Annotated in this window: 109 protein-coding genes and 1 tRNA gene (2 of these 110 running past the window's edge); 65 read left to right on the forward strand and 45 right to left on the reverse strand. The window is 72.8% G+C overall.

Annotated elements, in window-relative coordinates:
- Positions 1-763, forward strand: the 3' portion of a protein-coding gene (locus tag GRQ65_RS04070; RefSeq protein ID WP_160875415.1) for a glycosyltransferase. The gene continues 242 nt to the left of window position 1, outside the view; the window shows 763 of its 1,005 coding nt (coding positions 243-1,005); its start codon lies beyond the left edge, outside the window; its stop codon occupies positions 761-763.
- Positions 760-1,968 (forward strand): glycosyltransferase family 4 protein, encoded by a 1,209-nt coding sequence (locus tag GRQ65_RS04075; protein ID WP_160875417.1) that lies wholly within the window; start codon positions 760-762, stop codon positions 1,966-1,968. Before GRQ65_RS04070 ends, GRQ65_RS04075 begins: the two co-directional genes overlap by 4 nt.
- Before the next feature lie 18 nt (positions 1,969-1,986).
- Here GRQ65_RS04075 and GRQ65_RS04080 read toward each other — a convergent pair whose 3' ends face one another.
- From GRQ65_RS04080 to GRQ65_RS04095, 4 genes are all read right to left on the reverse strand, one after another.
- Positions 1,987-2,910 (reverse strand): COX15/CtaA family protein, encoded by a 924-nt coding sequence (locus GRQ65_RS04080; RefSeq protein ID WP_237447655.1) that lies wholly within the window; start codon positions 2,908-2,910, stop codon positions 1,987-1,989.
- Positions 2,901-3,674 (reverse strand): ABC transporter permease, encoded by a 774-nt coding sequence (locus GRQ65_RS04085; protein ID WP_337191477.1) that lies wholly within the window; start codon positions 3,672-3,674, stop codon positions 2,901-2,903. Before GRQ65_RS04085 ends, GRQ65_RS04080 begins: the two co-directional genes overlap by 10 nt.
- Positions 3,671-4,609, reverse strand: a complete 939-nt coding sequence (locus tag GRQ65_RS04090; RefSeq protein ID WP_337191478.1) for an ABC transporter ATP-binding protein — start codon at positions 4,607-4,609, stop codon at positions 3,671-3,673. Before GRQ65_RS04090 ends, GRQ65_RS04085 begins: the two co-directional genes overlap by 4 nt.
- Positions 4,610-4,675: 66 nt before the next feature.
- The gene (locus tag GRQ65_RS04095) at positions 4,676-7,093 is read right to left on the reverse strand and encodes a xanthine dehydrogenase family protein molybdopterin-binding subunit (protein WP_160875419.1); all 2,418 of its coding nucleotides are present in this window, start codon (positions 7,091-7,093) and stop codon (positions 4,676-4,678) included.
- A 122-nt stretch (positions 7,094-7,215) separates the two neighbouring features.
- On the opposite strand from GRQ65_RS04095, the gene GRQ65_RS04100 reads away from it, so the two are divergent.
- The 11 genes from GRQ65_RS04100 to GRQ65_RS04150 all read left to right on the forward strand — a co-directional run bounded on the left by GRQ65_RS04100 (position 7,216) and on the right by GRQ65_RS04150 (position 16,526).
- Positions 7,216-7,932: a helix-turn-helix domain-containing protein gene (locus tag GRQ65_RS04100; protein ID WP_160875421.1), complete on the forward strand. Its 717-nt coding sequence runs from the start codon at positions 7,216-7,218 to the stop codon at positions 7,930-7,932.
- The gene (gene sufB / locus GRQ65_RS04105) at positions 7,929-9,347 is read left to right on the forward strand and encodes a Fe-S cluster assembly protein SufB (RefSeq protein WP_160875423.1); all 1,419 of its coding nucleotides are present in this window, start codon (positions 7,929-7,931) and stop codon (positions 9,345-9,347) included. The genes GRQ65_RS04100 and sufB overlap by 4 nt, the downstream gene beginning before the upstream one ends.
- Positions 9,347-10,513, forward strand: coding sequence for a Fe-S cluster assembly protein SufD (gene sufD, locus GRQ65_RS04110; protein WP_160875425.1), 1,167 nt, complete (start codon positions 9,347-9,349; stop codon positions 10,511-10,513). Before sufB ends, sufD begins: the two co-directional genes overlap by 1 nt.
- Before the next feature lie 2 nt (positions 10,514-10,515).
- Entirely contained in the window at positions 10,516-10,863 is a 348-nt protein-coding gene (locus GRQ65_RS04115) for a Rieske 2Fe-2S domain-containing protein (RefSeq protein WP_160875427.1), read from the forward strand.
- A complete protein-coding gene (sufC, locus tag GRQ65_RS04120) occupies positions 10,860-11,618 on the forward strand; it encodes a Fe-S cluster assembly ATPase SufC (protein ID WP_160875429.1) in 759 nt (252 codons plus the stop codon). Before GRQ65_RS04115 ends, sufC begins: the two co-directional genes overlap by 4 nt.
- 146 nt (positions 11,619-11,764) lie before the next feature.
- Positions 11,765-13,018, forward strand: coding sequence for a cysteine desulfurase (locus tag GRQ65_RS04125; protein ID WP_160875431.1), 1,254 nt, complete (start codon positions 11,765-11,767; stop codon positions 13,016-13,018).
- Between the two features lie 3 nt (positions 13,019-13,021).
- Complete coding sequence (gene sufU, locus GRQ65_RS04130; protein WP_160875433.1) at positions 13,022-13,471, forward strand: Fe-S cluster assembly sulfur transfer protein SufU; 450 nt, start codon at positions 13,022-13,024, stop codon at positions 13,469-13,471.
- Positions 13,464-13,823 (forward strand): metal-sulfur cluster assembly factor, encoded by a 360-nt coding sequence (locus GRQ65_RS04135; protein ID WP_160875435.1) that lies wholly within the window; start codon positions 13,464-13,466, stop codon positions 13,821-13,823. Before sufU ends, GRQ65_RS04135 begins: the two co-directional genes overlap by 8 nt.
- Before the next feature lie 148 nt (positions 13,824-13,971).
- Positions 13,972-14,937, forward strand: coding sequence for an ATP-binding cassette domain-containing protein (locus GRQ65_RS04140; RefSeq protein WP_160875437.1), 966 nt, complete (start codon positions 13,972-13,974; stop codon positions 14,935-14,937).
- Entirely contained in the window at positions 14,934-15,716 is a 783-nt protein-coding gene (locus GRQ65_RS04145) for an ABC transporter permease (protein WP_160875439.1), read from the forward strand. The genes GRQ65_RS04140 and GRQ65_RS04145 overlap by 4 nt, the downstream gene beginning before the upstream one ends.
- 24 nt (positions 15,717-15,740) lie before the next feature.
- The gene (locus GRQ65_RS04150) at positions 15,741-16,526 is read left to right on the forward strand and encodes an ABC transporter permease (RefSeq protein ID WP_160875441.1); all 786 of its coding nucleotides are present in this window, start codon (positions 15,741-15,743) and stop codon (positions 16,524-16,526) included.
- 21 nt (positions 16,527-16,547) lie between these two features.
- Here GRQ65_RS04150 and GRQ65_RS04155 read toward each other — a convergent pair whose 3' ends face one another.
- Positions 16,548-17,714, reverse strand: coding sequence for an SGNH/GDSL hydrolase family protein (locus tag GRQ65_RS04155; protein WP_160875443.1), 1,167 nt, complete (start codon positions 17,712-17,714; stop codon positions 16,548-16,550).
- A 95-nt stretch (positions 17,715-17,809) separates the two neighbouring features.
- Here GRQ65_RS04155 and GRQ65_RS04160 point away from each other — a divergent pair, with 95 nt between their 5' ends.
- The 3 genes from GRQ65_RS04160 to GRQ65_RS04170 are packed head-to-tail and all read left to right on the forward strand — an operon-like array spanning position 17,810 to position 19,849.
- Positions 17,810-18,415 carry an acVLRF1 family peptidyl-tRNA hydrolase gene (locus GRQ65_RS04160; RefSeq protein ID WP_160875445.1) on the forward strand — a complete coding sequence of 202 codons (606 nt, stop codon included), beginning with the start codon at positions 17,810-17,812 and terminating at the stop codon, positions 18,413-18,415.
- Positions 18,412-18,930 (forward strand): YfcE family phosphodiesterase, encoded by a 519-nt coding sequence (locus GRQ65_RS04165; RefSeq protein WP_160875447.1) that lies wholly within the window; start codon positions 18,412-18,414, stop codon positions 18,928-18,930. Before GRQ65_RS04160 ends, GRQ65_RS04165 begins: the two co-directional genes overlap by 4 nt.
- 10 nt (positions 18,931-18,940) lie before the next feature.
- Complete coding sequence (locus GRQ65_RS04170; RefSeq protein WP_160875449.1) at positions 18,941-19,849, forward strand: aminoglycoside phosphotransferase family protein; 909 nt, start codon at positions 18,941-18,943, stop codon at positions 19,847-19,849.
- A 3-nt stretch (positions 19,850-19,852) separates the two neighbouring features.
- Here the strand turns inward: GRQ65_RS04170 and ypfJ are convergent, their stop codons facing one another.
- Entirely contained in the window at positions 19,853-20,782 is a 930-nt protein-coding gene (gene ypfJ / locus GRQ65_RS04175) for a KPN_02809 family neutral zinc metallopeptidase (RefSeq protein ID WP_160875451.1), read from the reverse strand.
- Positions 20,783-20,844: 62 nt separating this feature from the next.
- Here ypfJ and GRQ65_RS04180 point away from each other — a divergent pair, with 62 nt between their 5' ends.
- The 5 genes from GRQ65_RS04180 to GRQ65_RS04200 all read left to right on the forward strand — a co-directional run bounded on the left by GRQ65_RS04180 (position 20,845) and on the right by GRQ65_RS04200 (position 26,984).
- Entirely contained in the window at positions 20,845-22,443 is a 1,599-nt protein-coding gene (locus GRQ65_RS04180) for an ABC-F family ATP-binding cassette domain-containing protein (protein WP_160875453.1), read from the forward strand.
- Positions 22,444-22,487: 44 nt separating this feature from the next.
- Positions 22,488-23,285: an enoyl-CoA hydratase/isomerase family protein gene (locus GRQ65_RS04185; protein WP_160875455.1), complete on the forward strand. Its 798-nt coding sequence runs from the start codon at positions 22,488-22,490 to the stop codon at positions 23,283-23,285.
- A 19-nt stretch (positions 23,286-23,304) separates the two neighbouring features.
- Entirely contained in the window at positions 23,305-25,176 is a 1,872-nt protein-coding gene (locus tag GRQ65_RS04190) for an ABC transporter ATP-binding protein (RefSeq protein ID WP_337191479.1), read from the forward strand.
- A gap of 24 nt (positions 25,177-25,200) precedes the next feature.
- The gene (locus GRQ65_RS04195) at positions 25,201-25,959 is read left to right on the forward strand and encodes an SDR family oxidoreductase (protein WP_160875457.1); all 759 of its coding nucleotides are present in this window, start codon (positions 25,201-25,203) and stop codon (positions 25,957-25,959) included.
- 68 nt (positions 25,960-26,027) lie between these two features.
- Positions 26,028-26,984, forward strand: a complete 957-nt coding sequence (locus GRQ65_RS04200; protein ID WP_337191480.1) for an aldo/keto reductase — start codon at positions 26,028-26,030, stop codon at positions 26,982-26,984.
- Positions 26,985-27,015: 31 nt separating this feature from the next.
- On the opposite strand, the gene GRQ65_RS04205 is transcribed toward GRQ65_RS04200, so the two are convergent.
- A complete protein-coding gene (locus GRQ65_RS04205; protein WP_160875461.1) occupies positions 27,016-27,915 on the reverse strand; it encodes an SURF1 family cytochrome oxidase biogenesis protein in 900 nt (299 codons plus the stop codon).
- A 226-nt stretch (positions 27,916-28,141) separates the two neighbouring features.
- Here GRQ65_RS04205 and moaA point away from each other — a divergent pair, with 226 nt between their 5' ends.
- The gene (gene moaA / locus GRQ65_RS04210) at positions 28,142-29,134 is read left to right on the forward strand and encodes a GTP 3',8-cyclase MoaA (protein ID WP_237447656.1); all 993 of its coding nucleotides are present in this window, start codon (positions 28,142-28,144) and stop codon (positions 29,132-29,134) included.
- A 2-nt stretch (positions 29,135-29,136) separates the two neighbouring features.
- On the opposite strand, the gene GRQ65_RS04215 is transcribed toward moaA, so the two are convergent.
- The gene (locus GRQ65_RS04215) at positions 29,137-29,343 is read right to left on the reverse strand and encodes an acetone carboxylase (protein ID WP_202387318.1); all 207 of its coding nucleotides are present in this window, start codon (positions 29,341-29,343) and stop codon (positions 29,137-29,139) included.
- A gap of 149 nt (positions 29,344-29,492) precedes the next feature.
- Complete coding sequence (locus GRQ65_RS04220; RefSeq protein WP_337191481.1) at positions 29,493-29,786, reverse strand: DUF3099 domain-containing protein; 294 nt, start codon at positions 29,784-29,786, stop codon at positions 29,493-29,495.
- An 89-nt stretch (positions 29,787-29,875) separates the two neighbouring features.
- Between GRQ65_RS04220 and GRQ65_RS04225 the strand changes: the two genes are divergently transcribed.
- Genes GRQ65_RS04225 through GRQ65_RS04240 form a run of 4 tightly spaced genes read left to right on the forward strand, consistent with a single transcriptional unit; the run spans position 29,876 to position 33,392 of the window.
- A complete protein-coding gene (locus tag GRQ65_RS04225) occupies positions 29,876-30,091 on the forward strand; it encodes a dodecin (RefSeq protein ID WP_160875467.1) in 216 nt (71 codons plus the stop codon).
- 46 nt (positions 30,092-30,137) lie between these two features.
- A complete protein-coding gene (locus GRQ65_RS04230) occupies positions 30,138-30,866 on the forward strand; it encodes a 3-oxoacyl-ACP reductase FabG (RefSeq protein ID WP_160875469.1) in 729 nt (242 codons plus the stop codon).
- Position 30,867: 1 nt separating this feature from the next.
- On the forward strand, positions 30,868-31,641 hold the full coding sequence (gene fabI, locus GRQ65_RS04235; protein ID WP_160875471.1) for an enoyl-ACP reductase FabI: 774 nt from the start codon (positions 30,868-30,870) through the stop codon (positions 31,639-31,641).
- Between the two features lie 29 nt (positions 31,642-31,670).
- Positions 31,671-33,392: a Mur ligase family protein gene (locus tag GRQ65_RS04240; protein ID WP_337191482.1), complete on the forward strand. Its 1,722-nt coding sequence runs from the start codon at positions 31,671-31,673 to the stop codon at positions 33,390-33,392.
- A 173-nt stretch (positions 33,393-33,565) separates the two neighbouring features.
- Here GRQ65_RS04240 and cphA read toward each other — a convergent pair whose 3' ends face one another.
- Together cphA and GRQ65_RS04250 are read right to left on the reverse strand one after the other, a co-directional pair.
- A complete protein-coding gene (gene cphA, locus GRQ65_RS04245; protein ID WP_160875473.1) occupies positions 33,566-36,352 on the reverse strand; it encodes a cyanophycin synthetase in 2,787 nt (928 codons plus the stop codon).
- Entirely contained in the window at positions 36,349-37,317 is a 969-nt protein-coding gene (locus GRQ65_RS04250) for a cyanophycinase (protein WP_160875475.1), read from the reverse strand. Before GRQ65_RS04250 ends, cphA begins: the two co-directional genes overlap by 4 nt.
- A gap of 49 nt (positions 37,318-37,366) precedes the next feature.
- Between GRQ65_RS04250 and GRQ65_RS04255 the strand changes: the two genes are divergently transcribed.
- On the forward strand, positions 37,367-37,879 hold the full coding sequence (locus GRQ65_RS04255) for a SixA phosphatase family protein (protein WP_337191483.1): 513 nt from the start codon (positions 37,367-37,369) through the stop codon (positions 37,877-37,879).
- A gap of 123 nt (positions 37,880-38,002) precedes the next feature.
- On the opposite strand, the gene serB is transcribed toward GRQ65_RS04255, so the two are convergent.
- Positions 38,003-39,226, reverse strand: a complete 1,224-nt coding sequence (gene serB / locus GRQ65_RS04260) for a phosphoserine phosphatase SerB (protein ID WP_160875479.1) — start codon at positions 39,224-39,226, stop codon at positions 38,003-38,005.
- Positions 39,227-39,285: 59 nt separating this feature from the next.
- Here serB and GRQ65_RS04265 point away from each other — a divergent pair, with 59 nt between their 5' ends.
- A complete protein-coding gene (locus GRQ65_RS04265) occupies positions 39,286-39,642 on the forward strand; it encodes a hypothetical protein (RefSeq protein WP_160875481.1) in 357 nt (118 codons plus the stop codon).
- A gap of 8 nt (positions 39,643-39,650) precedes the next feature.
- Here GRQ65_RS04265 and GRQ65_RS04270 read toward each other — a convergent pair whose 3' ends face one another.
- Positions 39,651-40,397 carry an Rv1486c family protein gene (locus GRQ65_RS04270; protein ID WP_160875483.1) on the reverse strand — a complete coding sequence of 249 codons (747 nt, stop codon included), beginning with the start codon at positions 40,395-40,397 and terminating at the stop codon, positions 39,651-39,653.
- A 53-nt stretch (positions 40,398-40,450) separates the two neighbouring features.
- On the opposite strand from GRQ65_RS04270, the gene GRQ65_RS04275 reads away from it, so the two are divergent.
- From GRQ65_RS04275 to GRQ65_RS04290, 4 genes are read left to right on the forward strand one after another with little or no spacing between them, the layout of a single operon-like run.
- Positions 40,451-41,239, forward strand: coding sequence for an ABC transporter ATP-binding protein (locus GRQ65_RS04275; RefSeq protein ID WP_160875485.1), 789 nt, complete (start codon positions 40,451-40,453; stop codon positions 41,237-41,239).
- A gap of 25 nt (positions 41,240-41,264) precedes the next feature.
- Positions 41,265-41,726, forward strand: coding sequence for an NfeD family protein (locus GRQ65_RS04280; RefSeq protein ID WP_160875487.1), 462 nt, complete (start codon positions 41,265-41,267; stop codon positions 41,724-41,726).
- A 37-nt stretch (positions 41,727-41,763) separates the two neighbouring features.
- Positions 41,764-42,945, forward strand: a complete 1,182-nt coding sequence (locus GRQ65_RS04285) for an SPFH domain-containing protein (protein ID WP_160875489.1) — start codon at positions 41,764-41,766, stop codon at positions 42,943-42,945.
- 12 nt (positions 42,946-42,957) lie between these two features.
- Positions 42,958-43,731, forward strand: a complete 774-nt coding sequence (locus GRQ65_RS04290; protein ID WP_160875491.1) for a TSUP family transporter — start codon at positions 42,958-42,960, stop codon at positions 43,729-43,731.
- Here GRQ65_RS04290 and GRQ65_RS04295 read toward each other — a convergent pair.
- Positions 43,728-44,090, reverse strand: a complete 363-nt coding sequence (locus tag GRQ65_RS04295; protein ID WP_160875493.1) for a hypothetical protein — start codon at positions 44,088-44,090, stop codon at positions 43,728-43,730. The two genes, GRQ65_RS04290 and GRQ65_RS04295, sit on opposite strands and share 4 nt — an antisense overlap.
- Positions 44,091-44,122: 32 nt before the next feature.
- On the opposite strand from GRQ65_RS04295, the gene GRQ65_RS04300 reads away from it, so the two are divergent.
- Positions 44,123-44,797, forward strand: coding sequence for a nitroreductase family protein (locus GRQ65_RS04300; protein ID WP_160875495.1), 675 nt, complete (start codon positions 44,123-44,125; stop codon positions 44,795-44,797).
- Between the two features lie 9 nt (positions 44,798-44,806).
- Here GRQ65_RS04300 and GRQ65_RS04305 read toward each other — a convergent pair whose 3' ends face one another.
- Complete coding sequence (locus tag GRQ65_RS04305) at positions 44,807-45,754, reverse strand: alpha/beta fold hydrolase (protein ID WP_160875497.1); 948 nt, start codon at positions 45,752-45,754, stop codon at positions 44,807-44,809.
- A gap of 43 nt (positions 45,755-45,797) precedes the next feature.
- On the opposite strand from GRQ65_RS04305, the gene GRQ65_RS04310 reads away from it, so the two are divergent.
- Positions 45,798-46,115 (forward strand): helix-turn-helix domain-containing protein, encoded by a 318-nt coding sequence (locus GRQ65_RS04310; RefSeq protein WP_160875499.1) that lies wholly within the window; start codon positions 45,798-45,800, stop codon positions 46,113-46,115.
- Positions 46,116-46,125: 10 nt separating this feature from the next.
- Here GRQ65_RS04310 and GRQ65_RS04315 read toward each other — a convergent pair whose 3' ends face one another.
- Positions 46,126-46,713, reverse strand: coding sequence for a ClpP family protease (locus GRQ65_RS04315; protein WP_160875501.1), 588 nt, complete (start codon positions 46,711-46,713; stop codon positions 46,126-46,128).
- Positions 46,710-47,339: a ClpP family protease gene (locus GRQ65_RS04320; RefSeq protein ID WP_160875503.1), complete on the reverse strand. Its 630-nt coding sequence runs from the start codon at positions 47,337-47,339 to the stop codon at positions 46,710-46,712. Before GRQ65_RS04320 ends, GRQ65_RS04315 begins: the two co-directional genes overlap by 4 nt.
- 224 nt (positions 47,340-47,563) lie before the next feature.
- On the opposite strand from GRQ65_RS04320, the gene GRQ65_RS04325 reads away from it, so the two are divergent.
- The gene (locus GRQ65_RS04325; protein ID WP_160875505.1) at positions 47,564-47,878 is read left to right on the forward strand and encodes a hypothetical protein; all 315 of its coding nucleotides are present in this window, start codon (positions 47,564-47,566) and stop codon (positions 47,876-47,878) included.
- Between the two features lie 35 nt (positions 47,879-47,913).
- Here GRQ65_RS04325 and GRQ65_RS04330 read toward each other — a convergent pair whose 3' ends face one another.
- The 6 genes from GRQ65_RS04330 to GRQ65_RS04355 are packed head-to-tail and all read right to left on the reverse strand — an operon-like array spanning position 47,914 to position 53,600.
- Complete coding sequence (locus GRQ65_RS04330) at positions 47,914-48,579, reverse strand: glycerophosphodiester phosphodiesterase family protein (protein ID WP_160875507.1); 666 nt, start codon at positions 48,577-48,579, stop codon at positions 47,914-47,916.
- Positions 48,576-49,280: a gamma-glutamyl-gamma-aminobutyrate hydrolase family protein gene (locus GRQ65_RS04335; RefSeq protein WP_337191484.1), complete on the reverse strand. Its 705-nt coding sequence runs from the start codon at positions 49,278-49,280 to the stop codon at positions 48,576-48,578. Before GRQ65_RS04335 ends, GRQ65_RS04330 begins: the two co-directional genes overlap by 4 nt.
- Positions 49,277-50,056, reverse strand: coding sequence for a 3-oxoacyl-ACP reductase (locus GRQ65_RS04340; protein WP_160875509.1), 780 nt, complete (start codon positions 50,054-50,056; stop codon positions 49,277-49,279). The genes GRQ65_RS04335 and GRQ65_RS04340 overlap by 4 nt, the downstream gene beginning before the upstream one ends.
- A 45-nt stretch (positions 50,057-50,101) precedes the next feature.
- Entirely contained in the window at positions 50,102-51,481 is a 1,380-nt protein-coding gene (locus GRQ65_RS04345) for an aldehyde dehydrogenase family protein (RefSeq protein WP_160875511.1), read from the reverse strand.
- Positions 51,478-52,848, reverse strand: coding sequence for a glutamine synthetase family protein (locus GRQ65_RS04350; RefSeq protein WP_160875513.1), 1,371 nt, complete (start codon positions 52,846-52,848; stop codon positions 51,478-51,480). Before GRQ65_RS04350 ends, GRQ65_RS04345 begins: the two co-directional genes overlap by 4 nt.
- A gap of 11 nt (positions 52,849-52,859) precedes the next feature.
- On the reverse strand, positions 52,860-53,600 hold the full coding sequence (locus GRQ65_RS04355) for a FadR/GntR family transcriptional regulator (RefSeq protein ID WP_160875515.1): 741 nt from the start codon (positions 53,598-53,600) through the stop codon (positions 52,860-52,862).
- Positions 53,601-53,763: 163 nt separating this feature from the next.
- Here GRQ65_RS04355 and GRQ65_RS04360 point away from each other — a divergent pair, with 163 nt between their 5' ends.
- From GRQ65_RS04360 to GRQ65_RS04370, 3 genes are read left to right on the forward strand one after another with little or no spacing between them, the layout of a single operon-like run.
- Complete coding sequence (locus GRQ65_RS04360; RefSeq protein ID WP_337191485.1) at positions 53,764-55,305, forward strand: amino acid permease; 1,542 nt, start codon at positions 53,764-53,766, stop codon at positions 55,303-55,305.
- 40 nt (positions 55,306-55,345) lie between these two features.
- Positions 55,346-55,813 carry an NUDIX domain-containing protein gene (locus tag GRQ65_RS04365; RefSeq protein ID WP_160875517.1) on the forward strand — a complete coding sequence of 156 codons (468 nt, stop codon included), beginning with the start codon at positions 55,346-55,348 and terminating at the stop codon, positions 55,811-55,813.
- Positions 55,814-55,860: 47 nt separating this feature from the next.
- Complete coding sequence (locus tag GRQ65_RS04370; protein ID WP_160875518.1) at positions 55,861-57,000, forward strand: PP2C family protein-serine/threonine phosphatase; 1,140 nt, start codon at positions 55,861-55,863, stop codon at positions 56,998-57,000.
- Here the strand turns inward: GRQ65_RS04370 and GRQ65_RS04375 are convergent.
- Positions 56,927-57,586 (reverse strand): DUF2238 domain-containing protein, encoded by a 660-nt coding sequence (locus GRQ65_RS04375; RefSeq protein WP_202387333.1) that lies wholly within the window; start codon positions 57,584-57,586, stop codon positions 56,927-56,929. The two genes, GRQ65_RS04370 and GRQ65_RS04375, sit on opposite strands and share 74 nt — an antisense overlap.
- 95 nt (positions 57,587-57,681) lie before the next feature.
- Positions 57,682-58,209 (reverse strand): YbhB/YbcL family Raf kinase inhibitor-like protein, encoded by a 528-nt coding sequence (locus GRQ65_RS04380; protein WP_160875519.1) that lies wholly within the window; start codon positions 58,207-58,209, stop codon positions 57,682-57,684.
- Positions 58,210-58,316: 107 nt separating this feature from the next.
- Between GRQ65_RS04380 and cobA the strand changes: the two genes are divergently transcribed.
- Together cobA and GRQ65_RS04390 are read left to right on the forward strand one after the other, a co-directional pair.
- Entirely contained in the window at positions 58,317-59,585 is a 1,269-nt protein-coding gene (gene cobA / locus GRQ65_RS04385) for a uroporphyrinogen-III C-methyltransferase (RefSeq protein ID WP_160875843.1), read from the forward strand.
- Between the two features lie 15 nt (positions 59,586-59,600).
- Positions 59,601-60,407 carry a TrmH family RNA methyltransferase gene (locus GRQ65_RS04390; protein WP_160875520.1) on the forward strand — a complete coding sequence of 269 codons (807 nt, stop codon included), beginning with the start codon at positions 59,601-59,603 and terminating at the stop codon, positions 60,405-60,407.
- Here the strand turns inward: GRQ65_RS04390 and def are convergent.
- The gene (gene def, locus GRQ65_RS04395) at positions 60,383-60,967 is read right to left on the reverse strand and encodes a peptide deformylase (protein WP_337191486.1); all 585 of its coding nucleotides are present in this window, start codon (positions 60,965-60,967) and stop codon (positions 60,383-60,385) included. The two genes, GRQ65_RS04390 and def, sit on opposite strands and share 25 nt — an antisense overlap.
- Positions 60,968-61,084: 117 nt before the next feature.
- Between def and GRQ65_RS04400 the strand changes: the two genes are divergently transcribed.
- Both GRQ65_RS04400 and GRQ65_RS04405 read left to right on the forward strand, forming a co-directional pair.
- Complete coding sequence (locus tag GRQ65_RS04400) at positions 61,085-62,455, forward strand: acyl-CoA dehydrogenase family protein (RefSeq protein WP_160875521.1); 1,371 nt, start codon at positions 61,085-61,087, stop codon at positions 62,453-62,455.
- Positions 62,455-63,669 (forward strand): acyl-CoA dehydrogenase family protein, encoded by a 1,215-nt coding sequence (locus tag GRQ65_RS04405; RefSeq protein WP_160875522.1) that lies wholly within the window; start codon positions 62,455-62,457, stop codon positions 63,667-63,669. Before GRQ65_RS04400 ends, GRQ65_RS04405 begins: the two co-directional genes overlap by 1 nt.
- Positions 63,670-63,903: 234 nt before the next feature.
- On the opposite strand, the gene GRQ65_RS22075 is transcribed toward GRQ65_RS04405, so the two are convergent.
- Positions 63,904-64,986 (reverse strand): hypothetical protein, encoded by a 1,083-nt coding sequence (locus GRQ65_RS22075; protein ID WP_202387336.1) that lies wholly within the window; start codon positions 64,984-64,986, stop codon positions 63,904-63,906.
- Positions 64,987-65,137: 151 nt separating this feature from the next.
- On the reverse strand, positions 65,138-65,431 hold the full coding sequence (locus GRQ65_RS04415; protein WP_160875523.1) for a YiaA/YiaB family inner membrane protein: 294 nt from the start codon (positions 65,429-65,431) through the stop codon (positions 65,138-65,140).
- A gap of 96 nt (positions 65,432-65,527) precedes the next feature.
- Between GRQ65_RS04415 and GRQ65_RS04420 the strand changes: the two genes are divergently transcribed.
- Positions 65,528-66,859 carry a DUF2252 domain-containing protein gene (locus tag GRQ65_RS04420; RefSeq protein ID WP_160875524.1) on the forward strand — a complete coding sequence of 444 codons (1,332 nt, stop codon included), beginning with the start codon at positions 65,528-65,530 and terminating at the stop codon, positions 66,857-66,859.
- A 20-nt stretch (positions 66,860-66,879) separates the two neighbouring features.
- On the opposite strand, the gene galK is transcribed toward GRQ65_RS04420, so the two are convergent.
- Positions 66,880-68,046 (reverse strand): galactokinase, encoded by a 1,167-nt coding sequence (galK, locus tag GRQ65_RS04425; RefSeq protein WP_160875525.1) that lies wholly within the window; start codon positions 68,044-68,046, stop codon positions 66,880-66,882.
- Between the two features lie 24 nt (positions 68,047-68,070).
- Between galK and GRQ65_RS04430 the strand changes: the two genes are divergently transcribed.
- Entirely contained in the window at positions 68,071-69,507 is a 1,437-nt protein-coding gene (locus tag GRQ65_RS04430) for a GuaB1 family IMP dehydrogenase-related protein (protein ID WP_160875526.1), read from the forward strand.
- Positions 69,508-69,510: 3 nt separating this feature from the next.
- Here the strand turns inward: GRQ65_RS04430 and GRQ65_RS04435 are convergent, their stop codons facing one another.
- The 7 genes from GRQ65_RS04435 to GRQ65_RS04465 form a co-directional block, all read right to left on the reverse strand.
- Complete coding sequence (locus GRQ65_RS04435; protein ID WP_160875527.1) at positions 69,511-70,038, reverse strand: LysR substrate-binding domain-containing protein; 528 nt, start codon at positions 70,036-70,038, stop codon at positions 69,511-69,513.
- A gap of 33 nt (positions 70,039-70,071) precedes the next feature.
- Positions 70,072-75,999 carry a carboxypeptidase regulatory-like domain-containing protein gene (locus GRQ65_RS04440; RefSeq protein WP_160875528.1) on the reverse strand — a complete coding sequence of 1,976 codons (5,928 nt, stop codon included), beginning with the start codon at positions 75,997-75,999 and terminating at the stop codon, positions 70,072-70,074.
- Positions 75,996-78,677 (reverse strand): carboxypeptidase regulatory-like domain-containing protein, encoded by a 2,682-nt coding sequence (locus tag GRQ65_RS04445; RefSeq protein ID WP_160875529.1) that lies wholly within the window; start codon positions 78,675-78,677, stop codon positions 75,996-75,998. Before GRQ65_RS04445 ends, GRQ65_RS04440 begins: the two co-directional genes overlap by 4 nt.
- Positions 78,677-81,136: a carboxypeptidase regulatory-like domain-containing protein gene (locus GRQ65_RS23785; protein WP_160875530.1), complete on the reverse strand. Its 2,460-nt coding sequence runs from the start codon at positions 81,134-81,136 to the stop codon at positions 78,677-78,679. The genes GRQ65_RS04445 and GRQ65_RS23785 overlap by 1 nt, the downstream gene beginning before the upstream one ends.
- 232 nt (positions 81,137-81,368) lie before the next feature.
- Entirely contained in the window at positions 81,369-81,854 is a 486-nt protein-coding gene (locus tag GRQ65_RS04455) for a type III secretion system chaperone family protein (RefSeq protein WP_160875531.1), read from the reverse strand.
- A gap of 1 nt (position 81,855) precedes the next feature.
- The gene (locus GRQ65_RS22080; RefSeq protein ID WP_202387339.1) at positions 81,856-84,783 is read right to left on the reverse strand and encodes an eCIS core domain-containing protein; all 2,928 of its coding nucleotides are present in this window, start codon (positions 84,781-84,783) and stop codon (positions 81,856-81,858) included.
- The gene (locus tag GRQ65_RS04465; RefSeq protein ID WP_160875532.1) at positions 84,776-86,593 is read right to left on the reverse strand and encodes an AAA family ATPase; all 1,818 of its coding nucleotides are present in this window, start codon (positions 86,591-86,593) and stop codon (positions 84,776-84,778) included. The genes GRQ65_RS22080 and GRQ65_RS04465 overlap by 8 nt, the downstream gene beginning before the upstream one ends.
- A gap of 192 nt (positions 86,594-86,785) precedes the next feature.
- On the opposite strand from GRQ65_RS04465, the gene GRQ65_RS04470 reads away from it, so the two are divergent.
- The 3 genes from GRQ65_RS04470 to GRQ65_RS04480 are packed head-to-tail and all read left to right on the forward strand — an operon-like array spanning position 86,786 to position 88,356.
- Entirely contained in the window at positions 86,786-87,373 is a 588-nt protein-coding gene (locus tag GRQ65_RS04470; RefSeq protein ID WP_160875533.1) for a Pvc16 family protein, read from the forward strand.
- On the forward strand, positions 87,363-87,911 hold the full coding sequence (locus tag GRQ65_RS23235) for a septum formation family protein (RefSeq protein WP_337191487.1): 549 nt from the start codon (positions 87,363-87,365) through the stop codon (positions 87,909-87,911). Before GRQ65_RS04470 ends, GRQ65_RS23235 begins: the two co-directional genes overlap by 11 nt.
- A 55-nt stretch (positions 87,912-87,966) precedes the next feature.
- Positions 87,967-88,356, forward strand: coding sequence for a PAAR-like protein (locus GRQ65_RS04480; protein ID WP_202387341.1), 390 nt, complete (start codon positions 87,967-87,969; stop codon positions 88,354-88,356).
- A gap of 15 nt (positions 88,357-88,371) precedes the next feature.
- On the opposite strand, the gene GRQ65_RS04485 is transcribed toward GRQ65_RS04480, so the two are convergent.
- On the reverse strand, positions 88,372-89,445 hold the full coding sequence (locus GRQ65_RS04485) for a helix-turn-helix domain-containing protein (RefSeq protein WP_160875535.1): 1,074 nt from the start codon (positions 89,443-89,445) through the stop codon (positions 88,372-88,374).
- A gap of 162 nt (positions 89,446-89,607) precedes the next feature.
- On the opposite strand from GRQ65_RS04485, the gene GRQ65_RS04490 reads away from it, so the two are divergent.
- From GRQ65_RS04490 to GRQ65_RS04505, 5 genes are read left to right on the forward strand one after another with little or no spacing between them, the layout of a single operon-like run.
- Entirely contained in the window at positions 89,608-91,179 is a 1,572-nt protein-coding gene (locus GRQ65_RS04490; protein WP_160875536.1) for a phage tail sheath family protein, read from the forward strand.
- A gap of 58 nt (positions 91,180-91,237) precedes the next feature.
- Positions 91,238-91,705, forward strand: coding sequence for a phage tail protein (locus GRQ65_RS04495; protein ID WP_160875538.1), 468 nt, complete (start codon positions 91,238-91,240; stop codon positions 91,703-91,705).
- Complete coding sequence (locus GRQ65_RS04500) at positions 91,702-92,199, forward strand: hypothetical protein (RefSeq protein ID WP_337191488.1); 498 nt, start codon at positions 91,702-91,704, stop codon at positions 92,197-92,199. Before GRQ65_RS04495 ends, GRQ65_RS04500 begins: the two co-directional genes overlap by 4 nt.
- 51 nt (positions 92,200-92,250) lie before the next feature.
- Positions 92,251-92,421 carry a DUF6760 family protein gene (locus GRQ65_RS22085; protein WP_337191500.1) on the forward strand — a complete coding sequence of 57 codons (171 nt, stop codon included), beginning with the start codon at positions 92,251-92,253 and terminating at the stop codon, positions 92,419-92,421.
- Positions 92,421-92,894: a phage tail protein gene (locus tag GRQ65_RS04505; RefSeq protein ID WP_160875540.1), complete on the forward strand. Its 474-nt coding sequence runs from the start codon at positions 92,421-92,423 to the stop codon at positions 92,892-92,894. Before GRQ65_RS22085 ends, GRQ65_RS04505 begins: the two co-directional genes overlap by 1 nt.
- 1,549 nt (positions 92,895-94,443) lie before the next feature.
- Here the strand turns inward: GRQ65_RS04505 and GRQ65_RS04510 are convergent.
- Complete coding sequence (locus GRQ65_RS04510) at positions 94,444-95,637, reverse strand: hypothetical protein (protein ID WP_160875542.1); 1,194 nt, start codon at positions 95,635-95,637, stop codon at positions 94,444-94,446.
- Positions 95,638-95,926: 289 nt separating this feature from the next.
- Between GRQ65_RS04510 and GRQ65_RS04515 the strand changes: the two genes are divergently transcribed.
- From GRQ65_RS04515 to GRQ65_RS04545, 7 genes are read left to right on the forward strand one after another with little or no spacing between them, the layout of a single operon-like run.
- On the forward strand, positions 95,927-96,193 hold the full coding sequence (locus GRQ65_RS04515; RefSeq protein WP_160875544.1) for a hypothetical protein: 267 nt from the start codon (positions 95,927-95,929) through the stop codon (positions 96,191-96,193).
- Complete coding sequence (locus tag GRQ65_RS04520) at positions 96,193-96,852, forward strand: CIS tube protein (protein WP_160875546.1); 660 nt, start codon at positions 96,193-96,195, stop codon at positions 96,850-96,852. The genes GRQ65_RS04515 and GRQ65_RS04520 overlap by 1 nt, the downstream gene beginning before the upstream one ends.
- Complete coding sequence (locus tag GRQ65_RS23790; RefSeq protein WP_160875548.1) at positions 96,849-98,663, forward strand: phage baseplate assembly protein V; 1,815 nt, start codon at positions 96,849-96,851, stop codon at positions 98,661-98,663. The genes GRQ65_RS04520 and GRQ65_RS23790 overlap by 4 nt, the downstream gene beginning before the upstream one ends.
- Positions 98,663-99,106 carry a GPW/gp25 family protein gene (locus GRQ65_RS04530; RefSeq protein ID WP_160875550.1) on the forward strand — a complete coding sequence of 148 codons (444 nt, stop codon included), beginning with the start codon at positions 98,663-98,665 and terminating at the stop codon, positions 99,104-99,106. The genes GRQ65_RS23790 and GRQ65_RS04530 overlap by 1 nt, the downstream gene beginning before the upstream one ends.
- Positions 99,107-99,116: 10 nt before the next feature.
- Positions 99,117-101,063 (forward strand): putative baseplate assembly protein, encoded by a 1,947-nt coding sequence (locus tag GRQ65_RS04535; protein WP_160875552.1) that lies wholly within the window; start codon positions 99,117-99,119, stop codon positions 101,061-101,063.
- Positions 101,060-101,689, forward strand: coding sequence for a phage tail protein (locus tag GRQ65_RS04540; RefSeq protein WP_337191489.1), 630 nt, complete (start codon positions 101,060-101,062; stop codon positions 101,687-101,689). Before GRQ65_RS04535 ends, GRQ65_RS04540 begins: the two co-directional genes overlap by 4 nt.
- A gap of 5 nt (positions 101,690-101,694) precedes the next feature.
- Positions 101,695-102,306: a zinc finger Ran-binding domain-containing protein gene (locus GRQ65_RS04545; protein WP_160875554.1), complete on the forward strand. Its 612-nt coding sequence runs from the start codon at positions 101,695-101,697 to the stop codon at positions 102,304-102,306.
- A gap of 27 nt (positions 102,307-102,333) precedes the next feature.
- Here GRQ65_RS04545 and GRQ65_RS04550 read toward each other — a convergent pair whose 3' ends face one another.
- The 3 genes from GRQ65_RS04550 to GRQ65_RS04560 all read right to left on the reverse strand — a co-directional run bounded on the left by GRQ65_RS04550 (position 102,334) and on the right by GRQ65_RS04560 (position 103,574).
- Complete coding sequence (locus tag GRQ65_RS04550) at positions 102,334-103,143, reverse strand: GIY-YIG nuclease family protein (RefSeq protein ID WP_337191490.1); 810 nt, start codon at positions 103,141-103,143, stop codon at positions 102,334-102,336.
- Positions 103,144-103,147: 4 nt separating this feature from the next.
- Positions 103,148-103,354: a hypothetical protein gene (locus tag GRQ65_RS04555; RefSeq protein ID WP_160875556.1), complete on the reverse strand. Its 207-nt coding sequence runs from the start codon at positions 103,352-103,354 to the stop codon at positions 103,148-103,150.
- A gap of 131 nt (positions 103,355-103,485) precedes the next feature.
- Positions 103,486-103,574 (reverse strand) — tRNA-Leu (locus tag GRQ65_RS04560).
- Positions 103,575-103,653: 79 nt separating this feature from the next.
- On the opposite strand from GRQ65_RS04560, the gene GRQ65_RS04565 reads away from it, so the two are divergent.
- Positions 103,654-104,967 (forward strand): M20/M25/M40 family metallo-hydrolase, encoded by a 1,314-nt coding sequence (locus tag GRQ65_RS04565; RefSeq protein WP_160875558.1) that lies wholly within the window; start codon positions 103,654-103,656, stop codon positions 104,965-104,967.
- A gap of 104 nt (positions 104,968-105,071) precedes the next feature.
- Here GRQ65_RS04565 and GRQ65_RS22090 read toward each other — a convergent pair whose 3' ends face one another.
- Positions 105,072-105,305, reverse strand: a complete 234-nt coding sequence (locus GRQ65_RS22090; protein WP_202387346.1) for a DUF5703 family protein — start codon at positions 105,303-105,305, stop codon at positions 105,072-105,074.
- Positions 105,302-106,246 carry an aldo/keto reductase gene (locus GRQ65_RS04570; RefSeq protein WP_160875560.1) on the reverse strand — a complete coding sequence of 315 codons (945 nt, stop codon included), beginning with the start codon at positions 106,244-106,246 and terminating at the stop codon, positions 105,302-105,304. The genes GRQ65_RS22090 and GRQ65_RS04570 overlap by 4 nt, the downstream gene beginning before the upstream one ends.
- Before the next feature lie 65 nt (positions 106,247-106,311).
- On the opposite strand from GRQ65_RS04570, the gene GRQ65_RS04575 reads away from it, so the two are divergent.
- On the forward strand, positions 106,312-107,136 hold the full coding sequence (locus GRQ65_RS04575; protein ID WP_160875562.1) for an undecaprenyl-diphosphate phosphatase: 825 nt from the start codon (positions 106,312-106,314) through the stop codon (positions 107,134-107,136).
- 106 nt (positions 107,137-107,242) lie between these two features.
- Here the strand turns inward: GRQ65_RS04575 and corA are convergent, their stop codons facing one another.
- Complete coding sequence (gene corA / locus GRQ65_RS04580) at positions 107,243-108,223, reverse strand: magnesium/cobalt transporter CorA (RefSeq protein ID WP_160875563.1); 981 nt, start codon at positions 108,221-108,223, stop codon at positions 107,243-107,245.
- A 51-nt stretch (positions 108,224-108,274) separates the two neighbouring features.
- Here corA and GRQ65_RS04585 point away from each other — a divergent pair, with 51 nt between their 5' ends.
- The 4 genes from GRQ65_RS04585 to mshC all read left to right on the forward strand — a co-directional run bounded on the left by GRQ65_RS04585 (position 108,275) and on the right by mshC (position 111,754).
- Positions 108,275-109,003: an MSMEG_4193 family putative phosphomutase gene (locus GRQ65_RS04585; RefSeq protein WP_160875565.1), complete on the forward strand. Its 729-nt coding sequence runs from the start codon at positions 108,275-108,277 to the stop codon at positions 109,001-109,003.
- A 9-nt stretch (positions 109,004-109,012) separates the two neighbouring features.
- Positions 109,013-109,588: a DUF3090 domain-containing protein gene (locus GRQ65_RS04590; RefSeq protein ID WP_160875567.1), complete on the forward strand. Its 576-nt coding sequence runs from the start codon at positions 109,013-109,015 to the stop codon at positions 109,586-109,588.
- Between the two features lie 10 nt (positions 109,589-109,598).
- On the forward strand, positions 109,599-110,381 hold the full coding sequence (locus GRQ65_RS04595; protein ID WP_160875569.1) for an SCO1664 family protein: 783 nt from the start codon (positions 109,599-109,601) through the stop codon (positions 110,379-110,381).
- A gap of 128 nt (positions 110,382-110,509) precedes the next feature.
- A complete protein-coding gene (mshC, locus tag GRQ65_RS04600) occupies positions 110,510-111,754 on the forward strand; it encodes a cysteine--1-D-myo-inosityl 2-amino-2-deoxy-alpha-D-glucopyranoside ligase (RefSeq protein ID WP_160875571.1) in 1,245 nt (414 codons plus the stop codon).
- 175 nt (positions 111,755-111,929) lie between these two features.
- Here mshC and GRQ65_RS04605 read toward each other — a convergent pair whose 3' ends face one another.
- Positions 111,930-112,609, reverse strand: partial view of a PAC2 family protein gene (locus tag GRQ65_RS04605; RefSeq protein ID WP_160875573.1) — the 3' portion only. It continues 169 nt past the right edge of the window; 680 of the gene's 849 nt are visible here — the last part of the coding sequence; its start codon lies off the right edge, out of view; the stop codon is at positions 111,930-111,932.

A 112,609-nucleotide genomic window follows, 5' to 3' on the forward strand; every position in this document is an offset into this window, starting at 1 on the left:
CGACAACCCGCGCACGGGCGGTGCCTCCGGCGCCCGCAACACCGGCATCGCGGAGGCCCGGGGCTCGGTCGTCGCCTTCGTCGACGACGACGCCCGGCCCGAGGACGACTGGCTCGAGCGCCTGCTCGCGGCGTACGACGACCCGCGGGTGATGGCGGTCGGCGGCGTCGCCCGCCCGGTGTGGCCGCAGGCGCGGCCCGCGCACCTGCCGCCCGAGCTCGACTGGCTGGTCGGCTGCACCTACCTCGGTCAGCCGACAGTGCGCAGCGACGTGCGCAACCTCTGGGGCTGCAACATGTCGGTGCGGGCATCGGCGTTCGAGCAGGTCGGCGACTTCCTCGAGGAGGTCGGACGCGTCGGGCTGATCCCCCTCGGCAACGAGGAGACCGAGCTGTGCATCCGCATCGGTCAGCGGATCCCCGGAGCGCGGGTGGTCTTCGAGCCGACGGCGGTCGTGCACCACCGGGTCACCGAGGCGCGCTGCGAGTGGTCCTACCTCGTCTCGCGCTCCCACGCCGAGGGCATCTCCAAGGCCGCGATCTCCCGCGTCGTCGGCGCCGGCGACGCGACCTCCGACGAGCGCGGCTACGCCACGCGGGTGCTGCCCCGCGGGGTGCTGCGCGAGCTCGGGCGCGGCAACGTGCGGGGCGCGGCCGGCATCGTGACGTGCCTGTTCGTCACCGCCTGGTGGTACGCCCGCGGGCGGCTCGGCCACGTCTCGGCCATCGGCTCCTCCGCCTCGAGCTCGCGGGCCCGCGCATGAGGGTGATGGTGCTGGCGCAGTTCTACCCGCCGGTGATCGGTGGCGAGGAGCGCCACGTCCGCAACCTCTCCCTCGAGCTCGCCGCGCGCGGCCACGACGTTCACGTGGCCTGCCTCGACGTCGGTCAGCCTCCCGTCGACGACCCCGGCGTCACCGTCCACGCCCTGTCCAACCTCGGCGTCCGTGTGCCCGCGCTCTACCCGACGGCCGACCGGCCCCTCGCCCTGCCGATCCCCGACCCGTTCGTGACCCGTGCGCTCGGTCGGCTCGTCGCCGAGCTGCGCCCCGACGTCGTGCACGCCCACAACTGGATCATCAACTCCTACCTGCCGCTGCCCGCCGCCCGACGGCTGCCGCTGGTCTACTCGCTGCACGACTACAGCCACGTCTGCCCCACGAAGCGGCTGATGTACCTCGACGAGGGCCTCTGCTCGGGCCCCACGCCGCGCAAGTGCTTCACCTGCACCACCGACTGGTACGGCGCCGGCCGCGGCCCGGTCATCCAGGCCGCCGTGCGCACCGGGCGCCCCGTCCGCAACCGGGTCGTCGACGTCTTCACCCCCGTGTCGACGTACGTCGGGCAGGCGAACGCGCTGGACGAGCAGGGCGTGCGGTGGGAGGTGGTGCCCAACTTCGTGCCCGACGCGCTGCTGTCCTCGCGCGACGTGCCTCGCGACCCGGCCCTGCCCGAGGGCGACTACCTCTTCTTCGCCGGCGACCTGTCGGAGCAGAAGGGCGTCGGCACCGTCCTTGCGGCGTACGACCGGCTGGACGTGGCCTCCCGCCCGGCGCTGCTCCTCGTCGGCCGTGAGGCGATGGACCTCTCCGACCTGCCCGCGGGCGCCCGCGCCGAGCAGAAGTGGGACCACGACCGCATCGTGTCGGGCTTCGCCCACGCCCGCGCCGCCGTCCTGCCCTCCCAGTGGCCGGACCCGTGCCCCACCACGGTCCTCGAGGCCATGGCCCTCGGCGCGCCCCTCGTCACCACAGCGATGGGCGGCATCGCCGACATGGTCACCGACGGCGACTCGGCGCTCGTCGTACCCCCCGGCGACGTCGACATGACCACCCGTGCGCTGTCGCGCCTCCTCGACTCGCCGGAGCTCGGCGCCCGGCTCGCTGCGTCCGGCTCGGTCGAGGTTCGGCGCTACCTGCAGAGCACTGTGGCCCAGCGGTTCGAGGAGATCTACGCCTCGCTGGTGTGAGCCGTCTGCGGCCGGACCTCAGACCACCGGGCGCCGGACGCGGAGCAGCACCCAGGTGACGGAGGCGGACACGAGGGCGGCGCCGAGCATGTGGAAGCCGACGAGGACCTCGGGGAGGTCGGTGAAGTACTGGACGAAGCCGATGGTGCCCTGGGCGAGCGAGATGACGAGCAGGGCGACGACGGCGCGGCGGGCGCGGACGGTGGCGGGCCCGCCGACGACGTGCAGGGTGACCAGGAGCCCGATGACCAGGCCCATGAAGAGGAAGACGATGTCGGCGTGCAGCTGGCTCATCTGCAGCGGGTCGAGGCCGTTGCGCTCGGTGCGCGCGTCGCCCGCGTGCGGGCCCGAGCCGGTGACGACGGTGCCGAGGTAGAGCACGACCCAGGCGGTGGCGAACGTCGCCCAGGCGAGGACGGCCGGCGGACCGCGCCGCGCGGGCGGCAGGGGTGCCTCGACGCTGAGCAGCAGGCGCACGGAGACCCCGATGATCGCCATCGAGCAGAGCAGGTGAAGGGCGACCAGCCACGGGTTGAGGTCGGTGAGCACCGTGATGCCGCCGATGACGGCCTGGGCGGGGATGCCGAGGGCGATGATCAGCGACATCAGCCGCAGCTCGCGCCGACGGGTGCGCCAGGCGACGACGAACGTCGCGACCGCGATGGCGACCAGGGCGAAGGTCAGCATCCGGTTGCCGAACTCGATCGCGGAGTGGAACTCCAGCTCGCCGTGGGGGCTGAAGGACTCGTCGGTGCACCGCGGCCAGGTCGGGCAGCCCAGGCCCGACCCGGTGAGACGCACCGCGCCACCGGTCACGACGATGGCGATCTGCGCGACCAGGGTCGCCCAGGCCAGCGGCTTCATGAACCGGTCGCTGCGTCGCGGCGACGGCGGCGCCGGACGCTCGGTCCGGTCGGTCGGCTCGGTGGTGGTCACTCCCATGAGAACGTCCTCGTCGTCGCGATGGTGCCGAGCGTCGTCCACGCCCCGAGGACGACCAGGTCGCGCCAGGCGACCGTGCCGTCGAGGAACGCCTCGCGCATCGCCTCGCCCAGGGCCCCGGAGGGCAGCCACTGCGCGACGGCGCCGAACCCGCCGTACGCCGACGCGGGCAGGATCACCGCACCGGCGGCGAGCAGCAGCAGGTAGACCAGGTTGGCCGCGGCGAGCGTCGCCTCGGCGCGCAGCGCACCGGCCATCAGCAGGCCGAGCGAGGCGAACGCCGCGGTGCCGAGCAGGACGCCGAGCACGGCGGCCACGAGCGAGACGCCGGACAGGTGCGGGTCCCAGCCGAGCGCCAGCCCGACCACCGAGAGCACGGCGAGCTGCAGGACCTCCACGGCGAGCAGGGCACCGACCTTGCCGACGAGCAGCCCGGAGCGGGGGAGCGGCGAGGCGCCCAGCCGCTTGAGGATGCCGTAGCGCCGCTCGAACGCCGTCGCGATGGCGAGCGAGGTGAACGCCGTCGACATGACCGCGAGCGCCAGCACCCCGGGCGTCACGACGTCGACGACCGGGTGGTCGTAGTCGAGCCCGAGCCGTTCGGCACCGCGCACCATGCCGACGAGCACGATGACCGGGATGACGACGGCGATCAGCAGCTGCTCGCCGTTGCGCACCAGCAGCCGGGCCTCCATGCGGGCCTGGGCGAGGACCATCCGCGGCAGCGGCGCCGCGCCGGGCTGCGGGGTGAAGGTGCCGCTCACGCGGACTCCTTGAGTCCGCGCCCGGTGAGCTCGAGGAAGACGTCCTCGAGGTTGCGGGTGCCGAGCGTCAGCGACTCCGGCAGCACGCCGCTGCGCTCGCACCAGTCCGAGACGCGGGCGAGCGTGCTGGCGTCGGCCGGTCCGGTGACGAGCAGGCTCAGCTCGTCGAGCAGCACCACCTCGATCCGGTCGCCGAGCGCTGCCGCGAGCGAGGCAGGCGCCTCGGGCGGGAACGGCTTGGTGACGACGAGGCGGATCGTCGAGACCGTGCCGCCCCGGGTGAGCTCCAGGGGCGAGCCGGAGGCGATGAGCCGCCCGTGGTCGATGATGTGGATGCGGTCGGCCAGCTTCTCGGCCTCGTCCATGTAGTGGGTCGTCAGCACGACGGTCACACCGTCGCGGCGCAGCTCCTCGAACAGCTCCCACACCGTACGGCGGGCCGCCGGGTCGAGCCCGGCGGTCGGCTCGTCCACGAACACGACCTCCGGACGCCCGATCAGCGCCATCGCCAGGCTGAGCCGCTGCTTCTGACCACCGCTCAGCCGGCGGTACGCCGTGCGGCCGCACTCGGCGAGGCCGAGGCGTTCCTCGAGCACCGCCGGGTCGATCGGGTGGGCGTGCAGGCTCGCGATGTGGCGCAGCATCTCCGGGGCTCGGGCACCGCTCCAGGCGCCGCCCTCCTGGAGCATCACCCCGATGCGGGGAAGCAGCTCGCGCGCCTGGGCCCGCGGGTCGAGCCCGAGGACCCGGACCGAGCCCTGCTGGGGGCGGCGGTAGCCCTCGCAGGTCTCGAGGGTGGTGGTCTTGCCGGCGCCGTTGGGACCGAGCACGGCGGTGACGGTGCCGCGCTCGACGGTGAGGGAGAGGCCGTCGACGGCCGTGGTCTCGGCGTACCTCATCACGAGGCCGTCGACGACGACGGCGGGGTCTGACACGTCAGGAAGTCTAGGTATCCCGGCCCACCCCGCCCATTCGTGCCCCTCGCGAGCGCGGGGCCAGCCTCAGACCTCCACCCCGCCGTCGGCCGGACCGCCGGCGGCCTCGAGGGTGTCGAAGAACGCCGGGGGCTCGCGCCAGGGGTCGGGTAGCGTGCCGTCGCCCGCGGCGCGGACCGCGGACCAGACCCGCTGCGGGGTGCAGGGGATGTCGACGTGACGGACCCCGAGGTGGCGCAGGGCGTCGACGACGGCCGACTGCACGGCGGGGGTCGACCCGATCGTCCCGGACTCGCCGATCCCCTTGGCCCCCAGCTCGTTGAGGTGGGTCGGGGTCTGCGTGCCGCCGGCCTCGTAGGAGATGGTGTCGGCGGCGGTCGGCACCTGGTAGTCGGCGAGACTGCCGGTGAGGGGCTGGCCGTCCTCGCCGTAGACGAACTGCTCCCACAGCGCCTGCGACATCCCCTGCGCGATCCCGCCGTGCTGCTGGCCCTCCACGATCGACGGGTGCAGCACGCGACCGCAGTCGTCGACGGCGACGTGGCGCAGCGGACGCACCCGGCCGGTCGCGGTGTCGACCTCGACGACCGACACGTGCGCGCCGTAGGGGAACGTCGAGCCGTCCTGCGGGACGTCGAGGGCCACCCGCAGCTCCTCGCCGCGCTCGGCGGCGGCCGCGGCCAGCGCGTCCCAGCCGACGGGGGCCGCCGGCACCCCGCGCACCGCGAAGCCGCCGTCGCCGACCTCGACGTCGTCGGGAGCGGCCTCGAGCAGCTCGGCGGCGAGCTCGCGGGCCCGGTCGCGCACGGCGGAGGCAGCAGCGGCGACGGCGCTGCCGCCGAGCTGGAGCGACCTCGACCCGCCCGTGCCGCCGCCCCGCTCGACCTCGCGGGTGTCGGACTGGACGTAGCGGACCTGCTCGAGCGGGATGCCGAGGCGGTCGGCGACGATCATCGAGAACGACGTCGCGTGCCCCTGGCCGTGCGACGACGTGCCGGCCATGACCGTCGCCCCGCCGTCGTCGTCGATGCGCACGACGCCGAGCTCCTGGCCGCCGAAGCCGGTGATCTCGACGTACGTCGACACCCCGATGCCGAGCAGGACCTCCTCGCCGGCCTCGATCCGGCGCCGCTGCTCGGCGCGGAGAGCGTCGACGTCGGCCACCCGCAGCGCCTCGTCGAGCGCGCCGGCGTAGTCGCCGACGTCGTAGGTGAGACCGGTCCGGGTGGCGTAGGGGAAGGCGTCGGGTGCGATGAGGTTGCGGCGCCGCAGCTCCTCGGGGGCGAGCCCGAGCTCGTGGGCGGCGAGGTCGAGCACGCGCTCCAGCAGCGCCGCCGCCTCGGGGCGCCCGGCACCGCGGAAGGCGCCGTTGGGGGCGGTGTTGGTCATGACGGCGACGGCGGAGTAGTCGACCGCCGGGATCTCGTACGGCCCCTGGGCCATCACGTGGCCCGCACCGACGGGCAGCGTGCCGCCGAAGCCGGCGTAGGCGCCGCAGTCGCCGACGTTGCGGCAGCGCAGCCCGGTGATCCTGCCGTCGCGGGTCACGCCGAGCTCGGCGAACTGGACCTGGCCGCGGCCCTGCATCGACAGCATCGCCTCGCTGCGGGTCTCGGCCCAGACGACCGGTCGGCCGAGGGCGCGTGCCGCCGAGACGACCGCACCGTGGGCGAACTGGATGCCGGCCTTGCCTCCGAAGGCGCCGCCGACGTGCGGTGCGACGACCCGCACCTGCTCGGGCTCCAGACCGACCCAGCGGGCGATCAGGGTGCGGGCCAGGTGCGGGTGCTGGGTCGAGACCCACGCCGTGAGCTCGGTCGCGGGCTCGGAGTCGCCGTCGGGTCGCGGGTCGACCAGGATCGCCTGCGGCTCGATCGGGGTGGTGGCGAGACGCTGGTTCTCGATGCGGGCCCGCACGACCACCTCGGCGTCCGCGAGCACGTCGGTGACGTCGGCGCGGTCCTCGCGCAGGTGCAGCGCGCGCACCGACTGCACGACGTTGGTGCCGAGCTCGGGGAACTGCAGCGGTGCGCCGTCCGCCAGGGCCTCCTCGGGGTCGACGACGACGTCGAGCGGCTCGTAGTCGACGTCGACCAGCTCGGCTGCGTCGACGGCCTGCGCCCGCGTCTCGGCGACGACGAGCGCGACGGGGTCGCCGACGTAGCGCACCACGTCGTCGGCGAGCGGGCCGTGGCCGACCTGCTCGTGGGGCTGCGCGAATGACGGCACCCAGGCGGTCCCGAGGGTCGCGGCCGTGTGGACCGCGAGCACGCCCGGGGCCTGCTCGGCCTCGCGGGTGTCGAGGCCGGTGACCCGGGCGTGGGCCAGCGGGCTGCGCACGAAGACGGCGTGGGCCGTGCCCTCGAGACGCAGGTCGTCGACGTAGGTGCTCGCCCCCGTGACGAGCTCGGGGTCCTCGACCCGGCGCACCCGGGTGCCGAGGATCGACCCGGGTCGGGGTCCTGCCGAGACCTCTGCTGTCATGCTCCGGAATCTAGACCCGGCCACCCCCGGTGGGGCTCCGCGACGGGCCCTGCGACGGGGGACGGTCGAGGTTAGGCGAGCCTTCCTTGAAGCGGTCGATCCAATAACGGCACACTGGTGTTGTGATATTCGAGGACGACCAGCCGACGCGTCTGCGCGTCGCGCGCTCGCTCCTCGTCGACGGCCCGTCCACCGCCGCTGCCCTGGGTGTGCGACTCGATCTGACGCCTGCCGCCGTACGCCGCCACCTCGATCTGCTGGTCGAGGAGGGCGCCGTCGAGGCGCGCGACCCGCGGCCCCAGGCCCAGCGCGGTCGCGGGCGCCCGGCCAAGGTCTTCGCGCTCACCGAGCGCGGCCGCGAGGGCTTCGACCAGCACTACGACGACCTGGCCGTCCAGGCCCTGCGCTTCGTGCGCGAGACCGGCGGCGAGGAGGCGGTCCGCGCGTTCGCCGACCGCCGGGTGGCGTTCATCGAGGAGCGCTTCGCCGAGGTCGCCGCGGCGCGACCCGACCTCACGAGCGTCGAGGTCGTCGCCGCCGTCCTGACCGACGAGGGGTACGCCGCCGCTGTGCGCGGGCTGCCCCTCATCAGCGGGCAGAGCGCGGGGGAGCAGCTGTGCCAGCAGCACTGCCCCGTCTCGCACGTCGCCCACGAGTTCCCCCAGCTGTGCGAGGCCGAGACCGAGGCGATCAGCCGCGTGCTCGGACGCCACGTGCAGCGACTGGCCACCATCGCCCACGGCGACGGCGTCTGCACCACCTGCATCCCCGACCTGCCGCCCGCGTCGACGCGGCAGCCAGGCTCGACCCACCACCAGAAGGAGACGGTCACCTCATGACCTCCATCGAGGAGCGCAACCCCGAGCTCGAAGGTCTCGGTCGCTACCAGTTCGGCTGGGCCGACAGCGACGAGGCCGGCTCGGTCGCCAAGCGCGGGCTCAACGAGGACGTCGTCCGCGACATCTCGAGCAAGAAGAGCGAGCCGCAGTGGATGCTCGACCTGCGCCTGAAGGGGCTCAAGCTCTTCGGCCGCAAGCCGATGCCGTCGTGGGGCTCCGACCTGTCGGGCATCGACTTCGACAACATCAAGTACTTCGTGCGCTCCAGCGAGAAGCAGGCGGCCACGTGGGACGACCTGCCCGAGGACATCAAGAACACCTACGACAAGCTCGGCATCCCCGAGGCGGAGAAGCAGCGCCTCGTCTCCGGCGTCGCCGCGCAGTACGAGTCGGAGGTCGTCTACCACTCGATCCGCGAGGACCTCGAGGAGCAGGGCGTCATCTTCGTCGACACCGACACGGCGTTGAAGGAGCACGAGGAGCTCTTCAAGGAGTACTTCGGCACCGTCATCCCGGTCGGCGACAACAAGTTCGCCGCGCTCAACACCTCGGTGTGGTCGGGCGGCTCGTTCATCTACGTGCCGAAGGGCGTGCACGTCGACATCCCGCTGCAGGCGTACTTCCGGATCAACACCGAGAACATGGGCCAGTTCGAGCGGACGCTGATCATCGTCGACGAGGACGCCTACGTGCACTACGTCGAGGGCTGCACCGCGCCGATCTACTCCAGCGACTCGCTGCACTCCGCGGTCGTCGAGATCATCGTCAAGAAGGGCGGCCGCTGCCGCTACACGACCATCCAGAACTGGTCGAACAACGTCTACAACCTCGTCACCAAGCGCGCCACCTGCGAGGCCGGCGCGACGATGGAGTGGGTCGACGGCAACATCGGCTCCAAGGTCACGATGAAGTACCCCGCCATCTACCTCATGGGCGAGCACGCCAAGGGCGAGACGCTCTCGATCGCGTTCGCGGGCGAGGGTCAGCACCAGGACGCCGGCGCCAAGATGGTGCACGCGGCTCCGCACACCTCGAGCTCGATCCTGAGCAAGTCGGTGGCGCGCGGCGGCGGGCGCACGTCGTACCGCGGCCTGATCCAGGTCAACGAGGGCGCGCACGGCTCGAAGTCCAACGTGCTCTGCGACGCGCTGCTGGTCGACCAGGTCAGCCGCTCGGACACCTACCCCTACGTCGACATCCGCGAGGACGACGTGTCGATGGGTCACGAGGCCTCGGTCTCGAAGGTCTCCGACGACCAGCTCTTCTACCTCATGTCGCGCGGCATGGAGGAGGACGAGGCGATGGCGATGATCGTGCGCGGCTTCGTCGAGCCGATCGCCAAGGAGCTCCCGATGGAGTACGCCCTCGAGCTCAACCGCCTCATCGAGCTGCAGATGGAAGGAGCCGTCGGCTGATGACCGCTGTCGCCGACGCTCTCGAGACCGTGACCGGGATCGAGAGCCACCTCAACCCGCCCCCGTCCTACGACCTGGCCGACCACCCGGTCCCGCACGGTCGCGAGGAGATCTGGCGCTTCACCCCGCTCAAGCGGCTGCGCGGCCTGCTCGACGGCGAGGCGTCCGACGCCCGCCTGACGTGGACGACCGAGCTGCCCGAGGGCGTCACGCTGCGCGAGATCAGCGCCGCCGAGGCCCGCGAGCTCGGTGAGCTCGCTCCCAACGACCGGCCCTCGGCCCTCGCCGTGCAGAACGCCGGCGGCGCGGTGCTCGTCGACGTCGCCTCCGAGGTCGAGCTCTCCGACGACCAGCCGGTCGTGCTGCGCCTGCACGGCGAGTCGGCCGATGACGTCGTCTGGGGCCACCTGGTGCTGCGCGTCGGCGCCTTCGCCAAGGCCACGATCGTCGTGGTGCACACCGGCTCGGCGCGCTACGCCGCGACCACCTCGGTGCTCGTCGGCGACGGCGCCCAGGTCAACGTGCTGACCCTCCAGGACTGGGACGACGACGCGGTCCACCTCGGCCGCGACGCCATCAAGGTCGGCCGCGACGCCTCCGTGCGCCACACCGCGGTCAGCTTCGGTGGCGACGTCGTGCGGCTGCACGCCAACGTCGAGTACGCCGCCCCGGGCGGCGAGGCCGAGCTCCTCGGCCTCTACTTCGCCGACGCCGGCCAGCACCTCGAGCACCGGCTCTTCGCCGACCACAACCAGCCCAAGACCAAGAGCAACGTCAGCTACAAGGGCGCGCTGCAGGGCCAGGGCGCGCACACGGTGTGGATCGGCAACGTCCTGATCCGCAAGGTCGCCGAGGGCATCGAGACCTACGAGGAGAACCGCAACCTCGTGCTCACCGACGGCTGCCAGGCCGACTCGGTGCCCAACCTCGAGATCGAGACCGGTGAGATCGAGGGCGCGGGCCACGCGTCCACGACCGCCCGCTTCGACGACGAGCAGCTGTTCTACCTCCGCTCGCGCGGCGTCTCGGAGTCCGAGGCCCGCCAGCTGGTGCTGCACGGCTTCTTCGCCGACCTGATCCGCAAGGCCGGTGTGCCTTCCATCGCCGACCAGCTCACGCAGACGGTCGAGGCCGAGCTGGCCAAGAACATGCTGGGGAGCGACTGACCGTGGCCTTCGAGCGCGCCTGCGCCCTCGACGAGATCCCCGAGGGCGCGGCCCTCGGGGTGACCGTGGGCGACAAGGACCTCGCCGTCGCCCGTGACGGCGACGAGGTCTTCGCGGTCGAGGACCTGTGCACCCACGCCGCGGTCGCGCTCTCGGAGGGCGACGTCGAGGAGTGCGCCATCGAGTGCTGGCTCCACGGCTCGCGCTTCGACCTGCGCACCGGCAAGCCCACCTCGCTGCCCGCGACCGAGCCGGTCGCGACGTTCCCCGTCGAGATCCGCGACGACGCCGACGGACGCAGCGTCCACATCGACATCACCACCACCCTGAACGGAGTCACCCCGCAATGAGCACGCTCGAAGTGAAGGACCTGCAGGTCTCGGTCAGGACCGAGGACGGTCCCAAGGAGATCCTCAAGGGCGTCACGCTGACCATCGGCGACGGCGAGACCCACGCGATCATGGGCCCCAACGGCTCGGGCAAGTCGACCCTGGCCTACTCGATCGCGGGTCACCCGAAGTACGACATCACCGGCGGCAGCGTGCTGCTCGACGGTGAGGACGTCCTCGACATGTCGGTCGACGAGCGGGCGCGCGCGGGGCTGTTCCTCGCGATGCAGTACCCCGTCGAGGTCCCCGGTGTGTCGGTCGCGAACTTCCTGCGCACCGCCAAGACCGCCATCGACGGCGAGGCCCCCAAGCTCCGCACCTGGGTCAAGGACGTCAACACCGCGCTCGGCAACCTCGACCTCGACCCGACGTTCTCGCAGCGCTCGGTCAACGAGGGCTTCTCCGGTGGTGAGAAGAAGCGTCACGAGATCGCCCAGCTCGAGCTGCTCGACCCCAAGGTCGCGATCCTCGACGAGACCGACTCCGGTCTCGACATCGACGCGCTCAAGGTCGTCTCCGAGGGCGTCAACCGCTTCCGCGCGAAGGACGGCAAGGGTGTCCTGCTGATCACGCACTACACCCGCATCCTGCGCTACATCCAGCCCGACTTCGTCCACGTGTTCGTGGCCGGCCGGGTCGCCGAGTCCGGCGGCGCCGAACTCGCAGAAGAGCTCGAGGCCAACGGCTACGACAAGTACGTCTCAGCGCTGCGCTGAGCCGCACTGGGCGGCGTTGTCGTCGCTCGACGGCCGCTCCGCTCCCAGGCCGCCTTCGCTCCTCCGCCTTGCCCAGCACGACTCATCGCAACGCTGAGGGCCGCGGCCCCGATCACCCCACTTGTTACGACGGAAGGACCGGCACCATGGACGGCCTGCTCCCCGACCTCGAGGTCGTGCGCAAGGACTTCCCGATCCTCGAGCGCACGCTCGCGGGCGGGATGCCGCTGGTCTACCTCGACAGCGCCAACACCAGCCAGAAGCCGCAGTGCGTGATCGACGCGATGGTCGACCACCTCGAGCACCACAACGCCAACATCGCGCGCGCCATGCACCAGCTCGGCGCCGAGGCGACGCAGGCGTTCGAGGACGCCCGCGACGCGGTGGCGGCGTTCATCGGGGCCCCGAGCCGCGACGAGGTCATCTTCACCAAGAACGCCTCCGAGGCGCTCAACCTCGCGGCCAACACCCTGGCCTGGGCCTCGCCCTACCAGGTGGGCCCCGGTGACGAGGTCGTCATCACGGAGATGGAGCACCACTCCAACATCGTGCCGTGGCAGCTGCTCACGCAGCGCACGGGCGCGACGCTGCGCTGGTTCGGCCTGACCGACGAGGGGCAGCTCGACCTGAGCGGCATCGACTCCCTCATCACCGAGCGCACCAAGGTCGTCTCGCTGACCTGGGTCTCCAACGCGCTGGGCACGATCAACCCGGTCGCCGAGATCGCCCGGCGCGCCCACGAAGTGGGGGCGCTGGTCGTGGTCGACGCCTCGCAGGCCGCGCCCCAGCTGCCCGTCGACGTGGTCGCGAGCGGTGCCGACATCCTGGTCTTCACGGGCCACAAGGTCGTCGGCCCGACCGGCATCGGCGTCCTGTGGGGTCGGCGCGAGGTGCTCGAGCAGCTCCCGCCGTTCCTCGGTGGCGGCGAGATGATCGAGACCGTCCGCATGGAGGCCTCGACGTACGCCGGCATCCCGCACAAGTTCGAAGCCGGTACGCCGCCGATCGCGGAGGCCGTGGGCCTCGGTGCAGCGGTGCGCTACCTCGGTGACGTCGGGATGGAGGCGATCCAGGCCCACGAGCAGGCCATCACGGCCTACGCCCTCGACGGGTTGGCGACGGTGCCGGGGCTGAAGGTGCTGGGCCCGACCGACGCCGCGCTGCGGGGCGGCGCGATCTCCTTCGAGCTCGACGGCATCCACCCGCACGACCTGCAGACCGTGCTCGACACCCGCGGCATCGCGGTGCGCGCCGGTCACCACTGCGCCCGGCCGGCCCACGAGCGGTTCGGGGTGCAGAGCACGACCCGCATGTCGTCGTACCTCTACACGACGCCGGGCGAGATCGACGCGCTGGTCGAGGGGCTGGAATACGCCCGCTCGTACTTCCGGTTGGACTGAGCGATGGACCTCGACAGCCTCTACCAGGAGATCATCCTGGACCACTACAAGAACCCCCACCACAAGGGCCTGCGCGAGCCCTTCGAGGCGGAGGTGCACCACGTCAACCCGACCTGCGGCGACGAGGTGACCCTGCGCGTGCACGTCGGCGACGACGGCACCGTCGACGACGTCTCCTACGACGCCGTCGGCTGCTCGATCTCGCAGGCCTCGGCGTCGGTGATGACCGACCTCGTGATCGGCAAGCCGGTCGACGAGGCGATGACGATCCACGAGGAGTTCCTCGCCCTCATGCAGGGCAAGGGCGCCGTGGAGCCCGACGAGGAGGTGCTGGAGGACGCCGTCGCGTTCTCCGGCGTCGCCAAGTTCCCGGCGCGCGTGAAGTGCGCCCTGCTGTCGTGGATGGCCTGGAAGGACGCCACGACCCGAACCCTGGAGGCCAGGAATGGTTGATCACGGCGAGCTCCCCGAGGTCCCCGAGGCCGGCGGCACTGCCACGGTGACCGTGGACGACGTCACCGAGGCGATGAAGGACGTCGTCGACCCCGAGCTCGGCATCAACGTCGTCGACCTCGGCCTCGTCTACGACGTGCACCTCGACGCCGGCCACAACGTCGTCCTCGACATGACGCTCACGTCGGCGGCCTGCCCGCTGACCGACGTCATCCAGGACCAGACCAACGCCGCCCTCGAGGGCATGGTCAACGACGTCGCCATCAACTGGGTCTGGATGCCCCCGTGGGGCCCCGACAAGATCACCGAGGACGGTCGCGAGCAGCTCCGCGCGCTCGGCTTCAACGTCTGAGGGGTTTCGAGACGGTCGCTAGCGCGACCTCCTCAACCACCGGGTGCACCGGTGGTTAAGGAGGACGGAGTCCTGTCTCGAAATCACGGTCTCTGCGCTCGGCGTAAACCACTGGCGCGTCGGGCGCTGTCCCTGGTGGGGTGCCGGAGTGACGGCAGTGGTGGCACGTGACCTGCGACGCAGCTTCCGCACCACCCAGGGCCGGCTGAGACGCACGCGCAGCGAGGTCGAGGCGGTGCGGGGCGTCTCCTTCGAGATCGCGCCGGGCGAGACGTTCGGTCTGCTCGGCCCCAACGGAGCCGGCAAGACGACGACGATCAAGATGCTGATCACTCTGCTGCTGCCGACCTCGGGCAGCGCGTCGGTGCTCGGCATGGACGTCGTCGCCGACGTGCGCGCCGTACGCCGCCGCATCGGCTACGTCTTCGGCGGCGACCGCGGTCTCTACGACCGGCTGAGCGGGCTCGACAACCTGCGCTACTTCGCCGAGCTGTACGGCGTCGAGCCGCGCGAGCAGCAGCGGCGCATCGGCGCACTCCTCGAGCTGGTCGGGATGACCGGTCGCGAGCACGAGCGGGTCGAGGGCTACTCCCGCGGGATGCGGCAGCGGCTCCACATCGCCCGCGGGCTGCTCCACGACCCCGACGTGGTGTTCCTCGACGAGCCGTCGATCGGCATCGACCCGGTCGGGGCGCGCGAGCTGCGGGCGACCATCGCCTCCCTGAAGGAGCAGGGCACCACCGTCCTGCTGACGACGCACTACATGTTCGAGGCCGACGAGCTGTGCGACCGGATCGCGGTGATCAGGTCCGGCGAGATCGTCGCCGAGGGCACCCCCGAGCAGCTCAAGCGCGGGGTCGCGTCGGGTCGGGTGCTCGAGGTCGAGACCTACGGCGTGCCCGCCGGGGTGGTCGAGACGCTCGGTGACCTCGGGCCGGTGCACTCGGTCGCGGTGGAGGAGCGGGGTCAGCTGCAGGTGCTGGTGCTGCAGTGCGACGCCGACTCGGAGGTGACCCAGGACGTGCTGTCACGGCTGGGCGACGTGCGCGTCGGGCGGGTGTCGGCGCGGGAGCCCACGCTCGAGGACGCCTACGTCCAGCTGGTGACCCAGTGACCCGACTGACGACTCGGGCCCGTCAGCTCTGGCTCTGCTACCGGCTGCAGCTCAAGATCCTGCTGGTCTCGCCGTTCGAGGGCTTCCTCGGCGTGGTCTTCCCGCTGATGTTCGCCACCGCCACCCTGCTCGTCTACCGCGTCGAGGGCGACCCGCGGGCGATGGCATACGCCGGCCTCGGTGCCGCGGTGATGGGGGTGTGGACCTCGGTCACCGTCGCGGCGAGCAGTCTGCTCAACCGCGAGCGATGGGCCGGCACGCTCGAGCTGCTCGTGGCCGCGCCCACGCCGTTCTTGATGGTCCTGGTGCCGATCACCACGGCGATGGCGACCGTCGGGCTGGTGAGCGTCGTGGTCACCCTGGTCTGGAACCGGCTGGTCTTCGGCGTGCGGCTCGACGTCGCGAGCTGGCCGCTGCTGGTGCTGGGGGTGCTGGCGGCCACGGTGACGATCGCGATGTTCGGCTTCCTGCTGTCGGTGGTCGCGGTGCGCTACCGCACGGCGTGGGCGTTGGGCGCATCGCTGGAGTACCCCGGCTGGCTGCTCTGCGGGTTCGTCGTGCCGGTCTCGCTGCTGCCGCTCGTGGTCCGGCCGCTGTCCTGGGCGCTGGCACCCACGTGGGCCGTCGAGGCGATGCGGTCCGCCGCCTCGGGTGGCAGCCCGTGGGGCGAGCTGGCCGTCTGCCTGGCCCTCGGTGCGGCGTACGCCGCGCTCGCGGCGTACCTCGGTCGACGCCTCATCGAGTCCGCACGGCGCCACGCGACGCTGGCCCTGACGTGAGGTGGCGGTCGTGAGGGGCGGGTCGTGAGCAGCGCTCGGGTGTTCTTCGTCGGTGGTCTGCTGAGCTTCCGCGCGCAGTTCAACTGGCTGAGCCCGTGGATCCTCGTCCCGTCGCTGATGGTCTCGCCGGTGGCGCAGATCCTGCTGTTCGCCTACGTCGGGCGCGCGGCCGGCGTCGGCGACGACCGCTTCTTCCTGGTCGGCAACGCGCTCAACTACGCCGCGATCCCGTGCACGTTCGCGATGACGTTCGCGATCTCGGGGGAGCGGTGGGCCCAGACCCTCGGGCTGGTCCTCGTCACGCCGGCCCGGCGGCTGCCGCTGTTCCTGGGCAGGGCGCTGCCGGTGATCGTCACCGGTTGGGCGGTGGCGGTGTTCGGCCTGGGCGTCGGGTCCCTGCTGCTGGGCGTGCGCCTCGAGGTCGCGGTGTGGCCCTCGCTGCTCCTCGCCGTCGCGGTGACCTCGGTGTCGTGTACGAGCCTGGGCCTGCTCATGGGCGCCGCCTGTCTGCGCATCCGCGACGGGGCCACCCTCGGCAACGTCGTCTTCCTCGTGCTGCTCGTCTTCTGCGGCACCAATGTCGCGCTCGCCGACCTGCCGGCCTGGATGGCCGCCGTCGGCGAGTGGCTGCCGCTCACCCACGGCATCGAGGCGGCCCGCTCCGTCGCCGCCGGCGCGCCGCTGGGTGACGTCGCGGGACCGCTCGTGCGCGAGCTGCTCACCGGCCTGGCGTACGGCGTCGCCGGGCTCGCGACACTGGGGTGGATGGAGCGCGACAGCCGTCGGCGCGCGACGCTCGAGCGGATGTGACAGTGCCGCGGGCGCGGCCTGTCAGGAGCGGCGGCCTCCGGCCCGGACGTCACGACCGCACGACCGCCAGGACCTGACGATCCACTCCGCCCAGAAGGTCTCCGCCGACGAGGTCGGGTGCACCCCGTCGACCAGGACGCCCGGACGCGCGGCAACGACTCCGCGCCAGTCGGCGACACAGGTCGCGGGTCGGTCGGTGGCGAGCCTCCGCATCCACCTCGCGGTGCGCGTGCTCGCCGGCTGGATCTCGGCGGGCCGGTGGGGATCGGCCCGGTAGGGCAGGACGAGCATGACCGGGGTCCGCGCGGGCAGGGTGTCGAGGACCGCACGCAGGTCGCTCGCCCTGAAGCCGCGGGCCGCGTTGGTGCCGAGCTCGACGACGAGCCCGTCCGGCGCGCCGTGGTCGGCCTCGAACGCGTCGAGGCGTGGCCGGAGGTCGTCGAGACGGCGCGACGGGATCCCGTCGAGGTGGGCGTCGGGCCACCGTGTCCCCAGCTCGTCCTGGCCGCGCCATGCGATCGAGTCGCCGACCAGGAGGACGCCGCCCGGTGTGTCGGCCGGGTCGTGACCACGCTCGCAGCGGCCGTCGGTGAACCGGTGACCGGGCCGGGTCGAGCAGATGACGGCCGAGGTCTCACGCGCCTCCCGCTCCAGGGTCGTGCCGCGCTGGCGCGCCTGTTCTCTCAGACGGCGCACGTCACCGGGGGAGCGGCACTCGTCGTAGGCCCCCGCGCGGTCGCTGTGGGTGACGTAGGTCGAGGCGGTGCCGGTGCACTGCGGCGCGTGGGTGATGACGGCTCGGCCGCGGTCGGGGTTGGCGGCACACCAGTTGACCTGAGCGACCCAGCGTCGGTGCAGCTGTGCACAGAGCCGGTAGTCGACAGGTGCCCCGAAGGCGTGGTCGCCCTGACCCCGCAGTGCGCACAGCTCCGCGCCTCGGGCCGCCTTGGCGATCCGAGCTCCGGGGACGCACCGGTCGCGACTGCACCCCTGGCCTCCGACGTAGACGCGGCCCAGCAGGCGACAGTCGGTCGGGCCGATGCGCGAGTCCGTCCTCGCGGTCGAGGAGACCTGCGAGGTGACCTGCGAGGAGACCTGCGCCCGTGCCGGGTCGGGCGCCAGTGCGAGCACCGTGGCCACGACGACCAGCCAGGCCAGCCAGGAGCGGGCCGTGCGGGAGATCGGCATGCGCAGTGCCTCCGGGGGCCGAGGCTCCGTCCCCGAGCCTGTGCAGGCACGACCATCTCACGCATCGCCTCCGGCCGTCTGGTGCACTGGGGCTCGTGACGTCCGTCCAGGTGCCCGCCGCCCGCGTCGAGCGGTGGGTGGCCAACTTCGTGGCGCGCCACGGTGGGACGGCGCTGAGCGTGGAGGACGGCGCCCTGCTCGGCGTCGCCGACGACGGGTCGCGGTTCGCGGCGCGCCTGCCCCTCGGAGCGTCGTACGACGGACCGGCGGAGGCGGCGGCCTTCGCGGCGGCCGTGCAGGCGCCGGAGCGGTGGGGCGTGCTGCTGGTGCGCAAGGGCGGGTTCGCCGTCGCCCGGTTGCACGGAGGGGAGATGGTGGAGTCCAAGACCGGGCAGCGTCACGTGCAGGGCCGGACCAAGGCGGGCGGTCAGAGCCAGCAGCGGTTCGCGCGCCGGCGTGACAACCAGGCCCGCCAGGCCTACGAGGCGGCGGCCGACCACGCGGCGCGCATCCTGGCAGACGTCGGGGACGTCGTCGCCGGCGGCGACCGGGCCGCCGTCGAGGAGGTGCTGGACGACCCGCGCCTGGTCCACGTGCGGGTGCACCAGCCGTGGCTCGCCGTGCCGGACCCGCGTCGCGGCGTGCTGGAGCAGGCCGTCGTCGACGGCGCTTCCGCGCGGATCGAGGTGCACAACGCGTGAGGCTGCTGCTGCTCGCCGACACCCACCTGCCCAAGCGCGCCCGGGACCTGCCCGCGGAGGTCTGGGCCGAGGTCGACCGCGCCGACGTCGTGCTCCACGCCGGTGACTGGGTCGAGGTGGATCTGCTCGACCGCCTCGAGGAGCGGTCGCGCCGCCTGGTCGGGTGCTGGGGCAACAACGACGGACCGGAGCTGCGCGCCCGGCTGCCCGAGGTCGCGCGGGTCGAGCTGGGAGGCGTCCGGTTCGCAGTGGTGCACGAGACCGGGAGCAAGGAGGGCCGCGAGCGGCGCTGCGCCGCGGCGTACCCCGATGTCGACGTGCTGGTGTTCGGGCACAGCCACATCCCGTGGGACACCGTCGCCGAGCGACCCGACAGCGGCACCCTCCGGCTGCTCAACCCCGGCTCGCCGACCGACCGGAGACGGCAGCCGCACTGCACCTACCTCACCGCCGAGGTCCAGAACGGCGCGCTGAGCGGCGTCGTCCTGCACCGGATCGAGCGCCGCATCCACTAGCGTCCGAGCCATGTGGCAGCCCGAGCCGGGGTGGCACCCCCTGCCGGGCGCGCACGGCACCTCCACCCTCGGCGTCTGGCGGACCGTGCTCGGCGGCCGCCCCGTCGTGGTCAAGCGCCTCGTCGCGCCCGGGACCCACGACCCCGCCCCGCTGAGCGACCCGCGCCACTTCGCCTACTGGCGGCGCGCCGCCGACGTCGTCACCGCGCGGATCGCGCTCGGCGGACCCGGCCTGCGGGCGCCGTCGCTGACGTCCGTCGAGGAGGACGAGGACGGCATCACCCTCGTGCAGGACTGGGTGGAGGACGCCGCCAACACCGGACTGCTCTGCGCCCACGCGATGGCCCGGTTCGCGGGGGCGGAGCTCGGGGCGCACCGCTGGCTGGCCCGCGACCTGCTGCGCGACCGCATGCACCGCGTCGAACGGCGCGGCGGCTGGACGACGCTCGCGCGCACGACCGTCGCCGACGTCGCCGACCACCTCTGGCGCCGTCGCGCGTCCCTGCTCGACGAGCTCGACGCCCTGCCGCAGGTGGCCCAGCACGGCGACCCGACCCCCGCCAACCTGGTCGGCCGCGTCGAGGACGACGTGCTCGCCGTCGACTGGGGCACGGTCGGTCACGGCCCGGTCGGGGGCGACCTCGGCTACCACGCGCTCACCGCCCGGGAGGGGTTCGAGCCCCTGCTCGAGGCCTACCTGCTGGGGTTGCCGGACGGGCTGGCCACCGCCGAGCAGGTCGAGCACGGCGCCCGCGTCACCGCGGTCCTCACCGCGCTCAACCGCGCCGAGTGGGCGCTCGCCCGGGTCGCCGGGGGAGAGGGCGCCCTCGCCGGGAAGTACCGCCACCCCGCCGTCGCGCCCCACCTGCGCTCGCTCCAGCGGCAGTTCCCGCAGATCGAGGCGCTCGTCGGCGGGTGAGGGCTACAGCGACGTCGCTGCGAACGTGTCGCACTCGCGGATGTCGGTGGCGTTCAGCCCGGTGGTGAACCACCGCTGGCGCTCGGCCGCGGAGCCGTGGGTCCACTGCTCGGGGTTGACGTCGCCGCCGCCGCGCTGCTGGATCCGGTCGTCGCCGACGGCCTTGGCCGAGTCGAGGGCCTCGTCGATGTCGCCCTGGTCGAGCGCGTCGAAGATGCGCACGCCCTGATCGTCCGTGGTCGAGGTCGCGCCCTTCGTCCACATGCCGGCGTAGCAGTCGGCCTGCAACTCGAGGCGGACGGAGTCGCTCTCCGGACCGGTCTGGGTGCGGACCTGGCCCATCGTGCCGAGGATGTTCTGGATGTGGTGACCGAACTCGTGGCCGATGACGTAGGGCTCGACGAAGTCGCCGCCCCGGCCCCCGAGCTGGCCCTCGAGCACGTCGTCGAAGAACGTGGTGTCGAGGTAGATGGTCTCGTCGGTCGGGCAGTAGAAAGGGCCGACGTCGGAGGTCGCGCCGCCGCAGCCGGTGGTGGTGCTGCCGCTGAACGTCACGATCTGGCTCGGGCGCAGCTCGGTGCCCGTCTGCGCGGGCAGCTCGGCCGACCAGTAGCGCTCGAGCGACAGCTCGACCGCCTGGCGGGCGCAGTCGACGTTCTCGTTGGCGTCCTGCCCGCTCTTGCACTCGGCGTAGCGGTCAGTGGTCTCGACCGCGCCGCCGGTGTCCCCGCTGCCGCCCCCGCCGCCGGCGAACTGGACGACCAGGAAGATGACGATCACGAGGATCGTGGTGCCGATCCCGCCGCCGGCGACCGCGCCGCCCGGGATGCCCCCGCCGAGACCGCCTCGGCGCAGACCACCCCCGCCGCCACCGCCGCCACGCCGGTCCGAGACACGTCCGCCGCTGATGTCGGCCTTGGGGTTGAAGCGCACCCGCCCACACTAGGGCGTCAGTTGGGGACGTGGGGCGCGACGGCCGTAGGCTTGGCCCAGTCATGATCACCGCTCACCAGCTCGAGGTCCGAGCCGGGGCGAGGCTCCTCATGGCAGACGTCAGCTTCCGCATCGCCGCGGGGGACAAGGTCGGGCTGGTCGGCCGCAACGGTGCGGGCAAGACCACGATGACCAAGATCCTCGCGGGTGAGGCGCTGCCGGCTGCCGGGCGCGTGGAGACCACCGGCGAGGTGGGCTACCTGCCCCAGGACCCCCGCACCGGCGATCCCGAGGTCCCCGTCCGCGAGCGCATCCTCTCCGCGCGCGGCCTCGACGACGTCGTGCGCCGGCTGCGTCAGGCCGAGGAGGAGATGGCCAGCGACGACCCGGCCGTCCGCGACCGCGCGATGCGCCGCTACGAGCGCGCCGACTCCGAGCTGCACGCCGGTGGTGGGTACGCCGCGGAGGCCGAGGCCGCGCAGATCGCCTCCAGCCTCGGGCTGGCCGACCGGCTGATGACCCAGCCGCTGAAGACGCTGTCCGGCGGTCAGCGCCGCCGGGTCGAGCTCGCCCGCATCCTGTTCTCGGGCGCCGAGACGCTGCTGCTCGACGAGCCCACCAACCACCTCGACGCCGACTCGATCGTCTGGCTGCGCGACTTCCTCAAGTCCCACCGCGGCGGGTTCGTGGTGATCAGCCACGACACCGGACTGCTCGAGGCAACGGTCAACAAGGTGCTGCACCTCGACGCCAACCGTGCCGAGGTCGACGTCTACAACATGGGCTGGAAGCAGTACCTCCTCCAGCGCGAGACCGACGAGAAGCGGCGCAAGCGCGAGCGCGCCAACACCGAGAACAAGGTCAAGACGCTCACCGACCAGGCCAACAAGATGCGCGCCAAGGCCACGAAGGCGCAGGCCGCGCAGTCGATGCTCAAGCGGGCCGAGAAGATGATGGCCGGGCTCGAGGGGGAGCGTCAGGCCGACAAGGTCGCCCGGATCAAGTTCCCGGCGCCCGCCCCCTGCGGTCGCACCCCGCTGACCGCCTCGGAGCTCTCGAAGTCCTACGGCTCGCTCGAGGTCTTCACCGACGTCGACCTCGCCATCGACAAGGGCAGCCGGGTCGTCATCCTCGGGCTCAACGGCGCCGGCAAGACGACGATGCTGCGGATCCTCGCGGGCGTCGACCGCGCCGACACCGGCGAGGTCGTGCCCGGCCACGGGCTGAAGATCGGCTACTACGCCCAGGAGCACGAGACCCTCGACACCTCGCGCACGGTGCTGGAGAACATGCAGAGCGCCGCGCCGCAGCTCACCGACACCGAGGCGCGCTCGGTGCTCGGCTCGTTCCTCTTCTCCGGCGAGGACGCCCACAAGCCGGCCAAGGTGCTCTCCGGTGGCGAGAAGACGCGCCTCGCGCTCGCCTCGCTCGTCGTCTCCTCGGCCAACGTGCTCCTGCTCGACGAGCCGACCAACAACCTCGACCCCGCCTCCCGCGAGGAGGTGCTGGCCGCGATCCGCACCTACGAGGGCGCGATCATCCTGGTCACCCACGACGAGGGCGCCGTCCGGGCGCTGGAGCCCGACCGGGTGCTGCTGCTGCCCGACGGCGACGAGGACCTCTGGAACGACTCCTACGCCGACCTGGTGTCCCTGGCCTGATCTCGCTGGCCTGCGTGTCGGTGCGGGGCTCTAGTCTCGAGGACATGAGCACCGCGCAGTCCACCGACGGGTTCGCAGTCGAGCTGGCGGCAGCGGGGCTGCGTCTCGACGTGACCGACGCCGTCGCGACGGTGACCCTCGACCGGCCCGAGCGGCGCAACGCGCAGACGCCGCAGATGTGGCACGCCCTCGCCTCGATCGGCGACGCGCTGCCCGACGAGGTCCGGGTCGTCGTCGTGCGCGGCGCGGGCCAGAGCTTCAGCGCCGGCCTCGACCGGGCGATGCTCGACCCTGCGACCGGCGACGTCGGGCGGCTCCTGCAGCAGGACGACGCCGCGGTCAGCGAGGCGATCGACGGCTACCAGCGCGGCTTCACCTGGCTGCGCGACAGCCGGTTCACCTCCGTCGCGGCGGTCCAGGGGTACGCCGTCGGCGCGGGCTTCCAGCTGGCCCTGAGCTGCGACCTGCGGGTGCTCGCCGACGACGCGCAGCTGTGCATGAAGGAGCCCGCCCTCGGCCTCGTTCCCGACCTCACCGGCACGCAGCCGCTGGTCGAGGCCGTCGGCTACCAGCGGGCACTCGAGATCTGCGCGACGGCCCGGATGGTCGGAGCCGCCGAGGCGGTCGACATCGGGATCGCGCTGACCGCCGTACCGCTCGAGCAGCTCGACGCGACGGTCGCGGACCTCGCCGCGGCCCTGACCGCGCACGACCCCGGCGCGGTCTCCGAGACCAAGCGGCTGCTGCGCACCGCCACCGACCACGACCTCGACACCCAGCGCCGGCTCGAGCGTGAGGCCCAGACCCGGCGCTTCCGCGCGCTCGCGGAGCTGCTGTCATGAGTCGCCGGTGATGGGCGGGATGGGCGGTCCCGGGGCAGGGGCCGCCTGGCGCAACCTGCGCACCGACCGCAGCATCGTCCACAACCGCATCGAACGGCGCACCGTCGCCCGCATCCTGCGCTGGGCCGGCCCGCACAAGCGGCTCATCTCGGTGTTCCTCGCCATCACGGTCGTCGACGCGGCGATGGTGGTCGTCACCCCGCTGCTGGTCCAGCGCATCGTCGACGACGGCATCCTGGCCGGCGACCGCAGCGCCGTCACGTGGCTCGCGCTCGGCATGGCGGGCGTCGCGGTGCTCAGCGCCCTGCTGAGCGTGCTCGGCGGCTGGTTCTCGAGCCGGATCGGGGAGGGGCTGATCTTCGACCTGCGCACGAGCGTCTTCGCCCACGTGCAGCGCCAGTCGCTCGCCTTCTTCACGCGCACCCAGACCGGCGCCCTCGTCTCGCGGCTCAACAACGACGTCATCGGTGCGCAGCGCGCGTTCACGTCGACGCTGCAGAGCACGGTCGCCAACGCGATCGCGGTCCTGGTCGTGGGCGTCACGATGATCGCGCTCAGCTGGCAGGTGACGGTGCTGTGCCTCCTGATGTTCCCGATCCTCTTCCTCGTCTCGCGCTGGGTCAGCGGCCGGCTCGCCGCCATGACGCGTCAGCAGATGGACGGCAACGCCGACCTCGGCAACGTCATGACCGAGCGGTTCAACGTCGGCGGAGCGATGCTGCTCAAGCTGTTCGGACGCCGAGGGGAGGAGGACGCGCTCTTCGCCGGAAAGGCCGCTGTGGTGCGCGACCTCGGGGTCCGCATCAGCCTCACCACGCGCATCTTCTCCGCCTCCATGCTGCTGGTGCCGGCGCTCGCCACCGCGCTCGTCTACGGCGTCGGCGGCCAGCTCGCCATCAGCAGCACGCTCTCGGTCGGCACGCTGCTGGCGCTCGCGACGCTCCTGCTGCGCCTGCTCGGGCCGCTGCAGGGGCTCTCCAACGTGCGCATCGACGTCATGACGGCGCTGGTCAGCTTCGAGCGCGTCTTCGAGGTCCTCGACCTGCCCTCGCTCATCGAGGAGCGGCCCGGCGCCCACGAGCTGCCCGCGCACGCGTCGCGGCTCGAGTTCGACGGAGTCTCCTTCACCTACCCGCGGGCCGACGAGGTGTCCCTGGCCTCGCTCGAGACGGTGGCCCGGGCCGACTCCCGCGACCACACCGAGGTCCTCCACGACCTGTCGTTCGTCGCCGAGCCGGGCCAGATGGTGGCGCTCGTGGGCCCCTCCGGGGCCGGCAAGACGACGATCACCCACCTGGTCGCACGGCTCTACGACGTCGACGCGGGCGCCGTGCGCGTCGGTGGCCACGACGTGCGCGAGGTGACCCTGCAGTCGCTCGAGGACGTCGTCGGCTACGTCACCCAGGACGCCCACATGTTCCACGACACGATCCGGGCCAACCTCGCCTACGCCGCGCCCGGCGCCGACGACGACGCGATCTGGTCGGCCCTCGCGGCCGCTCAGGTCGCGACGCTCGTGCGCGGGCTGCCCGACAGCCTCGACACCGTGGTCGGCGACCGCGGCTATCGCCTCTCCGGCGGCGAGCGCCAGCGCTTGGCCATCGCCCGGCTGCTGCTCAAGTCGCCGGCGATCGTCGTGCTCGACGAGGCGACCGCGCACCTGGACTCCGAGTCGGAGGCCGCGGTCCAGCGCGCGCTGGACGCCGCCCTCGAGGGGCGCACCTCGCTGGTGATCGCCCACCGGCTCTCGACCGTGCGCCACGCCGACCTCATCCTGGTCGTCGACGGCGGCCGGATCGTGCAGCGCGGCACCCACGCCGAGCTGCTGCGCCAGGGCGGGCTCTACGCCGACCTGCACCGCACGCAGTTCGTCCAGGACGTCCCGGCCTGACTCGGCGGCCGTACGCTCGAGCCCATGGACCTCGGCCTCACCGATCGCGTCTACCTCGTCACCGGCGGCACCCGCGGCCTGGGCCGCGCCTGCGCCGAGGTGCTCGTCGCCGAGGGCGCGCGGGTGGTGGTGTCGAGCCGCAGCGAGGAAGCCGTCGGTGCGACCGTCTCCGCCCTCGGGGAGACCTCCGCGACGGGCCTCGCCGCGGACAACTCCGACCCCGCCACGCCCGGCCGGCTGATCGCGACCGCCCGGGAGCGCTGGGGCCGCCTCGACGGCGCCGTGGTGAGCGTCGGCGGACCGCCGGTCGGACCCGTGAGTGCGATCGACGACACGCAGTGGACGGCGGCGTTCGAGTCGGTGTTCCTCGGCGCGGTGCGGCTGGCCCGCCAGGTCGTCGCCGAGCTCGACGACGGCGGCTCGGTCGCCTTCGTGCTGTCCTCCAGCGTGCGCTCGCCCGTCTCCGGGCTCGCCGTCTCCAACGGGCTGCGGCCCGGTCTCGCGATGGTCGCCAAGACCCTGGCCGACGAGGTCGGGCCCCGCGGCATCCGGGTCAACGGGCTGCTGCCGGGCCGGATCGCCACCGAGCGGCTCGACGAGATCGACGAGGCAACCGGCGACGCGGAGGCGGCGCGGGCCGCTGCCGTGGCCGGGATCCCTCTGCGGCGCCAGGGGGAGCCGGTCGAGTTCGGCCGTGCCGCGGCGTTCCTGCTCTCGCCCGCCGCGTCCTTCCTGACCGGCGTGATGCTGCCCGTCGACGGGGGCGCGCTGCGGGCGTTGTGAGCGTTCACCGCGGGTTCTGACAGGGTGGGGGCGTGGAAGAGAGAATCCTCGGCCGTACCGGCCGTCCCGTGTCCGTCGTCGGCCTCGGCACCTGGCAGCTCGGTGCCGACTGGGGCGACGTGTCCGAGTCCGATGCCCGCGCCGTCCTGGAGGCCTCCGCCGAGGCCGGTGTGACGTTCTACGACACCGCCGACGTCTACGGCGACGGTCGCAGCGAGAGGATCGTCGGCGCCTTCGTCGCCGACCACGCCGACGCCGGCTTCACCGTCGCGACCAAGATGGGCCGCCGTCAGGAGCAGGTGCCCGAGAACTACAACCCCGACAACTTCCGGGCGTGGATCGACCGCTCGCGTGCCAACCTCGGCACCGACCGTCTCGACCTGGTGCAGCTGCACTGCCCGCCGTCGGCCACGATCGACGACGACGCGACCTACGACGCCCTGGACGCCCTCGTCGGGGACGGCTCGATCGCGGCGTACGGCGTCTCGGTGGAGACCTGCGACCAGGCGCTCTCCGCGATCGCGCGCCCGGGCGTCGCCTCGATCCAGATCATCCTCAACGCGTTCCGGCTCAAGCCCCTCGACCGCGTGCTCCCCGCCGCCCTCGAGGCCGGCGTCGGCATCATCGTGCGCGTGCCGCTGGCCTCGGGGCTGCTGTCGGGCAAGTACTCCGCCAGCACGACGTTCGCCGAGGACGACCACCGCAACTACAACCGCGACGGCAGCGCCTTCGACGTGGGCGAGACCTTCGCCGGCGTGCCGTGGGAGGACGGCCTCGCGGCGGCCTCGACCTTCGGCGAGCTGGTCGACGGGCTGCCCGGTGAGGTGACGGCGGCCCAGGCCGCGATCGCCTGGTGCTGGCAGCAGCCGGGCGTGAGCACGGTCATCCCGGGGGCCCGCAACCCGGAGCAGGCCCGCGCCAACGCCGCCGCCGGCGAGGTCGCGCCCCTGGGTGCGGCGTTCGAGGCCGGGGTGCGCGAGCTGTATGACGAGCGGCTGCGCCCGCTCGTGCACGACCGCTGGTGAGCTGAGGACGAGCGCGGGGGTGCGCCGGTGGTCAGCCGCCGGTGCGCTCCCGCTCCCGCTCGGCGGCCTTGCGGGCCTCCTTCTCCGCCTTCTCGCGCTCGAGCTGGGCCCGGATCGCGTCGGCCTGGATGCGCGAGCGCGACCGCTTCTTCGGGGGCTTGGGCGGCCGGGTCGGCGAGCCGGGCTTCGGGGCGCGCTCGGAGCGCGGTCCGCCGCGCCACTCGTCGTAGAGCAGGTAGAAGAAGCCGAAGACCGCGAGGACCCCGAAGAACCACCACTGCAGGCCGTAGAAGAAATGCGGCCCGTTGTTCAGCTCCGGCAACTCGACCGGGTCGAGACCGGCCGCTGGGGCGCCGTCCTCGGCCTGCAGGTCGACGAAGCCGCCGAAGACGTCGCGGTCGATGGCCGGCCCGATCTCGCGGCTGCTGATGGCGCGGGTCGAGAGGCCGTCGACGCGGGTGCTGTCGCCCGTGCCGTCGGCGCGCACCCAGCCGGTGACCTCGACCTCGCCCGAGGGCGGGGAGGGGAGGTCGGCCCGGTCGACGCCGCTGCTGTCGGTGGCGAGGAACCCGCGGTCCACGAGCAGCGCGGTGCCGTCGGCGGTCACGAGCGGCACGACCACGTCGACGCCCTGGGCGCCGTCACGGGTGCGGTAGCGGACCACGACCGAGCTGGACTCGTCGTAGGTGCCGGTCGCGGTCACGAGCCGCCACTCGTCCTCGTGCGAGGGCTGCTCCCCGACGGCGAGCACGTCGTCCACCGGCGCCGGCGCCAGGCTCTCGTTGGTGCGGATCACGGCGTTGTCGGCCTTGCGGTCGTCCAGGCGCCCGAACTGCCACTCCCCGAGCCACCACGCGGCGTACGCCGCCAGCGCGACCGCCACGGCGAACAGCGCCCAGCGGCGGCTCAGCAAGAACCCGAACGAACGCACGACACGAGGCTACCGAGGGCGCGTTGATCAAGTCCCCGTGGGAGCAGGCGTGGGGTCGCGCGGAGCTGGCAAGGCGGAGGAGCCCGCCGTGGCGGAGTCACGGCGGGCGACGACAACGCCGCCAGATCCGATGCGACGCCGCGCGGGCGACCGCGTGGAATTGACCAACGCGCCCTGGCCCCGGTGCCAGCCCGAACCCAACCGGGCCGCGCCTAGAGTGGACACCATGCTGCCGCTCGCTGACGACTACGGACGGGTCGCCACCGATCTGCGGGTCAGCCTCACCGACCGCTGCAACCTGCGCTGCACCTACTGCATGCCGCCCGAGGGTCTGGACTGGATGCCCCTGGAGTCGCAGCTCACCGACGACGAGGTCGTGCGACTCATCACGATCGCGGTCGAGCGGCTCGGCATCACCGAGGTCCGCTTCACCGGCGGCGAGCCGCTGGTGCGCCGGGGACTGGTGGACATCGTGCGGCGCACCGCGGCGCTCGACCCCGCGCCGGAGACCTCGGTCACCACCAATGCGCTCGGCCTGGCCCGCACCGCCACGGCGCTCGCCGAGGCCGGCCTCACGCGTGTCAACGTCAGCCTCGACACCGTGCGCGCCGACACGTTCCACGAGATCACCCGGCGCGACCGGTTCCACGACGTCGTGGCCGGCCTCGCGGCAGCGCAGGCGGCCGGCCTCGGACCGGTCAAGGTCAACGCCGTGCTGCTGCGCGGGGTCAACGACGACCAGGCCCCCGAGGTGCTGGAGTGGTGCCTCGAGCGCGGCTACGAGCTGCGCTTCATCGAGCAGATGCCGCTCGACGCGCAGCACGGCTGGGACCGCGCCGCGATGGTCACCGCCGACGAGATCCTCGCCTCGCTCGAGAGCCGCTTCGTGCTGGTGCCCGACGAGGAGCCGCGGGGGAGCGCGCCGGCGGAGCGGTTCCTCGTGGACGGCGGGCCGGCGACGGTCGGCGTCATCGCCTCGGTGACCCGGCCGTTCTGCGGCAGCTGCGACCGGGTGCGGCTCACCGCCGACGGTCAGGTCGTCAACTGCCTCTTCGCCCGCGAGGAGTCCGACCTGCGCACCGCACTGCGCGCCGGCGCCGGTGACGAGGAGCTCGCCCAGCGCTGGGTCGCCGCGATGGCGACGAAGAAGCCCGGCCACGGCATCGACGACCCGACGTTCCTCCAGCCCGACCGGCCGATGTCAGCGATCGGCGGCTGAGCTCACACGCTCAGGTCGGCGCCGGGCTCGTGGACCACGACGTCGCGCAGGAGCCCGCGCGAGCCGAGGAAGTCGCCCAGGCTCTCGCGGTGCTCCTCGCACGCGAGCCACACCTTGCGCCGCTCGGGGGTGTGCAGTCGCGGGTTGTTCCACAGCAGCGCGTGCACGGCCGGGTGCGGGCAACCCTTGGCGGAGCAGGTGTCGCTCAACGCTGTGCTCCCGACCGGGTCGTAAATGTGAAAGTGGTGCCGGCCAACCACGGGGAGAGCTGTCCGGCACCACCCCGACCGAGCGAACCCGGCCGGTGCTCCAAGCATCCCACGACCGGCCGCGGAATCAAACCCGCCCCGGCCTCGGTCTAGGACTGCGTCTGGGACTCGGATCGGCCGCCGAGCTGACGCTGGCCGAGACCGTGGTCGACGAGCGCGAACCCGTCGCTGCGCGTCGCCGTCGCGTTGGCCATGACCACCGCGAGGTAGGGCAGCAGCACCGCGCCGACGATCAGGATCGGCCACAGCCAGGCGACGCCGGCGAGGAAGGCGATGATGGCGCCGACGAAGCAGATCGTGCGCAGGCTCATCGAGAGCAGGTAGCGCTTCTGACGCGTTGCGATGTCGCCCTCGCGGCTCGCCGCCGCCGAGGTGATGCGCACCGCTTCAGGCTCCCGACCCCGCTGCTTCGCCATACCTCGATCGTACGTCGCTACAGTGCACGACACCCGTCCAGAGAGAGGCCCAGGCTGTGACCAACCGCACCTACCGAGTGACCGAGATCGTCGGCACGTCCCCCGACGGCATCGAGGCCGCCATCGTCAACGGCGTCGAGCGAGCCGCCAAGACGCTGCGCCACTGCGACTGGTTCGAGGTGACCGAGGTGCGCGGCCAGATCAAGGACGGCACCGTCGAGCACTTCCAGGTCGGCATGAAGATCGGCTTCCGGCTCGAGGACGACGAGTAGGCGACCCGTTTCGGCCTACCGACCGGTAGTCACTAGGTTCGGGCGGGTGAGCGAGCAGACAGCGGAGGCCCAGCCCCGGTCCGTCCTGGTCACCGGTGGCAACCGCGGCATCGGTCGCGCGATCGCCGAGGCCTTCCTGGCCCAGGGCGACAAGGTCGCGGTGACGACTCGCAACGGGGGAGCGCCCGAAGGCGCGCTCGACGTGCGCTGCGACGTCACCGACCCCGAGCAGGTCGAGGCGGCGTTCGCGACCGTCGAGGAGGCGCACGGGCCGGTCGAGGTGCTGGTCGCCAACGCCGGCATCACCCACGACACGCTGCTGCTGCGGATGTCGGAGGACGACTGGTCCTCGGTGATCGACACCAACCTGACCGGCTCCTACCGCCTCGCCAAGCGTGCGGCCAAGGGCATGCTGCGACTGCGGCGCGGTCGCATCGTCTTCGTCAGCAGCGTCGTCGGGCTGCTCGGCTCCGCGGGCCAGGTCAACTACGCCGCGTCCAAGGCCGGGCTGGTCGGCATGGCGCGCTCGATCGCCCGCGAGCTCGGCTCGCGCTCGATCACCGCGAACGTCGTGGCGCCGGGCTTCGTCGAGACCGACATGACCGGGGTGCTCACCGACGAGCAGAAGGCACTGATCAAGGCGCAGGTGCCGCTCCAGCGCTACGCCCAGCCCGCGGAGGTCGCCCAGGCGGTCACGTGGCTGGCGAGCGACGGCGCGGCGTACGTCACCGGGGCCGTGATCCCGGTCGACGGTGGACTCGGAATGGGGCACTGACATGGCAGGCATCCTCGACGGCAAGCGCATCCTCGTCGCGGGCGTGACGATGGACTCCTCGATCGGCTTCGCCACGGCGAAGTTCGCGCAGGAGCAGGGCGCGACCGTGCTCATCTCCAACTTCGGTCGCGCGCTCGGCATCACCCGCCGCATCGCCAAGCGGCTGCCGAGCGAGCCGCCGGTGCTCGAGCTCGACGTCACCGACCCGGAGCACCTCGAGGGCCTCGAGGCGCAGGTGCGCGAGCACGTCGACGGCCTCGACGGCGTCGTGCACTCGATCGCGTTCGGCAACCCCGAGACGCTGCTCGGCGGCAAGTTCCTCACCGGGCCGTGGGACGACGTCGCGCAGGCCGTGCAGGTCTCGGCGTTCTCGCTGAAGTCGCTGGCGATGGCCACCAAGCCGCTGCTCGGCGCCGGGTCGAGCATCGTCGGCCTGACCTTCGACGCGAGCGTCGCGTGGCCGGCGTACGACTGGATGGGCGTGGCCAAGGCCGGGCTCGAGTCGACCTCCCGCTACCTCGCCCGCGACCTCGGCGCCGACGGCATCCGGGTCAACCTCGTCTCCGCCGGCCCGCTCAAGACGCTTGCGGCGAAGGCCATCCCCGGCTTCGAGGACCTCGAGGAGCTGTGGACCACGCGGGCGCCGCTCGGCTGGGACAACAAGGACCACGAGCCGACCGCCAAGGCCGTCTGCGCACTGCTCTCCGACCTGTTCCCGGCGACCAGCGGCGAGATCGTCCACGTCGACGGCGGTTTCCACGCGATGGGCGCCTGACCGGCCCCGACCTGGGTAACGTCCGGCTCGTGGACGAGCACGTGGATGGCAACGCCGGGTCGCTGGTCGAGCTGCGGGTGCTCGAAGGGCCCAACCTCTACTTCCCCCGCGCTGCCATCAAGCTGACCCTCGACATCTCGGGGCTGGCGGCGGTCTCGGAGGAGACGGCCAAGCGCTTCGCCGGCCGCATCGGGCTGCGCAGCGCCCGGCCCGGGTCACCCGACAGCGGGTTCCGGCAGCGGTTCGCGCTGCGGGCGGTCGGCCGGCTGGTGCGCGCCGTGGCGCTGGAGTCCGGGGCGACCCGGCTCGCCGTACGCGTGCGCCCGACGAGCGATCCCCACCGCATCGTCGTCGCCTACCCCTGGCGCCACCGCACCCGCGCCCAGGAGATGGGCCGCGCCGTCGCCGACGTCCTCGACGCCGTGCTGACCGGCGACGTCGACGAGGCGGTCGGAGCGGCGGCCGCCCGCGTGGCCGACACCGAGCCCGGCCCTGCGCCGACGACCCTCACGCCCCGCGTGCCGGTGGTCGCGGTGACCGGCACCAACGGCAAGACGACCACCTCGCGGATGATCGCCCACCTCGCGCGCACGGACGGGCGCCACGTCGGCTGGTCGAGCACCGACGGCATCTACGTCGACGGCGAGCTCGTCGAGGCCGGCGACTTCTCCGGGCCGAGCGGCGCGGGACGCGTGCTCGCGCAGCCGGGGGTGCAGTTGGCGGTCACCGAGACCGCGCGCGGCGGGATCCTGCTCAAGGGCATCGGCCTGACCCGCAACGACGTCTCCGTGGTCACCAACGTCACCGCCGACCACCTCGGGCTGCACGGCATCGACACCCTCGAGCAGCTCGCCGAGGTCAAGGGCGTCGTCCCGCGCATCACCCGCTCGTCGGGCTGGGCGGTGCTGAACGGCGACGACCCGCGCGTGCTGGCCATGCGGGCGACGCTGCGCGCGCGCCCGTGGGTCTTCTCCCGTGACTCGGCCTCGCCCGCTGTCCGCGCGGTCCTCGACGACGGGGGCCGCGCCACCACCCTCATCGACGGCTGGATCTCGGTGATCGCCCCCGACGCCGACCCCGACCCGTTGATCGAGCTCGTCGACGTGCCGATGACGCTCTCGGGACTCTCCCACTTCAACGTCGAGAACGCCCTCGCCGCAGCCTCCGCCGGGCTCGCGATCGGCCTCCCGCGCGCCGCCGTGGTCGAGGGGCTGCGCACCTTCGCCCCTGGCCCCGAGCACAACCGCGGCCGGATGAACATCTTCTCCGTCCCGCGGCCCGGGGGAGCGGCGACCGTGATCATCGACAACGCCCACAACGAGGCCAGCCTCGAGGCCCTCACCGAGGTGATGGCCGGGCTGCGGCCCGAGGGGTCGCGGCTCCTGCTCGGCCTCGGGGCGGTCGGCGACCGCACCGACGAGCTGATCACGGCTCTCGGTGAGATCGGAGCCCGCGCCAGCGACGTCGTCGCCATCGGCCACAAGAAGAAGTACCTCCGCGGGCGCACCGAGGCCGAGCTCGAGGACCTCCTGCGCGCCGGCGCCGAGTCGGTCGGCGTCGCCCACGTGCCGGCGTACCCCACCGAGGTGGATTGCCTCGCCGCCCTCGTCGGCCAGGCGCTGCCCGGAGACGTCGTCGGGCTGATGACCCACGCCGAGCAGGACGGCGTCTTCGCCTGGATCGCCGAGCACGACGGCACCGTCGACTCGCCCGACGTGCTGCGTGAGAAGGTCCGCGCGGCCGCCGGCTGAGCGGCTCCGGCGCGAGGCGGAGCGGTCGGCCCCCAGGATCACCTTTCCCCGGTCGACCGGGGAAAGGTCCAGCGCCCGACCGAGGGCGGGAGAAGTAAACCTGGGGGCAGAAATTCAGGCCCCCAGGTTCACCGACTGCCTGCTGGCCGGGGAAATGCCCCCCTCGTCAGCGCTCAGGCGTCGGCGGGCTGGGCCGCCTCGGGAGCGGTGTAGTCGGGGTCGGCGGCGGGAGCCTCGGGGTCCCAGCCGGCGCCGGCCTGGGCCTGGGGCGACCAGTTCTCGAGCTCGGTCATGACGGCCGAGTGGTTGTCGACGCAGATGACGACGAGGTCGCCGCGGTTGGCGCGCGACATGGCGTGGCGCACGGCCTCGATCTCGTCGAGGACGGTCTCGACCTGCTTGCACCGCCCGCCGTCGTCCATCGTCTCGTGGACGCCCTGCGCGACGAGCTCGGCGACCTCGCCGGGAGCCCGGCCGCGCGGGTTGGTGTCCTCGCGGACGACGACGACGTCGAAGTGCTGGGCGGCGATGCGCCCGAGGTCGACCATGTCCTCGTCGCGGCGGTCTCCCGCTGTCGCGATGATGCCGATGCGCGAGGGACGGGCGAGCTCGTGGGCGTCCTCCATCGTCGCGCCGACCCGGTCGACGAAGTCGCCGAGCATGCGCATGCCGGGCGCGTTGTGGCAGTAGTCGACGATGACGTTGACGCCGTTGACCTCGACCTCGTTGAGGCGGCCGGGGGCGAGGTAGTAGTTCGTCGAGAACGACCGCAGCCCCTGGCGGATGTCGTGGAGCGGCGCTCCGGCCGCGAACGCCGCGGCGGCGGCGCCGAGGGCGTTCTGGACGTTCATCCGCGCCCGGCCGCCGAAGGTGGCCGGCAGCAGGTGGGTCCAGGCCAGCTGCATCTCGCGGGGGCCGTGCTTGACGACGATCATCTCGCCGCGCTCGGAGGGGTTCAGCACCAGCGCCTTGCCGCCGCGACGGCAGTGGGCGTCGATCATGTCGCGCGTCTCGGTGCCGGGCTCCTCCATCGAGAACCAGACCACCTGGCCCGAGCAGCGTCGGCGCATCTCGCGCACGAGCGGGTCGTCGGCGTTGAGCACGGCGTGGCCGTCGCGGGGGACCGCCTCGACGATGACGGCCTTGACGTCGGCGAGCTGCTCGACGGTGTCGATGCCGCGCAGCCCGAGGTGGTCGGGCTGCACGTTGAGCACGACGGCGACGTCGTTGCGCTCGTAGCCGAGTCCCTCGCGCAGGATGCCGCCGCGGGCGACCTCGAAGACCGCGAAGTCGACGCGGGGGTTCTGCAGCACCATCCGCGCGGAGCGCGGGCCCGAGGAGTCGGCCCGGATCACCAGGCGCTCGTCGATGACGACGCCGTCGGTGGAGGTCATCCCGACCTTGCGGCCCATGCCCTTGAAGATGTGACTGATCATCCGGCTCGTGGTCGTCTTGCCGTTGGTGCCGGTGACGGCCACGATCGGGATCCGCGACTGCGACCCGGGCGGGAACAGCATGTCGACGACCGGCTTGGCGATGAACTGCGGCTCGCCGATCGTCGGGTGGGTGTGCATGCGGAACCCCGGTGCGGCGTTCACCTCGCAGATGGCGCCGCCGGTCTCGCGGACCGGCTCGGTGATGTCGGGGCAGATGAAGTCGATGCCCGCGATGTCGAGGCCGACCATGCGGGCGGCCTCCTCGGCGATCTCGACGTTCTCGGGGTGCGCCTCGAAGGTGCGGTCGATCGAGATGCCACCGGTCGACATGTTGCCGGTGAGAGCGAGCTTGACCATCTGCCCCTCCGGCGGGACGTCGCTCATCTCGTAGCCCTGCTCGCGGGCGAGCCCGACGGCGGCGTCGTCGATCTTGATCCGGGTCAGCACCTTCTCGTGGCCGACGCCGCGCCGCGGGTCGGCGTTGGCGGTGTCGACGAGCTGCTCGAGCGTCGAGATGCCGTCGCCGGTCACCGAGGCGGGCACGCGCTCGGCGATCGCGGCGACCCGGCCGTCGATGATGAGGCAGCGGTAGTCCTTGCCGGTGACGAACGACTCGACGATGACGATGCCGCGCCGCGACTGCTCCTGGGCGACCGGGAACGCCGCCCGCACCTCGTCGGCGTCCTTGAGGTCGAGCATCACGCCGCGGCCGTGGTTGCCGTCGAGCGGCTTGACCACGACGGGGTAGCCGATGCGCGCGGCCACCCGCACCGCCTGGTCCACCGTGCGCACCGACTCCTGCTTGGGCACGGGCAGGCCTGCCGCGCCGAGCAGGGTGGTGGTGAGGTCCTTGTCGGAGGCGATGTCGACCGCGATCGCCGAGGTCGCGCTGGTCATCGTCGCGCGGATGCGCTTGGCGTGGACGCCCTGGCCGAGCTGCACCAGGGAGTACTGGTTGAGCCGGATCCACGGGATGTCGCGGGAGACGGCCTCGTCGAGGATCGCCTGGGTGGACGGGCCGAACGCCGTGCGCTGGGCGCGGCGGATGAACGCCTCGAGCTCGGCGTCCCAGTCGAACTCCGGGTCGGCCTGGACGAGGTGGTTGACGAGGCGTACGGCGAGCCGCCCGGCGGCGAGGCCGACCTGCTCGTCGACGTAGCCGAAGACGACGTTGTAGTGGCCCGGCTCGCCCTTGACGGCGCGCGTCTTGCCGCGGCGCACGTCATGACCGACGACCTGCTGGAGGGCCAGGGCGCTGTGCTCGGCGACGTGACCGAGCCAGGTGCCCTCGTTGAGTCGCTCGACGAACCCGCCCCGCCGACCGCGCGAGCAGGAGTGCTCGCGCAGCCCCGGGAGCATCTCGAGGATGTTGTCGGTGAAGCCCGGGATGGTGTTGGTGGGGAACTTCTCCAGCGAGCCGAGGTCGACCACGAGGTGGATCGCGCGCTCGTAGGACCAGACGTTGGCCCCGCGGTAGACGCGGGTCTCGAGGATCGAGAGGTCGGGCGTGGGGCGTTCGGTCATGCGTGGTCTCCGTCCGTGGTCTCGTCGGCGCCGGCCTTCTTCTTGCGGGTCCGCTTGAGGCGGCGGCGCAGGACGCTCGGCGAGGCGTCGCTGGCGGCGATGTCGCGCGCCATCTGGCGCAGGTCGCGGCCCGCCTCCTCCATCTCGGCGGCCTCGGTGGGGTCCACCTCGACGCCGTAGGGGAGCAGGGTGCGGGTGGCGAGGTCGAAGCGGGCGCCCTCCGGCAGCACGTGCAGCACCACGCCGCTCGCCAGCAGCGGGGCCGAGCGGCGCGCCTCGAAGGCGTTGGTCGTGATGGACGACGGGTCGAGCAGGGTCACCGCGCCGCGTCCGATGACGCTGAGCACGCCGTCCTGCACCAGTGCCGCGGTGTCCTCGTCGACGCCCATCCCGAGCAGCTGGGGGGACTGGGCGACGATCATCAGCAGGCGACCGTAGCGGTTGCGCTGCTCGAAGTGCTGGTCGATCACCGTGCCGGGCACCAGGCCGAGCCCCGCCGCCATCTGGGTCATCCGCTGCTTCGGCGTCGAGCCGCCGACGCCGAAGGCGAGCATGTGGCTCGACTGGATCGAGGCGCCGGCCGACGTACCGCCCACGCACGCGCCGCGCTCGTGCGCGGCCACGATGGCGTCGCCGACCGGGGTGCCGCACACGATGGAGCTGAGCTTGAGCTGGTTGCCGCCGGTCATGAAGACGCCGGTCGCCTTGCCGAGCTGCTCGACGAGCTCCTCGTCGCCGGCCTCCTCGCGGCTCTCCGGACGCACGGTGTGCACCTCGGCCGCTCCCTCGGCCCGGAAGAGGGCGTCGTAGACCTCGACGACCTCGGGACCGAGGCTCGAGGCGGTGGGGATGACCGCGATGCGCGCGTCGGGCCCGCCGCTGAGGGCGACGAACTCCTTGAGGATGCGCCGCCTGCGCAGCTTGTCCTCGGCGCCGCCGATGATCATGAGTGGTCCGCCGGGCATGACCGCCACCCTAGGGTGTCGGTCGCAGCCGCCGTGGCACACTCGCGCCGTGAGTGAGCAGAAGACCCTCGTCGTCGTCCGCCACGCCAAGGCGGAGCAGTCCGCGCCGAGCGACATCGCGCGCCGGCTGACCGACAGCGGGGTCGCGGACGCCGTGGAGGCGGGCGCGTGGCTCGCGGGGCGCGGCGTGCGCCCGGACGCCGCGATCGTGTCGGCGGCGGCGCGCACGGAGCAGACCTGGGACGCGCTCTGCGAGGGTGCCGGCTGGGACCTCGAGGCCACCCTCGAGGAGGCGTTGTACGAGGCGGGCACCGAGTCCGCGCTCGACCTGGTGCGGGCCACCGAGGAGCACGTCGGCACCCTCGTGCTGCTCGGCCACAACCCGACGATGGCCTCGCTCGCGGCGCTGCTGGACGACGGGGAGGGCGACGCCGACGCCGGCAACGACATCAGCCTCGGCTTCCCCACCTGCGCCGTCGCCGTCTTCAGCTACGACGGCGACTGGGACGAGATCGACGAAGCCTCCGCCAGCGCCGTCGCGTTCCACGTCGGGCGCGGCTGAGCCTGCCCCGCTTCGGTGGTTGAGGAAGGACGAAGTCCTGTCTCGAAACCAGTGCCAGGGCAGCGGGGTGGTTTCGAGACGGTCGCCAGCGCGACCTCCTCAACCACCGTTCGACGTCGCGGGTCAGACGGGCGGTGCGGGCGTGACGACGCCGGCCTCGGCGTCGGCGGCCTCGATCTCCTCGCGGGAGATGCCGAGCAGGTAGAGGATCGTGTCGAGGTAGGGCACGTTGACCGAGGTGTCGGCGGCGTCGCGCACCGCGGGCTTGGCGTTGAACGCGACCCCGAGCCCGGCGGCGTTGAGCATGTCGAGGTCGTTGGCGCCGTCGCCGATGGCGATCGTCGCCGCCTCGGTCAGGCCGAGCTCGGCCGCGAACTCCCGCAGCGCCCGCGCCTTGCCCGGCCGGTCCACGACCTCGCCGAGCACCTCGCCGGTCAGTCGGCCGTCGACGACCTCGAGCAGGTTGGCGCGTGAGAAGTGGATGCCGAGGTCGGCCGCGAGCCGGTCGGTGATCTGGCTGAAACCGCCCGAGACGAGCGCGAAGCGGTAGCCGAGGCGGCGCAGGATGCGCACCATGGTGCGGGCACCCGGAGCGAGCTCGATGCCGGCGTACACCTCGTCGAACGCCGACTCCGGCACGCCCTCGAGCAGCCGCACCCGGGCGCGCAGCGACTCCTCGAAGTCGAGCTCGCCGCGCATGGCGGCCTCGGTCACCTCCGCGACCTCGCGCTCGTAGCCGGCGTGCGCGGCGAGCATCTCGATGACCTCGCCCTGGATCAGCGTCGAGTCGACGTCCATGACGATCAGGCGCATGCCGTGGCGCAGCAGGTTGGCCGGCTGCACGGCGACGTCGATGCCCTGCGCCGCGGCCTCCGGGGCGAGGAGGGCGCGCAGCCGCTCGGTCTCGACCCCGGAGACGTGCAGGTCGATGGCGGTGACGGGGTAGCGCGCCATCCGCTCGATGCGGTCGATGTTGGCGCCGCAGTCGGCGATGCGGCCCGTGACCGCGGCCATCGCCGGGGCGCGCAGCGGTGTGCCGAGGACGGTGACGTGCGAGCGACCACCGCGGCGCGAGGTGTTGTCGCCGGAGCCGCGCTCGATCTCCACGCTCATGCCCAGCTCGGCGGCGGTGTCGCGCACGGCGTCGCCGAGGCGCTGCCAGTCGCGCGGCACGGTCACCAGCACGCCGAGGATCAGCCGGCGCCTCAGGACGATCTGCTCGACGTCGACCACCTCGACCCCGGAGCGCGACAACGTCGCGAAGACCCGCGAGGTCACGCCCGGCCGGTCGTGGCCGGTGAGGGTGATGAGCAGCGTCTCGGGACGGGGACCCTCGTGCTCGTTCATCGGGCCCTGAGGCTAGGCCATCGTGGGGTCCTGTCGGTGCCGGGGTGCAGAGTCCGGGCATGGCCGAGACCGTGCAGCTCCTGACGACGTACGCCGAGTCGATCGCCACCCGCGACTGGACCCGGCTCCGGGCAGTTCTCGCAGACACCACGGTCGTGACGCTGCTGCACACCGGCGAGCAGTACGACGCCGACGGGTTCGTGGCGTTCAACCGTGACTACGACGGCGGCTGGGTCTTCACCGCGGACGAGGTCGTCGACGGCGGCGAGCGCGGGGTGCTGCGGGCGCACGTCGAGCTCGAGGGTGAGACGTTCCACGTGGCGACGTTCGCCTCGCTCGATGCCACCTCGGATCGGCTGACCGACCTGGTCGAGGTCTGGACCGAGGCGGTGTCGCCCCACCCCGCGCGCGGCTGACATGCCTCTCAGGCGGGGGGCCAGACCTCCGGGGAGCCGGCCGCGACCAGGGCTCGGCGCCCCGCCCGGCCGAGCGGCACCAGCGCCTCGCGGCGGCTGGACGCCTCGAGCGCGGTGATCGCACCGCCGTCGTCCTCGAGCGCGAGGTCGACGATCTCGAGGGCCTGCAGTCCGCGGGCGGCCAGCTCCACGCACCGGGCCGGTACGCCGGCCGGCGCCTCAGGGGCGGGCCGGTGCCGCAGGTTCATCAGCGTGTCGGCGACCTCGGGGCGCCAGCGGGCCACTTCCAGGCGCGCGAGGGTCTCGGCGGCCTCGAGCAGTGCGGTGCGCAGGCCGCGGTCGGCCTCGCCGACGTCGGGGAGCTGGCGGCGCTCGGCCGGCTCGGCACGCCAGGTCACGGCGGCGCCCACCCGCTCGGGCACCAGCCCGCACACCGGGAAGCCGGCCGCGTCGACGACGACGACGGCCTGACCGACCTCGAGGGCCGCGTCGTTGAACGCCCGCGGGCCGCCCAGCCCGACGGGGTCGCCCTCGGCGGGCACCGCCGCACCGACCGCGTCGGCGCCCCGCGAGCGCAGCGCGCCGAGACCGACGGCCAGCGGCGAGACCTCGTCGCCGACGGCGAGCAGGTGGGTGGCGTCGTGGTCGACGACGGCGTCGATCAGCTCGTCGGCGACGACGTGCCCGCGCAGCCACGCGGTGCCCCACCACGCGAGCCGCAGGGCCTCGGGGAGGGGGGAGGGTGCGTCGTCCACGCCGGGCGAGGCTACGCGCCGTCGCGAGGTGGGGTGTCTATAGGGTTGCCGCCATGGTCGCCGTCCTCGAGTTCGCCGGCGTCACCGTCCGCCGTGGCCAGGCCACCCTGCTCGACGGCGTCGACTGGACCGTCGAGGACGACGAGCGCTGGGTCGTCCTCGGGCCCAACGGCGCCGGCAAGACCACGCTCATCCAGGTCGCCTCCGCGCAGCTGCACCCGACCGAGGGCGTCGCGGGCATCCTCGAGGAGGTCCTCGGCACCGTCGACGTCTTCGAGCTGCGCCCGCGCATCGGTCTGACCAGCGCGGCGCTGGCCGAGCGGATCCCGCGCGCCGAGGCGGTGCGCGACGTCGTCGTCTCCGCGTCGTACGGCGTAGTGGGCCGCTGGCGCGAGGAGTACGACGCCCTCGACCACGACCGCGCGGTCGAGCTGCTCACCGAGCTCGGGGTCCGTCACCTCGCCGACCGCACGTTCGGCACCCTCAGCGAGGGCGAGCGCAAGCGGGTGCAGATCGCCCGCGCCCTGATGGCCGACCCCGAGCTGCTCCTGCTCGACGAGCCCGCCGCGGGCCTCGACCTCGGTGGACGCGAGGACCTCGTCTCCACCCTCAGCGTCCTCGCCGCCGACACCGCCTCGCCCGCCACCGTGCTGGTCTCCCACCACGTCGAGGAGATCCCGCCGGGGTTCACGCACGCGCTGCTGCTCCAGAAGGGCGCCGTCGTCGCGGCCGGGCCGGTCGAGGAGGTCCTCACCGAGGAGCACCTGTCCGCGACCTTCGGCATGCCGCTGGTGCTGCAGCACCAGGACGGTCGCTGGTCGGCCCGCCGCCGCGTGCGCTGACGGGGCGTGGCGTAGGTTCGACGTCATGGACTGGCTGTCGGACCACCTCGCGGCGGTCTGGCTCGGCCTCGCCGTGGCCTTCGGCATCGCGGAGATGTTCAGCCTCGACCTCGTCATGGGCATGCTCGCGCTGGGCGCCCTCGTCGGCCTGGTCTCGGCGCTGCTCGGTGCCGGGTTCGCCGTCTCCGCGATCCTCGCCGCCGTCGCCTCGGTCGCCTGCATCGCCGTGATCCGCCCGCCGCTGGTCAAGCGGCTGCACGGCGGGCCCGAGCTGTCGCTCGGCCACGGCAAGCTGGTCGGCCAGCAGGGTCGCGTCACCGAGCGCGTCACCGCGATCGAGTCCGGCCGGGTCAAGCTCGCCGGCGAGATCTGGTCGGCCAAGCCGTACGACGAGACGCTGGTGATCGAGCCCGGCGAGACCGTCGAGGTGCTCGAGATCCGCGGCGCGACGGCGTACGTCCACCCGGTGCCGTCGCTCGAGCCCTAGACCTGTTCCACACCGCCCCACCAGGAAGGACACCACCGTGACCGCACTCGTCGTGCTGATCATCGTCGTCCTGCTGTTCCTGTTCCTCGTGACCCTCCTGGCCAAGACGGTGCGCATCGTGCCGCAGGCCCGGGCGGGGATCGTCGAGCGGTTCGGCAAGTACAAGCAGACCCTCCCGGCCGGCCTCAACATCGTCGTGCCGTTCATCGACAAGGTGCGCTACCTCATCGACCTGCGCGAGCAGGTCGTGAGCTTCCCGCCGCAGCCGGTGATCACCGAGGACAACCTCGTGGTCTCGATCGACACGGTCATCTACTTCCAGGTCACCGACCCGATCGCGGCGACCTACGAGATCGCCAACTACATCCAGGCCGTCGAGCAGCTCACGATGACCACGCTGCGCAACATCGTCGGTGGCATGGACCTCGAGCAGACGCTCACCAGCCGTGAGGAGATCAACCACGGTCTGCGCGGCGTGCTCGACGAGGCGACCGGCAAGTGGGGCATCCGCGTCAACCGCGTCGAGATCAAGGGCATCGACCCGCCGCCCTCCATCAAGGACGCGATGGAGAAGCAGATGCGCGCCGACCGCGACAAGCGTGCGCTCATCCTCTCCGCCGAGGGCCAGCGCCAGTCGGCGATCCTCACCGCGGAGGGCAACAAGCAGTCCGCGATCCTCAACGCCGAGGGTGACCGCGAGTCGCAGATCCTGCGGGCCCAGGCCGACCGGGAGTCGCAGATCCTCCGGGCCCAGGGTGAGGGGCAGGCCATCCAGACGGTCTTCCAGGCGATCCACGACGGTCAGCCCGACCAGTCGCTGCTCGCCTACCAGTACCTCCAGATGATGCCGAAGATCGCCGAGGGCGACGCCAACAAGGTCTGGATCGTGCCCAGCGAGATCACCAAGGCCCTCGAGGGGCTCGGCTCGACGGTGACCGAGCTCGCGGGCATCCCCAAGGACCTGCCCGGCCCGAAGCGTCGGGTCGACATGGGCCCGTCCGAGCCGGTGGTGCCCCGCACCGGAGGTGACGGGGCCGTCGACAGGGACGTCGACACCGAGGTGAGCAAGGCCAACGAGGCCGTCCAGGCCGCGATCCGTGAGGCCGAGAGCGCCGCCCGCCCGGGCGCGTCGACGCCGGCCGCTCCCGCCCCCGCCGCTGACGTCCCACCGCCGCCGAGCGGCGACCCGTCGCCGGGGGAGCCGCCCGCCGGTGGCTGACCCTCGTCACCGGTGAGCCCGCTCGAGGCGGTCCTCGTCGGACTCGCCGGGCTCGGAGCCGGCACGATCAACACGCTGGTGGGGTCGGGGACGCTGATCACGTTCCCGACCCTGCTGGCGTTCGGCGTCCCCCCGGTGACGGCCAACGTCTCCAACACCATCGGCCTGGTCCCGGGCTCCCTCTCGGGTGCCTGGGGCTACCGCCGCGAGCTCGCCGGCCAGCGCACTCGGCTCCTGCGCCTCGGCTCGGCCTCGCTCATCGGCGGCGTGGTCGGCGGGGTGCTGCTCCTCGTGCTGCCCGACGACGCGTTCGGTGCGGTGGTGCCGGCGCTGATCGTCTTCGGACTGCTCATGGTCGTGCTGCAGCCGCGCATCTCACGGGCCGTCGCGGCTCGCAACGCCCGCACCGGACGGGTCGTCGACGCGGTCGGCGGGGCGGTGTGGGTGTGGCCCGCCGTGCTGCTGACCGGCGTCTACGGCGGCTACTTCGGGGCCGCCCAGGGCGTGCTGCTGATGGCCGTCATGGGCATCGGCATCCAGGAGAGCCTGCAGCGGCTCAACGCCGTGAAGAACGTCCTCGCCGCGATCGTCAACCTCGTCGCCGGCATCCTGTTCGCCTTCGTCGCCGACGTCGACTGGCTGGTGGTGCTGCTCATCGGCGTCGGATCGACGTTGGGCGGTCAGATCGGCGCGAGCGTCGGACGGCGGCTGCCCGCGGTGGCGCTGCGCGTCGTCATCGTGGTCGTCGGCACCGCGGCGCTCATAGCGTTCCTGATCAGCTCCTAGGAGCGGCCGGAACGCAGCCAGCCGACGCCCACGACGACCGCCCCGACGGCCGGGGCCACGAGCGCGGCGGCCGAGCGCGTCGACACGGCCGCCTGGCGGGCGCCCGCGACGCCCGTCGCCGCGTCGGCCAGGTCGACCGCCACGCCGGCCAGCACCAGGGCGCGCAGGGCGGGCCCCCGCGCGGCGACCGTGAGCGCACCCAGCGCGATCTCGCGCGCGCCGAACAGCCGGGCGACGTACGCCGTCTGCGTGCGCGCGGCGGGGTCGAGGCCCAGCACGCGGGCGGTGAGGTCGGGCGCGGCGAGCGAGGTGACGCCGACGGCGATGCGGCCCAGGGCGAGTCCGGTGACGGGTTCCATGCTGGTGACACTAGTGGGGCCAGACTGGGGTCATGGAGCTCTACGACGTCATGCGCACGACCGCCGCGGTCCGTGAGTTCACCGGCGACCCGCTGCCCGACGAGGTGCTGCACCGCATCCTCGACCACGCGCGGTTCGCCCCCAGCGGCGGCAACCGGCAGGGCGCGCACCTCGTGCTGGTCACCGACCAGGAGGCCCGGGAGCGGCTCGCCGAGCTCAACGAGCTCGCCGTGCGGCGCTACATGGCGCAGCGCAACGCGGGGGAGTCGCCGTGGAACCCGCTCCACGCCCCCGGCCCGAGCGCCGAGGAGATCGCAGCGACGCCGGTGCCGCCGTCGTTCACCGAGCCGGTCCTGACGGCCGCCGTCGTCGTGGTCGTCTGCGTCGACCTCGGGCGGGTCGCGGCGATGGACCAGGACCTCGACCGGATCGGCGTCGTCTCCGGCGCCTCGGTCTACCCCCTGGTCTGGAACCTCCTGCTCGCCGCCCGCGCCGAGGGCTTCGGCGGCACCATCACCACGATGGCGGTCGCCCGCGAGCCCGACGTGCGCGCGCTCCTCGGCATCCCGGAGGAGTACGCCGTCGCGGCGGTCGTCCCTCTCGGCAAGCCGGTCAAGCAGCTCACCCGCCTGAAGCGTCAGGCCGTCGAGGAGTTCGTGACGCGCGAGCGCTTCGACGGCGAGCCGTTCGAGCCGACCGCTGGTTGAGGCGGGCGGTCAGAGCCAGGCCGCCCGCCAGGTGTCGACGGTGCTGTAGGCGCGCTCGCGCGCCTCGAGCCGCGAGAGGAACACGTCGTGGCGGGCACCGGGCACGGCGACGCAGGTGACGTGGCGGCCGTACGCCGTGGACCAGCGCCGGATCTGGTCGACGTCGAGCACGATGTCGCTGGTGTCGACGTCCTCGCCGGGCTCGGTCGGCAGCGTCGAGCGGTCGGAGCAGAGGACGAGCACCGGGCACGCGAGCGTCAGGCCGCGGTGCAGCGTCGCGTGCCCGCGGCGCACCGCGCGCAGCCAGCCGGCGTAGACCGGGAACGACTCGATCGGCTTCCAGGTCAGGTCGAAGTCCCACTCGCCGTCGTGCTCGCGGTGCAGCGACCGGGTGTAGAAACCGGTCACCTGACGCTTGATCTCGCGGCGTGGCTGCCGGCGGCCGACCTGCTCGATGACCGGGGTGCCGACCACCCGCAGCAGGGCACTGCCCTGCAGGTCGAGCCACGGCGAGTTCATCACCGCGCCCGCGAGGGCCTCGGGCTGGCGGCGGTCCGCCCACAGCCCCACGACGAGCCCGCCCGTCGAGTGCGCGGACAGCACGACCTCGTCGTGGCCGTCGCGCTCGACGATGCGGCTCCAGGCCTCGTCGAGGTCGGCGTCGTACTCGCCCAGGTCGTCGACGTACGTCGGCGTCTGCCACGGTCGGGTCGAACGGCCGTACTTGCGCAGGTCGATCGCGTAGAAGTCGTAGCCGCGCTCGGTCCACCACGCGGCCATCTCGGCCTGGAAGAAGTAGTCGGCGAAGCCGTGCACGTGGAGCACCGCGCGTCGGGTAGGGGCGTCGGCGGGTCGGTGCACCAGCGTGGCGACGACCTCGCCCTCGGCGTCGGGCGGCAGGTCGATGGTCTCGGCGGTGAACGGCTCCCCGAGCACGTCCGTGCGGTGGTTCGGCACGTGTCTCAGTCTGGCAGCCCCCGGCCCTGGCTACGCTCGGGGCATGGAGTCCGGCGCCGAGAACGTCGTCCCGCTGCGCCGCACGGCGCCCGAGCCCCTGTGGCGCGAGGCCGTCGGTGCCCAGCTGCGCGAGGAGCGGAGCCGGCGCGGGGAGCGCATCGCCGACGTGGCCGGGCGGGCCGGCGTGGCGCCGCAGTACCTCTCCGAGCTCGAGCGCGGCCGCAAGGACGCGTCGTCCGAGGTGCTGTCGGCGGTGGCCGGGGCCCTCGACCTGACGGTCCTCGATCTCACGCGCCGCGCCTCGCGGCACCTGGTGCCCGCACCGACGTGCCCCTCCGGCCCGCTCTGCCTCGCCGCCTGAGCCCGTCCGGTCAGCGTTCGCGCAGCACCGCGTCGACGACGCCGTACTCCACCGCGGCGGCCGGGGTGAGCACCAGCTCGCGGGCGGTGTCGTCGCGCACCTGCGACGCGGTGCGGCCGCTGTGCGCAGCGAGGATCTCCTCCTGCAGGGTGCGGACGCGCTCGACCTCCTCCGCCTCCAGGATCAGGTCGGGGATGGCGCCGCGCCCCTCGGCGGCCGGTGCGTGGAGGACGACCCGGCCGTGCGCCAGGATGCTCCGGCTCCCGGGTGCGCCACCGGCCAGCAGCAGGGCCGCGGTGGCAGCGGCCTGTCCGACGCAGGTCGTCTCGACCCGCGGGCGGATGAACTGCATCGCGTCGTAGATCGCGAGGGTCGCCGGGATCGAGCCGCCGGGGGAGTTGACGTAGAGCGACACGGGGGCGTCGGGGCTCTCGTTCTCGAGGTGCAGGAGCTGTGCGATCACCGCGTTGGCGACCCCGTCGTCGATGCCGGTGCCGAGGTAGACGATGCGGTCGGCCAGCAGCCGGCTGTAGATGTCGACCGTCCGCTCACCGCGCGGGGTCTGGGTGGTGACGTAGGGGATCGCGTAGGAGCTCATCGGGCGACCTCGCGCTGCGCGGTCAGACCGATCGACGGGCGCCGCGACGGCAGGAGCTCGTCGAGCGAGCCCACCACGGCGTCGACGAAGCCGTAGGCGAGCGCCTCCTCGGCGGTGTACCAGCGGTCGCGCTGCGAGTCGCGCTCCACCTGCTCGACGGGCTGGCCCGTGTCCTCGGCGATGAGGGCCAGCACCGTGTCGCGGGTGTGGCGCAGGTCGTCGGCCTGGATGGCGATGTCCATGGCCGAGCCGGCGATGCCCGCGGACCCCTGGTGGAGCAGGACCTTGGCGTGCGGCAGGGAGTACCGCTTGCCCGGGGTGCCCGACGACAGCAGGAACTGCCCGGCGCTGTAGGCCATCCCCAGGTTCACCGTCGTCACGTCGTTGGGGACGGCGCGCATGCAGTCCCGGATGGCCAGCATCCCGGGCACGGAGCCGCCGGGGGAGTTGATCAGCAGGCGGATGTCGCGCTCGGGGTCCGCGGCGGCGAGCAGGAGCAGCCCCTGGCAGAGCCGGTTGGCGTGGTGCTGCTCGAGTGCCTCGCCGAGCACGAGGGTGCGCTGGTCGAAGAGGGCCTCGTGGAAGGCCCGGTCGAGGACCGAGGCCGGATCGGTGTGTTCGCTCATGGGCCGAGCCTCGTCGCGCCCGGGCCGGTGCCGAAGAGCACGCTGCCACCGGCAGCGCTGCTGTGCGCAGCGCCGCCGGTCCAGACCGGGCCTTCGTGCGCGGCTCCGAGTGTCCGCCGCCGGGCTGAGGAGGGGGTACCAGTAGCGTCGTCGCGCACGGAAGGTCGTGCATGACACGTCGGGCGGACGGGCCCGACGCCACCTCCCCTCGGAAGCGAGCCATCGTGAAGAAGCTGATCCCCGCCGTGACCCTGTTCGTCGCCCTCGCCGCCTGCGGTGGCGGCGGTGGTGGTCGTCCCTCGACCAGCGAGATCGCCGACACCCTGAAGGGCAGCGACAGCCCCCTCGGCGCGGTCACCGACAGCGCCTCGGACGACGTCATCGACTGCATCGCCAAGACGCTGCACGACTCCGACGTCTCCGACAAGGCGCTGCAGGCCCTCGTCGACGGGGACGACGACTACGACGGCAGCGACAGTGACAAGAAGGCGGTCGAGGCGGCGAGCGACGACCTCGCGAAGTGCGCGACCGCCAGCTGACCCTCAGCCCGGTGTGATCCCGGGTGCGCGACGGGTCACCACTCGTCGCGCACCCGCACGGCCAGCGCCGGCTCGTTGGTGGTGACCAGGAAGGCCCGGCCCGGTCGCAGCCAGTGGTGCAGCGACTCTTCGGTGTCGACCGTCCACACCAGCAGCGGTCGGCGCGTACGCCGCGCGAAGGCGGCGACGCCGAACCGCGCCAGCCAGTGGTTGGCGACCACCAGGTTGGCCCCGGCCACCCGGTAGCGCAGCCCGGGCAGCAGCTCGAAGGTGCGCACCCAGATCCGTCGGGCCAGCGACATCCCGCGCACGGACCGGCCGAGCGACAACCCGACCAGCAGGCCCAGGCCCTCGGCGTCCGACCAGTCCCGCACGGCCCGGACGTGGTCGTCCTCGAGCGTGGTCACGAGCACCGCCTCGGGCCCCAGCGCCTCCACCGCGCGCCGCGACGCCTCGACGGCGGCGTCCGCCTCGGTGACCTTGAGGTCGAGGTGCAGGCGGGCGCGGCCGTTGATCGCGGCGAGCGCGTCCTCGTAGGTGGTCGGCGAGGGCAGGGTGCCGTCGTGGTCGACCACGAACGAGCCGTCGGCGCGCCGGTGGACGTCGATCTCGACGTGGTCGACCCCGAGCGCCACCGCGGCCTCGATGTCGGCGAGGGTCTCGCAGCGGTGCGCGCTGATCAGGACCCGCTCGCGCCTCACTCCGGGGAGCCGGGCGCCGCAGCCGCGACCAGGCCGGCGAGGAGCCCGACGTCGGCGGCGGTCTCCGGGTGCCACTGCACCGCGACGCAGAACCGGTCGCCCTCGGCCTCCATCGCCTCGAGCGTGCCGTCCGCGGCCCGCGCGACCGCCCGGAACCCCGGATGGGTGGCGACCGACTGGTGGTGGTGGCAGTTCACCGTCACAGCCTCCCCGACGAGCCCGGCCAGACGGCTGCCGGGCTCGGTCCGCACCGCGACGGTGCCGAAGGCATCGCCCCCGGGGCTGTGGTCGTCGTGACCCACCAGGTCCGGGGTGTGCTGGTCGAGCGTGCCGCCCGAGCGCACCGCCATCAGCTGCATGCCGCGGCAGACCCCGAGCACCGGCAGTCCGGCCGCCTCGGCGGCGTCGAGCAGGGCGGTCTCCCACGCGTCGCGGTCGGCGCGCCAGCCCGCGGTGCGCGGGTGCGGCGTCGCGCCGTAGCGACCCGGGTCGACGTCGGCGCCGCCGGAGACGACGAGCCCGTCGAGCCGGGCCACCACCGCAGCCGCCCCCTCGGCCGGCTGCGGCGGCAGCAGCACCGGCACGCCGCCGCACGCGACCACGGCCTCGGCGTACTGCGCAGGAAGGAGGTCGGCGCGCTGGTCCCACACCCCCCACGCCGCCTGCTCGCGGTAGGTCGTGAGACCGATCAACGGGCTCACAGGGGCGTGACGTAGGCCCCGCTGATGCCGCCGTCGACCAGGAAGGTGTTGGCGGTCATGAACGAGGAGTCGTCGGAGGCCAGGAACAGCACCGCGCTGGCCATCTCCGACGGCTCGCCGAAGCGCCCCATCGGCACGTGCACGAGGCGTCGCGCCGCGCGCTCGGGGTCGGAGGCGAACAGCTCCTGCAGCAGCGGGGTGTTGACCGGTCCCGGGCAGAGCGCGTTGACGCGCACGCCCTGGCGGGCGAACTGGACGCCGAGCTCGCGGGTCATCGACAGCACGCCGCCCTTCGAGGCGGAGTAGCTGATCTGCGAGGTCGCCGCGCCCATGACCGCGACGAAGGACGCGGTGTTGATGATCGAGCCGCGGCCCTGCTCGAGCATGTGCGGCAGCGCCGCCTTGCAGCACAGGTAGACCGAGGTCAGGTTGACCTCCTGCACCTTGCGCCACGCGTCGAGGTCGGTGTCGAGGATCGAGTCGTCCTCCGGCGGGCTGATGCCGGCGTTGTTGAACGCGATGTCGACCGAGCCGTAGGTGTCCTTGGCGGTCTGGAACAGAGCGTCGACCTGCTCCTTGTCGGTCACGTCGACGTGGACGTACGTCGCCACGCTCTCGCCGCCGAGCTGGCCGACCAGCTGGTGGCCACGCTCGTCGTTGAGGTCGCCGATGACGACCTTCGCGCCCTCCTCGACGAAGCGCTCGACGGTCGCGAGACCGATGCCCGAGCAACCGCCGGTGATGACCGCGACCCGGTCCTGGATGCGTCCTGCCACGTGCTGTGTCCTGTTCTCTCTGCTGGATCTGGGGTCTGGGCGTCCTCAGTGGGCGATGAAGACGTTCTTCTCCTCGGTGAACGCCATCGGGGCGTCCGGGCCGAGCTCGCGGCCGAGGCCGGACTGCTTGTAGCCGCCGAACGGCGTCCAGTAGCGGACCGAGGAGTGGCTGTTGACCGAGAGGTTGCCGGCCTCGACGGCCCGGGCGACCCGCAGCCCGCGGCCGAGGTCGGCGGTGAAGATCGAGCCGGACAGGCCGTACTCGGTGTCGTTGGCCTTGGCGACGGCGTCGGCCTCGTCGTCGAACGGCATCACGGCGACGACGGGCCCGAAGACCTCCTCGCGCCAGATCCGGGTGGCGGGGTCCTCGACCGCCACGACCGAGGGGGCGACCCACCAGCCGGGGCCGTCGGGACGCGAGCCCTCGATGGTCACGTCGACCTCGTCGAGGTAGGAGACGACCCGGTCGCGCTGACCGGACGAGACCAGCGGGCCCATGTCGGCGGACTCGTCCTGCGGGTCGAGCACCCGGACCGCCTGCACGGCGGGCTCGAGGTGGGTCATGAACTCGTCGTAGACCGAGCGCTCGACCAGGATCCGCGAGCGGGCGCAGCAGTCCTGGCCGGCGTTGTCGAAGACGGCGCCCGGCGCGGCCGCCGCCGCCGCGGCGACGTCGGCATCGGCGAAGACGATGTTGGAGCTCTTGCCGCCGAGCTCGAGGGTCACCCGCTTCACCTGCTCGGCGCAGCCGGCCATGATCTGCTTGCCGACGCGGGTCGAGCCGGTGAAGCAGACCTTGCGCACCAGGTCGTGGGTGACGAAGCGCTGGCCGACCACGTCACCGCGGCCCGGCAGGATCGTGAGCACGTGCTCGGGCAGGCCCGCCTCCAGGGCGAGCTCGCCCAGGCGCACCGCCGTCATGGGGGTCAGCTCGGCAGGCTTGAGGACCACCGTGTTGCCCGCGGCCAGCGCCGGCGCGAAGCCCCAGCCGGCGATCGGCATCGGGAAGTTCCACGGCACGATGACCCCCACGACGCCCAGCGGCTCGTGGAAGGTCACGTCGGTGCCGCCGGCGACCGGGATCTGACGGCCGAACATCCGCTCGGGCGCCCCGGCGTAGTAGTTGAGGCAGTCGCGGACGTTGCCGGCCTCCCAGCGCGCGTTGCCCCAGGTGTGGCCGGCGTTGCGCACCTCGAGCTCGGCGAGCTCCTCGACGTGGGCGTCGACGACCGAGGCGAAGCGGCGCAGCATCGCCGCCCGCTCACCCGGCGCGACGGCGCGCCAGTGCTGGAACGCCTCGTGCGAGGCCGCGATGGCGGCGTCGGCGCCCGCCAGGTCGACCAGGGGTACGTCGGCCAGCGGCTTCTCGGTGGCCGGGTCGACGACGGTGAAGACGTCCGGACGGTCCGCAGAGGTGGTGCTCACAGTCGTTCGAAGCCTCTCTTCAGCTCCCAGTCGGTCACGGCGGCGTCGTAGGTGCGCAGCTCGACGTCGGCCATGTTGGTGTAGTGGTCGACCACCTCGTCGCCGAAGGCGGCGCGGGCGACCTCGGAGGAGGCGAAGAGCGTGCGCGCCTCCCACATCGTGTGCGGCACCTGCGGCTTGTCGGCGTCGTAGGCGTTGCCGACGAGCTCGGGCTCGAGGGGCAGCTCGTGCTCGATGCCGTGCAGGCCGCCGGCGAGCATTGCCGCGACCGCGAGGTAGGGGTTGACGTCGGCGCCGGGCAGCCGGTTCTCCAGCCGCGCCGCGGGGCCCTTGCCCACGAGGCGGACGGCGCAGGTGCGGTTGTCGTGGCCCCAGGCGACGGCGGTCGGCGCGAAGGAGCCGTGGGCGAAGCGCTTGTAGGAGTTGATGTTGGGTGCGTACAGCAGCGTCAGCTCGGCCGCGGTCGCGAGGATGCCGGCGACGAAGTGGTCGTAGAGCGCGGAGCGCTCACCCCGCTCGGCGTCCCAGAACACCAGCGAGTCGTCCTGGCCGCGCAGCGAGAGGTGCACGTGGCACGAGCTGCCCTCGCGCTCGTTGTACTTCGCCATGAAGGTCAGCGCCTTGCCCTGCTGGGCGGCGATCTCCTTGGCGACGGTCTTGTAGACCGCGTGGTTGTCGCAGGTCGTCAGGGCGTCGGCGTAGAGGAACCCGATCTCGTGCTGGCCGAAGTTGCACTCGCCCTTGGCGCCCTCGACGTCGAGCCCCGCGGCGTACATCGTGTTGCGGATCGCCCGCAGCAGCGGCTCGACGCGCGTGGTGCCGAGGATGGAGTAGTCGACGTTGTACTGGTTGACCGGGCGCAGGTCGCGGTACGCCGCATCGGCGGCGGCCTCGTAGGTCGTGTCGAAGGCGATGAACTCCAGCTCGGTGCCGGCCAGCGCCGTCCAGCCGCGCTCGGCGCAGCGGTCCAGCTGGGCCTGCAGGATCGTGCGCGGCGACTGCACGACCGGGGAGTGGTCCAACCAGACCAGGTCGCACTGCACCATCGCGGTGGCGGGCAGGTGGTCGAGCACGCGGATGGTGCGCTCGTCGAGCGCGAACTCCATGTCGCCGTACCCCCGCTCCCACGAGCTCATGGCGTACCCGCCGACGGTGTTCATGTCCACGTCGACGGCGAGGAGGTAGTTGCAGCCCTCCGTGCCGTGGTCGACCACGATGTCGGCGAAGTAGCGACCGTGCAGCCGCTTGCCCTGCAGCCGGCCCTGCATGTCGGTGAACGCGACGACGACCGTGTCGATGCTGCCGTCGTCGATGCGGGCGACCAGCTCGGCCATCGTCAGGTGCCGGTCGTTGCGCTTGGTGCTCATGGCGCGCTCCTCTATCCCACCAGGCCGCGCAGGAGGGCGGCCGTGTCGTCGCAGTGTTCCTCCATGACCTTGCGCGCCTGGGTCGCGCGACCCGCGAGGACCGCGGTGACCAGGCGGTCGTGCTGGGCGTCGGAGTGCCCGATGTTGGCCTCGAGGACCGGGATCGCGAGCAGCATCTCGTGGAGCACCGCCTGCACGGAGGTGACGGCCTCGACGGTGCGCGGCGAACCGGTGAGCGAGGCGAGCGTGAGGTGGAAGCGCGAGTCGGCCTGGCGGTGCTCGGCCGGCCGACGGGCCGCGGTGACCTCCTGGTGGGCCTGCACGAGCTGGTCGCGCTGCTCCTCGGTGAGCGGGCGGTCGGCGGCCAGGGCGGCCGCGCCCGGCTCGACGATGCGCCGGAAGTCGAGGGTGTCGAGCCACTCGTCGCGCTTGGCGGCCTTGATCCGCGCGGCCGCGCGGGCCGAGGGGGTGCGCGGGCGCTGGGTGACGACGGTGCCGCCGCCGCGACCGCGCGTCGTCTCGACCAGCCCGGCCTGGCGCAGCGCGACCATCGCCTCGCGCAGCGTGGCGCGCGAGACCTGGAGCCGCTCGGCGAGGTCGCGCTCGGCCGGCAGGGTGGTGCCGCGCGGGTAGACGCCGAGGCGGATCGCGGTCGCGAGCTGCTCGACGCACGACTCGAAGGCGTGGTGGGCGCGCACCGGACGCAGCACCGCCTCGGGCAGCGAGTGCGGGGTGGCGGTCACGGGGAGCATCCTGCGAGGCCCGGCCGGTGCTGTCAATCAAAGGTCTGGACTCAGACCTTTAACACAGGAACTGTTTACACGTGCTCGGCGGCGGGTCTAGTTTCTGGCCAACTCGCGACGACGGACGCGACCTGTGGGAGGGGAACCCGGCATGACCATGGACGAGCGACACGTGGACGACGACGAGGCGCTCCTCGCGAGACTGGGCTACAAGCAGGAGCTGGCCCGCAGCTGGTCGGGCTTCTCCAACTTCGCGATCTCGTTCTCGATCATCTCGATCCTCGCCGGCTGCCTGACGACGTACGGCGCGGGCATCGCCAACGGCGGGCCGGTCTCGATCTCGTGGTCCTGGCCGATCATCTCGCTGCTGATCCTCGTCATCGGCTTCACGATGGCCGAGCTGGTCTCGGCGATGCCGACCTCGGGCGGCATCTACTACTGGGCTTCCAAGCTCGGTGGGCCCGCGGCCGGGTTCTTCACGGGCTGGCTCAACCTCATCGGCCTCTTCGCGGTGACCGCGTCGGTCGCCTACGGCTGCGCGACGTTCTTCGAGCTGACCTTCGACGCCTGGGGCTGGTTCGACGGCTTCTCGCTCAACCGCGTCTTCGTCCTGTTCCTGGTGATCCTGGCGCTGATCTCGCTGGTCAACATCTTCTCCAGCCACCTGCTCGCGATCATCAACAACGTCTCGGTGTGGTGGCACGTCGTCGGCGCGGCGTTCCTCGTGCTGGTGCTCGTGCTCGTGCCCGACAGCCACCTGAGCCTGTCGCAGGTGTTCACCGACCGCTTCAACGGCTCCGGGTGGGACGGCGGCTCGACCGGCAGCCTGACCTACTTCTTCGTCATCATCCCGTTCGGCTTCATCCTCACGCAGTACACGATCACCGGCTACGACGCCTCGGTGCACCTCTCGGAGGAGACCCAGGGCGCGGCCAAGACGGCGGCCCGCGCGATCTGGCAGTCGATCCTCTACTCCGCGATCGGCGGCTACGTCCTGCTCCTCGCCATCACCTTCGCGATCCCGCAGGTCGACGGCGTGCCGGCGTACGCCGACATCCCGGCGGGCGGCGTCGCCTACGTCTTCGACGCCGCACTGGGCTCGAAGTGGGCCGGGCTGCTGCTCCTGGTCTCGGCCTGCGCGCAGCTCTTCTGCGCCACCGCCTGCCTCACCTCGACCTCGCGGATGATGTTCGCCTTCAGCCGCGACCGCGCGGTGCCGGGCTCGAAGCTGTGGTCGAAGGTCAACGCCCAGAAGACGCCCGCCAACGCCGTCATCTGCGCCGCGCTCGTCGCCGTCGTCATCACGCTCCCGGCGCTCAAGTCGGTCAACGGCATCCCGACGGCCTTCTACGCGGTCACCTCGGTCTCGGTCATCGGCCTCTACTTCTCCTTCGCGATCCCGATCTACCTGCGCTGGCGTGCGGGCGACTCCTTCCAGGTCGGCTCCTGGAACAACGGCAGCAAGTACAAGTGGATGAACCCGCTCGCCGTGGTGGAGATCGTGGTGGTCGGGCTGATGCTGATGCTGCCCACCTCGCCGTTCGGTGCGCCGTGGCGCGACGAGTTCGACTGGGCCAGCGTCAACTACGCCCCGATCATGACTGTCGGCGTGCTGCTGCTCCTCGCGATCTGGTGGGGCGTCTCGGCCCGGAACTGGTTCACCGGGCCGGTGAAGACCATCGACCCGGCCGTCGTGGAGGTCTACGAGGACTGATCAGCCCGGTTCGGCGCCGGCCCGCCCGTAGGGTGGGCCGGTGCCGATCCCGGAGTTCATCGTCGACGTCCGCCGGATGATCGGCACCCACCCGCTCTGGCTGCCCGGCATCACGGCCGTCGTACGTCGGGGCGAGGAGGTGCTGCTCGTCCGGCGCGCCGACAACGACGAGTGGACGCCGGTGACGGGCATCGTCGACCCGGGCGAGGAGCCGGCCGTCGCGGCCCGGCGCGAGGCGCTCGAGGAGACCGGCGTCGAGGTCCGCGTCGACCGGCTCGCCGGGGTGATGGTGGTCCCCGAGGTCGTCTACCCCAACGGCGACCGGGCGTCCTACCTCGACGTCACCTTCGCGTGCACGTGGCTCTCGGGCGAGGCGCACGTCGCCGACGACGAGTCGAGCGACGTCCGCTGGTGGCCCCTCGCGGCGCTCCCGCCCATGCGTCCGGAGTACCTCGAGCGGATCGACGCCGCGTCGTCGGGGGAGGAACGGGCGCGGTTCCGCGCCTGACGGAATGTTCCGCCGTCGACGGGGGCGGGGACGGTTAGGCTGGGCGAATGGCTGTTCGGGCGGCTCCTTCACTGCGAGCGAGGATCGGTGCGTGGCGCACCGGTTCGCCCGAGAGCCAGTGGGCGACCGCCGCGGCGATGCTCGCGGTCATCGCCGTCTCCTTCGTCGTCTCGCTGGTCGACCGCGACTACATGCCGCTCTCGGCCTACTTCGTGTGGCTGCTCGTCGCGAGCCTCCTGCTGAGCTTCCGCCCGCTTCTCCTGGTCGCCGTCGCCGACATCCTCGCCGGCGTCGGGTCGCTGCTGCTCGTCCGAGCGCTCGAGCCGCTCGTCGTGGTCTCGATCGGGTGGTTCCTCGCAGGGACGGCCCTGGTGCTGGTGGTCTCGAGCCGCCAGCGCAGCGGTCTGCCCGCGACGCTGAGCGAGTCGTTCCTGGCCGACCTCAAGGAGCGGCTCCTGGCCCAGGGGCGCATCCCGCCGCTGCCGCCGGGCTGGGAGTCCCAGACCGCGATGGTCGCCTCCCACGGAGTGTCGTACGCCGGTGACTTCATGGTCGCCGACCTCAGCGACGACCGGCGCCGGCTCGAGCTGATCCTGGTCGACGTGTGCGGCAAGGGCACCGCGGCCGGGCCGGCGGCCCTGCAGTTCGCCGGGGCGCTCGGCGGGCTGATCGGAGCCCTGCCGCCCGAGCAGCTCTTCCGCACGGCCAACGACTTCCTGCTGCGCCGCGGGGGCGACGAGGCCTTCGCGACCGCCGTCCACGTGCTGGTCGACCTCGAGGACGGGACCTACCAGATCACCAGCGCCGGACACCCGCCCGCGCTGCGCTGGGACGTGCCGCAGGGGGAGTGGGTCATCGACAACGCCCGTGGGACCGCGCTGGGCGTCCTCCACGACCCCGAGCTGCACACCAGCCACGGCAGGCTCTTCCACGGCGAGGCGCTGCTCTTCTACACCGACGGCGTCGTCGAGAGCCGCGGCACCCACATCGACGCCGGCATCGCCTGGCTCCAGCGCACCGCCCACGACGCCGTCGGCCTCGGCTTCGGCGGAGCCGCGCACCGCATCGTCGGCGAGGTCGACTCCCACGACGACGACCGCGCCGTGCTGATCCTCAGCCGCGCCCCGCTGGCGCGGAGCGAGACTCCGGCCCAGGCCCGCGAGGCCCTGCCGGTCCACCCCGGCTGACCCGGCTGCTGAGCGTCGCGACCACCAGCGCCGCCACGAACCCGCCGCTCGTCCCCAGCACCATGTCCCCGAGCGTGTCCTCGTAGGCCGTGTCGAGCTCGGTGCCGTGCCGGATGAACGTCCACCACTCGCCGACCTCCCAGCCGAGCGCGAGCAGGCACCCCAGCTCGGTGATCGCCAGCACCTGCACCCACCGCGGCCTGACGTCGCGGGCCAGCACCAGTCCCAGACCGGTGAGCAGGAAGAACCAGTTCACGAAGTGGTTGACGTCGTCCCACCACGCCACTCGGTCGTAGAGGTCGAGACTGTTGCCGGTCGTGTCGATCAGGAAGCCCAGCATCACCAGCGCGAACGCGGCGTACGGCACCGTGGCGTCCGGACGTCGGCGCCCGACCGTGACCCACCACAGTGCCGGCACGAGCAGCATCAGCACCGGGTAGGCCGCGAGCCGGGCGCCGAACGCCTTGTCCGCGAACCGGTCGATCCCCGGCACCCACGTCGCCACCGCCAGCTGTGCCACGGTCGCCACCAGCACCGCCGTCGGCAGCCAGGCTCCGACGTGTCGACGTCGCTCGCCCGGTCTCACATGAGCATCATCGGCACCCGTCGCGCCGACAGTCGAACTCCTGGGTCACCTGGTGGCCCAGAGGTCCGACTGTCGACGTACCGGTCGAGACCGGCTCAGTGCTGGTAGGTGCCCTTCAGGATGGCGCGGCCGGCGGTCTTGAAGGCCAGGTTGAACGACACGACGGCCGGCGAGGCGCTGGAGTCGACGCCGAGGGACTCCTCGCGCACGGCGTGCACCACGAAGTAGTAGCGGTGGACCTGGTCGCCCTCGGGCGGCGCGGCGCCGGTGAAGGCGAGCGTGCCGGCGTCGTTGCGGCACATGAACGCGTTGCCGGGCAGCTCGGCGCCCTCGGCGCCCGCGCCGGTCGGCAACGACGTGCAGTCGGCGGGCAGGTCGACGAGGACCCAGTGCCAGAACCCGCTCGGCGTCGGGGCGTCGGGGTCGAAGCAGGTCACGGTGAAGCTCTTGGTGTCCTCCGGGAACCCCGACCACGACAGCTGCGGCGAGGTGTCGCCGGCGGCCTGCACCTGGGCGTCGTCGAGGGGCTGGCCGTCGGCGACGTCCTCGCTGGTCACGCTGAACGACGGCACGGCGGGCAGCAGCTCGTACGGGTCCGGGCTGACGGGGCGGTCGAGCGTCATCGGGGCTCCTTCTCATGCTCACGTGTCGATTGGCGACACCGTCCGCACCCTGGGCGGCCGGCACCCGGTCCGGTACCCGCGGGGGCGATGATGGAGCCGTGGACGAGATGATCACGGTGTCCCCGGCGACCGGTCCCGCGAGCTACCCGGCGCTCTACCCCGCGGGGCTGCGGCTCACCGGGCGACGCGTGCTGGTGGTGGGGGGCGGCCTCGTCGCCCAGCGGCGGCTGCCCCACCTGATCTCCGTCGGCGCCGCCGTCGAGCTGGTCTCGCCCGAGGTCACGCCGGCCGTCGAGGGGCTGATCGGCGCGGGCGAGGTGACCTGGCACCGCCGTCGCTTCGAGGACGCCGACCTCGAGGGCGCGTGGTACGCCATCGCCGCGACCGACGACCCGGTCGCCAACGACGCCGTCAGTCGCGGTGCGGAGGAGCGGCGCATCTTCTGCGTCCGCGCCGACGACGGCACCGAGGGCACCGCCTGGACCCCGGCCGTGGCCCGGCACGCGGGTGTGACGGTCGCCGTGCTGAGCAACCGTGAGCCGCGGCGCAGCGCCGCGATCCGCGACGAGATCCTCGAGGGGCTGCGCGAGGGCCGGATCGTGGCGCGCCAGGACCGCGAGCGCGCGCCGGGCGTCGTGCTCGTCGGCGGCGGGCCCGGCGATCCCGACCTCATCTCGGTGGCCGGACGCCGCGCCCTCATGGAGGCCGACGTCGTCGTGGCGGACCGGCTGGCCCCCCGCGAGCTGCTCGGCGACCTGCCCGCCGACGTCGAGCTCGTCGACGTCGCGAAGCTGCCCCGCGGGCGCTCGGCGCTGCAGGAGGAGATCAACCGGGTCATCGTCGAGCGGGCCCTGGCGGGTCAGAACGTCGTCCGGTTCAAGGGCGGCGACAACTTCGTCTTCGGCCGCGGCTTCGAGGAGATCGAGGCGTGCCGCGAGGCCGGGGTCGCGGTCACCGTGATCCCGGGGCTCACCAGCCCCGTCTCCGTGCCCGGCCTCGCAGGCATCCCCGTCACGCACCGCGGCGTGGCGCACGACTTCACCGTCATCTCGGGCCACCTGCCGCCGGGCCACCCCGAGTCGCTCACCGACTGGGACGCCGTGGCCCGCCTGCACGGCACCGTCGTCCTCATGATGGCGGTGCAGAACGCTCCCGCGATCGCCGCCTCCCTCCTCGCGGGCGGCCGCCCGGCCCACACCCCGGTCGCGGTGGTGTGCGACGGGAGCATGCGGACCCAGCGGACCGTGCTGTCGACGCTGGCCGAGCTCGAGGCCGACCTGGAGCGCGAGGACGTGCGCCCGCCCGCGATCATCGTGGTGGGTCCGGTCGTCGCCGTCGCCCATCCCGAGCGGTACGCCGCCGCGCACCGCCGCTGAGCAGCGCCTCGACCCGTGGCCGAGCTCATCGCCCTCGACGACCCCACCGACCCCCGGCTCGCCGACTACCGCGACCTGCGCGACGTCGAGCTGCGCAAGCATCTCGAGGCCGAGCACGGCCTCTTCCTCGCCGAGGGGGAGAAGGTCGTGCGCCGCGCCGTCGAGGCCGGGCACACCCCCCGCTCGTTCCTGATGGCCCCGCGCTGGCTCGACGGCCTCGCGGACGTGCTCGACCGGACCGACGCGCCCTGCTACGTGCTGTCGGAGCAGCTGGCCGAGCAGGTGACCGGGTTCCACGTCCACCGAGGCGCTCTGGCCTCGCTGGAGCGCCGCCCGCTGCCGAGCCTCGACGAGGCGCTCGAGGGCGCCCGCTCGGTGCTGGTCCTCGAGGACGTCGTCGACCACACCAACGTCGGCGCGATCTTCCGCTGCGGCGCCGCCCTCGGATTCGACGCGGTGCTGCTGGCGCCCCGCTGCGCCGACCCGCTCTACCGGCGCGCGGTGAAGGTCGCGATGGGCGCCGTCTTCGCCCTGCCGTGGACCCGCCTCGAGGACTGGCACGGCGCGCTGCCGGCCCTGTCGGCTCGTGGCTTCACCACGGTCGCCCTCACCCTCGCCGACGACGCGGTGCCGGTGGAGGACGCCGTGCGCGGGGTCGACCGGCTCGCGCTGGTGCTCGGCTCGGAGGGCCACGGACTGTCGACGCGCTGGGAGACCTCCGCGGACCGGCGCGCGGTCATCCCGATGGCGGCGGGCATCGACTCGCTCAACGTCGCGGCGGCGGCCGCCGTCGCCTGCTACGTCGGCCAGTCGAGGGGGTAGTCCTCGGCCGCCTTCTCCATCGCCTTGGCCAGGCGCTTGCGGGCCTTGGTCGGCAGCCGGTCGCCGAACACCGTGCCGAGCGTGTGGTCGGTCTCGTGCTGCAGGCAGCGCGCCAGCAGCCCGGTGCCCTCGAACTCCACCGGCTCGCCGTCCAGACCGGTGCCGGTGACCCGGGCCCAGTCGGGCCGTGCGCAGGGTACGAAGGCCCCCGGGTAGCTCAGGCACCCCTCCTCGCCGTCGTCGAGGTGGCGGTCCTTGCCCTCGGGCAGCGTGAGCTCGGGGTTGCAGACCACGCCCACCGTGCTCTGTCCGGAGTCGTCGGGGCAGTCGAAGACGAACACCGCGCGGTCGACGCCGATCTGGCAGGCCGCGAGCCCGACCCCGTCGGCGGCGTACATCGTCTCGACCATGTCGGCCACGAGCGAGCGCAGCGCGTCGTCGTACGCCGTCACCGGCTGCTGCGGCCGGTGCATGACCTCGGTGCCCCAGCGGGTGACGGGGCGGATGACACCTCCGCGGGGGAGCTGACCGTACGGCGCGAGGGTGGGCTTCTCCGACACGTGCGCGACCCTATCGAGCCCGCCCGCCGAGCCGTGGGGAGCGGGCCGCCCGACGTGTGACCTGGGCCACGACGCGACACTGTAGTCGGATGTGTAACTCGGAGTTACAGTAGAGCCATGTTGCTCCCACCACTCGCCAAGCTGCGCCCGGGCGGTCGCCACGGGGTGGCGACGACCGAGACGCGTGACCCCATCGGCTACCTCGTCGCCGGGCTGAGCAGGCTCGCCCAGACCGACGTGCTCGACCGCCTCGGACTGCGCAAGCAGGCCGAGCAGGCGGTCTTCACCGTGACCCGCAGCGGCTTCAGCACCGTCACCACGGCGAGCCGCACCTTCGCCCGCAGTGGGGCGAAGGACAAGGCCGGCGTCCGCGCGCCGGTCGCGAAGCGGAGCGGCCAGTTCGACCTGACGCCCAGCGAGGACGAGCAGATGCTCGTGGACGTCGTCACCGAGTTCGCGACCGAGGTCGTGCGCCCGGCGGCCCACGACGCGGACGCCGCGTGCGCGGCGCCGCGCGAGCTCCTGGAGGCGAGCCTCGAGATCGGCCTGCCGATCCTCGGGCTGCCCGAGACCCTGGGGGGAGTCTCGGAGGAGCGGTCGGCGATGGCCGGCACCCTGGTCGCGGAGGCCCTGGGCCGCGGCGACCTGGGGCTGGCCGTCGCCACCCTCGCCCCCGGCTCGGTCGCCACCGCGATCGGTCTGTGGGGCACCGATGAGCAGCAGCAGACCTACCTGCCGGCCTTCACCGGCGACGACGTGCCGGCTGCGGCCCTGGCGCTCACCGAGCCCCACGTGCTGTTCGACGTGCTGTCGCCGCGGACCCGGGCGACCCGCACCGCCGACGGCTACGTGCTCGACGGCGTGAAGTCGCTCGTGCCCCGCGGCGCCGAGGCCGAGCTGTTCGTCGTCGGCGCCGAGCTCGAGGGACAGCCCGTGCTCTTCCTCGTCGAGAGCTCCACCCCGGGGCTCCGCGTCGAGGCCGACCCCGCGATGGGCGTGCGGGCCGCCTCGCTCACGACCCTGCACCTCGACGGCGTCACCGTGCCTCCCACCGCCGTGCTGGGCGCGACCGACGGCTCGACGTACGCCGAGTGCGTGCGGCTGTCCCGGCTCGCCTGGTGCGCGCTCGCGGTCGGCACCGCGCAGGCGGTGCTCGACTACGTCACGCCGTACGTGAAGGAGCGGGAGGCGTTCGGCGAGCCGATCGCCCACCGTCAGTCGGTGGCGTTCATGGTGGCCAACATCGCCATCGAGCTGCAGGCGATGCGCCTGCTCACCTGGAAGGCCGCCGGTCGTGCGGCCGCGGGCAAGGACTTCGCCCGTGAGGTCGCCCTGGCCCGCGAGGCCTGCGCGCACAAGGGCATGCAGATCGGTCTCGACGGCGTCCAGCTGCTCGGCGGCCACGGATTCGTCAAGGAGCACCCGGTGGAGCGGTGGTACCGCGACCTCCGGGCGATCGGACTCATGGAAGGTGCGGTGCTGGTCTGATGGCCATCAATCTCGACGACCCGAAGAAGTTCCGAACCCTGGCCGGTCAGGCCCACCAGGTCGCGATGAACATGCTGCGGCCCATCAGCCGCAAGTACGACCTCGCCGAGCACGAGTACCCCAAGGAGCTCGACATGCTCGCCGCGATGATCGACGGGCTCTCCGAGTCCGGTGCGGCCGAGGGGGCCGGGGCGGCCGGCGTACGTCGCGACGAGAAGTCCGACGACGGGGCCAACAAGAACGGCGCCAACCTCGCCAGCGTCATGTCGATCCAGGAGATGTGCTGGGGCGACGTCGGGCTGCTGCTGTCGATGCCGCGCCAGGGCCTCGGCAACTCCGCCATCGCCAGCGTGGCCGACGAGGAGCAGCTGAAGCGCTTCGAGGGTGTGTGGGCCGGCATGGCCATCACCGAGCCCGGCACCGGCTCCGACTCGGCCAACATCAAGACGACCGCCGTCCTCGACGGCGACGAGTACGTCCTCAACGGCGAGAAAATCTACGTCACCAGCGGGGACCGCGCCGACCACATCGTCGTGTGGGCGACGCTCGACCGCGACCTCGGCCGCGCGGCCATCAAGTCGTTCGTCGTGCCCAAGGGGACGCCCGGCATGCGGGTGGACCGGCTCGAGCACAAGCTCGGCATCCGGGCCTCCGACACCGCGACGATCATCTTCGAGAACTGCCGCGTGCCGAAGGAGAACCTCCTCGGTTCCGCCGAGGTCGACCCCAAGCAGGGGTTCGCCGGCGCGATGGCGACCTTCGACAACACCCGCCCGCTCGTCGCCGCCATGGCGATCGGCTGTGCCACGGCCGCGCTCGACCTGACCCGCGAGCTGCTCACCGACGCGGGTGTCGAGATCGACTACGACCGCCCCGGCCTCGCGCAGTCGGCCGCGGCGGCGAAGTTCCTGCAGCTCGAGTCCGACCTCGAGGGGGCGCGCCTGCTCATGCTGCAGGCGGCGTGGATGGCCGACAACCGCAAGCCCAACTCGCTCGAGGCGTCGATGGCCAAGGCCAAGGCCGGGCGCGTCGGCTCCGACGTGACGCTCTCCTGCGTCGAGCTCTGCGGCGCGGTGGGCTACTCGGAGTCCGAGCTGCTCGAGAAGTGGGCTCGCGACTCCAAGATCCTCGACATCTTCGAGGGCACCCAGCAGATCCAGCAGCTCATCGTGGCCCGACGCGTCCTGGGCCTGTCCAGCGCCGAGCTGAAGTAGACCCGCGAGGGAGCGGACGAGCGCCGGCGGGTTCGGGGGACCCGCCGGCGTTGTCGCGCGCCGCGGCGTGGACGGGCGCAGGGTGGCGCGGGGTGGCGGTGCGTGAGCAACCTCCTGGGCTTCTCGGAAGGTTGCCGAGGCACCGCTGCCTGGTGCGTCGGCACAGCGCTCGTGCCCTACGCAGCGCGGCCCCGGACCAGAGGTCCGGGGCCGCGCTCCTCGTCGAGGTCGGCGTCAGCTGCTGCTGGAGTCCGAGTCGTCGTCCTTGGTCACGTCGGCGGCCTTGGCGCCCGTCTCGGCCTCGGCCTGGACGGCCTTGGTCAGGGACGGGTCGACCAGCGGCGGGGTGCCCGGCTGCTGCAGGTCCGTGTCGGTCGTGTCGGGGTTGTGCGCGACGTCGGCCGCCGTGGTGTTGACCGGCGTCTTGGTCTCGGTCGCGGTGTCCTCGACCAGCTCGGAGGCCGAGAGCGGCGTCTGGAGTGCGGTGCCCGCACCCGGGTCGGCCGGGGCCTTCTTCGCGGGAGCCTTCTTCGCCGGAGCCTTCTTCGCGGCGGCCTTCTCGGCCGGGGCCTTCTTGGCGGCCGCGGCCTTGGCCGGAGCGGTCAGGGCCTCGGCGGCGGACGGCGCCTTCTTGACGGGAGCCTTCTTGACCGGAGACTTCTTGGCGGGGGTCTTCTTGGCGGGGATCTTCGCCGAGGGGGTCTCGGCCGTCGTGGTCGACTCCGTCGAGGTGGACGTCGGGCCAGCGGTCTTCTTCGCAGCCGGAGCCTTCTTCGCAGCCGGAGCCTTCTTCGCGGCCGGAGCCTTCTTCGCCGCCGGGGCCGGTGCCGCCGGGTCCACCGTCGACGCGCGACGGGCCGGGGTCCGCGACTCCTCGGAGGAGGTGGCGCCCTTGGCGGGGGCAGGTGCCTTGACGGGCGCCTTCTTCGCGGCCTTCTTGATGGGCGCGGGGGTGCTGCCCGCAGCGACGGACTTCTTGGCCGGTGTCTTCTTGGCGGGTGCCTTCTTGGCCGCCGGTGCCTTCTTCGCAGCCGGGGCCTTCTTGGCGACCGGGGCGGGAGCGGCAGGATCGGGGACGGCCACCGGAGCAGGAGTGCGGACCGGCTCGGCGACGGCTGCCTTCGTGGCGGCTCCCTTGCGGGTGGTCTTCTTCCCGGTGACGGCACCGACGACGGCGGCGGCCTCGCCCACCACCTTCATGCCGGTCCCGACGGGGTGCTTGACCACGGCGCCGGCGGTCTCGACGACCGCCCCGACCGTGCCGACGGCGGCGTCGGCCGCGTCCTTGATCTTGCCGAGGGGGCTCTTGCGTGCCACGGTGCGTCCTTCCACAGGCGACTGGGTTGCAGGTGCTGCACCGGCGAGCGGGTGGTGCCGCTGAAGGTTACTCGCCGGTACGACTGGTCAGAGTCAACCACCTGGGTGTACCCGCTCGACAGTCGTCGACCACCTGTCGAGTGCGGACGAGTCAGGAGACCGCGCGGAACGGGTCGTGCTCGGCGAGCATCTTGTCGACCCGGGTCTGGTCGAGCCGGACGGCGACCGACTGCGACTCCTGGGCGTCGCGGATGCACTTGGCGAGGGTGAACGCCGAGGTCGTGAGGTAGAGCGTGCCGAGACCGAGGAAGGCCCGGACCCACGGGTCGACGGGCAGGTAGAGCACGGCGTAGAGCATCGCGACGAGGGCGATGGCGAAGGAGAGGCCGGCCTGGAGGAAGAAGGCGGCGGTGTTGCGGTGGCTCGGGGCGGAGTTCGTCGTCATGGGACCAGCCTCGGCGCCGCGTGGGGTCGTCGGCACCGGACGGCGTACCCGGGTGCTCTGAGCCCGCGTACTCACCCTTCGGGGTACCGCACCGCCATGAGCGAGACCGGACCCGACGACGAGCGCACCGAGCTCATCGTCTCGACCCTCGACGACGCCTTCGCACCGCCGATGAAGGCCGACCCGCGGGCGTTCCGCGGCAAGTTCCGCACGATGGCCTCGGACGCGCACGCGTTCTACCGCGGCACGGCCTGCCTGTTCTACGCCGACGTGACCGCCGCCGACGACCCGTACGCCGGCGAGGTGGGCGTGGGGGACACCTCGCGGATCTGGGTGCACGGTGACCTGCACGTCGAGAACTTCGGCACCTACCTCAACTCCGACGGGCTGCTCGTCTTCGACGTCAACGACTTCGACGAGGCCTACCTCGGGCACTTCACCTGGGACCTGCAGCGCTTCGCGGCGTCGCTCGCGCTGGTGGGGTGGCAGAAGGCGCTGCCGGAGGACGACGTACGCCGGCTGATCGGGCGCTACCTGCGCGCCTACCTCGCCCAGGTCGACGCCTACGAGGCGAGTCCCGACGACGAGTTCGCGCTCCACCTCGACAACACCGAGGGCCCGGTGCACGAGGCCCTCGTCGCGGCCCGCGAACGTCGCCGCGCCGACCTGCTGACGAGCGTCACGCTGCGCGACGGCGGCGAGCGTCGGCTCCGCGACGACCCGACCACGCGCCGCCTGGGCAAGCGCGAGCACGCGAAGGTCCTGCGGGCCTACGAGGCCTACCTCGAGACCATCCCGCGCACGAAGCGCTCCTCCAACGCGATCTTCTACGACCTGCAGGACGTGTGCGGCAAGAGCGGCTTCGGGATCGGGTCGGCCGGGCTCCCGGCCTACAACCTGCTCATCGAGGGCGCCAGCCAGGCGCTCGACAACGACGTGCTGCTGTCGATGAAGCAGGCCAACGTGCCGGCGGCGAGCCGCTTCACGGACCAGGAGTCCGTCGAGCGCTACTTCGACCACGAGGGGCACCGCACGGTGGTCAGCCAGCGGGCCCTGCAGAAGCACACCGACCCGCTGCTTGGCTACACCGAGATCGACGGCGTCGGCTTCGTCGTCGCCGAGATCTCGCCCTACGAGGTCGACCTCGACTGGGGCGGGCTGACCGAGCCCGACCAGATCGCCCAGGTCGTGGACCTGCTCGGCCGCGCCACGGCGAAGATCCACTGCGCCTCCGACGAGGACAGCGAGGAGGACCTCGTCGACTTCCAGGTCGAGACCGCCATCCGGGCCTCGGTGGAGGGCCGACGCCGCGAGTTCACCCAGTGGGTGACCGACTTCGGCATCGCCTACGCCGACCGCGTGCGCGCAGACCACGCGCTGTTCGTCTCGGCGTTCCGCGACGGGCGCATCGGCATCTCCGCGACCTGACGAGCGCGTCAGCGGACGCGTCAGACGAGCGCAGCGCCGTCGGAGGGCACCGCCCGCAGGTGCACGGGGGAGCGGAACCCCTCGCGGACGAACGCCGCGTCGACGGCGCGGACGACGGCGTCCACGCGTTCGTCTGCGACGACGGCCACGCTGCTGCCGCCGAACCCGCCGCCGGTCATCCGCGCCGCCACGGCGCCCGCCTCGACCGCGACCGCGACCGCGACGTCGAGCTCGGGGCAGGAGATCTCGAAGTCGTCGCGCATGGAGGCGTGCGAGGCGTCGAAGAGGCGCCCGACCTCGGCCCAGTCCCCGGCCTCGAGGGCGGCGACGGTCGCGGTGACCCGGGCGATCTCGGTGACGATGTGGGTCGCCCGGCGCCGGACCCGCTCGTCGTCGAGGGTCTCGACCGGCTCGAGGGTCGCCTCGCGCAACGTGTCCAGTCCGAGCGCGGCCGCGGCCGCCTCGCAGTCGGCCCGGCGGGCGGCGTACCCGCCGTCGACGAGCTCGTGCGAGACGCGGGTGTCGGTCACGAGCAGCGTGTGGCCGGCGAGGTCGAGCGGCACCTGGGTCGTGCCGCCGCCGGGACCGAAGTCGATGAGCAGGGCGTGTCCCGCCTCGCCCCGCACCGCGACCGTCTGGTCCATCCCGCCGGTCGGGGCGCCGACCACCTCGGTCTCGGCCCGCATGCCCGCCGCGACGAGCGCCTCGCGCACGCCCTCGTCGGCGAGGTCGAGCCCGAGGAGCCCGGCGGCCGCGGCGCCGACGGCGCACTCGAGGGCGGCGCTCGAGGAGAGACCGGCTCCGAGCGGCACCCGGCTGTCGACCACGAGGTCGACGCCGGGCACGGCGTGGCCCGCCTCGCGCAGGGCCCAGAGCACCCCGGCGGCGTAGCCCGCCCAGCCCGGAGCGGACGCCGCCTCGTCGAGGGTGCCCTCCCAGCCGTCGTCCTGCTGGAGGCTCGCGACGCGCACGCGGTCGTCGGCGCGCGCCCGGGCCGCGGCGTACGTCGCGTGGGGGAGCGCCACCGGCAGGCAGAGGCCGGCGTTGTAGTCGGTGTGCTCCCCGATCAGGTTCACGCGTCCGGGCGCCCGGCCCACCACGGTCGGCGGCTCGCCGACGCGCTCGGCGAACCGCTCACGCAGCGCGGCGGACAGGGCGGTCGGGTCTCCGGACTCGGCGAGGTGCACCACGGCAGCCTAGGGTTTGCCCACGTGCGCTTCCTCGACGACCGCCGCCCGTCCCACGACCTGACCTACGACGACGTGTTCATGGTGCCGCGGCGCTCCACCGTCAGCAGCCGCTACGACGTCGACCTGACGACGCACGACGGCACCGGGGCGACGCTCCCGCTGGTGGTGGCCAACATGACGGCCATCGCGGGCAAGCGGATGGCCGAGACGGTCGCACGCCGCGGAGGCATCGTGGTGGTGCCCCAGGACATCCCGATCCCGGTGGTCACCGACGTGGTGTCGTGGGTCAAGCGTCGACACCTGGTCTTCGACACCTGCATCGAGCTGTCGCCGACGCAGACGGTCGCCGAGGCCCTCTCGCTCATCCCGAAGCGCGCCCACCGCTGCGCGGTCGTGGTCGAGGACGGCCGCCCGCTGGGCGTCTTGACCCTCGCCGACTGCGCCGAGGTGGACCGCTTCGCCCAGGCCAGGGACGTCATGCGCCCCGCGGAGGTCACCATCTCCGCCGACACGGACCCGCGCTCGGCGTTCGACCTCCTGGACGCCTCGCGCGCGCCCGTCGCCGTCGGCGTCGACGGCGACGGCCGGCTCGTCGGGGTGCTGACCCGCACCGGCGCGCTGCGCGCCACGCTCTACGAGCCGGCGGTCGACAGCACCGGAGGTCTGCGCATCGCGGCGGCCGTCGGGGTCAACGGCGACGTCGCCGACAAGGCCGCGAGGCTGCTCGAGGCGGGTGTGGACTGCCTCGTCGTCGACACGGCCCACGGCCACCAGGACCGCATGCTGGAGGCGCTCGCCGCCGTCCGTGCGCTCTCGCCGTCGGTGCCGGTCGCGGCCGGCAACGTCGTCTCGGCCGAGGGCACCCGCGACCTCATCGAGGCGGGCGCCGACATCGTCAAGGTCGGCGTCGGTCCGGGCGCGATGTGCACCACCCGGATGATGACCGGGGTCGGGCGCCCGCAGTTCTCGGCGGTGCTCGAGTGCGCCGCGGCCGCCCGCGAGCTCGGCAAGCACGTCTGGGCCGACGGAGGGGTGAGGCACCCGCGCGACGTCGCGCTCGCCCTGGCGGCCGGGGCGTCGTCGGTGATGATCGGCTCGTGGTTCGCCGGGACCCACGAGTCGCCCGGCGACCTGGTCGAGGACTCGTCCGGGCGCTCCTACAAGGCGTCGTTCGGCATGGCCTCGGCGCGCGCCGTCGCCAACCGGACCTCGGCCGACTCGGCGTACGACCGGGCCCGCAAGGGCCTCTACGAGGAGGGCATCAGCTCCTCGCGGATGTACCTCGACCCGGCTCGTCCGGGCGTCGAGGACCTCATCGACGAGATCTGCTCGGGCGTGCGCTCGTCGTGCACGTACGCCGGCGCGCGGTCCCTCGAGGAGTTCCACGAGCGCGCTCTGGTGGGCGTGCAGTCGGCCGCCGGCTTTACCGAGGGCCGCCCGCTCGCGACGTCCTGGTAGTCCTCAGCGCGAGCTGCGGGCCGTGCGTCCGCGCACGATGCCGATGAAGGTCTGGACCCGCTCGTCGTCGTGGTCGACCAGCCAGGCGAGACCGACCCGGGTGGGCTCCACGTCGGTGACGGGGCGGTAGGTCACGTCCTTGCGGTGGTGCAGGCGCGCGATCGACATCGGCACCACCCACACGCCCGTGCCCGCCCCGACGGTCGCGACCACGTCGGCGTCGCTCACCCCGTCCCAGGCCTGGTGGGAGTCGGCGAGGTCCGCTGTGGTGACCTCGTCGAGCAGCGTCAGCTCGTCCTCGACGTTCATGACGGCGACGGCGACCTCCTCGTAGAGCGGGATGAGGTGCAGACCGTCGCGGTCGACGGGCTGCCGCACCAGCGCCATGTCCACGTCACCGGCACGCAGCGCCCGCTCCTGCTCGTCCTGCGTCACCGGCACCAGCTCCAGCGGCTCACGCTGGCGCTCGCGCCACGTGCGGGCCCACTTGTCCGGAGTGGCGCCGGTGACGAAGGCGAGACGGAAGGTCATGCGCCCATCGTGCCCCGTGCCGTCGGGGTCGCCTCAGGGGGTCGTGGGCGGCGGGGTCGCCACGTAGGTCATGGTGATGTCCCCCGACGTGGCCGTCATCGAGTAGGCGACGTCGGCGATCGTGCCGCCGGCGCTGGTCGCCGAGATCGTCCAGGCACCCTCGGGCAACGCGAGGGTGGCCTTGCGGGCACTCGTCAGCACCGACCCCGTGAAGGTCGCGGTCTGGCCGTTGCCTGCGGTGACCGTGATCGTGGCCTCCTGCCCGGCGGGCAGCCCGCTCACGGTGACCTGCGCGTTGCGGGTGGTCTCGACCAGCGTCACCGCCGGGGTCGCCGCGTCGGTCCTCGCCACGGTGAACGTCGTCTCGACGGCCGGCCAGAACGCCGGGGTGAAGCCGGAGGCCGGCGGCGCGATCTTGGCGACGTAGGTGCCCGGTGCCAGCCAGAGCGGCGGGCTGGTGCCGGGCGCTGCGTCCTGGGACCAGAGGGCGGTGGCGGCACCCTGCCGACGGATCGACAGCGACACGGTGCTGGGCGCGGTGTGCCCGGCGATCGCGGTGGCGGTGGACGTCAGCGTGACCTTGCCCTCCTCGACGTCGAGCGAGCCGGTCGCGTCCGTCGTGGTGTCCGCGCCGGACACCTGCAGTGCCCCGGCCGCGCAGCCGAGGCGGGTGTCCTTCTCGGCGCCAGGCTGCGTCAGCGCGGAGACAGCGCCGCTGTGACCGCTCGGCAGGGTGAGGGTCACCGTCCAGCAACCGGCTCCCAGCTGGGCGAACGAGCCGGTGAAGGTGCCACCCGACCCGCTCAGCGTGGTGCTGAGGGGCGCCGCCGTGCCTCGCTTGACCTCGAGGGTCGCACCCGAGAGAGGGTCGTCGCTGCGGCTCGTGGTGACGGTGATGGTCGCGGCCCGGCTGACCTCCGTCAGGGTGACGTCCTGAGCGGGGACGGCGCCGAGCTCGTGGTCGAAGGTGAGGTCGACCGGGGTCGCGGCCCGGAACCGGTAGGCCGCCACGCTGAGCCGGTAGGGGCCGTCGGGCACGTTGCGGAACTCGTAGCGACCATCGGCTCCGGTGGTGACGCTCAGGGGCGAGCCGTTGGTGCCGATGGCCGGGGCGCCGGCCGGGCACCGACCGGCGCCGTACGGCGTGCCGGAGCCGCAGGTCAGCTGGACCACGGCCCCCGACACCGCCCCCGACGGGGTGCCCCCGGTGACGCGTCCCGTCAGGGTGTTGGCGCCGCGACCGATCGGCATGTACACCGACGGCGTGCCACCCTCGGGGACCGTGACGTAGAGCGTGGAGGTGATCAGGCCCGGCCCACTGGCCGTGATCGTGTAGCTGCCCGGCACGATCTGAGCTGCGAGGTAGTCACCGGGCGTGCCGGTGCTCTCCACGGCGGTGATGTCGCCGAGGCCGGCTTGGCGCAGGGTCACGCTCGCGCCGTCGACGGCCGCCCGCGCGGAGTCCTGGAGGTGGACCGTGAAGTCGACGGGCGTCGCTCGGACCGTCACGTCGGCGCTGCTCGTGCTGCCGTTGGCCACCGTCACGAGGGTGCCGCGCTGAGCGCTCGACGGAGCGCCGGCGGGCAACGGCTCCGGCTTGAAGCCGGCGTTGTCCACCTGCAGGAGCCACGTGCCCGGCTCAAGCCCCTGCCGGTCGACGGTGCCCGCGACGGTGAAGTCGCCGTCGGCGTCGGTCGTGGCCGTGAACACCTCGCTCGAGCTGAGCGCGGTGCAGAAGGTCGTGCCGCCGGAGGATGACAGGACCGTGCAGCGGGTCGCGGTGACCCGCGTGAGCGCGAGCATCCGGAACGGCGTGGTGTTCGGCGCTGCGGCGATGATGCCGCGCACCGTGCCCTCGATCGTGCCGAGCCGGGTCGTCTGCACCGTGCACACGGTGGTGAGACCCGGTGCGACGTCGGCGGATCCGCTCGAGAGCGTGCGGTTGCACGTGACGCTGTAGCGGCCGGAGGAGACCGCGGAGTCGGCCCAGACCACGCCGGCGGCCCGCACCCGCACGGCGTAGGACTCGGTGTCGGCGGGGCTCAGGTCGTCGAAGGTGACCGCGTTGCCCGTGCCGGAGGGCAGCGTGCGGCTGGTGGCCGCGGCGCCGTTGCTGCTGGTCGAGAGCGTGACCTGCGCGCCGGTGACCTGCTGGTTGAACTGGTCGACGACCCGCACCTCGATCGCGCCGTGACGCTGCATCGTGAGCGGCTGGTCGAACGTGCACGCGCCGTTGACGGCGCAGGACATGGTCGCGCTGGTGCTGTCGAAGCCCGGGAGGGAGACCCCGACCGAGTAGGTGCCGGGGCGCACGGAACCGTCGGGGTAGCGCGGGTCGGCCCAGACGAGCCCACCGCTGATCCCGCTGGTGCCACCCCCGGGGTTGCGCAGGGCCGCGCTCACCGGGGACCCGTCGCGGGCGGACGCCGTCACGGTGGCGTTGCGCCAGTCGACGGAGGTGCCGGGGTTGGTGGTCGCGGACAGGGTCTGGGCCACCGGGGCGGGATCGAGGGTGAACTCGTTGAGGCTCTGGGTCTCGAGCTTGCGGTTGGCGAGGGAGACCGACCGGTAGCCAGGGGCGGTGATCGTCAGCGTGGTGGCCGTCTTGGAGACGAAGCCGGAGTTGAGCGCCGCCGCCGTGCCCGTCGGGACGTCGGTGCCGCTGCACGGGTAGACCCCGGCCGGTGCCTGCGCGTCCGGCACGATCGCGAAGCAGCCCGCGGTGTTGCTCACCGCCCGCGCGCGCCCGTTGCGTGCCGTGGTCCCGTCGTAGTCCTGCGGTGCGGTCACGTCGACCGTCGCGCCTTGCACGGGGCGGGTGGTGCCGTCGATCACCGTGGTGAGCCGACCCGTGACCGTCGTGATCTTGTTGATCATCGGCACCAGCAGCGTCACGGCGTTGTTGAGCCCGACGTAGACGGTGCGGGTGCCGCTGCGCGCCGTGCCGTCGACGGTGTCGCTCGCGGCGACCGTGTAGGTCCCGGCCTGGAGGGGGCCGGACTCCCAGGTGCCCGCGTCGGTCGCGACGGGGGCGGCGTTGTTGACCGACACGGTGGCCCCGGTCGCCACGGTGAGCTGGTTGTCGTCACCCGGGACCATCACGGTGACGGCGAGCGTTCCGTAGCGGTCCACCACGGGGTCGTAGTCGAGGCTGTCACCGGCGGCGAGCACCACCTGGCGTCCGTTGGTGATCTTGAAGTCCGTGTCCGTCGGGACGACGTAGACCGTGTAGGTGCCCAGCACGGGCACCTCGACGGAGTAGTCACCGGTGCCGTCCACCGACGCGCACCGGATCTGGGCGGCCGTCACCGGCGCGCCGTCGTAGTCGAGGTGCGACGTGGCGCATGTCGTGCCGTCGACGTCGTCGCAGTCCTGGGCCGACGGGGATGTCGAGTCCTGGTCGGTGCCGGGCACGACGTAGACACAGGTGCGGCTGTCCGGCTTGTCCGAGACCACGGTGCTCACCGTGCCGCTGATCCGCGGCGACCGCAGCAGCCGGGCGGGGTCCGCGGTGACGGTGGCGGCCTGAGGCGCCTGCACGTCGACGGTGGCCGGGAGGTAGTGCGGAGCGGTCACGAGGACCTGGTGCACCCCGGGCAGCAGCCCGAGACCGCTGCTCGCGGGCGGCAGGGTGTACTGCTCGCCGCGGGCGAAGGTCGTCGTGTAGGTCGCCGGCTTCTCCGAGCCGTCGGCCTGGATCGCCGTCGCCTCGACCGTGGCGCTGAGGCACTTGTCCGTGTCGTCGGCACAGGTGGCGAGGGCGTTGCCCGTCCCGGCGTCGACCGCCCGGCCGGTGATCTTGCTCGAGGCGGGCAGCACCCCGCCGGGCTGGACCTCGAGCGTGCGGTCCTCGGTGACGGTGCCGCCCGCGGTGACCTCGACGGTGACGGAGTCGGTGATGTAGCCGAAGAGCTGGGTGGTGAGGGTGTAGGTGCCGGGGGTGACGCCGCTGAAGCGGTAGGCGCCGGGGTCGGAGGAGGTGGTGGTCGTCTTGTAGGTGTCGGTGTCGTTGGTCAGCACCTGACCGGCGCCGACCAGGTCGTCGCCGTCGCGTGAGGTGACGTGGCCGGTGACGACGCCGGTCGAGGCGGTCAGCGGGTCGACGTCGAGACGCTGGCCGCCGTCGCCGCGGCCGAACGTCACCGTGCTGACCTGGGTCTGGTAGCCGGTGCCGGTGACCGTGACGGTGTAGGTGCCGGGGACGGGGAGGTCCGGCACCGTGTAGCGACCGATCGTCGAGCCGGTGAGCGTCGTCGTGTGGCGCACCAGGTCGGCGCCGTCGGTCACGGTGACGTCGATGCCACCGAGACCGCCCACCGAGCCGTTGGCCCGGGTGCCGCTGACCTTGCCGCTGAGGGTCCCGACACCGGTTCGCATGCTGAGGTCGCGCTCCGCGTCACCACCGGCCGCGAGGTCGACCTGCGCCGACTCGGTCGACAGGCCCTCCCGCGCCGCGGTGACGACGTACGTCGCCGGCGTCGAGAGGCCCTCGACCGACCAGCGGCCCTTGCCGTCGCCCTTGGTGACGGTGCTGGTGGTGATCGTGCTGGTGCCGTCGGTGAGCGTGATGGTCGCGCCACCGATCGCGCCGTCCGGGCCGCTGACCCGTCCGCGCAGGCTGCCCTCGCCGGGCTGGAGGTCGACCGTCAGCGGCTCCGCGGCCTGCTCCGAGCTGGAGTCGACGACGAACTTCTGGGTCTGGTAGCCGGGCTTGGAGAAGGTCAGCAGGTAGTAGCCCGGGGCCGAGATGCTCGGGAAGGACCACGAGCCGTCGTCGGTGGTGCTGGCCGAGCGGGTCGTCGGCGTCGCGCGCGGCACGGTCAGGGCGAAGGCCTGCGACGGGCTCATCCCGGTCGCCGCGAGGGCGACGCTGTCGACGCCCACGGCCTGTGCGCCCTGAGCCTCCTCGTCGACCAGCGAGGTCGGCTCGAGGCTGACGGTGACCCCGCCGGGATCGGCCGCCTGGACCGTGCCGGTGAGCTGCAGCTGCGGCGTGGTCCTCGCGACCGCGGGCTGCGCCTGGGTGCCACCTCCGGCACCTGCTGCGCCGTCGGCGCCTCCGGCCCCGTCCGCGCCACCGGCACCGCCTGCGCCGCCCGAGCCGCCGGCACCTCCTGACCCGCCGGACCCGTCGCCCGCCCCGCCCTCGTCACCGGTGCCGGCCACCGTCGTGGTCTGCTCACGGTCGGGGCGCACCGAGTCGGCGAGCTTGGGGATGAAGACGACGGCCGCGGTGAGCCAGACCCCGAGGACGAGCACCAGCGCCAGCAGCCTCACCGCCGCCGGGCCGACGAGGGCGCGCTGGGTGAGCGTGCCGTCGAGCCGGCGTACGACGGCAGGCCCGGCCGCGGTGACCGTGAAGGTGTGCCGGGCGGTGGCGCCGACGCGGTTGCGGCGGTTGGCGCTGACGCGACCACGCACCTTGACGACCTCGCCGGGGGCGACCTCGACGTGGTCGCGGCGCAGCCGGACGTGCACGCCGCGAGAGGTCGTGGTGCTGAGGTCGACGGGCACCGTCTCCGTGCCGGTGTTGCGCAGGGTCACCGCGAGCGGACCGCCGTGACGGGCGACGAGCTCGCGCGGGTTGAGGTCGACCACGAGCTGCGCGCGGGGGTTGACGACGAGACGGCACTGCGCGACGCCCGGGGCGGTCTCGGAGACCTGGTGGGTGGTCGGGTCCACCGCCTGGACCGCGACCGCGAAGGGGTACTGCGCCGGGAAGGTGCCGACCGGGGGCAGGACGGCGATCTCGACGACCCTCGTCTCGCCGGGACCGATCGCGTCGGTCATGACCGAGCCGGAGACCCAGCCCGGCTCGAGACCGAGCAGGTTGACGTTGAGCACGCGCGGGTCGGGCGCCACGTTGGTGACGCTCACCCGCACCGTGCTCCGCGCCCCGGCGGCGGTGCGCAGGACCGGGTCGACGGAGACGAGCGGTGCGCTCTCGGGTGCGGTCGTCATGGTGTCCCGGCTGTCGTGGCGAGCGGCCTGCTGCTCTGGCCGGCGGTGGTGGTGATCGTGGTGGTGACGGCCTGGCTGGTGCTCACCTGGACGGTCCGGCTGCCGGCCGGCGCGGCCGCGGCACTGCGCCGGACCTGGACGACGTAGGCCTGCGGTGCGTCGACGTCGGCGAAGCTGAAGGTGCCGCCGGCGCCGGTGGTCGTCGTGAGGTACGGCGTGCGCGGGTAGTCGCCCGAGCGGTAGAGCTCGACGACCCAGCCGGCCGGCACGGGCTCGCCGCCCGGTCGCACGACCGTGCCGGAGACCGACGCCGAGGCGGCGAGCTGGAGCGGGTAGTCGCGCTCGTCGCCCGCGGCCAGCTCGACGATCGTCGAGGTGGGCGTGATGCCGGTGCGGCTGGTGCTCAGCGTGTAGGTGCCCGGCGGGACCGACTCGAAGCGGTAGTGCCCGGCCAGCGCCGCCGGGACGCTGGCGGACACGACGCTGTAGGTGTCGGTGCCGGAGGAGAGCGTGACGGTGACCTCGCCGGCCGCCGTGGTGGCGCCGCTCGAGAGCTTCTGGGTCACGGTGCCCTCGAGGACGGCGGTCGCGGGCTCCATCGTCGCGTCCACGCCGGAGGCGCTGCTGCCCCCGGAGACCAGGTTGCCGGCGCTGTCCAGGACGACGGAGAGCGTCTGCGACGACAGGTCGGCGCGGCTGAACGTCACCGTGTAGGTCCCGGGGAGGCTCAGCCCCGTCGCGGTCCAGCGGCCGGGCTTGGCCTGCTTGCCCTCCGAGCTGGTCGCGGTCTGGATCGTCTGCGTGCCGTCGGTGATCGTCACGACCACACCCTCGGCCGCGGACCCGTCGCGCAGCGTGACGGTGCCGCCGATCGCGCCCGAGGCCTTGCCCAGGGTCATCCCGACCCCGACGAGGCGCTGCCCCTCGGCCAGGGAGAGCGTCATGGTCTGCGAGGCGTAGCCGTCGAGGCTGGCCACGACGGTGTAGGACCCCGGCGTGGTGAGGCCCCGCAGGGTGAAGGCGCCCACGTCGCCCTCGGTGAGCGACATCGTGGTCACGCTGCTGGTGCCCGACGTGGCGGTGACGGTCGCGCCGCCGAGCGGTCCGCCGGCACTGCTCAGCGTGCCGGAGATGACGCCGTCGCCCTTGCGGAGCGCGATCTCGACGCCCGTGCGCTCCTCACCCGCTCCGATGTCGATGCGCTGGGTCGAGGTGGCGTAGCCGGGCTTGGTGACGACCAGGTCGTAGATGCTCGGCGACGGCACGTTGCTCAGCTGGAAGGTGCCGTCCGCGCCGATCGGCACCGACATGACCTGGGCACCCTGCTCGGCCGTAGTGGCGCTGTCACCGCTGGTGGGGGCAGCCCCCGCGGTGCCCACCGGCGTCCGCAGGGTCAGCGTCGCGGTGGAGACGTCGTCGCCGACGACGCGCCCCGCGATCGAGGCCGGCACGCCTCCGAGGGCGACGTCGAGCCCCAGCTTGACCTCGCCGGCCCCGAGCGTGACGGTGTCGGCGTTGCTCGCGTCGAGGGCCTGGGGATACCAGAGCTGGGTGAAGCCGGCCCCGCGGTAGGTGATCTTGTAGTCGCCGACCGGCAGCTCGCCGACCTTCCACACCCCGGTGTCGTCGGTCGCGGTGGTCGCGACGGGGTCGGCGGTGTCGCCCGCGGCGTAGACGGCGACGGCGACCCCGGCCACCGGCGCGCCCGAGGTCAGCAGGCTCACCGTTCCGCCGACGCCGGTGCCCGAGCCGGCACCCGAGGCTGCGCTGTCGCGCGCGGCCGCGACCTCGAGCGCGAGGTTGCGGTCGGCGGCCGACTGGCCGACCAGGCGGGAGAGGGCGAGGGTGATGACGACGGCGAAGACCGTGACGGCGAGGAGCAGCCCGAGCAGCGAGAGCGGCCCGCGGGTCATCAGGGCCTTCTGCACGAACGTCGCGTGGGTGACCGGCACGTCCTCCGGGATGGCCGGGGGCGGCAGCTTCGTCTTGCGACGACGGCCCGGGACCTTCAGCCGCGCCGCGTCGGCGGCGTCGGCGGCGGGGTCGGCGGGGTCGGCGGGCGCAGCCGGCGGGGCCGCCGGGGTCGCCGGTCCGGGGGTGCCGACGCCGACGGTGAGCACGCGCAGGACCGGAGCGCCGAAGAGCGTCTGGCGGGCACTCGCCCGGACGTCGACGACGCCGTGCTCGCCGGGGGCCAGGTCGAGGGCCGGGGGGTCGAAGCGGAACTTCACGCGTCGCTCGGGGTCCTGTCCCAGGAGCGAGCCCGAGAGCGGGGTGTTGCCGGAGTTCTCGACCAGCAGGCTGAACCGGGCGCTACGACCGGAGGTGGCGGTGAGGGGGTCGACGCGCAGCGTCGTCAGCGGGGCCTCGGGGACCCGCAGCACGACCTCGTCGATGCTGCTGGCCTCCGGCGGGGTCAGCTCGCGGACCTGGACCGAGATGCGGCGCTCGCCCGCGGTGATGCCGGGCGGGACCGTGATCTGGGCCAGGACCGTCCGGGTCTCCTCGGGGAACAGCGACAGCTCGTCGTCGGGCAGCTCCACCCAGGTCGGGTCGGCGCCCAGCACCCGGAGGACGAACCCCGCGATCAGGTCGCCGGTGTTGGTGATCGTGACCGTGACCGGCACGGGCACGCCGGGGACGGCGTCGAGCCGTCGGGGGGAGACGTCGACCTGCATCAGGAGCCCAGCCTGAGCGCCTGGGTCACGTCGCCGCCCTCGGTGACGGTGACCATCGCCGTCTGCTGGGTCAGCCCGGCGGCGGTGACGGTGATGCTGTAGGTGCCCGCGGGCAGGCCGGCGAGGCGGTAGCCGCCCTGGGAGAGCGCCGTGCCGGGCGCGCCCGAGGTGGTGGTCCAGGTCCGGTTGCCGTTGCTCGCGGTGATCGTGGCGCCGTCGTAGCGGCGTCCGTCGGGGCCCGTGACCGTGCCCGAGACCGTGCCGAGCTGGGAGTGCATGGTGACCTTGACCGTCGGTGCGGGACCGTCGGCGGTCAGGCTGACGGGGACCGTCTCCGGGGCGTAGCCGTCGAGGGTGAAGGTCAGGGTGTACTCCCCGGGGGCCTGCAGACCGTTGAGGGAGAAGGTGCCGACCAGGCCCTGGGTGAGCGTCGTCGTGGCCGGGGCGCCGGTGGTCCCGGTCGTGCCGGAGGTGCCCGTGCCACCCGTGCCGCCCGTGACGTCGCTCGTGCCGGTGGAGCCCGTGGTGCCGGCCGCGCCGGTGCTGCTGCCGCCGACCCAGACCTGCACGCCGCCGAGCTTGGTGCCGCCGGGTCCGGTGACGCGCCCCGAGACGCTGCCGGTGCCGCGGGCGAGGGTCACCGACAGGTCGGTGCGGCTCTCGCCGGCGGCGAGGTCGACGATCTCGGTGCTGCTGCCGTGACCGTCGGCGGTGAAGGTCAGCACGTAGGTGCCGGGTGTCGGCAGGTCGCCGAGCGTGAAGGCGCCGACGGCGCCCACCGTCGGGGTGACGACGCTGACCTGCTCGCCGCCGCTCTCGGTCGTCACGGTGACGTTGCCGATGGGGCCGCCGGCGTCCTTCACCGTCCCGCTGATCTGGCCACCGCCGGCGCTCAGCACCACGCTCGGCTGGAGCCGCTGCTCGCCCCCGTTGACGGTGGTGAGGACCTTCGTGGCGGCGTACCCCGGGGAGGTGAAGGAGAGCTCGTAGGTCGCCGGCGCGGGCAGACCCGGGAGCGTGTAGCCGCCGTCGCCGCCTGTGGTCGTGCGTGCGACGACGGTGCCCGCGGCGGCGGGCGCGTCGCTGCCCGGCGCCGGCACGACCGGTGCTGCGCCCTGCGTGGTGCCGCCCGCGACGCGGGCGACGACGGTGGTCACGGGCGGGGTGAGCGCGGAGCCCGGGTCGACCGAGCCGGAGACCTGCGCCGGCAGGCCGGCGACGACCGCGTCGATGCCCTGGGTGCTGCCCTGCGCGGCGACGTTCACCTCCGTCGCGCCCCGGCGGCTGGGGGCGGCGGGATACCACACCGGAGTGAAGCCGTCGGCGCTGAACTTCAGGACGTACGCCGTCGGGAACAGCCCCGCGAGGGAGTAGGTGCCGTCGGCCTGTGACGCCGCCTGGCTGACCAGCACCGGACCGTCGCGGCCGGTGCGGTAGGCCTGCACGAGGATCCGGCCGACGGGCTGCTGGCTGCTGGCTGCCGTCACCGTGCCGCTGATGGCACCCCCGACCCCGGGGTCGAGCAGCCCGGTCTTGGACATGGCGCCGGCGGGCGCCGCGGCGGTGCCCGCCCCGGCGGTCGCGGCGGCACCGTCGGCACCCGCGGCCCCGCCGACGGTGGCGTCGGCTGCGGCGGCGTCGTCGGAGGTGGTGAAGAACGACGCGGGCGCGGTCTTGGTGACCGGGTCGCCTGCGAAGACCTGGGTCAGACCGAGCAGGAACGCCGCTGCCCAGAGCCCGATGATCGTGAGCAGGACCAGGGCCGTGATCAGGCCGCGGCTGATGGTGGGTCGCTGCCGCAGCCGCAGCGCGACCTCGTCCTCGACGTCCGGTCCCTGGTCGGCCTCGCCCATCGCCGGGATGGAGTAGGCGCGGCGGCCGGTGAGCACGACCCGGACCGGGCGCTCCACCTCGCCTCCGGTGAGCATGCGCGGACCCCGCACCACCAGCAGCACCGGGGTGCTCGTGCCGGGCTCGACGCGCAGGGTCTCCGGCGAGAAGCGCGTCGCCGTGCGGGAGTCCTCGAGGACGGAGCCGAGCGTCGCGTCGAGCGCGACGTTGCCGGTGTTCTCGACCGCGAGCAGGAAGCGCCCGGCCCGTCGCGCCCGGACCACCTCGGGGGAGCGGACCACGCGGGCTGCCGGACGCGCCGACACCGAGAGGTCGATGTCGAGGTGCTGGGTGGGCGCACCCGCGCCGTGGCTGACCACCTCGACGGTGACCGGGTGAGTCCCGGCGGGCTGCGTCGTGGGCACCGTGATCGACACCCGGAGCTGGCCGGTCGCGTCCGGGAAGAGCGGCAGCAGCTGCGGCTCGACCGCCACCTCGGCGTCCGGCAGACCGATGACGCGGGCGGTGACGCCGTCGATGAGGTCGCCGGTGTTGACCACGTCGACGACCACCTCGACGGTGGCTCCGGGCTCGACCTGCCGGACCTGCTGGTCGGTGGCTACGCGCACGGCAGCGGCTCCGCGGTCCGCAACGGTGCGGTACCGGACAAGAGGGACAAGACGGGCGTCCCTTCGTGTCGGGTCCCGGACGACGCCAGAAGCCTAAGCAGCCCGCCTCAGACCCACCATGGTCCATGCGAGCCATATCGGCATGGTCAGGACCGCGTCGACCCCGGTCGGCGAGCCGCCCGTCTGGGGCCACCCCCGGCGCGCGGCCGGTCGCGCGCAGGCGGGGGTGCCCTCAGTCGGCCTCGATCTGCGCGACGATGTCGGCCACCGGCACCGAGCCGGCGACGACGGCCACGAGCCCGGACAGGTAGCGGTCCATGACCCGGATGTTCGCGGCGGCCAGGTCCAGCACGACCGCCTGGAGCACATCGGGGTCGTCGAGGACGACGTCGGGCAGCGTGGCGAGCTCCAACCCGGTGCGCACCCGTGGCTCACCGCTGTCGCGGTCGAGCTCGAAGGTCGCCGCGACGAGGCCGAGGTTGGCCCGGTCGACGAACTCCGACATCCGCTGCATCGTCGCGTCGTCGCCCTCGGCGACGTCGACGGGGGAGAGGGAGTAGAAGACGAACAGGTCGTTGTCGTCGTCGGTGATGACGAGCGCCGACCAGTCGCCGTCGCTGCCCTCCACGTCGACGGCGTACCCGCCGTCGTCGTCCATCTCCGTCGTCGGCCAGTCGGCGAAGGCCCGGCCGGCGGCCTCGAAGATCCGTCCGCCCACGTCAGCCCCGCGCCTGGATGCGGGCCTGGACCTCGAGCTCGAGGAACTTCATCTTCGCGAGCTCCTGAGGGGTCGGGCTGGTGGTGTTGATCTTGGCCAGCACCTGGAACAGCTCGTCGTTGGGGGCGCTGAGGACCTGCTTGACGAACGCCGGGTCGAGCGGGACGGGTCTGCCGATGCGGTCGTCGGGTGAGGTGTCGCGGGCGACCTCCAGCTCGGCGCGTCGCTGACGGTCCTCGGTGGAGCGCGGGAGGTCCTTGGCGGCTGTGCCGCGGTCGGCCATGATCACGCGCGTCTTGGCCAACGACTTCTCGTTCTTCTCCTTGTCGCGCAGGGCGTAGAAGAGCGTCGACTTCGTCCCGCGGTCGTCGCGGCCGCTGGTGTAGGTCTTGTTCTTGGCGTCCACGAGCTGCTTGGCGTCGGCCCAGTTGTCCTTCATGCTCTGGTACTTCGCGCTGATCTTGCCGGGCAGCCCCTTGATCGCGCTGGCGACGGCGCCGGGTGCGCCCTTGATCTTCTCCAGGGTGGACTTCTCCATCCCGACGGGCTCCTTCTCGGAGCCGAGGGCACTGGCGACCGAGTCCTTGGCCGCGGTGACCTTCTGCCCGACCGTCTTCGGGTCGCCGGTGGTGTCGAGGTGGTCGAGCACCTTCTCGCGGATCTCCTCCAGCCACATCGACTTCACCTCCGAGGCGGTGATGCCGTACTCCTCGAGCGTCATGATCGCGTAGGGGAGCTGGTGCTTCTTGGCGGCGACGATGATGACGTCGACCGAGGAGCCGACGTCGAACTTCAGCACGTCGCGAGAGGCGGACTCCTTGTGCTTGACGTTGCGGTCCGTGAGCGCGGTGGAGGCCTTCGACTCCATGACGGTGTCGTAGATCTTGTGCCCGACGGTGTGCAGCAGGTCGACGATCGTCACCGCGGTCTTGGCGGCCGCGGGCACGCCCATGCCGCCCGCGGAGGCGACCTCCCCGATGCTGAGACCGAGGTTGGTGAGGTTCTTGCCGAGCGACCACGCGCTCTTCTCGATCAGCTGGGCGGTGCGGCTGTTGATCCGGTCGTACGACGCGGCGAGGGGCGCCTTGCGCGAGACCAGCGCCTCCTCGACGCTGACCACGCCGATGGCGTGGCGGTCGAGGATGGGCATCAGCTGCAGGGCGCTGTCGATGGCCCCGAGCGCCGCGGTGATGAGCCCGACGATGGGGATGGCGGTCGTCGTCTGGCCGACCACGCTCTGCAGGCCGCCGAAGGCCTTCACCCCGGCCTGGGCCGTCTCCAGGGTCGTCTTGGTGAGCTTCGTGGCGTCGGTCAGGATCGTCACGCCCTGGCGTGCCGCCTGCACGCCCGCGCCCTTGTCGGCGGTGCCCTGGCGGATGTCGCCGATCTGCTGCACGAACTTCAGGACGTCGGAGACCATCGTCAGCAGCTGACCCAGCCCGGCGCCACTGGCCCCGACGACCGAGGCGACGTCGGTGTCGGCCGCCTTCGTGACCATCTTCTGCTTGATCAGGCCCTCGGTGCCGCCCTTGGTGGCCATGCCGAGGCCGTTGACGACGGTGCCGCCCGTGCTGAGTGCACTGCGGGCGCTCTCGAGGTCCTCGTCCTTCCCGAACTCCTCCTCGTCCGCCTTGCGCGCGGCGTCCTTGCGGACGGTCTTGTCCTGACCCGGGCCGACCATCCCGTTGCCGGTCTTGAGGACGGCGTCCTGGCCCTTCTGGGTGCTCTTGTCCGCGAACTCCTTCTTCTGCTCCTCGGACTGCTTCTCCTGCACCCGGGCCTTGCGGCGTTCGAGCTCGCGCTGCTCCTTGAGCTTCTTCTCCGCCTTCTCCGGCGTCATGTGCGCGCCGTAGGACTCCTCGTTGTCGGCCAGCAGCTTGCTCGACTGGCCGACCTTCTCCTCCTTGCCCTGGCGCGACAGCTCGGCGACCTCGTTGAGCGCCTTGTCGAACTGGTCGAAGCGCAGGGGCCGCAGCGCGCGGACCTCGGGTGACGCCGAGGCCCAGACGGCCTCGGCTGCCTCGTCCTGCTTCTCCTCGAGCTCGGCGCCGGTGAGCGTCGCGTTGTCGCGGGCGACGGCGGCTCGTACGGCGCGCTCGAGCTTGAGCCTGTTCTCGAACTGGGCCTGGAGCTGGACGAGGTCCTTGGGCGTGAAGAGCTTGGAGGTCGGGTCGGCCTCGTAGGACAGCTTGATGCTCTTGGTGAGCGCCTTGTGGTCGGCGTTGACCAACTTGGCCTCCTTGCGTGCCGCCTTGTCCTCGGCCTCCATGTCCTTGCGGTTCTGCTTCGCGGTGTCGGCGCGACTGAGCGGACCCTCCTTGGGCGCGGCGTCCTTCTTCTTGAACGGGTTCCAGAGCCGGTGCACGGACCCGCCGCCCTGGACGACGTGACCGAGCTCGTGGGCCAGCACCCGCTGGCCCTTGGCCGACCCCGGGTCGTAGGCACCGGCGCCGAAGAAGACGTCGTTGCCGGTCGTGAACGCCTCGGCGGAGATCTTGCGCGAGATGCGCGCCGCGCGGTCGTCGCGGTGGATGCGCACCTTGCCGAGGTCGCGGCCGAAGGCGCCCTCCATGGCCGAGCGCAGCGGCGCGTCGAGCCGCTCGCCGCCGCCGACCGCCCGCTCGATCTCCGACTGCGTGCCGGCGTCGAGCGCACCGCCCTCGTAGCCGATCGTGGCGTCGGCGGCAGGGGCGTGGCTGCGGCTGATCCCGCACGCCGCCGAGTGCACGTGCTGCTCCTGCTCGGCAGGCCCGGCGAGGCCCACCGGCTCGAGCCCGGCGAGACGGCTCAGTGCCGCGTCGGCCCGGCGGTCGGCGTCGAGCTCGGCGTGGTCGTCGGCCGCGCCGACCTCCATCTGGCGGCGCACGGGCGCGACCTGCTCGTGCTGCTCACGCTGCTCGCGGTCGGATCGGGTGTCGAGGTCAGGCATCGAAGTCCTCTGCTCTCAGGATGCGGCCGAGCTTCTTGTACTCACCCGCGAGTGCGGAGAGCAGGTGGTCCATGTCGAGGGGGCGGCCCTCGTCGGCGGCGCGGAAGGCGCCGGCGACGACCGCGTTGCGGATCAGGCCGCCGGCGATCTCGAAGCGCTCGGCGAGCCGGTCGAGGTCGATGTCGGCCGTGGGGATGTCGCCCGAGGCGAGGTGGTGCGCCCAGATCGCGCGGCGCTCCTCGACCCCGGGCATCGAGAACGGCACGACCTCGTGGATGCGGCGCAGGAACGCCTCGTCGATGTTCTTGGGCAGGTTGGTGGCCAGCACCACCACCCCGTCGTAGCTCTCGAGGCGCTGGAGGAGGTAGGACACCTCGAGGTTCGCGTAGCGGTCGCGGCCGTCCTTGACCTCCGAGCGCTTGCCGAACAGCGAGTCGGCCTCGTCGAAGAACAGCACCGAGCTGCCGGCCGACGCGGCCGCGAACAGCTTCTCGAGGTTCTGCTCGGTCTCGCCGACGTACTTGCTGACGACGGAGGAGAGGTCGACGCGGTACAGGTCGAGACCGAGCGTGTGCGCGACCACCTCCGCCGCCAGCGACTTGCCGGTGCCGGACGGGCCACTGAACAGCGCCACGACCCCGCGGCCGGACGCGGCCGTGACGCCCCACTCGTCGTAGACCCTGCCCGCCTGGCGGAACCGCGCCACGATCGTGCGCAGCTGGTCGGTGCGGGGCTCGCTGAGGATGAGGTCGTCCCAGGTCTTGCGCGGGCGGATCCGTCGTGCGAGCCGGCCGAGCGGGCCTGCGAGCAGTCGGCGCACGGCGAGGTCGAGGTCGCCGCCGACGGCGGGCAACGCCTGGCTGACCTGCTCGAGCTGGTGTGCCGTCAGGCGGTGACGGTGCTCGGCCCCAGGACCGAAGACGCTCTCCCACTCCTGGGGCGAGACCACGTCGTCGCCGGCCCGCACCTCGACGCGCGGGCGTGACGGGAGCTCGCCCAGCGCGAGCTCGTCGAGGCTCGACAGGGCCCACGGCAGGTGGACGGCGCGCTCGATCCAGCGGCGACCCTCGGCGGGCAGCGCCTCATCGACCTCGAGCAGCACACCGCTGCCCGTCACCGTCGCCTCCCGCACCAGCGCCGCCCAGCCGGCCGGGTGGGCCGGCACGGGGCTGACGAGGTAGGCGGAGGCCGCCCGGTGGAGGCCCACCGCGTCGCGGCGGCGGACCGGGTCGGGCCCCGACACCACCACGAAGTCGTCGTCCACCGGCTCCGTGGTGGACGGGGTCTCCATCAGCCACGCCCCCGAGGGCAGGTCCGGGTCGGGGGAGGGGTCGCCCGCGATGGCCCACACGACGCCCGGCGCGAGGGCGATCTCGGTGCTGGCCCAGGGCCCGCGCTGCACGAGCTCGACGAACGCCGCGCGCTGCAGGCTGGAGGCCGGACCCGCAGCCTCCACGCACGCACTCGTGCTGCCGAGCAGACGCGCCGCCGCACCGAGCGTCAGCCGACCGGAGCGCCCGTCGTCGCGCAGCGCGGACACCCGGGCCGTGCGCGCGAGATCGGACTCGCAGGCCACCAGGAGGGCGAGCAGCTCGCGGGCCGCGCCGTTCGCGCCGGCATTGGTGCAGACGGTCGAGAACGCGTCGGCGGAGCCGGTCAGGGCGAGCTCGGCGCGCGCGTGCGCCAGGCGGTGCTCCAGCAGGACGGGATCCGTGTCGGTGTCGAGCGCCCGGGCGAGCGCGGCGTCGGCGAAGCGCAGGAAGGGCGGCTGTGCCGCCTCCTGCGCGGTGTCGCTGACTGTGGTCGTCACGGTGCTGGTGCCATGGCCGCTGGTCGTGGGCCTCTCCGACGGGGGAACGCGACCAGCCTCGCGGAGGAGGCCTGGTGCCGCAATGGCCCGACCGGGCCATGAGGACCCCTCTTCACCCGGCCCGACCGGAGGGAGTGGACCCGTGGGTGGGCGGTGGCGGGCGGGCCGCTCGGCGTGCGAGCATCTCGGCTCGTGTTCATCAGCCACGCCGACACGGCCCTCGAAGCGTGGTTGCGCGCCGCTCTGCCGCTCTCGGAGGAGGTCGGCGACGTCTCCTTCGACGCACCCAACGGTCAGTGGTCGGCCCAGCTGTCCCGGATCACCGTCAGCCTCTTCCTCTACGACGTCTCGCGCAGCACCCGTCCCTCGGCCGCGGCCCAGCTGCGCCGCACCCCGGACGGCACCGTGGAGAGCCGGCGCCGGCCCCTGCCGATGATGACCCTGAGCTACCTCGTGAGCGCCTGGGCCGGCAGTCCTCGCGACGAGCACCAGCTGCTCAGCGACGTGGTCGGGCTGCTGGCGGCGACCGACGCGGTGCCGGCGCAGTTCCTCGCCGACGACGCCGTCTCGGGCATCCAGCTCCAGCTCGGCGACGAGCGGGCGGTCCCGCGCGAGCTGTGGACCGCCGCGGGCGGTCAGCTCAAGGCCTCGACACTGCTGCAGGCCACCGTCGCCGCCGACGCCTTCGACTGGGAGGCCGCCGCGCCGCCCGTCGAGCGCCTGGCCGCGATGGCGCGCCGCATGGACGACGCGACCCGGGGTGGCGCTCGTGCGCGCTGAGCACCCGCACCGCGCGGCCCTGGCGGCAGTGCTCGCGCTGGTCGGCGCCGCCTCGACCGGCTGCGGTCTGTTCGGCGGGGACGACGGCGACGGGCAGGACGTGTCGGTGTTCTCGGTCGACGTGGGCGACTGCTTCGAGGCGCCCTCCGACGTCGAGGCCCAGATCAGCGACCTGCGCCGGGTCCCGTGCGAGCGCCCCCACGACCGCGAGCTCTACGCGCGCGAGGCCTACGTCCCGGCCGGCTCCGCCCCCTCGGGCGCGTCGGGCGACGCCTCGGGCTCACCCTCGGCGGACGCCTCCGCGCCGGTCGACTCCTCCGGCTACCCCGGCGACGATGCGCTCACGGCGTACGCCGAGGCCACCTGCGCCCAGGCCTTCGCCGGCTACGTCGGCGTGGACTACCTCGACTCCTCGCTCTTCTTCACCTACCTCGTGCCCTCCCCGCGCAGCTGGGAGGACGACGACCGCTCCGTGCTCTGCTTCGTCGGTGCCGCCGGCACCCCGCTCGAGGGCTCGGTCAAGGGCACCAAGCGCTGAACCCGATCCACCGTCCGCACCGTCCGCATCCCCGTCCCGAGCCCCAGGAGGCACCGTGCCCGGAACACCCGCCGTCACCGGCGCGATCGCGACCTGCACCTTCGGCATGGCCCCCTCGACGCTGACGTTCCTGCCGACTCCCCGGGTGATGATCGGCGGCATGCCCGTCGGCACCATCACCGACGCCGTCCCGATGCTGAACGTCGTGCCGTTCGGCATGTGCCAGTCGCTGGCCAACCCGACCGTGGCCGCGGCCACCGCGGCGGCCTTCGGCGTGCTGACGCCGATGCCGTGCATCCCGGTGACCCAGGCGTGGACCCCGTCGGCTCCGCGGACGCTGATCGGCGGCAAGCCCGTCCTCGCCGCGGGCTCGACGTGCATCTGCTCCTTCGGCGGCGTCATCACCATGACGTCGACCGGCACGGTCACGACGACCGTCGGCTAGACCGCGCGCTGAGCCTCACCCCGCGTCGCGCTCCGCCGTCCGCCGCAGGGGTACGACGGGACGGCCGCTCTCGCGCAGCGAGGTGACCCAGGACAGCGTGGCGCCGGCGGGGACCTCCTCGCGCAGCGCCGCGGTCAGCCGGGGCTCGACCGGGCTCCCGAGCGCCGTCGTCGCCGCCCCTGGACGCCGCTCGCCGAGCAGCAGGCAGGCCGCGACCAGGCCCGGCCACACGGCCGGGTCCGTGACGGCGTGACCCGGCACCTCGTGGGCGGCGAGCCAGTCGGCCACCTCCGGCGCCGCGAGCGAGCGAGGGTCCTGGGCGACCAGGTGGAGCCGGGCGTCCGAGAGCAGCCCGCTGCGCCCCCGCTGGGCGGCAGCGAGGGTGTCCGCCGGGGTCTCCGGTCGCGCCGCGAGCCGTGCCAGTGCGGTGGCCAGGTCGGAGCCACCCGGCGTCTGCACGGTCGTCAGCACCGTCGTGCGAGGCCCGTGCGCACCGGATCCGCCGAGCGGTGCGGCGTGCACGGTGGTGACGACCCCGTGGCCCGCGAGGCGATCGGCCACCGGGCCGTCGACGGCGACGACGGCCAACCGGTGCCGACGGTCGGCGTGCACCGCCACGAGCCGTCCGCCGCGGGCGAGGAGACCCGGGTCGGTGTCGAAGCGGAACCCGCCACCCTGGTCAGGGCGCACGCCGTAGCGCTGCCAGGCCCGGCTGACGCTCGAGCGACCGATGCCGAGGTGCTCGGCGAGCGAGCGGGCGGTCCAGTGCGGGGCCGCGCCCCGGCCGAGCGGACGCCGCAGCGTCGCCCGGACGACGTCGTGCGCCTCGACCGTCGTCGGGCGGCCCGTCCGTGGGCGGGCGTCGAGACCGCTCAGGCCCGACTCGGTCCACCGGGTGCACCAGGTGTGGACCGTCGCGCGGGAGACCCCGAGGTCGTCGGCGATGCCCGAGCGGGAGGCACCGGTGGCGGCGAGCAGCACGATCCGGGCCCGCAGGGCGAGGGCCGTGTCGTCGCCCCGGTCGAGCCGGTCCAGACCTCGTCGCTCGCGCCGCCCGAGGACCACGGCGGGGGCCGGACGGTTCGCCATGCGGAGATCGTCAGGTCCGGTGGAGGCCAACGTCAAGCGACATCTGGGACGCCGGGTAGTCACAACTGATCATTCTCGGCCTGGGCCCTTCCCAGGACCCGCGCGAGAGGTGAGGGTTCATCACGCTCGTCCACCATCCCTTCGCAAGAACGGTGCCACCGCATGCCCACCTACACCGCTCCGGGCGTCTACGTCGAAGAGGTCGTCTCCTCCCAGAAGGTCCTCTCCGCAGCGCCCACCGCTGTCGCCGCGTTCGTGGGCTTCACCGCCACCGCGCCGACCGACGACCCCAACGACCCGCAGGGCCTCGCCCCGCGCCTGGTCACCAGCTGGAGCCAGTTCGAGGCCCTCTACGGCAGCTTCGCGCCCGGCTGCATGCTCCCGCTCTCGGTCTACGGCTACTTCGCCAACGGCGGCAGCCTGGCCTACATCTGCCGCGTGCCCAACACCGAGCCGGCCGGCGAGCCCGCCCGCCTCGCGCTGCCCGCCTCCGACCGTGCGCTGGGCCTGCCCGTCAAGGTCGAGAGCGTCGAGCCCGACGCCGACATCGCGGTCGTCGTGACCACCGATGACGCCGGCGACGACGACTCCGACGGCCCCGCGACGTTCACGATGACGATCCTCGAGGGCGGCGAGCCCGTCGAGGAGTTCTCCGGTCTCGACCTCAGCGGCGGCGCCAACGGCGTGGCCACCAAGGTCAACAAGACCTCGACCAAGGTCAAGGTCGAGGTCGTCATCGAGGAGAAGGCCGACCTCGCGAGCCAGCTCGAGCTGATCAAGCCCGGCACCTACGAGCTCGAGAAGTCCGCGCCGACCCCGGTCGCCGTCAACGGTCGCAAGTTCGCCGGCTCCGAGTCGGCCCGCAGCGGCATCAACGGCCTCGCGATCGCCGAGGACGTCACGATGGTGATCGTCCCCGACCTCGTCACCGCGGCGACTGCCGAGGACGGCACCGTCGACCTCGGACTCTGGAAGGCCGTGCAGACCGCCCTGATCTCGCACTGCGAGCAGAACGGCAACCGGATGGCCGTCCTCGACGCCCCTCCCGGCATGAACCCCCAGCAAGTCAAGGAGTGGCGCTCCGAGATCGCGATGTACGACACGGCGTACGCCGCGATGTACTACCCCTGGGTCAAGGTCGAGAACCCCATCGGCGAGGGCGGTGACAGCGAGGTGCTCATCCCGCCGTCGGGTCACATCGCCGGCGTCTGGGCCCGCACCGACGACACCCGCGGCGTGTGGAAGGCCCCGGCCAACGACACCATGCGCGGCGTGCTCGACATCGAGCGCAACGTCACCCAGAACGAGCAGTCGCTGCTCAACCCGATCGGCATCAACTGCATCCGCCCGTTCGGCACGCGCGGCATCCGCATCTGGGGTGCGCGCACCCTCGCCTCGGACACCGACTGGAACTACATCAACGTCCGCCGGCTCTTCAACATGGTCGAGGCGACCATCCTCGAGGGCACCCAGTGGGCGGTCTTCGAGCCCAACGACATGTCGCTGTGGGAGGGTGTCAACCGCACCGTCACCGGCTTCCTGCGCGGCCTCTGGTCGGCCGGTGCGCTCTCCGGCGCCTCGGCGGACCAGGCCTTCTACGTCAAGTGCGACGAGGAGACCAACCCGCCGGAGTCGGTGGACGCCGGCCTGCTCGTGGTCGAGGTCGGCATCGCGCCGGTCAAGCCCGCGGAGTTCGTCGTGTTCCGCATCAGCCAGAAGAAGCAGACGGCCTGACGGCCGGCGCAGCCCACCTCACGCAGCCGACACAGAACTTCACCCAGGAGCAGGCACAGTGCCCAACGAACTGATCAACAACAGCGCGATGGTCGCGCAGAACTTCTTCCTCGAGGTCGACGGCGACGTGCTCACCGCACTCACCGGCGTCTCGGGGCTCGACGTCGAGGTCCAGGTCACGACCTACCAGCAGGCCACCAAGGGCGGCAAGATGGTGATCGGCAAGACGCTGGCCAACCAGACGTCCGCGCCCGACATCACCCTCACCCGGATCGCGCCCAACGACGCCAAGAGCGACAAGATCTGGAGCTGGTTCAACGACGTGCGCGACAAGGGCATCATCGCCACCTCGCGCAAGAACGGCGCGGTCGTGATCTACGACGCCGCCAACACCGAGGTCGCCCGGTTCAGCTTCTTCAACGCCTGGCCGTCGAAGATCTCGACCGACTCGCTCTCGGCGGACTCCAACGACGCGGTCAAGGAGAACATCACCCTGGCCTGCGAGAGGCTCGAACGCGTCAAGTGAGCGGTCTGCGCACCTCCTACGACTTCACCCTCCCGCGGGGCTACGTCGACCACCACGGCCGGTTGCACACGACCGGCACGATGCGGCTGGCGACGGCGCGTGACGAGCTCGACCCGTTGCGCGACCCGCGGATCGAGGGGCCCGACGACCCGCGTCTCACCATCCTGGTGCTGACGCGGGTGATCACGCGGCTCGGTGACCTGGAGATGGTCACCAGCCACGAGATCGAGGGGCTCTTCGCCGTCGACCTGGCCTTCCTGCAGGACTTCTACGGGGTGATCAACTTCGGTTCGCCGGAGGAGTACGAGGCGCTCGTCTCGGCTCAGCAGTCCACCGCGCTCGTCGGGGTCGAGGCCTCGACCCCCGAGCCGGTGGCTGCTGAGCCGGAGCCGGCCTCCCCGGGCTCCGGCCCGGAGGAGGCCGACGGTGAACCGGCCCCCTCGCGGCCCAGCTTCCGCGCGGGTGTCGAGGAGATGCCCCGGCGAGTGCCGTGACCTGGGCCGTGAGACCCAGTGCTCGGCGCCGGTCGAGGTGAGACGATCGTGATGCGCTACCCCGCGGACGCGCTGTGGCAGGAGATCGCCTTCCTCGCCTACCACCTGCACTGGTCGTTCGACGACCTGCTCGACCTCGAGCACATGGACCGGGTGCGGATGGTGCGAGCGGTGGTCTCGCTCAACGAGAGGGCCTGGCAGGCCGTGCGAGAGGTGGTCTGATGGTCGACAGCGCGACACCGCTGGGCGGCGACCTCCCGAGCGCGGCGCGATTCCTCTTCGAGCTCGACGGCGTCGAGGTCGGTGTCTTCCGCGAGGTGCGAGGACTCCACGTCTCCATCTCCGTGGCCGAGATCGCCGAGGGCGGTCAGAACGGCTTCTCGCACCGCGTCCCCGGTCGGATGAGCTGGCCCAACGTCGTCTTCCGGCGCGGGGTCACCGACGGCAACGCGCTCTTCGACTGGTTCAACCGGTCCTCGGGCGAGGCCTTCGCCGCCAACCAGAACAAGCTGGCCCGCTCGACCGGCGCGATCACCGCCGTCGACGCCACCGGCGCCCGCACCCGGGCGTGGGAGCTGATCGACGTCTTCCCGGTGCGGTGGCAGGGCCCCGACTTCAGCGTCGACAGCTCCTCCACGCTCGAGGAGGAGCTCGAGATCACCCACCACGGGTTCCGCGCCAAGACGCTGAGCTGACCTCCACCGACCGCCACGACGACCCAGGGACCATGACCACCTCGCAGCCCGACGACGCGACCTGGCTGGGCCGCGCCGTCGTGCGGCGGCTGAGGCTCCCCGGGCCGCCCCTGTCGCGACCGCTGCCGAGCCGCATCGGCTCCCTGGCCTCGAGCGTGCAGCGCTTCGCGGCCTCGACCTCGCGTCCGGTCGACATCCGCCGGGCCCTGCGCGGCCCCGAGCCGAGCGGCGCCGGATCGCAGGTGCGCCCGCCGCGGTGGTGGGTGCCCGCACCTGCGGACGAGGCGGGCGATCCTGGTGGTTCGTCGACCGCGGTGCCCCGTCCGGCCGCGGCCCTCCCGGCCGCCTCGACGCCTGCCGTGCCGTCGGCTCCGCCCGGCGCTGCCCCGAGTCGCCCCGCGGCCGCTCCCTCCACCCCGGCTCCTGCGTCCGGCCCTGCTGATGGCGCGCCGGTCGCCGGAGCGGTCGTGCACCGGTCGCTCGCCGCTGGCGCCTCCGACACCGGCCGCACCTCCGACGTCACTCCGGCCACGACCGCGGGCGGCCCGTCGACCCAGGCGTCGACTCAGGCGTCGACCCCGGCGTCGGGCACCGGCTCGGCGTGGCTCGCGCCGGCTCGTCGTACGACCGCGGGGCAGCTGCCCTCCCGCGGCCTGCCCCGCGCCGCCCGGTCGGTGCCGCAGGAGGAGACCTACAGTCCCGGCGCGATCGTCGGCTCGCTCGTCTCGCAGACGGTGCCCGTGCGCCGCTTCGACGAGGTCACCGCGGCCGGCCCGATGCTCACGGCCGCCGATCGGACCCGTCTGAGCGCGGGGGTGGCACGCCGTACGGCGGCCGCACGTGCCGCCGCGGCGCCTGTGGCCTCACCTGCGCCGACACCTGCGCCGTCACCTGCGTCTCCCGCATCCACCTCGTTGGTGTCAGGACCCGCGTCGACGGTCCGGCGTTCGGTTGCGTCCGAGACGCCCACGTCCCTGCCGGCCTCGCCGTCCCCCCAGTCCTCGTCATCGTCGGCTCCCTCGGCGTCGCCAGCGACCTCGCCTGGACCGGGGACCTCCCACCCGTCGTCGGAGCAGCCGGCCGGTGGCGCGACCGGTGCGGTCCCGGCGCCGTCCGGTCCGACCCTCGCCGGATCCGCTGGCGACACCGGCGCGTCCGGCGGGTCCGGCGGGTCCGGGTCGTCAGGGTCGGCCACCTCGCCGCCGCAGGCTCGCTGGCAGCCCGTCGCCGGACGGGACCGGTTCGCAGCGGCCGTCCAGCGCAGCCCCGGCGCGACGACGGTGCGACGCAGCGCTCTGGGTGGCGCGCGCGGTGCCGGGGTGACGTCCTCGACCTCCTCGACCTCGTCCGGCCGCTCGATCGCGCTGTCCACCCACCAGCGTCTGTCCGCGGGCGCCGCTCCGGTCGCGCTCCTCGGCGCGATGGAGACGCCGACCGGCGCGGGCCGCACGCCCCTCGCCAGCGCCGTGCGCGACATTGAGACGGTCCGGGCGGCCACGACCGCACTGCTGCATCGTGAGCCGGCGCCCACGGCGCCGGTCGTGCGTCGTCAGATGTGGGCCGGTTCCAGCATGGTGATGCGGCAGGCCGCCGCCGAGCGGGCCGCCCAGCAGGTCGCGCAGCGGCCGACCGCCCCCGTGCCGACCACCCGGTCTGCATCTGTCCCTGCACCTGCCCCGGGGCCGACCGACGTCGGCCGGCGCCGGGCGGACTCCTCCGACCCCGCCACGTCCGCTGGCCCGTCGGCGCCCGCCGACTCCACCTCGGCCTCGGCCCCGGCGGTGCCGGTGCCCACCTCGTCCAGCACGTCCCCCTCCAGCAGCGGAGGCGTCGGCCCGACCGGCGCCGCTGGCCCGGCGCTCGGCCGGCACCGTGCGACCACCGACGGTGTGTCGAGCGCTTCCCCTGCCACCGCTGCGGCCGCCACGACCGGTGCCTCGACGACCACCTCGGCCACGGCGACCACGTCGGCTCCGGTCGTCGGCCAGACGGTCTGGGGCGGCACCCCGGTCGGAGCGACCGTGCGGCGCTCCCCGGTGTTCCGCCGTCGCGCCGACGCCACGTCGCAGGGTATAGCGGAGGCCGCGATGCCGGAGCTGCTGACCGCGGTCCGAGGCAGCGGACACGGACGTCGCCCGGGGCGCGCCCTGGCCACCGGGTTCAGCGAGCCCGCCACCATTCGGCCGTCCTCCGGGGCGAGCACCGCAGCGGTCCCCGCTGCGTCCGGTCCCGTGCCCGTGGTCGCTCGCCGCTCGAGCAACCCCGGCACCCCGAGCCGTCCCGACAGCGCGGCGCAGAACAGCGCTGCAGCGGGCCCCTCTGCGGGTGGTCGCGTGGCGGGCACCCCGGGCAGCCCGGGCAGCCCGGGCACCCCGGCCACGTCCTCCTCGGACCCGTCGAGCCGCCCGGCCCGCGGGACCGCCGGCGCGACCGCCCCCGCCCCCGAGCCCTCCTCGGTGCGCCGGAGCCCGGCGACGCCCAGCGCTCGAGAGCAGGTCGCCCGCCAGGGTGGCTCGCCGAGCCCCGCCGTGCTCGCGCCCCGCTCGACCGGCCCGGGGCCATCCGCGTCGGGCACCGAGCCCGCGCAGGACGCGAGCCCGATCCGCCGGTGGTGGCAGCGGCGCCCGTCGTCGTCCACCGGTTCGTCCGCGAGCTCGGTGACCGGTCCGTCCGCCGGCCCGTCGGCGGCGCCGACGTCGCCGCGCGGCTCGGCGGTCGAGGCCACGCCGTCGAGGTCGCTCACCGTGGCCCCGCCCCGCGCCGGTGCCACCCGTGGTCGACCCAGTGGCCGACCCGGCGCCCGTCCGGGTGGCTCGGCCGCCGGCGGACCGCCGGTGCCCGACGTCGCCCGGCGCACGGCCGCCACGACACCCGTCCGGCCCGGATCGACCACCCCGGCCGCAGGCTCGTCCGGCCCCGGCCCCCAGACTTCCTCCAGCGGACCGGCTGGCGGCTCGTCACTGCTCGAGCAGACGGCCCACCTGTTCCGCGCCATGTCCAGCGGCACCACTGCGTCCTCCGGGAGCCCCGCCATGACCCAGTCCTCCCCTCCGGGTGGCGGTGCGCCCGTGGTGCGTCGCTTCACCGACTTCTCCACGCCCGCTCCGCCGTACGCCGTGCCGGGCCGGTCGGGCGGCGGCCCGGACGGCCCCGAGGGCGGGTCCGACGCCGCGGGGATGCGGGGCGCCGGAGTTCCGGGGACCATCGACGAGTTCGTCGACGCGGTCGTGGCCAAGATCGAGCAGCGGGTCATCGACGAGCTCGAGCGGCGGGGTCGCTCACCGTGGACGGGGTTCTGATGGCCGAGCTGGAGAAGGCGTTCCTCGAGATCGAGGGCGGTGCCCGGGTGCCGTGCCTCTACAACCCGGAGACGGTCTCGTTCGGTCGCAGCAACAGCTGGACCTCCAACCCGATGCCGGGGCGCGGGGTGTCCCGGTTGCAGTACACCGGCGCCGCGTCGGGCTGGATGCGCCTCGACCTCGCCTTCGACACCACGGCGACGGGCACGTCGGTGACGGCGTACACCGACAAGGTGCTCGCGCTGATGGACGTCGACGAGTCCCTCCCCGGGTTCGACGCCACCACCAGCAACGCCCGACCGCCGACGGTCACCTTCCACTGGGGCGATCTGCACTCCTTCACCGCCGTCGTGCAGGACGTACGCCTCTCCTTCACCTACTTCTCCTCCGGGGGGCGTCCACTGCGGGCCGACGCGCAGGTGGACCTGCTGCAGTTCGAGCCCGGGGGCTCCTACGGGCCGCAGAACCCCACCTCCGGCACCCCGAAGCCGCACCGGGTCCATCGCGTGCAGCCCGGCGAGACACTGGACCGCATCAGCGCGCGCTACTACGGCGACTCCACGAAGTGGCGGCTGCTCGCGAGTGCCAACGGCATCGAGGACCCCCTCGCCGTCCGTGCCGGCGCACTGCTCAGCGTCCCCCGGCTGGAGGGCACGTGAGCCAGCCGGCCTCCGCGGAGCCGGGCGACGGCTACGCGCTCGTCCTGACCGTCGACGGGTCTGCGTTGTCCGCGCGCGTGCTCGAGCAGGTCGTGACCATTCGGGTCGACCGCGCCCTCGGCATCGTCGGGCGTGCCACCGTGAAGCTCTGGGACGACGAGTTCTCGCTGTCGTCCTCCCAGACGTTCTCCCTCGGCAAGCAGGTGGAGGTCGCGACGTACGGCGCGGGCTCCGAGAAGCTGTTCAGCGGCACGATCACCTCGGTGGGGATGGAGGTGTCGGCGCGGGGTCGTGAGCTCGTGGTCGTCGCGGACGACCCGGGGACCGCCCTGATGCGACCCATGAAGACGAAGGGGGCCGACAAGGTGAAGCCGTCGGACCTCGTCCAGGAGATCGCCAAGGACGCCGGCCTGTCGGTGGACATCGAGGCGGACTGCGTCGGGGGAGCCCAGCCCTACCTGCTCAAGGTCGGCTCGGGTCTCGCCTACCTCGAGACGCTCTGTGCGCGCACCGGTGCCGTCTGGTGGTTCGAGGGCGAGAAGCTGATGGTCCGCGGCCCCGAGCAGCCGATCCGGACCACCTCGCTCACCTTCGAGAAGGAGCTGGTCTCCTTCAACGTCAAGGCCACCGCGGCCGCCCAGAGCGGCTACGAGGTCCGGGGGTGGGACGTCGCGCAGAAGGCGACGGTCGTCGGCAGGGCCGAGGTGCGCCGCGCCGGGATGGAGGAGGAGTCGCACTTCGTCGGCGGGGCGGCCGGCCGCCCCGGTGACCGGAGCACGTCCGGCCGTAGCGTGCTGGTGCGCGATGCTGCTCCGCTGACGCAGACAGAGGCCGAGAAGATCGCCAAGGTGCGCGCCGCCGAGCTCGCGCGGTCCGCCGTGGTCGTGCGGGGGACGTGCCTGGGGGTCGCCAAGCTGGGCCCGAACGTCGATGTGAAGATCGCCAACGTCGGACCGGGGAGCGGGACCTACCGCGTCACCCACGTCGAGCACGTCTACAGCGCCAGTGGCCTCGTCACGCACTTCACCGCCGGGCCGCTGCGCCGGGCCGGGCTGGTCGACACGCTCGGGCCGCGCCCTGACGACGCCGGCATGCGGGTCGACCACGTCCTGGTCGCTCTGGTGACCAACAACAAGGACCCCGACAACATGGGTCGGGTCCGGGTGAAGATCCCGGACCTGAGCGACGAGGTGGAGTCCCAGTGGGCCCGTGTCGCGATGGTCGGTGCCGGCGGCACGGAGTCGAAAGGTCGGGGCGTGTTCTTCCTGCCCGAGGTCAACGACGAGGTGCTCGTGACCTTCGAGGCCGGCGACACCCGGCGCCCGATCGTCCTCGGCGGTCTGTACGGCGGCAAGGCCTCCTCGCCGCTGACCGCGAGCCAGGCGGTCGCGAACGGTGACGTCAGCAAGCGGCAGATCGTGTCGCGGCTCGGTCACACGATCGAGCTGGCGGACGGCACCCAGCCGGCGGAGAAGCACGTGCAGCTCAAGACGGCGGACGGTCAGCTGCTCCGGGTGGGGTCGGACAAGGTCACCATCGACTCCGCAGGCAAGCCGATCGAGATCCTGGGGGCCAGCGGCTCGTCGATCAAGGTCGACGCCAGCGGCGCGGTCACGATCGAGGGCAGCAAGATCGTGCTGAAGTCCGCCTCCGGGCCCGTGCAGGTCGAGGGGGTCCAGGTCAACGTCAAGGGCAGCGGTCCGGTCACCGTCGAGAGCCAGTCGCAGATGACGGTCAAGGGCGGCGCGGCGACGAGTGTCTCGAGCAGCGGCATCCTGGAGGTCAAGGGGACGATGGTGAAGATCAACTGATGTCCGAGCTCTCCTTGCCCGGTCGCGGCGACCTCGGTCAGCCCGACACCTCGTTCGTCGGCCGCGGTTTCCGTTGGCCGCTCGGCGTCGACCACACCGGCTCCATCGGGCTGACCAGCGGGGTGCCCGACATCGACCGCTCCATCCAGCTGGTGCTGATGACGGCGCCGGGGGAGCGCCTCATGCGCCCGAAGTTCGGCTGCCGGATCTGGGAGCTCCTCTTCGAGCCCGTCACCGGCAACCTGCTGGGGCTGATGGCGCAGGCCGTGCGTCAGGCCCTCGAGCAGTGGGAGCCCCGGATCACGGTCGAGGAGGTCGATCCGCAGCCGGACCCGGACAACCCGTCGCTGGTCCACATCGCGATCGGCTACCGCGTGCGCGCCACCAACGACCGCCGCAACCTCGTCTACCCGTTCTACGTCATCCCGCACGACGCCGAGTGAGAGTCCTCTGATGCCCCTTCCCTCACCCCGTCTCGACGACCGCACGTTCCAGGACATCGTCGACGAGGCCAAGCGGCTGATTCCGCGCTACTGCCCCGAGTGGACCAACCACAACGTCTCCGACCCCGGTGTCGCCCTCATCGAGCTCTTCGCCTGGATGAGCGAGATGGTGCTCTACCGGGTCAACCAGGTGCCCGAACGGCTCTACACCCACTTCCTCAACATGGTGGGGATCGAGCCGTTCGCGCCGTCGGTCGCGCGCACCGACGTGACGTTCTGGCTCACCACAGTGCTCGAGGACGACGTCCTCATCCGAGCCGGCACCGAGGTCACCACGGTCGCGACCGCCGCCGGCGGTGCTCCGGTCGTCTTCACGACGACGTCGGACCTGGTCGTCTCGCCGCCGGTGCTGGAGGCCGCGATGACCGCGACGGCCGCCGGCCAGGTGCGCGACGTGTGGCAGGACCTCCGCTTCGACCCGTCCGGGGTGGCGTGCTTCCCGTCGCCCGACCTGACTCCGGGCGACGCACTCCTGCTCGGCTTCGCCGAGTCGCTCGCCGGCGTGGCGCTGCGGCTCACCGTCGAGGCCCAGGCGGAGGGCATCGGGGTCGACCCGCGCCGTCCGCCGCTCGCCTGGGAGGTGTGGAACGGCGAGGGGTGGATCCCCGTCGCGGTCCACGCCGACACCACGGGCGGTCTCAACCGCGCCGGTGAGATCACGCTGATGGTGCCGGTCGAGCACGCGCCGGCGACCGTGGGCAACCGGTCGGCGTACTGGTTGCGGGTCCGGCTGCTCCGACCCGTCGACGGTCAGCCGACCTACAAGGCATCGCCCAAGGTGCGCTCGGTCGAGGCCGCGGCGCTCGGAGGCACCGTCGCCGCTGAGCACGCCGAGCTGGCGCCCCCCGAGCAGATCGGCCGCAGCGACGGTCAGCCCGCGCAGACCTACGCCGTGAGCCGCGCCCCGGTGCTGCCGCGTCGTGAGGGCGAGCACGTCGAGGTCGTGGACGACGACGACGTGCAGCGCTGGACGGAGGTCGCAGACTTCTCCGGCTCGGGACCGCGCGACCGTCACTACGTCTGGGACAGCGGCAGCGGGGTCGTCCGCTTCGGTCCCCGCGTGCGCTACCCGGACGGCACGACCCGGCAGCACGGCGCGATCCCGCGCGACGGCTCGCGGATCCGCGTGAGCGGCTACCGCCACGGTGGCGGCGCCCACGGCAACGTCGGTGCGCGCACGCTGAGCCTGCTGCGCTCGACGGTTCCGTTCGTCGAGGGCGTCGTCAACCTCGAGCCCGCTCGTGGCGGGGTCGACGCGGAGACCGTCGCCGAGGCGAAGGTCCGAGGCCCCCTGACGCTGCGCACCGGGCAGCGTGCCGTCACCGCCGGCGACTTCGAGCGCCTCACCCTCGAGGCCTCGCCCGAGGTCGCGCGCGCCCGGTGCCAGTCCGCGGGGCGCGGCAACGGCGCGGTCCAGCTGCTCGTCGTACCCCAGGTGCGGGGCGACGTCGCCGGCCACCGGCTCGACGACTACGCCATCGGCTCGGGCCTGATGGAGCGGATCTCGACCCACCTCGACGCCCACCGAGTCGTCGGCACCGCCGTCGAGGTCTCGACGCCGTACTACCAGGGCATCTCGGTCGTCGCCCTCGTCCACGCCGCTCCGGGCCGACCTGTGGCGCTCGTGCGGCAGCGGGCGGTCGACGCGCTCAACCGGTTCGTCAACCCGCTCGTCGGCGGCGTCGACGGCACCGGCTGGCCCTTCGACGCCGACCTCAACGTCGCCGTCGTCACGCAGGTCCTGGAGTCCGTCGAGGGCCTGGATCGCGTCGAGGAGGCGCTGCTGTTCGAGTACGACCTGCGCACCGGGCGCCGTCTCGGTGCGGCCAAGGACGTGATCCGCCTCGACCGGCAGTCGCTGTTCCTGTCCGCCGGCCACCAGGTCGTGGTGCGGTGAGCATCGTCTCGCAGGCCCCGGGTCCGGCCCGGGGCGACCTGCGCCCACGACGCGACCCGAACTGGATGCTGCACCAGCTGCCGGTGCAGATGGCCTCCGACGACTTCTTCGCGCGCTTCGTCTCGATCTTCCAGGAGCTCGGCACCGCGCTGCTCGAGGACGCCGACAACGTCGACCACGTCGCCGACGTGACCGTCACCCCCACCGACAACCTCGCCTGGCTCGGCTCGTGGATCGGGGTCGACGACATCGACCCGTCGATGCCGGAGGCACTGCGCCGACGCATCGTCGCGACGGCGTCCGCGACGCTCACGCGCCGCGGCACGGTCCAGGGGCTGCAGACCTACCTCGAGCTGCTGTCCGGCGGGGCCGCGCTCGTCGAGGACGGCGGGGGAGTGTGGCGGGCGGACGACGCCCCGGCCGACACGGCGTGGGTCCGCATGCACGTGCGCACGACCGGCATGCTCGATCCCGGTGCGTTCGTCGACGCCGTCCGCGACGAGGTCCCGGCCCACGTGCGGGCCGAGCTCTACGTCGGTGACGCCCTGATCTGGACGACGGAGCGCGACGCACGAGACGATGGGGTGCCGCGCAGCGCGGCACGAGACGAGGCGGCGAGGACGTGAGCACGGTGTCGACAGGGCCTGGCCCGCTTTCCGGTGGCTGGGACGACCAGTCGGGCGACGCCCGCGGCGGACGGCACGCCGCCTCCGGGGACGCCGTCCACGACGAGGTCACCTTCGACCCGGAGCCGACCCAGGCCCAGCCGATCGCGGTGCAGCCGGCCGCTGTGGAAGCGGCCCACCACGGCAGCACCGACGAGGTCGTGACCTGTCCTGAGTGCGGCACCCGTTCGCAGGTCGCGCTCAACCGGCGCCGCTCGCAGGACTTCTGCCCGCGCTGCGACTACCCGCTGTTCTGGACGCCCTCGACGATCCTCACCGACGGCGACGCCGCCGACCAGGCGAGCCTGCGCCGCCTCCCCGGCACCGCCGGTCGCGTCACCGTCGCCTCCCGCACGTGCCCGCACTGCAGCGAGTCCAACCAGCTCACCGCGCTCACGTGCGTGCGCTGCGGCGGGCTGATGGACCCGCCCGCCCCCGAGCCGGTCTTCGTCGCGCCCACCCCCGCCCCGGTCGTCGAGCCGGAGCCCGAGCCGCGTCGTACGCCGTGGTGGATGTGGATCGGGGGCGTCCTCACGCTGCTCGTGCTGATCGCGCTGATCGTCTACCTGGTCGGCTGAGTCCGGGCCTGCCGATCGGGGGATGAGTCAGCCGCCGTTCATCCCGTGCCGCACGGAGTCCAGCGCTCTCTTGTAGTGCACCTCCGCGGCGTTGATCACCGACTCCGGCGTCGACGGGTCGAACACCCGCAGTACGGAGAACCGGAACGACGACGGGTCGCGTCGGCGGAGGTCGACATTGCCTCCGTGCCCGTTGGTCGCGTACGCCGTCCACCGTTGGTAGATGTTCTCCGCGCCGTCCGCCTTGCCGACGTAGTGCCGGCCGTCGCGGGTGTCGGTGATGAGGTAGATCCCCTGGACGGAGGCGAGCGTGGTGCGCCAGGCTGCGTACCGCTGTTCGCGGACCACCGCCTGGAGCTCGGCGTGGCTCAGCACGAGCCGGTCGAACCCGGGAAACCGCGCCGGTTCGGCGTCGGCGATCTCGAGCACCCGGTACGCCCCGGCGGTGGTCGCGTTGACACGCCAGGTGCGCGGTGAGCGCCACTCGATGACCAAGCGGTTGCGAAGGTCGGCCATCTCCTCGGCGACCTCCAGGTGAAAGGCGCGGCTGGTCTCGTCGCGACTCGTCTCCCCGCAGTTGACCAGCACCTGCCACAGCCGCGCCCGGTCGCCGCCCTCGGGAAGGAACACCACCCACACCCGGGGAGGACTGGCGGGGAAGGTGCGCGTCTGGAGCGATTGGTTGCTCGTGTAGGCCAAGACGTCCTCGTCAGAGCTGGCGGCACTGATCCCGTGCGTCCCGTCGTCGTGCACCGGCACGTATGCGTGCCGGATCACCAGGGTCTCGGCCGGGTCGACACCTGCGCCGGCCATGACGTCCGCGAACGTCAACGGCACGTCGTCAGCCGTCCGAGCGGGTCGCGGCGATCTGAGCTCGGTGGTGGCGACGCCTGCGGGCCCACTGGGCCCCGGAGCACACCGCCGCGAGGAGCACCGCGTACCACGTCACTTCGCCGCCCACCGCAAGCGAGACGACACCGGAGACCGTGAACAGCGCGACGACCGTCACGAGCAGCGGAGGGTCCCATTCAACGGCGCGATGGAGCACGACGAAGAGGGTCCCACAGTTCGCAGCCGCGGACGGGCGTGCGATCGGGTGTCGCACCGCTCCGTGCAGGGGCGAAGATGCTCCAGCAACGAACGAACCCTCGGCCTGATCTGTGGGCCGAGGGTTCTCGCTGGTGTCCGAGGGGGGACTTGAACCCCCACGCCCGATAAAGGGCACTAGCACCTCAAGCTAGCGCGTCTGCCAATTCCGCCACCCGGACGAGTGCGGTCGAAAACTTAGCAGGCACCTCGCCCACACACCGCATCGAGGTCCCTCGTGTCGCGTGACATGCTCGGGACATGGCTGACAGCGACCGTACGACGGGCTCGGGCGAAGCGGAGGTCGTCGAGCTGTGCCGCGACCTGATCCGCTTCGACACCAGCAACTACGGCGACGACTCGGGCCCGGGGGAGCGCAAGGCGGCCGAGCACGTGGCGGCGCTGCTCGACGAGGTGGGCATCGAGAGCCGGCTCTACGAGTCCGAGCCCGGCCGCACCTCGCTGGTGGCCCGGTGGGGCGGCAACGAGGGCGACGGGCTGCTGCTGCACGGCCACCTCGACGTGGTGCCGGCCGCCGCCGAGGACTGGCGCGTGGACCCGTTCTCCGGCGAGGTCGAGGACGGCTACCTGTGGGGCCGCGGCGCCGTCGACATGAAGGACTTCGACGCGATGCTGCTGGCCACGGTGCGCCAGCGCCAGCGCGAGGGGCGCGTGCCGAGCCGACCCGTCACGCTGTGCTTCACCGCCGACGAGGAGGCCGGCGGCCACCGCGGGGCGCAGGTGCTGGTCGAGGAGCACGCGGAGGAGTTCGAGGGCGTCACCGAGGCGGTCGGCGAGGTCGGCGGCTTCTCGGTCACCGTGCGCGACCAGCGCGTCTACCTCGTCGAGGCGGCCGAGAAAGGCATGGCCTGGATGAAGCTGACGGCCCGCGGCACCGCCGGCCACGGGTCGATGATCAACCGCGACAACGCCGTCAGCCGCCTCACCGCGGCGGTGGCGCGCCTCGGGGCCTACGAGTGGCCCGTGCGGCTCACGCCGACCATGCAGGTGCTCCTCGCGACCATCGGCGACCTCGCCGGCACCGAGGCGACGCCCGAGAACGCCGCCGACCTGGTGCAGGAGTTCGGCGGCGCCGCCCGGATGCTCGGCGCGGTCATCAGCAACACCGTCAACCCGACCCAGCTCCAGGCCGGCTACAAGGTCAACGTCGTGCCGACCGAGGCCACCGCGCACGTCGACGGCCGGTTCCTGCCCGGCTACGAGGACGAGTTCTTCGACACCGTGCGCGAGCTGCTCGGCGACGGCATCGACCTGGAGTTCCTCTCCCACCAGCACCCGTGGGAGACGCCGTACGACGGCGCCCTGGTCGACGCGATGCACCGCTCCGTGCTGGCCGAGGACCCGGGGTCGATCGTGGCGCCGTACCTCATGAGCGGCGGCACCGACGCCAAGCACTTCCGCAAGCTCGGGATGCGCTCCTACGGGTTCGCACCGCTGCGGCTGCCCGCCGACCTGGACTTCACCGCGCTCTTCCACGGCGTGGACGAGCGGGTGCCCACCGACGCGTTGGAGTTCGGCGTGCGGGTGCTCGACCGGTTCTTGGACGAGATCTAGCCACGCCGGTGGTCGAGGAGGCCCGCCAGGACCGTCTCGAAGCCACGTCACGGAGTGTGGTCTCAAGACAGGACTTCGTCCTTCCTCAACCACCGTGGGTCAGCTCAGGCGGTGCGGACGGCCTTGATGATCCGGCGGCGCAGCAGCACCCGGCGGGTGCCGTCGGCGGAGATCTGGACCCGGTCGAGCTCCCAGCCGCCGTGCTCGGCGCGGGCGACGAGCAGCTTGGTGACGACGTTGCGGGGGAAGCCGCGCTCGAAGGTCACCTTGTCGAACTCCCACTCGACGCCGGGGCCGATGCGGGGGCGGCCCTTGCGGTGCTCGGGTGCGCGGCTCATCGCCCCTCCGAGACGTCGTCGAGGGCCTGGGTGAGCTCGGGTGGCAGGGTGCGCTCCTCGCTGGCCAGGGCGGCCTGCAGCTGCGCCGTCGTGCGGGCGCCCACGATCGGGGCGGTGACACCCGGGCGGTCGCGCACCCAGGCCAGGGCGACCTCCACCGGCGTCCAGCCGAGCCCCTCGGCCGCGCGGACGACGGCCTCGACGACCTGCGAGCTCGACTCGTCGCGGTAGGGGTCGACGAAGGCCGACATCTCCGAGGCACCGCGGGAGTCCGACGGGGTGCCGGAGCGGTACTTGCCGGTCAGGACCCCCCGACCGAGGGGCGACCAGGGCAGCAGCCCGAGGCCGAGCTCCTGCGCGGCGGGCACGATCTCGTGCTCGACCGAGCGGTTGAGCAGGGAGTACTCCACCTGCGTCGAGACCAGCGGGGCGCGCCCCGGCGCGGAGCGCTGCCAGGTCGCGGCCTGCGCTGTGCGCCAGCCGCTCCAGTTCGAGATGCCGACGTACGACGCCCGGCCGGTCGCGACCGCGGTGTCGAGGGCGGCCAGCGTCTCCTCGAGCGGCGCGGAGTCGGACCACACGTGCACCTGCCAGAGGTCGACGTGGTCGACGCCGAGGCGGCGCAGCGAGGTGTCGAGATGGGTGAGCAGCCCGCGGCGCGAGGTGTCGGCCACGCGCCCGGACCGGCCGTAGCCGAAGCCGCCCTTGGTGGCGATCACCAGCTCGTCGCGGGGGAACTCGCGCAGCAGCGAGCCGAGCAGCTCCTCAGACGCACCGCCGCTGTAGACGTGGGCGGTGTCGAGCAGCGTGCCACCCGCGGCGACGAACGCCGTCAGCTGCTCGCGGGCCACGTGCTCGTCGGTAGCCCCGCCCCAGGTCATCAGCCCGAGGCCGAGCCGCGAGACGCGCAGTCCGCTGGCCCCCAGAACGCGTTCCTGCATGGCCTCAAACCTAGTGGTCCCGCCGAAAGGGTGGTCGGAGCGCCACACCCGTACGCTGTCCGCCCGTGGGTGACTTCCTCCAGGCGGTGGTCCTGGGCCTGATCCAGGGGCTGACCGAGTTCCTCCCGATCTCGAGCAGCGCGCACCTGCGCATCTACCCGGAGCTGTTCGGGTGGGGCGACCCCGGTGCGGCGTTCACGGCCGTGATCCAGATCGGCACCGAGCTCGCCGTGCTCATCTACTTCTGGTCCGACATCTGGCGGATCTTCACGACCTGGCTGCGCTCACTGTGGCGCCCCGAGCTCCGCGGGCACCTCGACGCCCGCATGGGCTGGTACATCATCGTCGGCTCGGTGCCGATCGTCGTGCTGGGCGTGGCGCTCAAGGACGTCATCGAGTCCAACTTCCGCAGCCTGTGGCTCATCGGCACCACGCTGATCGTGCTCGGCATCGTGCTCGGCATCGCCGACCGGGTCGGGCGCACCGACCGCACGATCCGCCAGATCACCTTCCGCGACGCGGTGCTCATGGGCCTGGCCCAGGCCTGCGCGCTGATCCCCGGCGTCTCCCGCTCCGGAGCGACGCTGTCGATGGGCCGCTTCCTGGGCTACGACCGCGAGGCCGCGACGCGCTACGCCTTCCTGCTCGCCATCCCGGCGGTCATCGGCGCCGGCGTCTTCCAGCTCAAGGACATCCCGGGCTCGACCAACCCCTACGGCTGGGGCCCCACGATCGTGGCGACGGTCGTGTCCTTCGTCGTGGGGTACGCCGCGATCGCGTGGCTGCTGCGCTACGTCAGCACCAACTCCTACACTCCGTTCGTCGTCTACCGGGTCGCGCTCGGCACGCTCACGCTGGTCCTCGTCGCGACGGGCGTCCTCGCCGCCTGACCACTCACCGGTGGGTGAGGAGGCCGGCTACGGCCGTCTCGAAACCACTCGACCCCGGCCGTGGTCTCGAGACAGGACTTCGTCCTTCCTCAACCACCGGTGCAGCTCAGAGCCAGCCGGACCGCTTGAAGAAGAACCAGAGCCCGCCCGAGATCGCACACATCAGCGCGACGGCCATCGGGTAGCCGAAGGTCCAGCTCAGCTCGGGCATGTGGGTGAAGTTCATGCCGTAGATCCCTGCGATCAGCGTGGGCGCCGCCGCGAGCGCGACGCCGGCGGAGATCTTGCGCATGTCGTCGTTCTGCTGCACCGCGATCCGCGCCAGGTGGGCGTCGAACGCCGTCGACAGCAGCCCGTCGAGGCTGTCGACGATGTCGGCGGTCTGGTTGAGGTGGTCGAGCACGTCGCGGTAGAACGGCGCCGCGCCCGGCACCATCCCGTGCACCGTGCCGGTGGCGAACTTGCGCAGCGGCTCGCGCAGCGGCATCACCGCGCGGCGCACCTCGGCGATCTCGCGCTTGAGGACGTAGATGCGGTTGGAGTCGTCGGTGCGGGCCGCCGAGAACACCGACTCCTCGATCTCGTCGACGTCGATCTGCAGCTCGTCGACGACGTCGACGTAGGCGTCGACCACGGTGTCGCACACCGCGTAGAGCACCGCCCACGGGCCGTGGGTGAGCGTGGTCGTGTCGGTCTCGAGCCGCTCGCGCGCCGAGTGCAGCTCGGAGCCGCGGCCGTGACGCACGGTCACGACGAAGTCGCGGCCGGCGAACAGATTGATCTCACCGGTCTCGACGGCGTCGTCAGCGTCGACGTACCAGAGCGTCTTGAGGGTGAGGAACAGGCTGTCGTCGTACTTCTCCAGCTTGGGCCGCTGGTGGGCCTTGAGGGCGTCGTCGACGGCGAGCGGGTGCAGCCCGAACGCCGCCGCGACCTCGTGCAGCTCCTGGGCGCTCGGCTTGTAGAGCCCCACCCAGACGAAGTCGTCCTCCTCCTCGACCTGGGCGCGCAGGCGGTCGTACTCGTGCGGGAAGCACTCGACCTCCACCCGCTTGCCGTGGCGGTAGAGGGCGCTGTCCACGATCACCGGCCCACGGTAGCCGCCGGGAGGCGTGCCGGTGGCCCGTAGGCTCGCAGCGTGGCGACGGTGATCCTGGTGCGGCACGGCCGCACCACGGCCAACAGCTCTGGAGTGCTCGCCGGTCGTACGGCGGGCGTGCGGCTCGACGAGACGGGGGTCGGGCAGGCGCAGCGCACCGCCGAGCGGCTCGCGGTGGTGCCGCTGACCGCGGTGGTGACGAGTCCGCTCGAGCGCTGCCGGCAGACCGCCAAGGCGATCTTGAAGGCCCAGACCGGCGAGCCGCTGACCGCCACCGAGCGCGGCATCACCGAGTGCGACTACGGCGAGTGGCAGGGCCGCTCGCTGAAGGACCTCGCCAAGGAGCCGCTGTGGAAGACGGTGCAGGCGCAGCCCTCGGCCGTGACCTTCCCGGGCGGGGAGTCGATGGTGACGATGCAGTCGCGTGCCGTCTCGGCGGTGCGGCGCCTCGACGCGGCGTACGAGGCGGAGCACGGGCCCGGCGCGGTGTGGGTGGCCGTCAGCCACGGCGACATCATCAAGTCGGTGCTGGCGGACGCGCTCGGCATGCACCTCGACCTGTTCCAGCGCATCCACGTCGACCCGGCGTCGGTCTCGATCGTCCGCTACACCGACGCGCGTCCCTACGTCGTCTCCAGCAACACCCACGCCGGGGACCTCTCGTGGCTCAAGCCACCGGCCAGGAAGGGACGGTCGAAGAAGGCGTCCCAGGACGCGGCGGTGGGCGGGGGCGCAGGTCCCTCGGGGGCCGCTGGGGGAGATGTCTAAGGTGGCGACATGCCGCTGATCCACGCATTCGACCCGCCGGAGCGCTTCGTCACCGGCACGGTCGGCCCGCCCGGTGGGCGCACGTTCTTCCTGCAGGCGCGCAGCGGCACGCGCCTGACCAGCGTGTCCCTGGAGAAGCAGCAGGTCGCCGCGCTGAGCGAGCGCATCGACCAGCTGCTCGACGAGGTGATGAGCAGCGACTCGACCGAGTCGGTCGTGCCCGCCGTCGCGCCCCTCGGCCTCGACGACACCGACCCGCTGGAGCAGCCGATCGAGGAGGAGTTCCGCGCCGGCACCATGACGCTGTCGTGGGACCCGGACGACGAGCGCGTCGTGATCGAGGTGTTCCCGTGGACCGAGGCGGCCGTCGTCAGCCCCGACCAGCTCGACGAGGAGCTCACCGAGCCCGAGCCCGACGAGGTCCTGCTGGTGCGCCTGGACGCCGGCGCCGCCCGCGCCTTCGTCAAGCGCGCCGAGCAGGTGCTCGAGGCCGGGCGCCCGAGCTGCCCTTTCTGCGGCAACCCGGTCGACCCGGAGGGCCACCTGTGCGTGCGGGCCAACGGCTTCAAGCGACGGGATCCGTGAGCGCTCGTCCGTGAACGCACCGAGCCGTGAGCTCGCCGAGGGCGAGCTGAGCCTGCAGGGCCGGATCATGCCGGCCTCCAACGCGACGTTCCTGGGCGTCGTGGGTGAGGGCGAGGACGCGCCCAAGGTCGTCTACAAGCCGATCTCGGGGGAGCGGCCGCTGTGGGACTTCCCGCACGGCACCCTGGCCGGCCGCGAGGTCGCGGCCTACCTCGTCTCCGAGGCGAGCGGGTGGGACGTCGTCCCGCCGACCTGGCTGCGCGACGGTCCGCACGGGCCGGGGATGGTGCAGCTGTGGCGCGAGCCCGATCCCGACCAGGCCGCCGTGGACCTGGTGCCCGAGGGGCAGGCGCCGCGCGGTTGGAGGCACGTCTTCGACGGCATCGACGGCCGCGACCAGCCCGTCTCGCTGGTCCACGAGGACACCGCCCCGCTGCACCGGATGGCCGTGCTCGACGTCGTCATCAACAACGCCGACCGCAAGGGCGGCCACGTGCTCGAGATGGCCGACGGCCACCGGCACGGGGTGGACCACGGCGTGACCTTCCACGAGGAGCACAAGCTGCGCACCGTGCTCTGGGGCTGGCTCGGTGAGCCGATCGACGAGGACGAGCTCGCCGTCGTCCAGCGCCTCGGCGTCGAGCTCTCCGGTCCGCTGGGTGAGGCGCTCGCCGCGCACCTCACCGACGAGGAGATCCTCGCGGCGGCGAAGCGGTGCCGCCGCCTCGTCGACCGCGCCGTCATGCCCGCGCCGCGCGGGTCGATGCCGGCGATCCCCTGGCCGCCGTTCTGATCACGCAGCCGCCAGCGAGTGACGAGCTGCGGCGTGGCGGGATCAGGTCGAGCATGGCCTCCGGCCGAGGCACGAGGCCGGAACGGCCGGGTCGAGACCTGGGGACGAGGACGTCTAGGCTCTCCACCATGCGTGCGTGGTCGGCTCCCGACGTCCCCGAGCTGCCCGAGAAGGGCCCCGAGGTGTCGCTGTTCGACACCGCGAGCGGTGAGAAGGTGCCGGTGGTGCCGGCCGACGGTCCGGCCCGGCTCTACGTCTGCGGCATCACCCCCTACGACGCCACGCACATGGGCCACGCGGCGACGTACGTCGGCTTCGACCTGCTGAACCGGGCCTGGCGCAGCGCCGGGCACGACGTGGTGTTCGCCGAGAACGTCACCGATGTCGACGACCCGCTGCTCGAGCGCGCCGAGAAGGTCGGCGTCGACTGGACTGAGCTCGCCGAGCGCGAGACCGAGCTGTTCCGCCAGGACATGACGGCGCTGCGGGTGCTCCCGCCCGACCACTTCACCGGCGCGGTCGAGTCCATCCCGCTCGCGGTGGCGCTCATCGAGCGCCTCCAGGAGTCCGGCGCGGTCTACCGCGTCGAGGACGACCTCTACTTCTCGGTCACCGCCGACCCGGCGTTCGGCGACGAGTCTGGCTACGACCGCGACACGATGCTGCGCCTGTTCGGCGAGCGCGGTGGCGACCCCGAGCGCGAAGGCAAGAAGGACCCGCTCGACTGCGTCGTCTGGCGCGGCCCGCGCGACGGCGAGCCCTCGTGGTCGTCGTCGGTCGGCGAGGGCCGCCCCGGCTGGCACATCGAGTGCGCCGCCATCGCCCGCGAGCATCTCGGCGAGGCCTTCGACGTGCAGGGCGGCGGGAGCGACCTCGTCTTCCCGCACCACGAGATGTGCGCCGGGCACGCCCAGGTCGCCTCGCCCGGCGTCCCGTTCGCGCGGGTCTACAGCCACGCCGGCATGGTCGGCTACGACGGCGAGAAGATGTCGAAGTCGCGCGGCAACCTCGTCTTCGTCTCCGCGCTGCGCAACAGCGACGTCGACCCGATGGCGATCCGACTGGTGCTCCTGCGCCACCACTTCCGCTCCGACTGGGAGTGGACCGACGCCGAGCTCTTCGACGCCGTCGACACCCTCGCCGACTGGCGCCGCGCCCTCTCGCTCGGCGCGGGTGCCCCGGCCGCGCCGCTGATCACCGAGGTGCTCGCCGCCCTGGCCGACGACCTCGACGCCCCGCGCGCGGTCGCCGCCGTCCAGGGCTGGGTCGACGCCACCCTCGGCACCACCGGCCACCTCGCCGACAACTCCGACGAGCACGCCGCCCTCCAGGTCCACGCCCTCCTCGACGCCGCCCTCGGCCTCGCGCTCTGAGGCGTCCCGGCGGCCAGTTTCACCGGGTACCCGGTGAAACTGGCGCTGACCTGACGAAACTTCGTACGGGAAGCGTGAGTTCCCAACCAGCAGTTCGCCCCGCGCCGGGCCTCACGCCGGTTTCACCGCCTAGACGGTGAAACCGGCGTCGACGCCGACGCCGCCGCTGGTGGCCTCAGTCCTTGTCGTTGCGCCGCTTGAGGTAGCGCTCGAACTCCCGGGCGATGGCCTCGCCGGAGGCCTCGGGGAGGTCGGTTGTGTCGCGGGTCTCCTCGAGCGAGCGGACGTAGTCGGCGACGTCCTCGTCCTCCTCGGCGAGCTCGTCGACCCCGCGCTCCCAGGCGCGGGCGTCCTCGGGCAGGTCGCCGAGGGGGATCGAGATCTCGAGGAGGTCCTCGATCTGGCCGAGCAGGGCCAGCGTCGCCTTGGGGCACGGCGGCTGGGCGACGTAGTGGGGGACGGCGGCCCAGTACGACACCGCGGGGATGTCGAGCAGGCCGCAGGCGTCCTGGAGCACGCCGACGATCCCGGTCGGGCCTTCGTACGTCGACTCCTGGAGCCGCAGCCGGTCGACCAGCTCGGGCTCGGTGGCGGTGCCGGAGACGGGGATGGGGCGGGTGTGCGGGACGTCGGCGAGCAGGGCGCCGAGCGTCACGACGAGCTGGCCGCCGAGGTCGTCGCAGGCGGCGAGCAGCTCGGCGCAGAACATCCGCCAGCGCATGTTGGGCTCGATGCCGCGCAGCAGGATGATGTCGCGGTCGAGGTCCGGCGGCGAGGCGATCGCGATCTGGGTGCCGGGCCAGGTGATGCGCCGCATCCCGGCGGGGTCGGTGCCCACCAGCGGGCGCGTCACCT

The organism is Nocardioides flavescens, assembly GCF_009823805.1.
Taxonomy (GTDB): domain Bacteria; phylum Actinomycetota; class Actinomycetes; order Propionibacteriales; family Nocardioidaceae; genus Nocardioides; species Nocardioides flavescens.

Bases quoted from the DNA above. Each gene is read 5' to 3' on its own strand.
- GRQ65_RS04075 (WP_160875417.1), top strand. From the start codon at position 760: ATGAGGGTGATGGTGCTGGCGCAGTTCTACCCGCCGGTGATCGGTGGC.
- GRQ65_RS04080 (WP_237447655.1), bottom strand. From the start codon at position 2,910: ATGGGAGTGACCACCACCGAGCCGACCGACCGGACCGAGCGTCCGGCG.
- GRQ65_RS04095 (WP_160875419.1), bottom strand. From the start codon at position 7,093: ATGACAGCAGAGGTCTCGGCAGGACCCCGACCCGGGTCGATCCTCGGC.
- sufB (WP_160875423.1), top strand. From the start codon at position 7,929: ATGACCTCCATCGAGGAGCGCAACCCCGAGCTCGAAGGTCTCGGTCGC.
- sufD (WP_160875425.1), top strand. From the start codon at position 9,347: ATGACCGCTGTCGCCGACGCTCTCGAGACCGTGACCGGGATCGAGAGC.
- sufC (WP_160875429.1), top strand. From the start codon at position 10,860: ATGAGCACGCTCGAAGTGAAGGACCTGCAGGTCTCGGTCAGGACCGAG.
- GRQ65_RS04125 (WP_160875431.1), top strand. From the start codon at position 11,765: ATGGACGGCCTGCTCCCCGACCTCGAGGTCGTGCGCAAGGACTTCCCG.
- sufU (WP_160875433.1), top strand. From the start codon at position 13,022: ATGGACCTCGACAGCCTCTACCAGGAGATCATCCTGGACCACTACAAG.
- GRQ65_RS04135 (WP_160875435.1), top strand. From the start codon at position 13,464: ATGGTTGATCACGGCGAGCTCCCCGAGGTCCCCGAGGCCGGCGGCACT.
- GRQ65_RS04155 (WP_160875443.1), bottom strand. From the start codon at position 17,714: ATGCCGATCTCCCGCACGGCCCGCTCCTGGCTGGCCTGGCTGGTCGTC.
- GRQ65_RS04170 (WP_160875449.1), top strand. From the start codon at position 18,941: ATGTGGCAGCCCGAGCCGGGGTGGCACCCCCTGCCGGGCGCGCACGGC.
- GRQ65_RS04180 (WP_160875453.1), top strand. From the start codon at position 20,845: ATGATCACCGCTCACCAGCTCGAGGTCCGAGCCGGGGCGAGGCTCCTC.
- GRQ65_RS04185 (WP_160875455.1), top strand. From the start codon at position 22,488: ATGAGCACCGCGCAGTCCACCGACGGGTTCGCAGTCGAGCTGGCGGCA.
- GRQ65_RS04190 (WP_337191479.1), top strand. From the start codon at position 23,305: ATGGGCGGTCCCGGGGCAGGGGCCGCCTGGCGCAACCTGCGCACCGAC.
- GRQ65_RS04195 (WP_160875457.1), top strand. From the start codon at position 25,201: ATGGACCTCGGCCTCACCGATCGCGTCTACCTCGTCACCGGCGGCACC.
- moaA (WP_237447656.1), top strand. From the start codon at position 28,142: ATGCTGCCGCTCGCTGACGACTACGGACGGGTCGCCACCGATCTGCGG.
- fabI (WP_160875471.1), top strand. From the start codon at position 30,868: ATGGCAGGCATCCTCGACGGCAAGCGCATCCTCGTCGCGGGCGTGACG.
- cphA (WP_160875473.1), bottom strand. From the start codon at position 36,352: ATGACCGAACGCCCCACGCCCGACCTCTCGATCCTCGAGACCCGCGTC.
- GRQ65_RS04250 (WP_160875475.1), bottom strand. From the start codon at position 37,317: ATGCCCGGCGGACCACTCATGATCATCGGCGGCGCCGAGGACAAGCTG.
- serB (WP_160875479.1), bottom strand. From the start codon at position 39,226: ATGAACGAGCACGAGGGTCCCCGTCCCGAGACGCTGCTCATCACCCTC.
- GRQ65_RS04265 (WP_160875481.1), top strand. From the start codon at position 39,286: ATGGCCGAGACCGTGCAGCTCCTGACGACGTACGCCGAGTCGATCGCC.
- GRQ65_RS04275 (WP_160875485.1), top strand. From the start codon at position 40,451: ATGGTCGCCGTCCTCGAGTTCGCCGGCGTCACCGTCCGCCGTGGCCAG.
- GRQ65_RS04280 (WP_160875487.1), top strand. From the start codon at position 41,265: ATGGACTGGCTGTCGGACCACCTCGCGGCGGTCTGGCTCGGCCTCGCC.
- GRQ65_RS04295 (WP_160875493.1), bottom strand. From the start codon at position 44,090: ATGGAACCCGTCACCGGACTCGCCCTGGGCCGCATCGCCGTCGGCGTC.
- GRQ65_RS04300 (WP_160875495.1), top strand. From the start codon at position 44,123: ATGGAGCTCTACGACGTCATGCGCACGACCGCCGCGGTCCGTGAGTTC.
- GRQ65_RS04310 (WP_160875499.1), top strand. From the start codon at position 45,798: ATGGAGTCCGGCGCCGAGAACGTCGTCCCGCTGCGCCGCACGGCGCCC.
- GRQ65_RS04315 (WP_160875501.1), bottom strand. From the start codon at position 46,713: ATGAGCTCCTACGCGATCCCCTACGTCACCACCCAGACCCCGCGCGGT.
- GRQ65_RS04320 (WP_160875503.1), bottom strand. From the start codon at position 47,339: ATGAGCGAACACACCGATCCGGCCTCGGTCCTCGACCGGGCCTTCCAC.
- GRQ65_RS04350 (WP_160875513.1), bottom strand. From the start codon at position 52,848: ATGAGCACCAAGCGCAACGACCGGCACCTGACGATGGCCGAGCTGGTC.
- GRQ65_RS04355 (WP_160875515.1), bottom strand. From the start codon at position 53,600: ATGCTCCCCGTGACCGCCACCCCGCACTCGCTGCCCGAGGCGGTGCTG.
- GRQ65_RS04370 (WP_160875518.1), top strand. From the start codon at position 55,861: ATGGCTGTTCGGGCGGCTCCTTCACTGCGAGCGAGGATCGGTGCGTGG.
- GRQ65_RS04380 (WP_160875519.1), bottom strand. From the start codon at position 58,209: ATGACGCTCGACCGCCCCGTCAGCCCGGACCCGTACGAGCTGCTGCCC.
- cobA (WP_160875843.1), top strand. From the start codon at position 58,317: ATGATCACGGTGTCCCCGGCGACCGGTCCCGCGAGCTACCCGGCGCTC.
- GRQ65_RS04400 (WP_160875521.1), top strand. From the start codon at position 61,085: ATGTTGCTCCCACCACTCGCCAAGCTGCGCCCGGGCGGTCGCCACGGG.
- GRQ65_RS04405 (WP_160875522.1), top strand. From the start codon at position 62,455: ATGGCCATCAATCTCGACGACCCGAAGAAGTTCCGAACCCTGGCCGGT.
- GRQ65_RS04415 (WP_160875523.1), bottom strand. From the start codon at position 65,431: ATGACGACGAACTCCGCCCCGAGCCACCGCAACACCGCCGCCTTCTTC.
- GRQ65_RS04420 (WP_160875524.1), top strand. From the start codon at position 65,528: ATGAGCGAGACCGGACCCGACGACGAGCGCACCGAGCTCATCGTCTCG.
- GRQ65_RS04435 (WP_160875527.1), bottom strand. From the start codon at position 70,038: ATGACCTTCCGTCTCGCCTTCGTCACCGGCGCCACTCCGGACAAGTGG.
- GRQ65_RS04440 (WP_160875528.1), bottom strand. From the start codon at position 75,999: ATGACGACCGCACCCGAGAGCGCACCGCTCGTCTCCGTCGACCCGGTC.
- GRQ65_RS04445 (WP_160875529.1), bottom strand. From the start codon at position 78,677: ATGCAGGTCGACGTCTCCCCCCGACGGCTCGACGCCGTCCCCGGCGTG.
- GRQ65_RS22080 (WP_202387339.1), bottom strand. From the start codon at position 84,783: ATGCCTGACCTCGACACCCGATCCGACCGCGAGCAGCGTGAGCAGCAC.
- GRQ65_RS04485 (WP_160875535.1), bottom strand. From the start codon at position 89,445: ATGGCGAACCGTCCGGCCCCCGCCGTGGTCCTCGGGCGGCGCGAGCGA.
- GRQ65_RS04490 (WP_160875536.1), top strand. From the start codon at position 89,608: ATGCCCACCTACACCGCTCCGGGCGTCTACGTCGAAGAGGTCGTCTCC.
- GRQ65_RS22085 (WP_337191500.1), top strand. From the start codon at position 92,251: ATGCGCTACCCCGCGGACGCGCTGTGGCAGGAGATCGCCTTCCTCGCC.
- GRQ65_RS04505 (WP_160875540.1), top strand. From the start codon at position 92,421: ATGGTCGACAGCGCGACACCGCTGGGCGGCGACCTCCCGAGCGCGGCG.
- GRQ65_RS04515 (WP_160875544.1), top strand. From the start codon at position 95,927: ATGACCCAGTCCTCCCCTCCGGGTGGCGGTGCGCCCGTGGTGCGTCGC.
- GRQ65_RS04520 (WP_160875546.1), top strand. From the start codon at position 96,193: ATGGCCGAGCTGGAGAAGGCGTTCCTCGAGATCGAGGGCGGTGCCCGG.
- GRQ65_RS04530 (WP_160875550.1), top strand. From the start codon at position 98,663: ATGTCCGAGCTCTCCTTGCCCGGTCGCGGCGACCTCGGTCAGCCCGAC.
- GRQ65_RS04535 (WP_160875552.1), top strand. From the start codon at position 99,117: ATGCCCCTTCCCTCACCCCGTCTCGACGACCGCACGTTCCAGGACATC.
- GRQ65_RS04565 (WP_160875558.1), top strand. From the start codon at position 103,654: ATGGCTGACAGCGACCGTACGACGGGCTCGGGCGAAGCGGAGGTCGTC.
- GRQ65_RS22090 (WP_202387346.1), bottom strand. From the start codon at position 105,305: ATGAGCCGCGCACCCGAGCACCGCAAGGGCCGCCCCCGCATCGGCCCC.
- GRQ65_RS04570 (WP_160875560.1), bottom strand. From the start codon at position 106,246: ATGCAGGAACGCGTTCTGGGGGCCAGCGGACTGCGCGTCTCGCGGCTC.
- GRQ65_RS04590 (WP_160875567.1), top strand. From the start codon at position 109,013: ATGCCGCTGATCCACGCATTCGACCCGCCGGAGCGCTTCGTCACCGGC.
- mshC (WP_160875571.1), top strand. From the start codon at position 110,510: ATGCGTGCGTGGTCGGCTCCCGACGTCCCCGAGCTGCCCGAGAAGGGC.